Genomic DNA, 113,762 nt, shown 5'->3' with positions numbered 1-113,762 from the left:
CATGGTGACGATTTCCTGCGCTCCAATATCGAGCGGGCCCGCACCTCGCGCGATCTGCTCTGCGACGCCCTGATCGCCACCAATCGCGTGCAGACCCGCAAGCCGGACGGCGCGATCTATGCCTTCCTCAAGGTGGATGGCATCGATGATCCGCGCGCCGGCGCCTTCGACATCGTCGACAAGACGCTGGTCGGGCTGGCACCGGGCACCGCCTTCGGCCCGGGCGGCGGCGCCTTCCTGCGTGCCTGCTTCCTGCGCGATCCGAAACAGATCGAGGAAGCCGCCGGCCGGCTGGCGGCGTATATCGCCAGGCTCTGAAGAGTGCTGCAGGGGGCCTGCGATCGCTCGCATTTGAGCGATCGTGGCAAGCCTCCATTTTCCCTCGCGCGAACAATGCCTTGGCGAATCTTTCGCCGGTAAGGTGCGGTGAAGATCCCGCATGGTTCGATGCTGCCGACACTCAGGCAGGAGCATTCGACCATGGCAGTTCTTGTGACCGGAGGCGCCGGCTATATCGGCAGCCACATGGTGCTTGCCCTGCTCGACGCGGGCGAGGAAGTGGTGGTGCTGGACAGGCTCTCCACCGGCTTCCGCTGGGCCGTGCCCGATGCGGCCCGCTTCTATCTCGGCGATGTCGGCGACCGCACGCTGGTGGCCCGCATCCTTGCGGAAAACGACGTGGACGCCATCCTGCATTTCGCCGGCTCCATCGTGGTGCCGCAATCGGTGCTGCATCCGCTGGATTATTACGAGAACAACACTGCCAAGACCGCGCTTCTGGCGGCAATGGCCATCGAGGCCGGCATCCGGCATTTCGTGTTTTCCTCGACGGCGGCCGTCTATGGCGATGTGCCGGATGGCGTGCCGGTGGCGGAAAGCGCTGCGACATTGCCGAAGAATCCCTATGGCCAGTCGAAACTGATGGCCGAGCAGATGCTGCGCGATGCGAGCGCCGCCCATGATTTCCGCTATGTGGCGCTGCGCTATTTCAATGTGGCGGGCGCCGACCCGAAGGGCAGGGCGGGCCTTTCCACCGAAGGGGCGACGCATCTCATCAAGATCGCCTGCGAGGCCGCTCTCGGCGCCCGCTCCCGCGTGGACATCTACGGCACCGATTATCCGACACCGGATGGGACCGGCATCCGGGACTACATCCATGTCAGCGATCTGGTCGAGGCGCATCTGGCGGCGCTTGCCTATCTGAGGCGCGGCGGTCCGCCGCAGGTCGCCAATTGCGGCTATGGCCGCGGCTATTCGGTTCTGGATGTGTTGAATGCCGTAATGAGGCTGGAAGGGCGCCCGTTTGACATCCATTACGCGCCACGCCGGCCGGGCGATGCGGCTTCGGTGGTGGCCGATTCCACCCGTGCCCGCAGGTTGTTCGGCTGGATGCCGCGCCATGATGATCTCGATCAGATCGTCGCCACGGCGCTTGCCTGGGAACGCCGTCTGATCTCCCGGCAGGTGGGCGGTCTGCGGGTGCTGCACGGGCGGCTGGCAGCAAACTTCTGACGCTGTCCACGAACGAAAAACGGGCGCCGTTTGCGGCACCCGTTTGCAGTTCTCTCATAAGGGGAGGGCGGCCTGCCTCAGGCGACCATGCCCCAGTCGTCGGCATCATCCAGCGCAAACATACGCTCCAGATTGAGGAAGCAGATCATGCCGCTGTCATGGGCGATGATGCCGTCGGAGAAGGCCGAACTGGAACCGGCGGCCATCGGCACCGGCTGAAGGCGGCTGGACGGGATGGTCATGATGTCGGAGACGCGGTCAACCAGCAGGCCGACGGTCATGCCCTTGATGTCCGTCACCACGATGGCGCTGCGCTCGTTGACTTCGGTGTTGGGCATGCCGAGCTTGACCGCGAGGTCTACGATCGGGATCACGGTGCCGCGCAGGTTCATCACGCCGATCACGTCATAGGGCGCATGCGGCAGCGGCGTCACTGGCGCCCAGCCGCGGATTTCGCGGATGGAGGTCGTGCGCACGCAAAACTCCTGGGCATGCAGCCGGAAGGCGATGATCTCCAGCAGTTCGTCACCGGTGGTGGTCTGGGGCACGCTCATGGGCGGAAGTCTCCGAACTTCGGTTGCAGGTCAAGCCAATCGATTGTTCGCCAGAATAGCCGTCCGATCCTGCGCCGGGCTGGAAACGCGACCGGCAGACATTGCCGCGCGAGAAGGCAGGCGCTTGCTTGGATTCGGCATCATGCCGTCGACAGTCTTTTCGACGCTACCAATTGCATGGTTGAGTCACGATAGTGCGTCTTTGCTAATGAAGTCTTAGTGGTGCGTGCAATTCCTTGGCCTCGCGCGTAGGTCGCAGTGGTTGTCAAGGACGGCAGAAATGCCGAAATAAAGTTCGCACACCTGTGCACATTAAAGGAACTGTCATCGAAGGATCATTTGTCTGTCATCCAGCCTGCCTAGGGTCGCCGCGTTATTGCCGGCCCGGACAAGCGGGCAAGGCCGTCCCAGATCCGGAGACAGACCCATGAACAGACGCGAATTTCTGGCGGCAGGCTCTGCCGTTGCCGCAGCCAGCGCCCTTCCTTCCTTCGCCCTCGCCGATGACAAGACGATCCAGGTCTATAGCGGCTCGGACAACAACATCATCGATTTCTGGAACAACACCATCATCCCTGCTTTCCAGAAGGCCAATCCGGGCCTGAAGGTGAAGCTGATCGATGCCGGCGATGACAACGGCCTTCGTGCCATTGCCGACCGCGCGCTCGCCGCGCTGAAGAGCAAGGCCGATCCGCAGGCCGACGTCTTCGAGAACTTCGATGCGCGCCTGCCGGCCGGCGGCGTGGATGCCGGTCTGTGGGTCACCTTCTCGGCTGCCAACGTTCCGAACTTCGGCAAGGTCAACCCGAAGGCCATCGACATGCCGCAGCAGCTGCCTTATCGCGGCTCGCAGGTTCTGCTCGCCTACGACAAGACCAGGCTCGACGCCAAGGACGCGCCGAAGACCTGGGAACAGCTGGTCGCCTGGATCAGGAAGAACCCCGGCCAGTTCATCTACAACCGTCCGGACAAGGGCGGTTCCGGCGGCAATTTCGTGCGCCGCGCGATCCATGAGGTGAACGGCCGCGACCCGTCCAAGTTCACCATCGCCAATTTCTCGGCCGACTATGCCGAAAAGTCGCTGACGCCGGCCTGGGCCGTACTGAAGGATCTCGCTCCCTCACTATACGAGAAGGGCGCCTATACCTCCGGCAACACCCAGTCGATCCAGCTTCTGTCGCAGGGCGTGGTCACCATGGTGCCGGTCTGGTCGGACCAGGTGCTGCAGGCGATTTCGCAGGGCGTTCTGCCGGAAACCACCGGCCTCGTTCAGCTGACCGATCTGGCGCTGTGCGGCGGCTTCTCGCGCCTCACCGTCTTCTCCAACGGCGCCAACAAGGATGCGGCCCTCAAGCTTGCCGACTTCCTGCTGACCAGCGAGATGCAGTCGGCCGTCATCACCCAGATCGGCGGCTTCCCGGGCGTGACCTGGGATAACATCGCGGCTGATCTGCGCGAAAAGTACAAGGACGTCGTGCCGACCTCCATCCCTACCTTCCCAGGTGGCGACTGGAATGCCGCCATCAACGATGGCTGGTACCGCAACGTCGCGACCGGGCTCGCACGCGGCTGATCATGGCAGACACGGCAATTCCGTCCGCCATCGGCGGATCCGAGCCGGCAATCGGGAGGGGGCTGAAAGGCCTCCTCCTCGTTGCCATTCCGGTCTTTCTCGTCGGCTGGCTGATCATCTACCCGATCATCGCCGCGATCCTCTCGACCCTGTTCGTTGACGGGCCGCAGGGCGTGCATTTCAGCACCGCCTCCTATCAGTTCTTCTTTTCCGATCCCTATAGCCGCGCCAATCTGGCGCTGACGCTGTGGACCACCGGCCTCTGCGCCGTGCTGCTGCTGCTCGTCGGCCTGCCGATTGCGCTCTACCTGCGCTTTTCCACCAGCCGCTTTGCCGATCTGGTGCAGAGTCTCGCGATCTTTCCGATGTTCGTGCCGTCGATCATCCTTTCCTATGCGCTGATCCGCACCATTGGCCCGAACGGCACGCTGGACATTCTGCTGAATGCCATTGGCCTGCCCAAGATCCCGAGCCCCTATCTGACCCCCTGGGGTCCGGTGATCGGGCTTGTCTGGGATAACCTGCCGCTCACCGTGCTGATGCTGACGGCGGGGCTTGGCAGCATTTCGAACAGCGCCGTCGAGGCGGCGCGCGATGTCGGCGCCGGCCCGATCCGGGTGTTCTGGCACATCATCCTGCCGCGCATGGGCAATTCCATCCTTGTGACGATCTCTTTCACGGTGCTCGGCATCTTCTCGTCCTTCACCCTGCCTTACGTGCTGGGCCCGGCCTCGCCGGAAATGATGGGCCCCTTCATGCTGCGCACCTTCAACGATCTCTACGATCCGCTGAACGCCAAGACGCAGGCCGTGATTTCCTTCGTCTTCTGCCTGTTCTTCGGCCTCTTCTATGTCTGGTCGATCGCCCGCAACCAGAGGAGCCAGACGCGATGATCCGGACCTATTCTTCCACGTCCGGCCGCTTCGACTGGACGGGCTTCCTCTTCGCCGTCGTGCTGGCCATCGTCATCGCTGTGCCGCTTCTGGTCGTGTTCACCTGGGCCTTCACCGAGATCTGGCGCTATCCCGCCGTCATTCCGCAAAAGTTCGGCCTGCGCTTCTGGAACCAGACCCTGTCGCGCGCCGATGTGTGGGATGCCTTGTCGATCAGCCTGCAGCTCTCGGCCACCGTCACGGCGCTGTCGGCGCTGATCTGCCTGCCGGCAGCTTACGCCTTCGCGCGGATGAAATTTCCGGGCCGCGACCTGTTCTTCCTCTCCTTCCTGGCCTCGCACGCTTTTCCGAAATTCGGCCTGCTGGTGGCAATTGCCGCGATCTTCCTGCAACTGAACCTGATCGCCACCTTCTGGGGCGTGGTGCTGATCCAACTGGTCGGCACGCTGATGCTGATGATCTGGATTCCGGTGGCAGCCTTCCAGGCGGTGGACCGGCGGATGGAAGAGGCCGCGCGCGATGTCGGCGCCGGGCCGCTGCGCGTCTTCTGGTCGATCACCCTGCCACAGGCCGGCCCGACGATCTTCGCCGCCGTGTTGCTCACCTTCGTCTCCACCTTCTACGAGACGGAAGGCGCCTGGCTGATCGGTGCGCCGCAGATCCGCACCATGCCGGTGCTGATGATCAACTTCATCAACAACCAGGTCGTGATCCAGTATGGCGCGGTGCTCTCCGTGATCCTGTGGGTTCCGTCCTTCATCGCCCTGATGTTTGCCCGCCGCGTCATCGGCACCGGTGCCTTCGCCAAGGGCTTTGGCGCCTGAAGCGCCATGCAATCATGAAAGAGTAGACCATGGCCAGATTGACGATCGAGAGCCTGCGCAAGTCCTTCGCCAGCACCGTGGCGGTCGATGATTTTTCGCTGGATGTGGCGGATGGCGAACTCGTCTGCCTGCTCGGACCCTCCGGTTCCGGCAAGTCGACCATCCTGCGCATGATCGGCGGCTTCGAGCAGCCGACCTCGGGTGCGATCCGCATCGACGGGCAGGATGTCAGCCGGCTGTCACCCGACCGGCGGCCGACGGGCATGGTGTTCCAGAGCCATGCGCTGTGGAGCCATATGAACGTGTTCAACAACATTGCCTTCGGCCTGAAGCTGCGCCACCTGCCGCGGGCCGAGATCCGCCGCAAGGTGGAGGCGGCCCTGGAACTTGTCGGGCTTGGCGGCTACGGCCATCGCCAGACCTTTCAGCTGTCCGGCGGCCAACAGCAGCGCGTGGCACTCGCCCGGTCGCTCGTGCTGGAGCCAAAAATCCTGCTGCTGGACGAACCCTTCGCCAGCCTCGACCAGCATCTGCGCGAGCGGCTGCGCGAGGAGGTACGCGATATCCAGCAGCGGCTCGGCATCACCACGCTCTTCGTCACCCACGGCCAGGACGAGGCGCTGGCGCTCGCCGACCGGATCGTGGTGTTGCGCAATGGCCAATGCGAACAGGCCGATGCGCCAGACGTGATCTACCGCAATCCGCAGACCCAGTTTGTGGCCGGCTTCATCGGCCAGATGAATTTCATCGCCGCCAATGTGGAAGGCGGCACCTTCCGGCATCCGGAGATGTCCGTTGCCATCGGTGCTCAGGACGGGCCGGCGGTTCTCGCCGTGCGCCCGGAGGCGCTGGGCCTTGTTGCGGCCGAGGGCGGAGCGGGTGTCACGGTGGTGCGCTCCACGGATTTCGGCAGCCATATCATGGTCGATGTGGAACTCTCTGACGGCACGCGCCTGAAGGCGATGACCAGCCCCGCGATGCGTTGGGAACGGGGCACCCGCGCCCGGCTGGTTCCCTCTGCCTATGCGCTTTACCGCGATAACAAGCTGGTCGTGTCCGGTACCGTCGGAGCTTCAACTGCCGCGCCCGCCTTCGGGGCGGCGCCGCTGGTGGTCTGAACCGGATCACGCCTGGATGTGCAAGAGAAAACGGCGGGTCCTGGGCCCGCCGTTCGTCGTTCTGGGGGGCGGACCGGCCGCGTCAGTCCGCGGCGAAGCCTTCCAGCAACCAGGGATGCAGCGTGCCGTTGGAGGCGAGGATATCGCCGTGCTGGCCGATCTCGCCGCCGGAAAAGCCGGTGACGCGGCCGCCCGCGTCAGTCCGCGGCGAAGCCTTCCAGCAACCAGGGATGCAGCGTGCCGTTGGAGGCGAGGATATCGCCGTGCTGGCCGATCTCGCCGCCGGAAAAGCCGGTGACGCGGCCGCCCGCCTCGCGGATCAGCAGCACGGAGGCGCCGTAGTCGTGCAGAGAGAGTCCATCCTCGAAGAAGCCGTCCAGCCGCCCGCAGGCGACATAGGCAAGCGAAAGCGACGCCGAGCCCAGCCGGCGGACGCCGGCGGTGTTGGCCATCAGCCGCCGCAGCGCCGCGAAAAAGGTGTCTTCGCCTGTGCTCTTCACCTGTCCGGGGATCGGCAGGCCGGCGCCGATCAGCACGTCCTCGATGGCTGCGACCGGCCGGCAGGCCAGCCGCTCGCCATTGAGGAAGGCGCCCTGACCCTTCTCTGCGACAAACAGTTCGTCCTGCATGCTGTCATAGACCACGCCGCAGGTGACCTCGCCCTCTTCGACGATGGCGATCGTCATGCCGAAATGCGGAATGCCCCAGGCATAGTTCGTGGTGCCGTCGATCGGATCGATATAGATCCGCGGCGCACCTGCCGCCGCCTCGTGATTGGCGACAGCCTCCTCGCCGGTGATGGCGTGATCGGGGAAATGTTCGCGCATGCGCCGCACGATGATCTCCTCGACGGCGACGTCGATCTCCGTCTGGTAATCGCGCGGCGCCTTGGCCACCATCTGGTCGGCATAGCGCCGTTTCAGGGAACGCCGCGCCAGTTCGCCGGCTTCCAGCGCAGCAGCGGCCATCAGGCGCACACGGTTCGAGGCATGTTCGGGCAGGCGAGGAGAGAGCTGGGGGGAGAGCATCGCGACTGTCTTCATAGGTGCGGCAAAGAGGCGCCGGCACGGCTTCAAGGAGACCGAAAATTCTCCGATTTGTGCGACAAGGGTGTGAAATTTCCCTGAGATTTCAGGGCAAATATACACAAGTTGCAACAACCAGCAATTGAATCGCAATTGACAATCTGAAGAAAGAATGGTGCCCGGAGGCGGATTTGAACCACCGACACGCGGATTTTCAATCCGCTGCTCTACCAACTGAGCTATCCGGGCATCTTGGTCTTTTGCGAGACCTTCGGGCTTCTCTCGAAGCCGCCGGGGCGTTTCCCCCGGGAGCGAGCGGGGTTATAACATCTTGTTCGGCCAAGGCAAGCACGTTGACGCACTTTTTTGACGGCTCTGTGAAAAACTTGCCAAGGCTTTGAAACTGAAAACGAAAAACGCGCCGTGCGGCGCGTTTTCGGTGTTGCGTCCTAGTCGTCGCCGGGTTCGGCGCGGGTTTCATCCTCGGCCACAGGAATGGCATAGGCGCCATTCAGCCACCGGGACAGATCGAGTGTCCTGCAGCGATCCGAGCAGAAGGGGTAGTGATCGCGCACGGAGGGCTTGCCGCATTCGGGGCAGGGGCGCGTCTTGCGCAGCGGCGCCACCTTGGCGCCGGTCGGGGTGGTATCGTCGGATGCCATGGCCTGTCCTCAGCCGTCTGCCCACTGGCGGGAGACCTCGAAGCCCTCGCCATTGAGCAGAAGCGACGTTTCATAAAGCGGAAGGCCCACCACATTGGTGTAGGAGCCGACCAGTTTCTGCACGAAGCTTGCCGCGATGCCCTGGATGGCGTAGGCGCCGGCCTTGCCGCGCCATTGATCGGACGCAAGATAGGCCGCGATCTCGCGTTCGGAGAGCCGCTTGAAACGGACTTTGGTTTCCACCACCTTCTGCCGGAACTGGCCTCCGGGAGTGACGAGGCACACACCGGTATAGACCCAGTGGCCGCGACCGGAGAGAAGATGCAGCGCGGCGGACGCTTCGTCCATGTATTCCGTCTTGGAGAGGATGCGCCGTCCGACGGCGACCACTGTGTCGGCCGAAAGGATATAGCTGCTGCGCCAGGCAGCGTCGCCCTGAATGGCGGCAAGGGCAGCCTCGGCCTTTTCGGAGGACAGGCGTCGTGCGAGCGAGCGGGGATGCTCCGATTTCTTCGGGCTCTCGTCGATATCCATCGGCATCAGGCGCGCGGGCTTGATCCCCACCTGGTTGAGCAGGTCGAGGCGACGCGGCGAGCCGGAGGCCAGGATGAGCTTTTGATCCAGAGACATGGGGTTTCCTGCAGGCAGCGCGCCCGGATGCGGAAGGCCCGCTTACTTGAAGCGGTAGGTGATGCGACCCTTGGTGAGGTCGTAGGGGGTCATTTCGACGAGAACCTTGTCGCCAGCCAGAACGCGGATGCGGTTCTTGCGCATGCGGCCGGCCGTGTGGGCAATGATCTCGTGTTCGTTTTCGAGCTTCACGCGGAATGTTGCATTGGGCAGCAGTTCCGTTACGATGCCCGGGAATTCGAGGACTTCTTCTTTCGCCATCTAGAGCTTGTCTTCCTGTCGTTGATAGGGATGTGGCCGGAAAGCGGCCGCAGCTTGAAAATTGCGCGGAAACTACACGTTCCCCGCCAGTTTGTGAACCTTGCATCTGCGCGAATCTGGCGGCGCCGTCAACGCTTGTCTTGCAGTGTCAGATCCGCTGTTCCTGCTGGACGCCGGTTCGTGCGAAACGCGCCTCGATCCGTCGCCACAACTCGTCGCGCACGCTGCGATAGGCCTCGAGCACCTGGTCGCGGGTGCCGGCTTCCACCGAGGGATCGAGGGTCGGCCAGTAGATCACCTCCACCGCACTGGAACGGGTGAGTTCCAGCGCCTGGTGATGGGCTTCCGGCGAGAGCGTGACGATCACGTCGAAATAGTCGTCTTCCAGTTCATCGAGCGTGCGCGGCTGGTGCCTCTTCGGCATGGTCAGACCGATTTCGGAGAGCACCACCTCGACGAAGGGATCGTGATCGCCAGCACGAACGCCCGCCGACTGGACATAGATATCGTGCGGCAGCAGGCGTTTTGCAATGACCTCCGCCATCGGCGAGCGAATGGCGTTCATGCCGCACATGAAGAGAATGGCGCCCGGCCTTGCGTTCTGTCCGTCGGCGGCCGGCGCTTCCTCCACGCTCACCCCCGCCAATAGAGCACGCAGACAAGGGTAAACAGACGCCGGGCGGTGTCGAAATCGAGGGCAATCTTGCCCTTCAGCCGTTCCTGCAGCGTTTCCGAGCCTTCATTGTGAATGCCACGGCGGCCCATGTCGATCGCCTCGATCTGCGAGGGTGTCGAGGAGCGGATCGCCTCGTAATAGCTCTCGCAGATCATGAAGTAGTCCTTGATGATCCGTCGGAAGGGGGTGAGCGAGAGGATGTGGGTGGCAACCGCCTCGCCGCCCTCGGTGGTGATGGTGAAGACGAGCTTCTGTTCGACCAGCGATATATTCAGCCGATAGGGGCCGCCCTCATGGCCCGTGGGCTCGAAGCGGTTCTCCTCGATCAGGTCGAAGATCGCGACGGCCCGCTCATGTTCGACATCCGGCGTGGAACGGCCGATGCTGTCGTCCAGCACCACGTCGCACAGCCGGAAGTCGCCCTTGGCCATCAATCATCGCCCTCGGTTCAGACGGATGGAGACCGAGCGCGCATGCGCGTCGAGCCCTTCGGAATGGGCCAGCGTGATCGCGGCGGGACCGAGCGCGTTCAACTGGTCCGGTCCGAGCCTGAGGATCGAGGTGCGCTTGACGAAATCGAGCACCGAAAGGCCGGACGAGAAGCGCGCCGAACGGGCGGTCGGCAACACGTGGTTGGAACCGCCGACATAATCGCCGATCACTTCCGGCGTATGGCGGCCGATGAAGATGGCGCCCGCATTGCGGATGCCGGGCAACAGCGCATCCGGATCGGCGACCGCCAGTTCCAGATGTTCGGCGGCGATGCGGTTGGCCAGCGGCAGCGAGGCCGCAAGACTCTCGACCAGAATGATGGCCCCGAAATCGCGCCAGCTGGCGGCGGCGGTCTCGGCGCGCGACAGCGTCTTCAACTGGCGCTCCACGGCCTGTTCCACCGCTTCGCCAAGCGCCCGGTCGGTGGTGATCAGGATCGATTGGGCGCCGGCATCATGCTCGGCCTGGGCCAGCAGATCTGCTGCCAGCCAGTCGGGATCGTTTTCCGCATCGGCGATGACCAGCACTTCCGAGGGGCCGGCGATCATGTCGATGCCGACGGTGCCGAACACCTGCCGCTTGGCGGCGGCGACATAGGCATTGCCGGGGCCGACGATCTTGTAGACGGGCTTGATCGTTTCCGTGCCATAGGCGAGTGCTGCCACCGCCTGCGCGCCGCCGATCCGGTAGATCTCGCTGACGCCTGCAATCCTGGCGGCCACCAGAACCGCCGGATTGATCGCGCCGCCGGAGGCCGGGCAGACCATCACCAGACGCTCGACGCCGGCCACGCGGGCCGGCACGGCATTCATCAGCACGGAGCTCGGATAGCTCGCGGTGCCGCCCGGGACATAGAGCCCGACAGCCTCCACGGCCGTCCAGCGCGAGCCGAGGCCAACGCCGATCGCATCCTCGTAAATATCGTCCTTCGGCATCTGGCGGGCATGGTGGCGCTCGATGCGCTCGGCGGCGAGCGTGAGAGCCTCTACCACTCCGGGTTCGACGGCTGCGAAGGCCTGATCGATCTCCGCCTCGGTCACCTGCATGCCGACGGCGGCGAGATCGACCTTGTCGAAGCGCAGGGAATAATCGTGAAGCGCTGCATCGCCTCTGGCGCGCACATCCTCGATGATGGAGCGCACCACCGTGTTGACGTCTTCGGAAACTTCCCGCTTCGTTGTCAGGAAGGCGGAAAACTGCGTTTCGAAATCCGCCGACGCCTGCTCAAGCCAGATTGCCACTCTACTCGTCCCCTCGTACTCAAAACACCTCGGCCGCCCGCCCGGCGCGGCCGCATGCCTTGCACCTCAGTCATGCTTCGGCAGGTTGCCGGTTCCCCAGGCGCCACCAGTATCGGCCAGCTGCGCCTCGATACATTCCACATCGAGGCTGATCGCCGCGCCTCCCGAAAGCGTCAGCTCGATCACGCCATCCGGGCCTTCACCGTTCTTCGTGAAGCGGATCGCGAGAAGCGCGTGGACATCGTCCCTGCTCCGGCGATCGACACCCAGCGCCCGCACGCCCTGCACCCGCTTGAAGGTAAGGGCGGCGCGTCGCCGTTCATAGCCCTTGTCACCGCGATCGGCCACTTCCCAGACGAAACGGTTGACCACCAGCGAGAAGTGCCTGCGCTTCGGGCTCCAGTCAATATCATGCGGCTTGAAGACGCTGTCCTGCATATGCGCGGAAACGATCTTCAGGTCTTCCTCGTCCAGCGCCAAAAGCTTGAGATCCGTCATCGTATCCATCATGTCCTCATCGGGCCGCCATGGCTCGGCGGCATTCTCCGTCAGGTCCTGGAGATAGGATGGCACAGGCGCGGGCGCAACAGGAGAGCCTTATTCGCTGACGCGCTGAACGATAGCACCACAGCGACCGAGCTTTTCTTCCAACCGCTCGAAGCCGCGGTCCAGATGGTAGACGCGGTTGACCACGGTCTCGCCTTCCGCCGCAAGGCCGGCGATCACCAGCGAGACGGAAGCGCGCAGGTCGGTCGCCATCACGGGCGCGCCCTTCAGGCGGGAAACGCCTTCCACCCGCGCCATCTGGCCGGACAGAGAAATCCGCGCGCCGAGACGCGCCAGTTCCTGCACGTGCATGAAGCGGTTCTCGAAGATCGTCTCGGTGATGTGCGACACGCCGGAGGCGCGCGTCATCAGCGCCATGAATTGCGCCTGCAGGTCGGTCGGAAAGCCCGGGAAGGGTTCGGTCACCACATCGACGGGATGAATACCGCCGCCATTGCGCACGATGCGCAGGCCCGTCCCGGTCGCGGTGATCTCGGCGCCCGTCTGGCGCAGGATGTCGAGCGCATTGTCGAGAAGGGCGGCATCGGTGCCTTCCAGCACGACGTCGCCGCCGGTCATGGCAACGGCCATTGCATAGGTGCCGGTTTCGATACGGTCCGGCAGCACGCGGTGGCGCGCGCCCGACAGCGTGGTCACACCTTCGACGGTAATCGTCTTGCTGCCGGCGCCAGAAATCTTTGCACCCATGGCGTTGAGGCAGTTGGCGAGATCGACGATTTCCGGCTCGCGGGCGGCATTCTCGATCACCGTCGTGCCCCGTGCCAGCGTCGCCGCCATCATCATCACGTGGGTGGCGCCGACGGAGACCTTCGGGAAGCGGTAGCGGTTGCCGATCAGGCCGCCCTTCGGCGCCGTCGCGTTGACATAACCGCCGTCGATCTCGATCTCGGCGCCGAGTGCGGCGAGCCCCTCAAGAAACAGATCGACCGGACGGGTGCCGATGGCGCAGCCGCCCGGCAGCGACACACGGGCGCGGCCTTCACGGGCCAGCAGCGGGCCGATGACCCAGAAGCTGGCGCGCATCTTCGATACCAGTTCATAGGGAGCCGTCGTATCGACGATCGTCCGGCAGGTGAAATGGATGGTGCGCGAATAGCCTTCTTCCTGGCGTTCGCGCCGGCCATTGACGGAAATATCCACGCCGTGATTGCCGAGGATGCGCATCAGACCCTCGACATCGGCGAGATGCGGCACGTTTTCCAGCGTCAGCGTATCGCTCGTCAGCAGCGAGGCAATCATCAGGGGAAGCGCGGCATTCTTGGCGCCGGAAATCGGGATGATGCCATGCAGCGGGTTGCCGCCGGTAATTCTGATGCGATCCATGTGATTGCAACGGGCAGGCGCCCGCCCTTCCTGAAACTGCGCGAAAGATGGGGTCCTTAGCCGAATTCCCCGTATGCTTCAATTCGGATGCCCCGGTCAGCCAATCCGGGCTCCGGCGTCATGTGGATGATTCGTCCGCCCTGGCGGCCGGCAGGCCCTCCGTCAGGTCAGCCTGGCCGGAACGTCTTGCGCGGGCCTGTTGCTTGCGCCGCATCAGGTTCTCGCGCAGCTTCTGCGCCGCACGCGCCGTGCGAAGCTCCGCTTCGGTAGGCTGGTGCCGCCGTTGATCCTGATTTTGCGGGTTTGATTCGTCCGTAGCGCTCATGTGTCCTCCATAGCGGAAAAGCGATCAAAAGCCAAAGAGGGCGACGGAATTCACCGCTTTCCGCAAAGAAGTGAAATTTGCGGCTTGCGCTCCCGGATCAGCTATGGCAATAGCCCGCTCACCGCAGCGCAGACACGCTCTGACGCACAACTGCTGCCGTAGCTCAGTGGTAGAGCACTCCCTTGGTAAGGGAGAGGTCGGTGGTTCAATCCCACTCGGCAGCACCAGTTTTTCAAAATATCACCCGGAAGAAGAAGAGACAGCAGGCAGATCCTGCACGCGCTATACTTGACTGTGTCCGCGATCTGGCGTGATGGTTCCGTCAGTCAGTCTCGACAGGCAGGTTTGCTCAAACCCGTCTGTCATGGTTCGTTATGCGTGGTGTTCGGGTTCACTCGATGGAAGAAAGCAAGAAGAACTTCGCGGCCTATCACGATGCCTATCTCAGGCAGTATATCCAGCAGGCCGATACGAAATCTTCCTGGCTGTTTGCCGCATCCTCGACGATCTCGCTGTGGATCGTTTCCAACGACCGTTATGCGGGCTTTCTGCAGGGCGGGCCTTTTTCGTGGGGCGCCGCACTGATCCTGGTGCCGCTCGCGCTGCTTTTGATCTCCTGCTTCTTTGCCTTCAATGCCATCCGGCCTCGGTCGCGCACGGCAAAAGCCAAGGGGATCATCTATTTCAGCAATGTCGCGAACTATGCGAGCCCGGAGGATTTCATCGCGGCGGTGGAAGGTTGTTCCGACACGGACATTTTCCGCGAAAGGCTGAAGGCGCAGTATCACATGAGCAAGATCTGCGCGCAGAAATACCAGTGCCTTTACTATGGTTCGTATACCGCGGTGGCGGGCATCACGCTGGTGGCGATCGTCCACCTGATCCTGATGTTCATGTAGGCGAGCTACCACGGCCGCCGACCCATGCGTCGATGCCTTGCGCTGCGGCGCGCCCCGTTGCAAGGCAGGCCGTCAGCAGATAGCCGCCGGTCGGCGCTTCCCAGTCGATCATCTCGCCGGCGACGAAGGTGCCGGGGCGAGTACTCAGCATGTAGTGGTGGTCGATCTCCTCCCAGCGCACGCCGCCGGCCGACGAAATCGCTTCCTCGATCGGGCGCGGCCGCCGCAGCGGCACGGTGAGCGCCTTGATCGTCATCGCCTGCGTGGCTGGATCCGCATCGGCGATGGACGGCACACATTCTCTGACGAGCGCTGCCTTGACACTGTCGAGGCCCGCCGCCTTGCGCAGCCGGTTCGACAGGCTGGTGCGCGCCGGCAGGCGTGCAAGGGCAGCCGAAATCTTTTCCAGACTGCGTCCGGGCGCAAGATCCAGTTGCAGGCTCGCTGCGCCCTCTGTGGCCAGACGGTCGCGCAGGGCAGCGGCATGGGCATAGATCAGGCTGCCCTCGACGCCATGCCGGCTGATGACGAATTCACCCTGTGTGGTGCCGGCAGAGGAGGTGAGGCAGACGGACTTCACGGGCTCGCCGGCAAAGCGGGTGCGGAAATTTTCACTCCAGTCCACGTCGAAGCCGCAATTGGCCGGCTGGAAATCGGCAATCGCGATGCCGAGATCGCGAAGCCCGGCCACCCAGGCGGCGTTGGACCCGAGGCGGGGCCAGCTTGCGCCGCCGAGCGCCAGCAGCGTTGCCCTGGAGTGGAACTCGCGCTCGCCGTCCGGCGTCTCGAACACGCCGCCACCGGGTACGAGCCTCAGCAGGCGATGGCGGGGCAGAAGCGCTACGCCCATCTCGGCAAGGCGCTTCAGCCAGGCGCGCAGCAGCGGTGAGGCTTTCATCACGGTGGGAAAGACCCGGCCCGACGAACCGACGAAGGTTTGCGTGCCGAGCCCGCTGGCCCAGGCGCGCAGGTCGTCCGGGCGGAAGTCATCAAGGGCGGCGGCAAGACGATCGTTTGCCACGCCGAACCGCGTCCGGAACCGGACATAATCCTCGGAATGGGTCAGGTTGAGACCGGACTTGCCGGCCAGCAGAAATTTCCGCCCGAAGGTGGGCATGGCCTCAAAGACACTGACGCGATGGCCGGCGGCTGCGAGAACCTCGGCCGCCATCAGGCCGGCCGGCCCGCCTCCGACGATGGTGATGTCTGACTGCGTCATGCTGTGCTTTGGCCTGTTGAAGACGGATCGGCGCCGGTTCCCCCGAACCGCGCCGATCCTCTCTTAGCTCAGCCGAAGAGCGGCGTCAGGTAGGGAAGCACCTCGACCGTGCCGTGATACACCATGTTGACAGTCACGTAGACGATGACGGCGAGGCCGACATAGGCGATCCAGCGATAGCGGTGCAGCAGGCGCGCCACCAGATTGGCGGCAAGGCCCATCAGCGCGATCGAGATGACGAGACCGATGATGAGAACGGTGGTGTGGTCCTGCGCTGCGCCGGCCACGGCCAGAACGTTGTCGAGTGACATGGACACGTCGGCGACCACGATCTGCGTCGCGGCCTGCAGGAAGGTCTTGTTGGCCTTCGTCGCATGCGGCTCGGCTTCGCCGAGCGCGTCCGCTGCGGCGGCCTCGGCATCCTGGGCGCGCAGTTCCACCCACATCTTCCAGCACACCCAGGCCAGCAGCACGCCGCCCAGCAGCTGAAGGCCGACGATGCCGAGCAGATAGGCCGTGACGGTGGCAAAGGCGATGCGCAGCACGGTTGCGGCAATGATGCCGACCAGGATCGCCTGGCGCCGCTGGTGGACCGGAAGGCCGGCAGCGGCAAGGCCGATCACGATGGCATTGTCGCCAGCGAGAACAAGGTCGATGGCAATGACCTGAAAAAGCGCCGCGAGGCCTGCGGCGGTCAGAATTTCCATGATGAAATCAATCCCCATTGGCCGGCAGCGATCATACCGCCTGTGCCGGCAGTCTCAACTCTCTGTGATGGCTACAGAATATTTCGGGGAGCTTGGCAAGTGGAAATTACAGGATGCAGATATGCAGAAGGGCGCAACCCATGGCCGCGCCCTTCGTGTTTTCTGCCGTTGCGGCGGCGGTTACTTGCCGAGCCGGTTCTTCAGGGCGGTCAGGATGATCTGCGCCAGCTTCTCGTAATCCTCGTCGAAATGGTGGCCACCTTCGATGCCGAGCGTCTCGATACCGCGATCGGCCAGTCCCTTGCAGGCATCGCCATCGTCATCGGTGCCGTAGACGCACTGGACGAGCTTCGGATTGATGCTCTTCAGGTGATCCGTCGGGTCGCCCCCGGTGCCGGTGCCCTTGCCGCCCAGCCAGCCGGAGACGGAAATCTCGAAATTCGACTGATGGGAGAGGCCGAGGAGGCTCAGCATCACAACCTTGCTCTTGTCCGTATCCGGCAGCTTGTTGAAGGTGGAGGGCAGCACGTCGGCGCCGAAGGAATAGCCGATCAAAAGCACGCGCGAGACGTTCCACTGCTTGCGATAGGCGCGGATGATGCGGCTGAGATCGGCAGCGGTCTCTTCCGCCGTCTTCTGCGACCAGAAATAGCGCAGCGCATCGACGCCGACCACCGGCACGCCATCCTCCTGCAGGGCCGCGCCGACATCGCTGTCGATGTCGCGCCAGCCGCCATCGCCGGAATAGATGATCGCCATCGTATCGTATTTCGGCTTGGCATCCAGGATGGTGAGCGGCAGGCCAAGCGGTTCGTCATCGGTATTGGCGGCATCGATGGCGTCGGACAGCGCCTGCATCAGCGCATCGGTGGCCGCCGCATCGGTGCCCTCGATGTCGATGTCGTCATGCGTCTGCTGCAATTCCTTGGCGTGATCGCGCCCGGCCGGATCAGCGGCCTTGGACAGGAAGATGCTGATCGGCATCGGCAGGTCGCCGTCGCTCAGGCCGTAGACCGTGGCATCGCCTTCGGTGCGCTTGTCGGCCGGCGTGCAGAGCACCTTCGGCAGTTTGATCGCGGCTTCCGGATCGACGGCGATCGCCTGGCCGATCGTGGCCGGCGGTGTCTGTGCCGCCATGCCGAGAACCACGGCACCACCGGCGCCGATGCCGGCAATGATCGGCGAGCGGTAGCTGCCGCTGTTCAGCGAGCGCTGGACCTGCTGGGCAAGCGATTCCACGTCGGAAATCATGTAGATGCAGTCGTCGCTATCCTTGCCGAGGGAGGCGAGGTAACTCGGCAGGTCGATGCCGATCACCAGCGCGCCCTTGGCCGCCAGTGCCTGCGCCTGCTTTTCCTCCAGCGCGTTCCATCCGTCGCCGTCGGACAGGAGGAAGATGTTCGCCTTCATCGCGCCCTTTGGCTTGATGATGTGCGGCGAGGGGATCATGCCCGTGTCAAAGCCCTGCTGCTGCGGCGCGGTCTGCGCCTGTGCCAGCGATGCGACGGCGGTAAACGCCATCGCACAAAGGCCGAAGATGTATTGCTTCATTTCCCGACTACTCCGCGCACGCCGCCGCTAATCAGCAGCGTGACATCCATCAGCGCCAAAACGACGCCCGTGCCGCCCGACACCGCCATGTAGCGCGGCTGCCAGTGCGGGTGGAATTTTGATTTGAAGGCCCTCAGGCCCTTAAAGTTGTAAAAACGCTCGCCGTGTTCGAACAAGGTGCCTCCGATCCGATCCCAGACCGGCGCCACTTCTCGCTTCGACATGCCCGATAGCGGCGCCATTCCGAGATTGAACGTGCTATATCCGGCATTTTTCAGGTATTCCAGCAGGCTGACGAACAGGAAATCCATGGCGCCGCGCGGCGCATCCGGTGCAAAGCGCATCAGATCGACGCTGCCTTCCTTCAGCGTGTCGGTCTTGAAGATGGTCGCGAAGGCGACGATCTCGCCCTCCTTGCGCAGCACGGCGACGGGGAGCGACGACACGTAGCTCTCCTCGAAAACGCCGAGCGAAAAGCCCTTTTCGCGAGTGTTGTGATGCGCAAGCCAGCTGTCCGAAACCCGTTTCAGTTCGGGCAGGGCGGCAGCGACATCCGCCTGTTCGATGATCTCGAAGTCCAGTCCGTCGCGGCGCCCCTTGTTGAGGGCCTGGCGCAGGCCGGCGAGGCGTCCGCCCTTCAGGTCGAAATGCACGAGATCGACAATGGCCATCTCGCCCAGCTTGAAGGCGCGCAATCCGGCATCGGCACAGAAGGAAAGAAGGGCCGGCGAGACCTGGTAGAGTACCGCACGGCCACCGGCGCCGCGGGAATTTTCCACGAAGCGCCAGATCATTTCCGCCCGCTCCGAGGGATCACCGATCGGGTCGCCGAGCGCAATCCAGGAGCGGCCCTGGATGGCGAACATCATGAAGCTTCTGCCGCTGTCGGAGAACATCACCCGCTTGTCGCCCATGCGCACGAGGTTCGCATCGGCATTGTCGCTGGCGTTCAGAATGGCAACCGCCTTGTCCAGATCCTCCTGTGCCAGCGGTTCCGGATGGTGGAAGGCCGGGCGCAGCAGGCTGAAGGTGACGGCGGCGATCGAGAACAGGGTGATACCGAGCAGCGCACGCAGGCTTCGCGGCGCCTCGTTGAAGAATTCGAACTGCCACCAGAGATCCTGGCTGTAGTCGACGTCGCGATAGACGAGGAAGAGAATGGTGGCGGCACCGGCGAGGATCACCAGGATCGCCATGATCCACGGCAGGCTCAGCACCTGGTTGAGCAGCGAGGCAGGACGCCGGAAGCGGCGGCCATTGGCGGCGAGTGCGATGACGAACAGACCGAGGAAGGTCGCCTCGCCGAGCGCCAGCGCACGCATGAAGGAAAAGACAAAGGCACAGCTGGCCGAAACGAGTGCCACCCACCAGGCGCCGTCCAGCCGCTGCGCCAGACCGCGCGAGGAAATGACCAGCGCCATGCCGAGAAGACTGGAGAAGAAGTGGGCGGCCTCGATCACCGGCAGAGGCAGGAATTTCGAGATGATGTCCAGATCGCCGTCCGGCGTCGGCGTGACGCTCGACAGGATCAGCATGGTACCGAGGATCAGCGCGAAGGCCGAGAGCAGCGGCGGCGAGACGCGGCCGGCCACGGTTGCCATTTCGCGGGCCAGCGGATGCTTGGCCATGGCACGCGCTTCGGAGAAGACGATACTGATAATGGCGATCGTCAGCGGCAGCACATGGTAGATCATGCGATAGAGCACGACACTGCCGAGCAGCTGGTCGACGCTGACCTGCCCGCCGAGCGCGCCGAGAATGACCGCCTCGAACACGCCAAGGCCGGCTGGTACATGCGAAAGGACGCCAAGCCCGATGGCCGCGGCATAGATCGCGAAGAACGAGGGCCAGCCGACATTGGTCGGCGGCAGCAGCACGTAGAGCACGGTTGCGGAAACGGCGATGTCGAAGGCGGTGATCAGGAACTGGCGCGACGAGGTCAGCGTATCGGGAAGGCGCAGACGAATGCCGACGATCTCCACCCGGCGCCCGTTGCGGCCAAGGAAGAGCAGCAGCGCAAGCGCGATCAGCACTGCAGTCGCGCCGGCGCGCAGCCATTCCGGATCCATGCCGGTGATCGTGGCAAGCCGCGGCGCCGTCATCAGAGCCGCGATGGCGCTGACGGCAAGAAGACCAAGGCCGAAGGCAAAGGTGACGAAGGCGATGACGCGGGCGATGTCTTCCGGGGAGAGGCCGAGCCGGCTGTAGGCCCGAAAACGGATCGCGCCGCCGCTGAGGGCGCCGAAGCCGGCGGTGTTGCCGATCGCATAGGCGCTGAAGGCCGTCACGGCCACCGGTGCGACCGGCAGGCGGCGGCCGATGTAGTCGAGCGCGTTCAGGTCGTAGTAGATCAGCGAGGCGAAACTCAACGCCGTAAAGAAGATGGCAAGGCCGATGGCCTGCCAGCTCGTGTCCTTCAGGGCATTCACGACGTCATCGTACCGCACTTCGCTCGTCAGCCGGTAGACGGCCACCGCCATCATGACGGCGACCAGCAGCATGGCAAGCGAGGTCAGATAGGTACGGAACCGTGCCAGCAGCACCATGACGACATGGCGCGGCGGTTCGCTGGGAATAACGATCTCTTCCGGTTCGGTCATGGCTTCCGGGCGCTTCCTCGATAACCTGCGGTGATGGCTAGTTTCTAGCTCTGATGCATGACGGTTATTCGTGGATGCACCGGCGCGCTAGTCCTCTGACGCGGACTTCGACAAAAATGCGGCCGATCTTCAAGCAGAAGGTGCTTTCCTCACGATCAAGCGGTCATCCGGCGGCAGGTGCAAGGAACATCTTCGTGATCAGGCCGCTCTGCCTGTCCGTGGTTGCATCAATGCGAAACAGAATCACGTTTCTGTGGCGATCTCTACAGGTCGGTCATGACCATTTTCAGGCAACCTGTTCTGCGGCGTTACCTCAGCGGGATCGCAGGTGCCGGTCCGGGCTGATCCGCAGGCTGTGCATCAGAGAACGCGGGTTGCTACGGCCCGGCGATGTGGATCGATTCTGGCGACCATCACCATGGTGAAGAAAATCATCGCCGCGATCAGCAGGGCGCTCAAATGGAGAACAATCATGGCGCAACTCCGAAGACATCATGTTTCAGTAACCCGGATATTCTATGTCTGGACTTGTCCGGAGCTTGCGTCTTGACTTGGGGCGACGTCCGGGAAAACCTGTCGCATGAAATCGTCCGTGCCGGGGGCGCCATTAACCTTCAGGCAAGGAATTAACCATACAAATACTCTGACACGGCGAAATGGGACGATCCCGACATCTCCCTTTCAGGCATGACGCCGCCCCGCCGTACCGGTTTCGATCCGGTATCACTTTCCATTTTTTCTCCAGGATGGCTTCCGGCTTCGGCCCGGAGCGCTGCATGCGTCCCTGTTGCGGGCTCGTCATGCCCGCGATCCGGCCTCGCACGGTCTCCTGGCTGCCTCGGGATGAAGATGCACGGCTCCAGAAGGCCGGCGGTTCATTGAGGGCTTTGGCATGGGCAGCTGACGGCGCAAGGCCTGCGGCTGCCAAAGAGGGGTTTCATGCTGCCTGCGGGCAGCGGCAGGAATTGGGGACGGGCATTGGCTCAGGACATGCCATCGGATCAAGCACGAAAGGCCCAGGCGGGCAGCCTGAGGGACCGGCTTGCATTCGCAGGGCTGGACGCGGAGGCGTGCGAGCTTCTGCGTCGCTTCCGACCCGCGCTCGAGACCTGCCTGAAGGACGGATTGCGTGATTTCTTCCACCGCCTGCAATCCTCCGCCGAGGCCATGCGCCATTTCGACAGCGACAACCAGCTGGTGCGGCTGCATGATCTGCAGGCCTCGCACTGGAGCGTGCTGACAGACGCCCGCTTCGATGCGCTCTATGCCGAGCGGGTGAAGGTTCTTTCCGACGCGGAAGGCCGGATGGGCCTTGATCCGCGCTGGCACATCGCCGGCCATGCTGTGATGCTGGAAAATCTGGTCTCCTGTCTGTTCGACCAGCTGGCGTCGAAATCGCTGTTGCCGGCGGCCCGCAAGCGCGAACGCGAGATTGCCGATGCGGTGCGCGCCGTGATCCGGCTGGTGCTGGTCGACGTGGAGATCGCGGTGTCGCTGCGCATCAGCGACATCAGACAGAAGCACCAGAGGAGCCTTTCTGCCCAGCGCGAGCAGGATCAGGCCGAGGCGAACGATCTGTTCGGACCGGTGGTGGCGGCACTTGCTGCACGCGACCTGACGGCCCGCATTCCCGACGATCGGCCGGATGTCTATGCCGAGCTTTCCGCACTTCTCAACCAGGCGCTCGACGCGCTGACGGCAGCCATGGCAACCGCCTCCGAGCGGGTCCTGAATGCCGAGGCCCTGTCTGGGCAGGTGGCCGCGGATGCCCGCGAGGCTGCGGCCATGATGCGTCACGATGCCGAGGATCTGGCGGCCGCCGCAGCCGAGGTTGCAGCCCTTGCCGAGCGGCTGCGCGAGAGCGCCAACGACAGCGCCAGGGCAGAACAGGCGGCCCTCGAAACCCGCCGGTCGGCGGAGGAAAGCGGCGAGGTCGTCGGCCTCGCGATTTCCGCGATGTCGGACATCGAGCAGTCGGCAGAAAAGATCGGGCAGATCATCGGGGTTATCGACGAGATCGCCTTCCAGACCAATCTCCTGGCACTGAATGCCGGAATCGAGGCCGCCCGCGCCGGCGATTCCGGGCGGGGCTTTGCCGTCGTCGCGCAGGAGGTGCGGGCGCTTGCCCAGCGCTCCGCCGAAGCGGCACGTGAAATCAAGCAGCTTGTGACCGGCACCAAGGCGCAGGTCGATGCAGGCGTGAAGATGGTTCATCGCACCCAGGATGCCATTGGCGGCATCGTCAACCAGGTCGCGGGCATCAATGCGGCGATTGCCGGCATTGCCCGGGCGACCGATGACCAGGCCCTCAGCCTGCAGCGGGTGGCGGGCGAGGTGAAGGCGCTGGATGGCCGGCTTGCGGCAGGTGCTGCGGTGGCTCAACGCGCCGCCGAGGGCAGCGATACGCTCAGCACCGTCATCATAGAACTCGGCCGCACCGTGCGGGAATTCCGCATTGCGCGGGAAAGCGAAAGCGGCCAGCGCGTCTGGCAGCCGAAGGCCCGCGATCCGGGCGAGGCTTTGGGTGCCGAGGCTGCGGAGACCGGAGGCCTGCAGCCGCCGGGCGGACTGTTCATAGCCCCGCAGCTTGCGGGGTTCGGTCGCTGACCCCCCCGGGTTTTCGACCGGCATGAGAATACCAGCTGCGGGACGATCCGGCAGCTGTGGCGACAACGATGAGGAATGAAGCGATGGCGAGCGGGAAAGCAGTGACGGGAAGCCTCAAGCTGGTCTCAGTCCTGGATCTCAACGAGGCTTCCGTGTTGCACGGCCAGTTGAGCAGCATGCGGGGCAAGGATCTGTCGATCGACGCGTCGGGCGTCGACCGCGTCGGTGTCCAGTGCGTGCAGGTGCTGATGGCGGCAGCCAACGCCTGGGAGGAGGACAAGAAAAAATTCGTCTTCGAGACTGTCTCGGACGCCTTCCGCAAGACCATGCAGCTTATCGGCATCAATATAGATCATCTGCTCGCTAAGGAGATTCAGCAGTGAAAAAGAAAGTACTTACCGTCGACGATTCAAGGACGATCCGGAACATGCTTCTGGTCACCTTGAACAATGCCGGCTTCGAGACCATCCAGGCCGAAGACGGCGTCGAGGGCCTCGAGGTTCTGGAAGAATGCAACCCCGATGTCATCGTGACTGACATCAACATGCCGCGCCTTGACGGCTTCGGCTTCATCGAGGGCGTGCGCCGCAACGAGCGTTATCGTGCGGTCCCGATCCTCGTGCTCACCACGGAAAGCGATGCGGAAAAGAAGAACCGTGCGCGCCAGGCCGGCGCAACCGGCTGGATCGTCAAGCCCTTCGACCCCGCAAAATTGATTGATGCGATCGAGCGTGTAACCGCCTGAACCGGGAATTCCTGCGATGGATATGAACGAAATCAAAGAGATCTTCTTCCAGGAGTGCGAGGAGCAGCTCGCCGAACTGGAATCTGGTCTTCTCAAGCTCAATGACGGCGACCGTGACCCGGAAACGGTGAATGCCGTCTTCCGTGCCGTCCATTCGATCAAGGGCGGTGCCGGCGCATTCGGGCTTGATGACCTGGTCTCGTTCGCCCACGTGTTCGAAACGACGCTGGATTGCGTCCGCTCAAACAAGCTGGAACCCACGCAGGACGTCCTGAAAGTGATGCTGAGGTCGGCCGACGTTCTGGCCGACCTGGTGAGCGCCTCCCGCGACGGCGGCAGTGTGGAGGAATCGCGCACCCGCGGCCTGCTGAAGGAGCTCGAGGCTCTGGCCCGCGGCGAGATGCCGACCGGCGTTGGTGCCGCCGAAGCGCCGAAGCCTGCTCCCGCCAAGGCCGCCGCGCCCGCCCCGGTACCGGCTGCCGCGCCCGCCCCGGCTCCCACCGACGAGAGCGGTTTCCAGCCGATCCCCTTCACGTTCGATGGTTTCGGTGCCGACGAGCCGGCCGAGGATCTCTCCGTTTTCGAGGTCTCCTTCAAGCCCCGCCGCGATCTCTATGCCAAGGGCAACGAGGCCGCCCTCTTGCTGCGCGATCTCTCCCGCGTCGGCGAGATGAGCATCAACTGCGACATGGACCAGCTGCCGGCCTTCGACAAGATGGACCCGGAGGGCGCCTATTTCAGCTGGACGATCCAGGTGAAGACGGCCAAGAGCGAGCAGGATATCCGCACCGTCTTCGAATTTGCCGAATGGGATTGCGATCTCGACGTCAAGGTCGCCGATAGCTCTGCCGAAGAACTGCCGATGGTTCCGGTTCCCTTCGACCTGTCGATCCTCGATGACGGCACCTCCGACGCGGATGGTGATGATGGTGGTGCCGCCGAAGCCGCAGCCCAGGCCGTTGCCGCCGCCGAGACGGCCACCAACGTGACCAAGATGGCCGCTGCCGCTGCCCGCGTTGAAAAGAAGGAAAGCCAGGCTGCCGCTGCGGCCGCCGCCGCTGCTGCCAACGCCGCCAATGCGGCCAATGCCGCCAATAGCGCCGGCCAGACGATCCGCGTCGATCTTGATCGCGTCGACCGGCTGATCAACCTCGTCGGCGAGCTTGTCATCAACCAGGCCATGCTGTCGCAGAGCGTCATCGAGAACGATACGACCGGCACCTCCTCCATCAACATGGGTCTCGAAGAGCTGCAGCAGCTCACCCGCGAGATCCAGGATTCGGTGATGGCGATCCGCGCCCAGCCGGTGAAGCCGGTCTTCCAGCGCATGTCGCGTATCGTGCGCGAAGTGGCCGACATGGTGGGCAAGTCGATCCGCCTCGTCACCGAAGGTGAAAACACAGAAGTCGACAAGACGGTCATCGACAAGCTGGCCGAACCGCTGACCCACATGATCCGCAATGCCGTTGACCACGGCATCGAAAGTCCGGAACGCCGCGAGGCCGCCGGCAAGAATCCGGAAGGCACGGTCAAGCTCACCGCCAAGCATCGCTCCGGCCGCATCGTCATCGAACTGTCCGATGACGGCGCCGGCATCAACCGCGAGAAGGTCAAGCAGAAGGCGATCGACAAGGATCTGATCCCGGCCGATTCCAACCTGACGGACGAGGAAATCGACAACCTCATCTTCATGCCGGGCTTCTCGACCGCCGACAAGATTTCCGACATTTCCGGCCGCGGCGTCGGCATGGACGTCGTCAAGCGTTCCATCCAGGCACTCGGCGGCCGCATCTCGATCAGCTCGCGGCCGGGCAATGGCTCGACCTTCACCATGAGCCTGCCGCTGACGCTCGCCGTTCTCGACGGCATGGTGGTGACGGTCGCCGGCCAGACGCTCGTGGTGCCGCTGACCGCCATCGTCGAGACCCTGCAGCCGGAAGCGTCTGCGATCCATTCCTTCGGCGCCAACCAGCGGCTGATCTCGATCCGCAATTCCTTCTGCCCGCTCGTCGACGTGGGGCGCATCCTCAACTTCCGGTCCATCCAGGCCAACCCTGTCGAGGGGGTCGCACTTCTGGTGGAATCGGAAGGCGGCGGCCAGCGCGCGCTGATGGTGGACGCGATCCAGGGCCAGCGCCAGGTGGTGATCAAGTCGCTTGAAGCCAACTACACGCATGTTCCGGGCATCGCCGCGGCCACCATCCTTGGTGACGGTCGGGTCGCACTCATCCTCGACGTTGATGCCGTGGTCGCCGCCTCGCGCGGCCAGTCGTTGCGGCAGGACAGCGGTATGAAGGCGGATATGTCTTTGGCAGCAACGGGTTAACTGACGGATTGTAGAGTATGTCGTACGCCGTGAAAAATCTTGCTCAGGGAAGCCGGGAGCTCATTGCCTTCCGGATCGGAGACCAGGAATTTTGCGTCAACATCATGTCGGTGCGGGAAATCCGGGGGTGGACGAAAGCCACCGGCCTTCCGCACTCCCCGTCCTATGTGATGGGCGTGATCAACCTGCGCGGCGCCGTTTTGCCCATCATCGATCTCTCCGCACGCCTCGGGCTGCGGCGGGCTGAGCCGACCCCGCGCCATGTCATCATCGTGGCGCAGGTCAAGAACCGTGTCGTGGGACTGCTCGTGGAAGCCGTCTCCGACATCCTCACCGTCACCGATGAAAACATTCAGCCTGTTCCCGAAGTCTCGTCCGACCTGGAGAAGCAGTATGCCCGCGGCATCCTGGCGATCGACAAGCGGATGATCTGCCTGATCGAACTGGATGCGCTCTTCCCCGACACCGAAAGCGAAGTAGCATGAAGGCCACCGGCGTCATCGACAGCAGGCAGTCCCCGGACGAGGTCCTTGCCAGTGGCGAATATCCGCTGACGCGGCGCGATCTCGCCGAGATCGCCGCCATGATCTATTCCGATGCCGGCATCTATCTGAACGACACCAAGGCGTCGCTCGTCTATTCGCGCCTGTCGAAGCACATCCGCAACCTCGGCCTGAAAGGCTTTCGTGAGTATTGCACGCTCGTCTCCTCGCCGGAGGGGGCCCATGTGCGTCGCGAGATGCTGTCCCACCTGACGACGAACTTCACCCGTTTCTTCCGGGAAAACCACCATTTCGAGCACCTGCGCGACGAGGTGCTGCCGGGGCTGATCGCGCGCGCCAAGAGCGGCGGGCGCGTGCGCATCTGGTCTGCGGCCTGCTCCGACGGGCAGGAACCCTATTCCATCGCGCTGACCGTGCTCGCGCTGCTGCCGAATGCGGCGGATTACGACTTCCGCATCCTCGCGACCGACATCGACCCGAAGATCCTCGCGCTTGCCCGCGCCGGGGTCTACGACGAAAATGCGCTGGAGACGGTCAGTCCGGCGATGCGAAAGCAGTATTTCCGCGAGGTCGATGCCAACGGCCGGCGCAAGTTCCAGGTCGATGACCGCGTCAAGAAGCTGATCACCTACAACGAGCTGAACCTGATGGCCCAGTGGCCGTTCAAGGGCAATTTCGACGTGATCTTCTGTCGCAACGTGGTGATCTATTTCGACGAACCGACGCAGATGAAGATCTGGTCGCGGTTCGCGCAGCTCTTCCCGATCGGTGGCCACCTCTACATCGGCCATTCCGAGCGGGTCACGGGGGAGGCAAAGAACCTCTTCGACAACATAGGGATAACCACCTACCGCTATACTGGCAAAAGCGCGGGGAGGACTGCATGACCATGCCGGCAAGAGTACTCGTCGTTGATGATTCGCCCACCATGCGCGGCCTGATCACCGCCGTCCTCAATTCGGATCCGGAGGTCAACGTCGTTGGCCAGGCGGGCGATGCGCATGAGGCGCGTGCGGCGATCAAGCAGCTGAACCCGGATGTGGTGACGCTCGACATCGAGATGCCCAACATGAACGGGCTGGAATTCCTCGAGAAGATCATGCGCCTGCGGCCGATGCCGGTCATCATGGTCTCCACGATGACGCATCAGGGGGCAAACGCCACGCTGGCGGCGCTCGAGATCGGTGCCTTCGATTGCGTGAGCAAGCCGGTGCCGGGCGATGCGCGTCCCTTCTATGATCTGGCCGAGAAGGTGAAGGCGGCTGCGCGCTCCAAGCGCGGCCGCATGGTCACGGCTCCTCAGCCGGTTCTTGCGCCGACGGCGGAGTATCGCGTCGGCCGCAAGGTGGTGGCGATCGGTTCCTCCACGGGCGGCGTGGAGGCGCTGATCGCGGTGTTGCAGAAATTCCCCAGGAACTGCCCGCCAACCGTCATTACCCAGCACATGCCGCCCACGTTTACCAAAAGTTTTGCTGAAAGGCTTAATCGTATTTGCGCTCCTGTGGTGCAGGAAGCAACCGACGGCGCCCGGCTCGAGATCGGCAAGATCTACCTGGCGCCCGGTGGTGAACGGCACCTTCAGGTCGTTAATCCCTCCGCGCCCAGCTGCCGGCTCGTCGAACGCGACCCTGTCAACGGTCACCGCCCGTCGGTGGACGTCCTGTTCGAATCCGTGGCGGAACTGGCCGGTCGGAATGCTGTCGGGGTGATTCTGACCGGCATGGGCCGGGACGGCGCCTCGGGCCTGCTCAAGATGCGCAGTGCGGGCGCACGCACCATTGGGCAGAACGAGAAGACATGCGTCGTCTACGGCATGCCCCGTGTCGCGCATGATATCGGCGCCGTCGAGCAGCAATTGCCGCTCGGTGCGATCGGAGAAGAAATCTTGAAATTAACCGCTGCCCGAAAAGAAGGTACCGAATAAATGTCTCTCGCTGAAAAAATCAAAGTTCTGATCGTGGATGATCAGGTGACGAGCCGGTTGCTGCTCAGCGACGCCCTGACGCAGCTCGGGTTCAAGCAGATCACGGCCGCAGGCGATGGCGAGCAGGGCATGAAGATCATGGCCGAGCAACCGCATCATCTCGTGATCTCGGACTTCAACATGCCCAAGATGGACGGTCTGGGCCTCTTGCAGGCGGTACGCACGAACCCGGCAACGAAGAAGGCGGCCTTCATCATTCTGACTGCGCAGGGCGACCGTGCCCTGGTGCAGAAGGCAGCCCAGCTCGGTGCCAACAACGTGCTCGCAAAGCCATTCACGATCGAAAAGATGAAAGCTGCCATCGAGGCGGTGTTCGGAGCGCTTAAATGAATGAAATGGCCGCAGCCAAGCGGATAAATATTATCCAGGGCGAATATAAGGTAACGGATGAACCCAATGCCGTCATTACGACGATCCTGGGCTCCTGCGTGGCTGCGTGCCTGAGGGATCCGGTCGCGGGCATCGGGGGGATGAACCACTTCCTCCTGCCCGGAACGGGGCCTGGCGGGATGTCGGGCGGGGACATGTCCCGGTACGGCGTTCATCTGATGGAACTTCTGATCAACGGCATCCTGAAGCGCGGCGGGCGGCGCGAGCGGCTGGAGGCGAAGATCTTTGGCGGGGCGAAGACGATTGCGAGCTTTTCCAATGTGGGTGAGCAGAATTCGGCCTTTGCCACCCAGTTCCTGCGTGACGAAGGCATCAAGATCGTCGGCTCCTCCGTCGGTGGCGAGTTCGGCCGCAAGCTGGAATACTGGCCTGCCAGCGGGCGGGCTCGGACCTATCCGCTGACCGGGGCGGAAACCCAGAAGACGGTGGCCATGGAGCAGCGTCCGGCCCGGCCCGCAAAGCCGGTCGAGAGTTCAATCGAGTTTTTCTGATCGAGGAAGCAATGACCGATATCTATTCGAAGCCATCCGGCTTGCTCGACGAAAAGCTGCCCGACGTTCTGATGCGGATCGTGTCGGAACTCTACGACGTGGCCTATCTGATCGAACGGGTGGAGCCGCAGCTTCTCGAAGTGGGCGGCGCTGCCGTACTGCAGTCGCCCGACAGCATGAAGGTGCTTCAGGGTATCGACCTTGCGGTGCAGAAGACCCGTGGTCTGGCCGAATACATCGACACCATCACCGGCACCATTCCGGACGAATGGACGGTCGATGTGTCGACCGCACTCAGTCTCGTGAAGCTGGCCGACATGCACAAGGCCCTCAGCCAGGGCCTTCGCCACGGCCATTCCCAGCCGCTCAGCAAGACGGCCGGCGATATCGACCTGTTCTGAGGCCGCGTCCCGCGGCCTTGGAAGAAACACCGTCAGACCACCGCAGCGAAATGCTCGCACAAGCTTCGCTTCCTAAGGTGCGGTTGGGCAAAGGGCTCTTTAATCCTTTTTGACGGTGCGGGAACAGAATGAATCTGTTAGCTCAATTCACACAAATCCTTAAGAATTTGGGATCGCTCGGACAGACCAAGCTGCTCGCTCTGGCAGGTGTCGGTGTTCTGTCGATGGCGATCGTGATCGCGGCGGCACTGTTCGTCAACAAGCCATCCTATGAGCCGCTTTACGTCGGTCTGGAGCGTGGCGATCTCAATCAGGTCAGCGTCGCGCTGGCTGAAGCCGGTATCAATTTCGAGGTCGGGCAGGACGGCAGCAGCATTCGCGTTCCCGTCGGCATGACCAGCAAGGCGCGCCTGCTGCTGGCCGAACGCGGCCTGCCCAACAGCAGCAATGCCGGTTATGAACTCTTCGACAATGTCGGTTCGCTGGGTCTCACCTCCTTCATGCAGGAAGTGACGCGTGTGCGTGCGCTGGAAGGGGAGATCTCGCGCTCCATCCAGCAGATCAGCGGCGTTGCCGCCGCCCGCGTCCACATCGTCATGCCTGACGTCGGCAATTTCCGCCGGGCTGGCCAGAAGCCGACGGCCTCCGTGATGATCCGCGCCAGCAACGAGACAGGCCGCAAGGCCGCGACCTCGATCCGCCATCTGGTCGCCGCGGCCGTGCCGGGTCTGGAGGTGGACGATGTGACGATCCTCGATTCCACCGGCCAGTTGCTTGCGGCCGGCGACGAGGCGGGCAACAGCTCGGCCAGCCGTTCGCTGAACGTCGTGCAGTCCGTTCAGCAGGAACTCGAAAGCAATATCGACAAGGCGCTTGCACCCTTCCTTGGCATGGACAATTTCCGTGCCAGTGCCACGGCGCTGCTGAACCTTGACAGCCAGCAGGTCCAGGAAGTGGTCTATGACCCGGAATCGCGCGTCGAACGGTCGGTCAAGGTCACCAAGGAAGCGCAGAAGTCGCAGCAGCGCCAGTCGGATTCGGCTGCAACGGTGGAGCAGAACATTCCGCAGGCCGCCCCCCAGCCGGGTGGCAACAACGGGCCTGAATCCTCCGATCAGTCTGACAAGAAGGAAGAGCAGACCAACTACGAAATCAATCAGAAGACCACGGCCACGACGCGCAACGGCTACAAGATCGAAAAGATCTCGGTTGCCGTCGTCGTCAACCGCGGCCGGGTCGCCAAGATGGTGGGCGAGCCCGCCGACCAGGCCAAGATCGATGCCTATCTTGCCGAGATGCAGAAGATCGTGGCAACGGCCGCCGGTGTCGATACGGCCCGAGGTGACGTGGTGACGATCACCGCCATGGACTTCCTGGAAAGCCAGCTTCTCGATGAGGCAGCCGCAGGTCCGGGCTTCTCCGAAATCCTGATGCGCAACATGGGCGGGATCATCAATTCGCTCGCCTTCGTCGCCGTCGCCTTCCTGGTCGTCTGGCTTGGCGTTCGGCCGGTGCTGCGCAGCGTCGGCGGCACCGCGGCCGTGGCCGGCGAGGCCGCCACCGAGAGTGCCGGCCTGGAACTGCCGGACTTCTCGCCGGGCGGTGCAAGCCCCGCCCTCATGGATGGCTTCGGCTCCGATTTCGGGTTCGACGGTTCCTCGGATCTGTTCGGCGGCGAGGACGACCCGAATGGCGGCTTCAACCGCCGCGTCAAGGAAGGTCCGGAGAAGCGTCTCGCCCGGATGGTGGAAATCAGCGAGGAACGTGCTGCCAAGATCCTGCGCAAGTGGGCCGTCGAGCGGGCAGCGTAAGTGGAACAATGATCACGTTTTCGTGAAAACAAGGGCCGGCTCTGCCGGCCTTTTGCTTATCAGTTACATATCCCGTAACGTGCGATTGCAGAAACTGTACACTTGTTACCAAGCTTTTTAGGAAAACTGAATCGGGTTGTGGCAATTCCGTGGCAGGTTCCTAAAATGACCATGATTCGGACGGGCGCTTCAAAGCGTTCTGATTCGAAACAGGGGTCGGTCAGCGCAGATGGCATTGGCGTTCGGATATGGCACGCGAGTAGCGAGTTTGTCCCTCGAAGGGGGTTGATGCGGAATGGAGTTGCGCAGCGCAGAGACTACATTGGAAGGGCGGCATTTCGTTGAGGCCAGTCCGCCAAGAACGTTGCTGCGAGAGCAGGTTCTGCGCCGTCTCGCCCTTGCCGGCGCCTGCGGCAACATCCAGGCCGCCATGCGCATCCTGTCCGATTATGTCGGCGCCTCGCATTATCTTCTCGCGCGGTACGACTTGATCCAGGAGCAGGGTCTCGATTTCGTCGTTGCTTCTAACTGGCCCTTCGATCTCGTCCGGCGGTTGGGCGCGGAACTCGCCCGTGGCTATTCCCGCTCCACCGAGGTCGAGAAGTGCCTGTCGCTGCTGACTCCCCAGTTTGCGCTGCTGCCGGAAGATTACAGCCTGCCGGAAGACATCAGCCGGCAGTATTGCTCGCTCACCTTCTGCGCGGGCCGGACGCGCTTTTCGGTCATGCTGCTGTTTCTGGACGGCATCATCCTGTCGCAGGACCGCCTGCGCGAGATCGGCCTGCTGGCCGGCTATGCGCTCAGCCTCGGCGATACGCAGAATGCCCGCGTCGAGCGCGATTTCGAGCTGACGGACCGCGAACTGGAATGTCTTTTCTGGATTGCCGAAGGCAAGACGAGCGACGAGATCGCCGTCATTCTCGGCATCTCGCGCAACACCATCAACAACTACATCACCAGCGTCATGCGCAAGACCGCGACCAAGACCCGCTCAGAGGCCATCGCTTATGCCGTACGCAACAATCTTGTCTAGGGAAGGCTGAATGGGCTACTCGCGAACCACGGGAGGAGAGCCGGAGACGGGAATGCAGTATCTTCGCGTTCAGCGTGCGTCCAGCCGTTCCGATATCTTCCCCAAGCTCGTGGGAATGCAGAAGAGCATGCGGGCGAATCACTTCGCCGTTTTCCGCATCGCCGGCGCCGGCCTGCCCAACAAGCGCAAGCTGGTCTGCGAGCTGGACAACTGGGGCAGCAGCGCGAGTGAAAACATCAATGTGATGATCGAAGCCTTCGGCGAGATGCTGATCCATCACATCGATGTCTCGCTTCTGCCGATGAGCTGGTCCGGTCCCGAAGGCGGTCGCGCGGCCGAGACGGCGGCCGACGAGCCATCGCCGCTCATCCGCCATATCGATGATCTGCACCGCATGCCCTATGGCGGCATCGCCTTTCCGGTCCGTCTTGGCGCCGTCGGCAACGGTTACGTGGCCTTCAGCGGTGCCGGGCTCGACCTTTCGAGTGACACGGTGATCGACCAGCATGTACGCAGCTGTCAGATCATGATGGACCTTCTTGCTCTCGACGAGCGGCGTGCCGTGCCCTCCGAATCGCTCAGCGAACGCGAGATTGCCTGTCTGCAGCTTGCCGGGGACGGCCAGATCAGCGAAGAAATCGCCGAGAAGCTGGGCCTGTCCGTCCACACCGTCAACGCCTATCTGGGCTCGGCGACGATCAAGCTCGATTCGGTCAACCGGATCCAGGCGATCGCCAAGGCGATCCGCCTGGGGTATATCCAGTAAACCTTGCGTTTTTTGTCGAGGGAGTGTCAGCCGGCGAGTGCGGCGGGCTCCTTCACGAAGCGTGCGTCATGCAGGCTGCGCGACAGGAAGGCGGTGTTTTCCTGCGGGTCTTCCGAGGGAACCTGGAAGCTGATGTGGTCGATCTCGATGCCCGCCGTCTGGTCGGTCAGTGTCAGGCGGGCATAGACGGAGACGCCACGCGGCTTGATCTCGAGATCGAGCACGACCTGCGGCGGGCCGTCCCATTCCAGGCGGTATTCGCCGCCGGAGCCGAAGTTGACGGTGCCGGGGTGAAAATAGAGCTCGGCCGCCGAGGACACGAGATCGGCAATGCTGCCATAGCGCTCCAGCCGCAGGAGCGAAATCAGGTCACCGGCATCCAGAAGCCGTAACTCGGTCGCCACCGGGTTGATCGCCTGCGCCAGAATCTTTTCTCTTTCTAACGAGTGGTTGCATTTTCTCATGTGCTCTAGTGCATCCGTTGCTTGGGCGACCGCGAGGCGTAAACCCGGTGGATCAGTTCTGCCACGGCCTTGTAGAAGACCGGTGGAATGACACTATCGACCGAGACTTGCGCAAACATGGAGCGGGCAAGCGGGGGATCTTCGAACACGGGAATGCCGGCTTCCTCGGCCAGCTCGCGGATTTTCAGCGCCACCAGGTCGGTTCCCTTGGCCAGAACGATCGGCGCATCGCTTTCCTCGCGCACATAGCGAAGGGCTACGGCATAATGGGTCGGGTTGGCGATGACGAGCGTGGCGCGCGGCACGTTCTTCATCATGCGGTTGCGGGCGCGGCTGCGCATCAGCGAGCGCTGGCGTGCCTTGACGGCGGGGTCGCCCTGCGCCTGCTTGTTCTCGTCCTTTACCTCCTGGCGGGTCATCTTCAGCTCGCTGTACCAGTGGTGCCGCGTCCAGAAGAAGTCGGCCACCGCCAGCGTGGCCGTGGCGAGAAGAATGATGACCATCATCTTCTTCACCGAGCCGTAGAGAACGCCCGGAATGGTCAGCGGATCGGAGAACATCGCATCGATCGCGTGCACGAAGTCGTTGCGCATGGCGAAATACATGACGACGCCGACCAGCAGCACCTTGAACAGCGACTTGCCGAATTCCACCATGCCGGGGATGGAGAAGATGCGGCCAAAGCCCTTGGTGAGCGACACGCGCGACATCTGCGGCCGGACGCGCTCCAGGACCGGCGAGGGCATGTTCTGCAGTACGGAGGAGGCGATGCCGAACAGGCAGAACATCAGCATGGCCGGGGCCAGGAAACCGGCCGAGGCCCAGGCGAGGTGCAGGCCGATCGACACGACGTCGGTCGCGGTTTCGAGCCGCCACTGCTCCGGCTTCTCGAACAGGTCCTTCAGCGTTTCGCCAAGCGCTGCCGTGCGGTCGGGGAGAAAGAAGAGCACGAAGAAGTAAAACGCAAGAGACGACGCAAACAGCGTCGCCTCCTTGGAGAATGCCACATTGCCCTTTTCCGCGGCGTCGCGCAGTTTCTTGTGTGTCGGGCTTTCTGTTTTACTGTCTTTATCCTCAGACAAGGCGTCATCCTTGCGTCAGGCGGCATGCGCCGCGTCGGAGCGTTCCGGTCATGCCGCGCCCTCATGGAGCGGCAAGGGCAAGGACGGCCTTGCCGTCCTTGCCCAGGTCGTGTGCCGTCAGGCGGCTGCTTCGGATGCCTTCTCGCCCTCTGGCTTGGCTTCCTTCAGCTGGATCTGGCCGGCATTGGCCAGGCGGATCGCTTCCTGCGCCACCGCACGGCGGGCGATTGCCACTTCGCGCGGGTTGATGGCGACGTTGGTCGCACCCAGATCCGATTCGATCATGCGGCGCTGGCGGGGGCTGATGGCCGACAGCACGGATTCCTTGATGTCGGCCGGCGCGCCGCGCAGCGCCATGGTCAGGATGTCGGCGGCGATGTCGTTCAGGAGCATCACGCGGCTGCGCTGCGGCATGGCCAGCAGATCCTCGAACAGGAAGATCTTCGGGCGAACCTTGTTGACCGATTCCTTGCTGATGGTCTCGAGCGAGCTGAGCAGGGTATCGACCTGCGGCTTCTCCAGCTCGTTCATCAGTTCGGCGACCTTGTTCGAGCCGTTCGAATTGCGCTCGGCCTCGATCATCTGGATGAGCTCCATCACCCGGTTCTCGATGATCTGGGCGGCCTTCGGGCTGACATCCTTCATGTTGACCGTGCGGTTCATGATGTCGGCGCGGCGGCTGTCCGGCATCTGCAGCAGAAGCTTGGCACCGAAGGACGAAGGCAGCATGGAGAGGATGTAGGCGATGGTCTGCGGATGCTCGCGCTGCAGGAACTTGCCGACGAATTCCGGATCGGCATCCTGCAGGCGGTCCCAGATCGAGGTCTCGTAGGCCTGGAAGGCGGTGCGGCGGCCGAGCAGGCCATCCACTTCCTCCGGCGTCAGGCCCTCCTCGAGAATGCTCTCGATGGCCTTGGCATTGTCCATCAGGCCGGCGCCCTCGGTGAAGAGGTCCTCGAATTCGTTGACCAGCTGGAGGAGTTCGTCCGGCGGAATTTCACGCAGTGTCTGCGCCGATGCGATGATCGTCTGCAGCTCGCTCTGCGTGAAATACTTCAACAGCTTTCCAGCCACCCCCTTGCCCATCGCAAGAAGGACGGCAGCGGCCTTTTCAGCTTGGGATAACGGTTTCGTGGAGACGGCGCTTCCGAAATCGTCAAAGTCCATCATGGTCTTCCCTCACTGTCCCTCATGGGATCAGACTTTCTTTGTGCTTAAGACTTCCGTCAGCTTCACGCCGAAACGCGTATCGTCATTTTCCAGAACGGTGATCTCGCCCCTGGCGATCCGCCGTCCATTCACCGTGATTTCCACCGGCTCGCCGATCTTCTTGTCGAGCGCGATGATGGCGCCCTCCTCGAGACCCATGAGGCCGGAAACCTGCATGCGGCTGGTGCCAAGGACGATCTCGACCGTGATCGGGATGTCCATGATCAGATCGAGATTGGCCGTCAGCGCGCTGCCCGGCTCCTGCATGCTGGCTGCGCCGGTATCGCCACCGAAGCCTGCGCCGCCGAAACCGCCACCGCCAAAATCCCCGCCGATATCGCCGCCGCCAAAGGCTGTGCCCCCGAGGTCCGGACCGCCGAAATCGGAGTCCAGGCTGGAGCCCATGCCAGCGCCCATGTCGAGCCCGCCGCCGAAATCGGAGGTGGGCATTGCCGTGTCGGTGCTGCCGAATTCGGAACCGAACTCCGCACCGAAATCGCCTGGTGCGCCATCCGAATCTGCCTTCAGCACCCCACGCAGGTCATCGATTGCCTGGTCGAGCTCCGACTCGTTGCCGAGCGGCGGGAAAGCATCCTCATCGGTCGCGGGTGTTTTCTTCGTAGCCATGAGACCATTATTCCTGTTGAAACTTGCGCCAGGCTGCCCATTTGTGCGCTGCGGAAGGGGCGGCCCCGATTATCCGATCAGGTGACGGATCAGCTCGTCCTCGGTGCTGACATTGTCCCTGACCCTCACCGTGTACCGCTCGCCGGAGCGGCCGAATTCACAGTTGTACATATCCTTGCCGTTGGCCCGGACCTGTACCTTCACATCGTCCTTGTCCTCGAAGGGGATGACATCGCCGACGGCGAGCCTGGAAATCGTCTGGAGCGCCAGTGTCTGCAGACGAATGCGGGCTTCCAGCGTCACCTGCGAGCGGTGCACCTGCTCCATCAGCTTGTCGTGCCATTCCTGCCTGTTCTTGGCGACCTGGCCCTTCGGTTTCGGCACGACGACCTTGGTCTTCAAGAGCGCGCGCTGGGGAATGATCAGCGCGATTTCCGAGGTGACCTTCCCGAGATCGATCGCAAGCCGGATCGTCGCGCCATATTCCAGCGGCGCCTCCGGATCGGGGGGCGGGCGGTCGCCGGCATTGTGGGGACGCTCCAGCAGCGGCTCGAAGCTGCCGGCCGCATTGACGCCGGAGCGCAGCACGTTGGCGATGCGCTCGAACACCATGGTTGCCAGGTCCAGCTCGATGTCGGAAAGCGGACGCTCCGGCGGTTGCTGCACCATGGATTCCTCGGCGCCCAGCATGCGTTCCATCAGCGCAATGACGAAGCCGCTGCCGCAGGCCAGCACGAAGTTCGGGCACCAGTTGCGCAGCTGGCCGTCACTGAAGGACACCGTGTCGCCCAGTTCGGCGATCAGGTCGCGCATCAGGCCGGACTGGAAGCCGACATAGGAGACCTCGATGCCGATGCCCGTCTCGCTGTGGAACACATCCGGCAGGAAGACCGAATAGAGCTGGCCGAAGTCGCCGCAGATCTTCTCGACGGTCTTGCGGTCGCCCAGCCCGTTGGTCAGCTTGGCGAGAAGCGCGTGATCGATGCGCACAGCGCTGTTCTGTTCGTCGCTCATGGATCAGGCCGCCTTGCTTTCGCCACCACCACCGGGGTTCATCATTTCCTGCTCCACGGCGTCGATCGAGGGACGCTCGTAGCCGGAAATCGTCTTGCGGCCATATTCCAGCGCCACCTGCGGCACGGAGCCGTTCATGTAGGCGATCAGGGTCTGCTTCACGACGATGTAGAGACGATGCTGCTTGTTGCGGACGATCTTGATCTGCGAGCAGAGCGGGCTGACCAGGCAGTAGGACAGGAAGATTCCGAGCATGGTGCCGACGAGGGCTGCCCCGATCAGGCCGCCCAGCACTTCCGGCGATTCGTTGATTTTGCTCATGGCCTTGATGACGCCGAGCACGGCGGCGACGATACCGATCGCCGGAAAGGCGTCGCCCATCGTCGCCATGGCGTCATAGGCCTTCATCTTGTCGTGCAGGATGGTCTCAAGCTCCTCGTCCATCAGCGCCTCGATCTCGTGGCTGCGCGCATTGCCGATGATGATCAGGCGCACATAGTCGCAGATGAATGCGGTCAGTTCCTTGTTCTTCAGCACCGTCGGGGCCGCGAGGAAGATCGTGGATTCATCCGGGTTGTCGATATGGGCCTCGATCTCGTTGCGAGACTTGGTGCGCAGGTCGCGCATCAGCGAGTAGAGCACGCCGAGAACATCGAGATAGTGACGTTCCTTGGGAACGGCATATTTGAAGGCTTCGCCGAGCGCCTTGCCGGCATCCTTCACCGTTTTCATGGGGTTGGCCATGACGAAGCCGCCAAGGCCTGCACCGCCGATAATCACGAGTTCGAAGGGCTGTATCAGCGCCTCGATGTGACCGCCCATCGCCATGAAGCCGCCGAGGATGCAGCCAAGTGTGATCACAAATCCGATAATGATGGTCATCGCGTGCCCGTGCCGTCGTTGTAACAGGTGTCGGAATAGAGGGCGTGGCTTGCGTGAGGCTGGGTTCGGGTGCCGTGCTGGGGCATCCCGAAGCAAACAGTTTCGCGCAAGTCTGCCTTCCTAAGGTCCGCTGCATCGGGGAGGCATCATCCCCTCTCTTCCTGGTGGAGGGGCGCCCGTCATGGGCCGTGCCTTCGCATCGACTGGTAAAGTGACACGGAGGCAGATGACATGCAGTCCGGATTGTATGTGGGCATTTCGTCGCAAATCGCACTCGAGCGGCGGCTGAACACGATCGCCGACAATATGGCCAACATGAATACGGTCGGCTTTCGCGCGACCGAAGTCAAGTTCGACGAGGTGTTGAGCAACACCCGCAACGACCTGAACGCCAAGGTGGCCTTCGTTTCGCAGGGCAACGACTATCTCTCCACGCGCAGCGGCGCGCTGGAGCGCACCGGCAATCCGCTGGATTTCGCCATCAAAGGCGATGCCTGGTTTTCCATCAGCACGCCGGCCGGCCGGGTTCTGACCCGTGACGGGCGCTTTACCATGAAGGAAACCGGCGAACTGGTCTCCGAGCGCGGCTATCCGGTGCTCGATGCCGGCGGCGCTCCGATCCAGCTCAACCGCGCTGGCGGGCCGCCGGAAGTGGGCGCCGATGGCCGCATCACCCAGGATGGCCGTCCGGTCGCCACGCTTGGCGTCTTCAACGCCGACATTTCCAAGGGCTTCCTGCGCTACGAGAATTCCGGGGTGATCCCGGTCGATCAACCGCAGCCGGTGGTCGATGCCTTCAATGTCGGCGTATCCCAGGGCTATCTGGAGCAGTCCAACGTCAACGGCATCGGTCAGATGACGCAGCTCATTCAGGTCAACCGTGCCTTCGAGGGCATCTCGGCCATGATGCGCGACACCGAACAGAGCTTCGGCGAGGCGATCAAGACGCTCGGCGGCTCGCGCTGAGCGCCTGAGGGGTAGGACATGGAAATCAACCCGGCTGAAACGGCCACCGTCGGCAAGCTGTCCCACATGGCCGACCTCGTGCGGCGCTTTGCCGATCCGGGTGTCGCCATTGCTCCCGGCGGACGTGTGCGCACCATCGCGGCTGGTCACTATACGGTGGCCGGCCTTTCCCGCCATGTGCGGCTTGGCGAATTCGTGGCCCATCGCAGTGCGACCGGCATTCATCTCGGGGAGGTGGTCCGCGTCGAGCCCGATCTCGTCTATGTCTGTCCGATCGAGCCGGGTGAACCGATCGGCATCGGCGACGTGGTCATCCGCAAGGGCGCCTTCCGGGTGGCACCCGACGACAGCTGGTGCGGCCGCACGATCAGTGCGCTCGGCGAGCCGATCGACGGCAAGGGACCGCTGCGCAACGGGCTGAAGAAGCGCTCCATCTCCAACACCGCGCCGCCGTCCATGACCAGACGGCGCGTCGAGACAGGCTTTCGCACCGGCGTGCGCGCCATCGATATCTTCGCGCCGCTGTGTCTTGGCCAGCGCCTCGGCATCTTCGCCGGTTCCGGCGTCGGCAAGTCGACGCTTCTGTCGATGCTGGCGCGGGCCGACGCCTTCGACAAGGTGGTGATCTCGCTGGTCGGCGAACGTGGTCGCGAAGTGCGTGAATTCATTGAGGATACGCTTGGCGACAACATGGCGAAATCCATCGCGATCGTTGCCACAAGCGACGAAAGCCCGATGCTGCGCAAGATGGCGCCGCTCGTCGGCATCACCATTGCCGAGCATTTCCGCGACAAGGGAGAGAATGTTCTCTTCATCGCCGATAGCGTGACCCGCTTTGCCCATGCGATCCGCGAGGTGGCGGTGGCTTCCGGCGAGCCACCGATCGCCCGCGGCTACCCCGCTTCTGTCTTCACCGAGCTGCCGCGGCTTCTGGAGCGTTGCGGTCCTGGCGCCGAGGGCACCGGCACGATCACCGCGATCATCTCGATCCTCGTCGACGGCGACAATCACAACGACCCGATCGCCGATTCCGCCCGTGGCATTCTCGATGGTCATATCGTGCTTGAACGCAGCCTGGCGGAGGAGGGGCGCTATCCGCCGATCAATCCGCTGTCCTCCATCTCGCGTCTCGCCCGCAAGGCCTGGACCGGGGACCAGGAAAAGCTGGTATCGCGGTTGAAGGCGCTGATCCACCGCTACGAGGAAACGCGAGATCTGCGCCTGATCGGGGGCTACCGCGCCGGCAGCGATCCCGATCTCGACATGGCCATTAAGCAGGTGCCGGTCATCTACGACGTGCTGAAGCAGACCCCCGGCGAACCGCCTGCGGCCGATTCCTATGCCGATCTTGCTGCGGCCCTCAGGGCCGGTCAGGCGCAGCCGGCCGCCAACATGCGACGAGGATAAACCATGCACGATCTCGACGACGACGACGACGTTCCGTCGCATCCTCGCGCTGGCGGCGGATCTGCCCCGGGATCGTCCGGGCGGGGGGACCGGCTGCTTGCGGGCGCCGGCATCCTGCTGGCGGTCGCCTCGGCTGCCTTTCCCTGGTACGTCTTCTTCAATCAGGACAAGTTCGGCATCCGCGTCTCGCCGATCGGCTGGACGCGCGACCTGCCGGAAGGGCCGCCGCGTCCGGTCTTCAGCGTTTCGCCGCTCGCCATGGTCGACAATGACAGCACCACAACGCCGCCTGACACACCACTCGATCCGATCGATACGCTGACGACGGCCACCACGGCGGCCCCCGGACGTCCCGGTGACAAACAGAACGAGGAAGGCAGGGACCAGCCCTTCCCGGGCGGCAACAGCTTCAAGCTGATGCATGTCGCAAACGGTCGCGCCCTCATCCAGGACAAGGGCGGCCTGTATATCGTCCGCGTCGGCTCCGTGCTGCCCGACGACAGCCGGCTTGCCAGCATTGAAAAACGTGACGGCCGCTGGGTGATCATCACCTCCAAGGGGACGCTTTACGACGAAACGACGGGCGCGGCCCGCTGAGGCCGCCTTCGCAAGTCTGACGCAAGATTACGCGCCTAGGCTCTGACCAGAAAATGGAGAGAAGCCTATGCAACCCATCCAATTGTTCGATCTGGCCTCGCGCCAAGCCGAATGGCTGTCGGTGCGCCAGGAGGTCGTTGCCGGCAATATCGCCAATGCCAGTACGCCGCACTACAAGGCAAAGGACGTCACGCCCTTCGCCGCCGTGCTCAATTCCTCCGGCCTCACCATGGCCCGCACGCAGCCCGGTCACCTCTCCGGCACCTCGGTCAGCAGCCGCATCGATGTGAACGTGGAAGAGGAACAGCTGAACAATGAAATCGGCGAGCAGGAATCGGGCAACACGGTCTCCCTTGCCCAGGAGCTTTCCAAGACCGGCGAGATCAAGCGCCAGTACGACCTGAGCACCAATCTCGTGAAGTCCTTCCATCGCATGATGCTGATGACAGTGAAGAGGTAGAACCATCATGGATCCGCTTTCAGCCGCTTCCAAAATTGCAAGTTCCGGCCTGGAGGCGCAGGCCACCCGCCTGCGCATCGTCTCGGAAAACATTGCCAATGCCCGTTCCACCGGCGACACGCCGGGCGCCGATCCCTACCGTCGCAAGACGATCACCTTTGGCGCCGAGCTCGACAAGGCGTCGGGCGCGGAAGTTGTCGGCGTCAAGAAGCTCGGCACCGACCAGTCGAAGTTCATCGAGGAATATGATCCGGGCAACCCGGCAGCGGACGAGCGCGGCATGGTCAAGATGCCGAACGTCAACATGCTCATCGAGATGGCCGACATGCGGGAAGCAAACCGCACCTACGACGCCAATCTCCAGACCATCAAGCAGACGCGCGAACTCGTTTCCGCGACGATCGACCTTCTGAAGGCCTCCCAATGATCGACAGTGTTCAGTCCGCCAGCGCGCTTTCGCTGACCCGCAACCTCGGCGCCACTGCCAGCGAAAGCAGCCTCGGTGCCGGCCTGACCGGCCAGGCTTCGGAAGCCGCAAGGCAGGCGCTCAGCTTCGCCAGCGTCATGGGCGACATGGCAAGCGGGGCCGTCACCGACCTGAAGCAGGCCGAAGTGAAGTCCTTCGAGGGCATCCAGGGCAAGGCCAATACCCGCGAGGTCGTGGATGCGGTCATGCAGGCGGAGCAGTCGCTCCAGACGGCGATCGCCTTCCGCGACAAGATCGTCAACGCCTATCTCGAAATCACGAAAATCCAGATCTAACGGCTTGAGGACGAAGACATGAGAGCGCTTTCCGTCGCCGCGACGGGCATGGATGCCCAGCAGACCAATCTCGAGGTCATTGCGAACAACATCGCCAATATCAACACCACCGGCTACAAGCGCGCCCGCGCCGAATTCTCGGATCTGCTCTACCAGACCGAGCGTGCCCAGGGCGTTCCGAACCGCGCCAACCAGGCGATCGTGCCGGAAGGCGCCAATATCGGCCTCGGCGTCCAGACCTCTGCCGTGCGCAACATCCATACCCAGGGTCAGCTGACCCAGACCCAGAACGACCTCGACATGGCCGTCGTCGGTCGCGGCTGGTTCCAGGTCCAGTCGCCGGATGGTACGACGCTCTACAGCCGCGCCGGTTCCTTCAACACCAATGCCAATGGCGAGCTGGTGACGATCGACGGCTATGCCGTCGTGCCAAACATCACCTTCCCCGCCAACGTCACCGAAACGGTGATCAGCCGCAGCGGCCAGGTCAGCGTGCGCATCGGCAATGCCTCGACCTTCACGCAGGTGGGCCAGCTGACCATCGCCAACTTTGCCAACGAAGCCGGCCTGAAGCCGCTCGGTGACAACCTGTTCCAGGAAACGGCCGCTTCGGGCACCGCCACGGTGGCGGCGCCTGACGATCCGGGCTTCGGTTACCTGAAACAAGGCTATCTGGAAGCCTCCAACGTCGACGCCGTCAAGGAAATCACCGACCTCATCTCCGCCCAGCGCGCCTACGAGATGAATTCGAAGGTGATCACCACCGCAGACGAAATGGCATCGATCGTCAGCAAGAACCTCAAGTAAGGAAAAAGGGGTAGAGACATGATGTTTCGCCGGACATGCCGCAGAATGCCGCCGATCAGCGCGGCCTCGGTGCTGCTGGCCGCCCTGCTGGTGGCCGGCGGCGCGGCAGCCGATAAGGGCGTTGCCGTCGTGCCGACGCAGATCATCTATCCCGGTCAGGAAATCCCGGCCTCCGCCCTCAAGGAGGTCGAGGTCACCAATCCGAACCTCGCGGAAGGCTATGCCACCCGCATCGACGAGGTGGCCGGCATGATCAGCCAGCGCACGCTGCTGCCCGGCCGCACCATCCAGGTCGGCACCCTGCGCGCGCCCTTTGCGGTGAAGCGCGGCGCCACCGTGCGCCTGACCTTCGCGGTTGGCAATCTCACCATTTCCGCGTCCGGCACGCCGCTTGAAAACGCTGCGGTGGGAGACGTCATCCGCGTGCGCAACCTCGATTCCGGCGTCACCGTGTCCGGCACCGTGATGGGCGACGGCTCCGTTCAGGTGATGGCAAAATGATCAAGAAACTCCTGTTCGCCACCGGTCTTCTTCTTGCCGGCCTGTCCGCTACCGGATCGGTCATGGCGGAATCGCGCATCAAGGACATCGCCTCGCTGCAGGCGGGCCGCGACAACCAGCTGATCGGCTACGGCCTGATCGTCGGCCTGCAGGGGACCGGCGACGGCTTGCGCTCCTCGCCGTTCACCGAGCAGTCCATGCGCGCCATGCTGCAGAATCTCGGCATCTCCACGCAGGGCGGCCAGTCTGGCTCCAAGAACACGGCAGCCGTCATGGTCACGGCCAATCTGCCGCCCTTTGCCAGCCCCGGCAGCCGGCTGGATGTGACGGTCAGCTCGCTCGGCGATTCGACGTCGCTGCGCGGCGGCACGCTGATCATGACTTCGCTCACCGGTGCAGACGGGCAGATCTATGCCGTGGCCCAGGGCTCCGTCGTCGTCTCCGGCTTTTCGGCACAGGGACAGGCGGCCTCCGTTACTGAAGGCGTCACCACCACCGGCCGCGTGCCGAACGGTGCCATCATCGAGCGCGAGCTGCCGTCCAAGTTCAAGGATTCGGTCAATCTGGTGCTGCAGCTGCGCAATCCGGATTTTTCCACGGCGGTGCGTATCGCAGATACCGTCAACAATTTTGCAAGCCAGCGTTACGGCGGCCCGATCGCGGAATCGCGCGATTCGCAGGAAGTGATCGTTCAGAAGCCGAAGATGGCCGATCTCGCCCGCCTGATGGCCGAGATCGAAAACCTCGTGGTCGAAACCGATACGCCGGCCAAGGTGGTGGTCAACGAGCGCACGGGCACCATCGTCATCGGCGCGGACGTCAAGGTGTCGCGCGTGGCGGTCAGCTACGGAACGCTGACGGTGCAGGTGACCGAGACGCCCCAGATCGTGCAGCCGCAGCCCTTCTCCAACGGTGTGACCGCCGTGCAGCCGCAGACCGACATCAGCGTGATGAAGGCCGGCAGCAATGTCGCGATCCTCAATGGACCGGACCTGCGCAGCCTGGTGGCGGGCCTCAACAGCATCGGCGTGAAGCCGGACGGCATCATCGCCATCCTCCAGGGCATCAAGTCTGCCGGCGCCCTCCAGGCGGAGCTGGTGATCCAATGACGGGAACCGAGATGAAGGGCGATCGCGCCATGAACCCCATCATGCCGTGCCGGGCAAATGCAGTGCGCCCCGGCCTCTTGCTGAAGCTTCTGGCGGCAGCAACGGTGCTGCTTCTGGTGCCGCAGGTGAATGCCCAGCAGCAGGACCCGCGCCTGCCGACAACCACCTCGGAAGACATCCAGAAGTTCTGCACCAACATTGCCGATCCCGCCCGCGACCAGCGATACCTGCTGCAGAAGCAGGAGCTTGAGAAGCTGCAGGGCGAGGTGGATTCCCGCATCAAGGTGCTCGAAACCCGCAAGGCGGAATACGAGGAATGGCTGAAGCGCCGCAATGATTTCCTTGACCGCGCCCAGGCCGGCCTCGTCGATGTCTACAAGACGATGAAGGCCGATGCCGCCGCGCCGCAGCTGCAGGAAATGCTGCCCGAGCTTGCCGCAGCCATCATCATGAAATTGCCGGCGCGCCAGTCGGGCCTGATCCTTGCCGAAATGGACCCGAAGAAGGCCGGGATCATCTCGATGATCATTTCCAGCGCCGCTGACCCCAAGACCTCGAAGGACCGTTCATGACGAAGCGCGCACCCGCCCTGCTGGCCGTTCTGTTGCTTGCCGGCTGCCAGAGCCAGACCCTCAAGGAAATCGGCAATGCGCCGGCCATGAGCCCGATCGGCAGCGGCCTGCAATATGCGCAGACGCCGCAGATGGGGCTCTATCCCAAGCAGCCGCGCCAGATGGCGAGCGGCTATTCGCTGTGGAGCGACAGCCAGGCGGCGCTGTTCAAGGATTCCCGCGCCTTGAACGTCGGCGACATCCTGACCGTCGACATCCAGATCAACGACAAGGCGGATTTCGACAACGAGACCGACCGCAGCCGGACCAATTCGACCAATTTGAAATGGGATGCGACGGCGAGCTTTCTCGGCATGAAGCCGAAGACCAACGGCGACATGGGCACCGATTCCGATACGTCCACCAAGGGCAAGGGCTCGACCAAGCGCTCCGAAAAACTGAACCTGCTGGTAGCCGCCGTGGTGACCGGTGTTCTGGAGAATGGCAACCTTCTGATCAGCGGCTCGCAGGAAGTGCGCGTCAACCACGAGATCCGCATCCTGAACGTGGCCGGTATCGTGCGCCCGCAGGATGTCAACGCCAAGAACACCATCTCCTATGACAAGATTGCCGAGGCCCGCATTTCCTATGGTGGCCGCGGTCGCCTGATGGAAGTGCAGCAACCGCCGGTCGGCCAGCAGGTCGTCGATCTGTTCTCGCCCTTCTGACGCGCGTCGCAGGCGAGGAAAGGACAGGAATCATGGAAGAGGAAGCCGAAGGCCAGGGCGAGAAGAAGAAAAGCGCCCTCGTGCCGACGATCGCCGGGGTTGCCATCGCCACGCTGGTGGCTGCCGGCGGCGGCTGGGTGGTGGGCGGCATGATCGCCCCGAAGAACCCGGAAGCGGAAAAGGCGGCTGCCGAGGCGAAGGCCAAGGCCGCAGCTCCGGCGCCTGCCGCCGATGCCCATGGCGGAAAGAAGGAAGAAGGGCTGCCGCACATCGCGACGGCGGCGGCCGGCGTGGTGCAACTGGAGCCGATCACCACCAATCTTGCCTACCCGTCGGAGAACTGGGTGCGACTGGAAGTGGCGCTGGCCTTCAAGGGGCCTCCGGAACTGGCGCTGGCCGAAGAGATTCACCAGGATATCCTGGCCTACATGCGCACCGTCTCCCTCCAGCAGATCGAGGGCGCGCGCGGCTTCCAATATCTTCGGGACGACATCCAGGAACGAGTTGACCTGCGTTCGCAAGGCAAAGTATCCAAGGTGATGTTCAGGACCTTCGTGATCGAATGATTCGACTCCTCTCGCTGCTGATCGCGCTTCTGGCGATACCGGGTGTCGCGCTTGCCCAGCAATCGCCGACCTCGCTTCTCAATTTGCCCATCGATGGCTCGGCGGCGGCCTGGATCATCCGCACCTTCGGCCTGCTGACGGTCCTGTCGATCGCGCCGGGCATTCTGGTGATGGTCACCAGCTTTCCGCGCTTCATCATCGCCTTTTCCATCCTGCGCACCGGCATGGGGCTTTCAACCGCGCCGTCGAACCTGGTGCTGATCTCGATGGCGCTGTTCATGACCTTCTACGTCATGTCGCCCACCTTCGACCGGGCCTGGAATGACGGCGTTCAGCCGCTGCTGCGCAACGAGATCAACGAGGCCGATGCCGTCCAGCGCATCGCGGAGCCCTTCCGCACCTTCATGAGCGCCAATACGCGCGACAAGGATCTCTCGCTCTTCGTCGATCTCGCGCGCGAACGCGGCCAGTCTGTCGGCACGCCGGAAGCGATCGACTATCGCGTGCTGATCCCGGCCTTCATGCTGTCGGAAATCCGTCGCGGCTTCGAGATCGGCTTCCTGATCGTGCTTCCCTTCCTCGTCATCGACATGATCGTCGCCGCCATCACCATGGCCATGGGCATGATGATGCTGCCGCCGACCTCGATCTCGCTGCCCTTCAAGATCCTGTTTTTCGTGCTGATCGACGGCTGGAACCTGCTGGTCGGCAGTCTGGTACGCTCGTTCAACTGATTGATCCCCGCACAAAGGCCCGCGGCTTCGGGTGGGCGCGGGCGTTCTTGCGGTGCGCGGAATTTAGAGCGATCCGTCTGCCAGCCGTGCCAGCGCCTGGCGCTGCGTTTCCATCATGCCCTGCAGCAGCCGCGTGGTTTCCACGTAGATGTCGATCAGGGTCTTCTGGTTTTCCGCGATCTCGGTGAGATCGGTGACGGCCTTCTGCATGGCCGCTGCCATTTCTGCCGCACGGGCATTGTCGTGGGGTGTCATCACAATCTCCGATCAGGCTGCAGCCCGGGGGGCCGGCAGCAGGCCGGCCGCATCATGCCGCAGGTAGAGCGATAGAACGGCCGTCTGCTTGTCCTGCAGATAGGCCGCCAGGTAATCGTCGTCGCCGTAGACGGCAAGATTCTGCTCGACGCGCGTCAGAAACTCCGCATGCAGCCCCGGCTGAAGGTTGAGCGAGATCCAGTTGAGGATGTCGAGCTTGAAGGCCAGAAACCAGACATAGTGGCGCGTCCTGAGGTCGGGGCGGGCGGCAAACAGCGCTTCCACCTCGTCCAGCGCCTGGAAGATGTCGAAGCGCTGGCGGGTGAAGTTGTGGGAGAGCTGGGCGCTGCCGGAGGCTTCCACATGATTGATCAGGTGTTGGTTGAGCAGGCCGATGCGTCGGGCATGAAGATAGATGTGCCAGTGCGCATAGACATCGTTATGCACCCGCGTACCGGAAAAGCAGAGGCCGTTCTGCCGGTACAGCCCGGCATCGATGATTTTGTTCCAGGGATAGTTTACCGTCGTCAGGATGCGCCCTCCCTCATCAAGGCTCATGGTGCGGAAGGGGGCGCTGCCGCACAGCATGGACCAGATGTTGGTATCAATCGGCTGCATGGGCCTGACCGGCGAATATGCATTGTCCACCAGTCCGTAGCGGAAGGCGAGGACATCCACGCCGGATTGTGCGATCGCCTGTGTTGCCGTGTCGATTGCCCCCGGCAGCAGCAGGTCGTCGGCATCGAGGAAGTAGAGATAGTGTCCGATGGCAGCATGCAGCCCGGTGGTGCGCGCAACCCCCGCACCGCCGTTTGCCGGCTGGCGAATAAGGCGCACGCGCGGCGTGCGCGCGGCCCAGGCCGCTGCCACATCTGCGGTGGCATCCGCCGAGCAATCATCGACGACGATTGCTTCCAGGACACTCGCATTCGAAAGCACCGCATTCAGGGTCCGGTCGAGCTTCTGGGCAGCATTATAGGCGGGGATGATCACACTGGTTGCCGACATTCAGCCTCCGATGGCGCTTGGCTTTTCGTTTCCAGTCGTAGCCACCGGAACTTGTGCAAGGCTTTCAGGGCGGCAAGCCTCGAAAGGTCGGGGCAAGGCTGCGTGCCGATAACACACTGAGGGGAACCGCGTGGCCCTATCGGATGCGTTGGCAAGGAGAGCTTTTGACCATGCAGCAGGATCATCTGTCCGGATCGTTTGTCGCCGGTGGCATGCCGCTTGCCGCGCAACTGCGCCTGCGGGTGCAGGAGGTCGCCGGACAGCAGCAGATCCTGACCGATTTCCAGGTGGAGACGGTGCGCGCGCTACAGGTTCTGCGCCAGCAGCAGACTGATCTTCTGGCGCAGTTGAATGCCAGGTCCGCGCGCCTGCCGCTTTCCGCCGATACGGCGGCCTTGGAAGCGCCGCTGCCTGCTCTCGAGGGGCTGACAGTCATCTCCGTCGGCGGTCGTCCGGAGGACAATGCCCTGCTGGAGGGCGCTTTTGCGACGGCAGGTGCCTTTGGCGCAGGAGCGATCGAGGATGCGATTGCGTGTGTGAAGAACCGCACGGGGCGTGAACCGGTGGTGGTGCATCTCTTCGATCCCGAGGCCTCTCTGCGGTCCGCGCCGGATTTGCGTCAGGGCGAAGCCATGGCTGATGCCCTGATCCACAAGCTGAAGATCTTTCGTCGCCTGGGCGGTCAGGTCGTCTGGACGATTGCGGCCATGCCGGCGACGACCGGACCTTTGTCGGTCCTGGTCAGGGAGATGACGGCGGGGCTGCTTGCCAACAGCGTCGACCGGGTTCATGTGCATGCGCAAGCCCATCGCCTGCAACTGGAGGCGCGCTTTGCGGCTGCCGCCGGCAAGGTGGTGGTCAGCGCCCATCCGGGCCATGCCGGTTTCGTGCCAAACCACGTGTCGCGCGATGCCGCCCGGCGCCAGCTCGGTATCGAGGCGTCCACGCGGCTTGTCCTGATTGTTGCCGATGGCCTGGACGAGCCGACTTGGCGCGACATTACGGGGGCCGCGCAGGATGTCGCCGCATCCGGCCTGCCGCTGCGGCTTCTGCCGGTTGCGCTCGAGGCGGGAGCGGTTCCTTCCGCCCTCGCGCCAATGATGCGTCCGCTCGGCGATCGCAGCCGCCATCCGTGGCTGTTCAAGGCCGCTGACGCCCTGCTTGTGCCGCCGCGCGCGGCCTTCTCCTCGCAGGATCTGGCGCTCGCTGCAACCTTTGCAACGCCTGTCCTGGCCGCCGAGGGATATGGTCCATCCGACGGGACCGGTCTCGTCTATGATGCCCGCCAGCCGCAGGCACTGCGCGATGCGCTGGCGGCCTTGGCAAACCGCCCCGATGCTGTCCGCTCCGTCGCTCCTGTCAATGCCAGCGCCGGCTGGACACGGCTTGCCTCGACCCTTTACTGCTTCTGACCTCTCTTCATAGCCGAGCGCTCCTGACCCCGCTGCCGTGTGCCGCCGCGTGGCTGCATGCACGCGGCGGTGGATCACATTTGCGCGTCATGACGAACAAAAAAGGGGATGGCAGTGTATTGCCATCCCCTTTTTCAGTCTGTCGGCTGCTGGAGCGGCTTACGCCTGCACCATCAGTTCGGCCTGCCGGATCGCGTCAAGGAAGCTCAGGTCCTCGGCGTCATCCTGGGCATAGACGAAGAAATCGGCCTCGGTCTGCAGCTTGAACTTGTAGGGGTTCTCGATGATCTTCTTCAGCGTCCACTGCGGATAGCGGCTGTCGATGAAGTCCGTGAACTTGCGATGGCGCACATGGTTGGCGCCGCGCTTGTCGGCGGCATCGAAGTTCGAGGCGTAGATCACCACATAGCGACTGGACAGCGTGAACAGCCGGTCGAGATAGCCCTCGAAGATCCGGTCGTCGATCAGGTGATAGAGCACGTCGAGGGACAGCGCGCAGTCGTAGTTGTCTTCGTGCAGTTCCCAGTCGAGCGTCGGATCATCCATCCAGATGAAATCGTAGCCGGGCTTTGCCGCATACATCGCCTTGGTGCGCTCGATGGCCGTACGGGATACGTCGAAACCGGTATAGCGCGGAAAATCGAAATATTGCAGCTGGTTGCCATCGCCGGAGCCCAGTTCGACGAAGGATTTCAGCTTGCGCTGCCGGGCGAAGAAGTTGAGGACCACCGCCTTGTAGCGGGCCAGCACGTCATAGGAACCCGGACCGGAATTGCCGCCACTGCGGTAGCGTTCTTCCCAGTAGCGGGAGGAATCGAACACAAGCGGGGCCTCGGCGGGTTGCCGGACCGGTTGCGTCGGTTCACTCACCGGCATGCGGTTGACTTGCACGTCGCTCTGCACCGGTCTGGTGGAAACCGGGGCGGCCAGCGGAAGATCCTGCCCGATCAGGTAAGATGAGGCTGACGTTGCCCAGGGCTGCTGCGGCGCCAGCGGCACGCTCTCCACCACCTTCGCCGGCGGCGACATGATCGCGTCCAGTTCGCGCAGCTGCCTCGACAGCGGGAAGTTTTCCGCCACGTAGTCGATCCACTGGTGCGTCTCGCCGTTCAGGATCAATTGCACGGCTTCGGCGATGGAAGAGAAGCGGATGGCATCCGGCCAGAACTCCTCGGCACCGGGATAATCATGCACCACCGGCAGCGCGCCCACTGCCATTGCCTCAGCAATGTTGTAGCCGAAGCTTTCATGGATGGAGGTGGAGAGGATGACACCCTTGTCGGCCAGGAAGGCCGGCATGTTCTGCTGCCAGCCATAGAAGCGCACATTGTTCGCAAGCCCCAGCTTCTCGGTGGTGCGCTGGAGATAGGGCATGGTGACGAATTCTTCCTGCGCGCCGGCGACATGCAGCGTGTAGGAGGGATCGACCTTCACCAGTTCATGCATGATCTGCAGGAACATCGGCTGGTTCTTGCGCAGGAAGGGTTTTGCCACCCAGGCGATCTTCTTGCGATCCAGCGTGGCGATCGGCTTGAACTTGTCGAGATTGAGCCCGTTCCAGAGCACATGGGTGCGCGTCTTGGCATCCAGCTGCGGCACGCGGTTCTTCAGAACGCGCAGCATGTCGTGCGAGACGAGGATCAGATCGTCGATGTAGTCGAAGCGAAGCCGCTGCGGGAAGCTCGATTCGACGATTTCGAACCGGTGCCAGCGCACGATCACCCGCTTGCCCATGCCGCGAATGTTCTGGTTCAGCGCCTGCAGGAAAAGCTCGTTGCAGAATTCGAACCACACGACATCCGCCCACTGCACGACCTTGTCGATGTCCTGCATGTTGCGCGGGCTGATCGCCATGATCTCGTAGGTGTCCGACAGGTGGCGTGCGATGTCGCCGATGAAGCTGTCGACCTCGATCAGAATTCCCAATTTCTTTTTCTGCATCATGGAGGATCCAATATCGGTGCTGGAAAGGTCTGTCCTGAAGGCGGTGTGACGCGCCGGACGTTCGGGGCGCATGCTCGCATTCTTCTGATACCGGATTACGCATCCTAGCTTTCGCCAGGCTGGTGCTTGCGGGCACCTCCCTGCAGCGGCGTTGCGCGCTCCGTCACCGCCTTGTCAGCCTGGCACAAGCTGGCCCGGATATGCCGACCGGACGTTGGTGGAGCCGTCCGTCCTGTCGCGGGGCGCATGTCCCTCACGCTTCCAAGGCTGCAATCCCGGAGACCTGTCGTGACTTTTCAACCGAAGACCGGTGACACGCTTTATCTGATCGGTGCGCATGGCGAGACCGCCACGCCGGTTGCCTCGGCGCTTCCGCAGGCGGCAGCCGCGGAGAGGCAGGCAACCGAGGCGGTGCCAAACGCAGCTGCTTCTTCCGATCCGAGGCCGCTGGTGCGCACCTTCGATGTGTTCGATACGCTGATCGCGCGCCGCTGCATCGAACCGTCCGGTGTCTTTGCCATCATTGAGGAACGGTCCGGCCTCAAGGGCTTTGCCGCCGCGCGGCGCAAGGCCGAAGCCCATGTGCTGGACCGGCCGCATGATCTCGACGTGATCTATGCGGAACTTGCCCGTCTTCTCGGCGTCGAGCCGGTGAAGCTTGCGGCACTCAAGGCGCTGGAAGTGGATGTCGAGAAGGAGCAGGTGATCCCGATTGCCGAAAACCTGGCGCGCGTGCGCCATGGCGACGTGCTGATCTCCGACATGTATCTGGGCGCCACCCATATCCGCAGCCTGCTCGACCGTGCCGGTCTTACCGCCCGCGTCGGACTGGTGGTGACGAATGACGGCAAGAAGACCGGCCGCATCTGGCCGGACATTTCCGCCAACCTGCGCATCGAGGAACATCTCGGCGACAACGAGCATTCCGATGTGAAGATGCCGGCATCCTTCGGTCTGACAGCCCGCCTGACGCGGCTCGACAAGCCGTCCGCTGTCGAAACGGTGCTCATCAATCTCGGTCTGCGCCAGCTGGCGGAACTGTGCCGTGAAGCCCGCCTGCGTACCTTTTCCGAAGATGCCGGCATCCGCACGGTCCAGCTCATCCAGGCCAACCTCAACTTTCCGCTGATGCTGATGGCCAGCATCGAGCTTGCCAATCTGGTGCGCCATCTCGGTCTTCGCCGCGTGCTGTTTTCCAGTCGCGATTGCGACATGTGGGTGCCGCTGTTCGAGGAGGTGGCGCGCCGCAAGGGCGTCACCTGCAAGGCGGAGTATTTCTACACCAGCCGCCTTGCCAAGATGCAGCCGTCCGAAAGCTATCTGGCCTATGCGCGCGACCGCATCGGCCAGGACAGCATCGTCGTGGATCTCTGCGGCACAGGCTGGTCGCTTTCGCATCTGGCCGAGCGGCTTGGTCTGTCGAAGGTGCCGGTCTTCTTCCTGCATAAACTTCCGTCAGCGAAGGCTTACGAAGAGCTGTCGCAGACACCGGATGCCTGCGCCTTTCACGCATTGATCCGGCCGGATGCGCCGGATGTGTTCAATACCATTCTGGAAATGTGCAATTATTCCGATCACGGCATGGTGCGCGATGTGCGCATGGTCGAGGGTTTTGCCCTGCCTGTTCTCGCCGAAGACGAGCGGGGCGCTGCCGATCATGCCGCTGTCCGGGCGCAGAAGGAGACCTTCGCGCTGGCGGTGTCGCTGGTGAAGCATTTCGATCTTAACCACGTCCTGCAACTGGACCAGCCCTCGATCTCGGCGGTCAGCACCGCGCTCTACCAGAGCCTGTCGCGCCAGCAGTCACTGCGCGGGCTCTACGGCAAGAGCCACATGGACGAGGAAGTCCGCGTACGCCGCCAGATCGGCTGCAACTGATGTCAGACGCCAATCACCAGGAGACACGGCCGATGGAGCTTGTGGAACTCGCCGATCATTTCCAGACGGACAAGGGCACGCGGACGGGCCATGCGCACAACTACGCGGTCTTCTACTCCTTCCTGTTCGAAAGCTTTCGGCATGAAGCCTTTTCCATGCTGGAAATCGGCTTGCAACGCGGCGGTGTCGAAGCCGGCGCCTCGAAGGATCGTGTCGGCTCGGACGTGCCCTCGATCCGCACCTGGCTGAGTTACTTCCCCAAGGCTGATATCTTCGGGTTCGATCTCTCGGATTTCAGCCATATCCATCTCGACCGCTTCCGCTTCTTCCGCGGCGATCTCGGTAGCGGCGCGGATCTCGACCGCGTGGCCGGCGACCTGCCGGAGCTGAAGCTGATCATCGATGATGGCTCGCATGCCTCCTTCCACCAGCAGTTCGCCTTCCTGAAGCTGTTTCATAAGGTGGCGCCGGGCGGCTTCTACATCATCGAGGATTTCCACTGGCAGCCGCCCTTCGAGGCCGACCTGCCGCCCTGCCACAAGAGCGCCAAGGTGTTTCAGGATTTCGTCGAGACGGGGCGGTTCGACATACCCTTTGCCCATCCCGATTATCTCGCTGCCATTGCCGGCCAGATCCAGCACGTCTTCATCCACCGCAACAATCGCGGCGGCATCGACAGCTGGCAGACCAAGATGATCGCTATCCAGAAGAAGGCCTGAGACCGCGTGAGCCCGCAATCGATGAACCAGATCTCCTACAGCGTCGTCACCGGCTGGTATGCCGATCACAAGATCCGCACCTATGCCACGCGCGGTGATGAATTCGTGCGCTCCACCGAATGCTTCGATCTCTGGTATCGCTGCATCGATTCGTTCACCGCGCCGGAAAGCATCCTGATCGTCGATTCCGCCTCGCCGGTCATGCCGGTTCTCCCGGACGATCCGCGCATCAGCGTCGTCCGGCTGAAGCAGAATTTCGGCCATGCGGTGCAGGGCTTGAGCTATCTCTGCGGCTGGTCCAAGGCGCTGCTCTGCGGCCTGATGTACGGCTTCACCAATGGCTCGGACTATACCGTGCTGATCGAGCAGGGGTCGTTGTTTTACGGACGTGACATCATCGAGCGGCAGATCGCCGCCTTTCCGGATGCCGATATCATCGCGCCCGACGGGCGCGGTACGCCGCAGCCGCTGCAGACCGGCATCATGATCTTCCGCAGCGCCATCATTCCCGAATTCATCGCGGCCTATTGCCGTGTCGCCTCTGCCGATAAGTCGCTGAGCCCGGAGGTAAAGTGCGCGATTGCCGCGGAAGGCATGAATCTCGTCTTCTCGCCGCTGCCTTATGGCCGGCGCCGACCGCTCGATTTCAGCGCCGGACACTTCTTCTTCCGCCACGGCACCACCGAGGAAATCCGCGCCTTCACCCGGCATCTCGGCTGGGGCGAACACCTGGTCGACAGCGTGCTCGCGCGCGAGGCGGTCTGAAGGGGGACGCGCCTGGCATTTTCGCCCTATCGATCCTGATTCCATGCAAAAGGGCGGCCATCGTGCCGCCCTTTTCCGTTGCTGCGTGGTCTGGCTATCGTCGAGGGGGGCAAACCGGGGCGCGGTAATCCGGCCCCGGTTCGTCTCAAGCCTCAGAGAACGCCCGGAATGGGCTGCAACTGGAAGCCGTAGGTCGCAAACACCGCCTGCTGTTCGGCCAGTGCCACGCCGAGATTGTAGTTGGTGGCAATCGGCCGTGTGTGCTTGACGCCGAACTGGTCGAGGATCGCCATGCGGGTCTGCGGGCGGCCGAGGAAGCTCGGCCACAGATGGTCGAGACCGTAGCCGCTTTCGGAATCCCGGAAGCTTTCGATGCAGATCTTCAGTGCGCGACGGGAGAAGAGCGGGCACATGATCTCGATGAAGGGTTCGTGGCGCAGACCACCGCCCGGCTTCTGGAAGGTGATCGGATGCGTCGGATGGCTGCCTTCGCCGGTGGAGAGTGCCGGCTGGCAGAGGTCCAGTTCGTGCAGGCGGCTGAGGTGGAACATACGGTTGATCTCTTCGCCGGAGATCAGCAGGTCGTCGTCGGGCAGCCAGATCCGGTCATAGCCCCAGAGCGGGCTTTCCGCGTAGAAGAGATCGTAGATCAGCTTGAACTTCCGCTTCTGCGGCAGATGCGCCAGATATTCGACGGCGGCCGGCAGGAAGGGACGCTCGGTGCCATAATAGCCGACGCAGATGTCCCAGTTGCGCTTGCTGTCGGCAATGCCCTCCTGCCACTGGCCATGCAGCGAGCCTGCTCCGGCCGGGACGACGACGAGGTTCGGCCGGCGCGGCCTTTGTGCCGCCACGAGGAATTCCGCCCGGCGCGGCATGCTCTTCGGCGTGGCGCGGATCGGATGTTCGGGATGGTCCGTTGCCGTCAGGATGAACAGCGCATTGGTGCTGCCGATGGTGCCGCGGCCGCCGAGCGCCACGATCCGACCGTCCTCGATCTGGGCAGCAGTGAAGATCGCCGAAGGCTGACCATCGGCGTTGACCAGGCAGAGATGGCCGTCGAAGACGTGCCAGTACTCGACGGCCGGGTTGAAGAAATTGCCGATGCGGCCTTCCGGTGCCAGCACGAGGAAGGGGCTGATCTCGCCGGTGTCGAGGCTGCTCAGCCGCCAGAAGCTGCCGCTCAGGCTTTCCTGCGAAAGCGCGGGCGCCTTCATCCAGTTGTCGGAGGCCGATGGTGTGGCCAGCGGGCCGGCGGCTATGGTCATGATGTCTCCTTCTGGCACGGCCGTGCCGCCGTGGCGTGTTGCGCGGAAGAACCGCGGCCGGATGCGAAGATCCGGGCTGCCGGCCCTGTCTGCAGACGTGTCCATCCCTTGTGCTTCCGTCGGCGTGGAGGACGGAAGCGGTATCCCGTGCGGCGCATGACGCCGCAAACTCGATGACGATCCTGCCGGATCAAGCTTGCTCAGGGCTGGACGGCCGCTGCACGGGCTGCGCGACCAGCCTCGCGAAAGCAAGGAGGCTTATGGGCTGTTAGCCAAGACCCTTTGCCGCGACGTCCGGCAAGGCCACGAGGAGACAATCATGCTCAACCAAATGCCCGTTCTCTCGATCTGCGTGCCGACCTACAACCGCAGGCCGATGCTGGAGCGCAATGTCCGCTTCCATCTGGATGCCTTCCGGCGGCTTGGCATCCCGTTCGAGATGGTCATCGTCGATGATCGCTCCACGGACGGCACGCATGAATATCTGGAATCGCTGGCCGGCGTGCCGGAGATTTCTCATCACCGCCGGGTCAAGAATTCGGGCTTCCTCAGCAACTATGCCTTCGCCATGCAGCGGGCCCGCGGCAAGTATGCGCTGTTTCTGGGCGACGACGACCTCTTGATCCCGGAAAAGGTGCTCGAATATCTGCGCATGCTGGAAGCCGATCCCGCGCTCGGCATGATCCAGGCGCCCTGGATGCTGGTGAATGAGCTGGCGGGTGGCGCAGACATGCAGCCCTTCTACCACATTCCCGGCCCCTCGCGGTTCCGCCAGGGCGAATACCAGCAGATGCTGGATTTCATCCTGACCAACCACGTCTTTCCGGAATTCCTGATCATCCGCCGGGAAATCCTCGACCAGACGATTTCCAGCCTCGGTCCCTTCATCTTCTGGGCCTTCCTGTTCACCACGCGCGCGCTCGGCAAGGGCGACGTGCTGTTCTTGCCGGCACCCTTCGCCCGCGTGACCGGTGTGCCGGCCGATGGCGACGTGCAGCAGGGCAAGAAGGAATGCATGTTCCAGTGGGATACCTATCTCGGCGGCCTCGAATATCTCGCCTCGCATGCGCAGATCTCCTCGCGCCTCAGCAATGCCGAGCGCATGAATTTCCACGAGCGCTTCGTGCAGTTCATGCTGGTGCGCAAATCGGTCGCGCTGCGCCTGCTGATGGCCTTCCGCTACTGGCCGGAAGCCTACATCCTCTATCACCGCATGGCAGCCTATCATGCGGCGCCGGCCACCAAGGAAGCCTTCGACCAGATCTGCACGCTGGCCGCGATCGTGACATCGCTGACGGAAGCCTCCGGCTATAGCGGCGGCCCGGTCGTGGTCGATCCGCTGATCACCGACGAGGCGCTGCAACTCCTGCCCGATCATCTCAAGGGCAGCGTGGTGCGCCAGCCGCCGTTCGGACATGCCGGTCCGCGTTCCTGGCTGGTGATGCACCCCGATTTCGCAGCGCAGGTGCCGCCCGGTGACGGGGTCTTCCAGCTGCGCCACTACATGGCGCAGTTCGCCTGATCGGGCAGGGCCGTCGGGCATCGTTCCGCCCGGGTACCGCTCCTCCACCACACAGATCCTCCGTTTACGGGTATCGTCGAAAGCCGGCGATACCCGTTTTGCGTTGGTGTTCTGGTGCATCCGCCATCACGCACATAAAAAAGCGCTCCCCGGGAACCGGAGAGCGCTGGACGGACGACCGGGGAGGGGACCAGGTCGCCGGCCGGGTTCGATGTCTCAATCGGCTTCGATGAGGAAGGGCTCGGTGCGGGGGGCTAGCGCCGGAACGTCGAGGTGATCGGGTTCCAGCCCCCGGCGTGCCCTGTCCGCCATCATCTCGTAGGCGGTTTCCAGGTGGCGGCAGAAACGGTCGGCGTCGAAAAGCGGCTTCACCAGCCGGTTTTCGTCCAGCCGTTGCTTGAAGGCCTTCACGCGTTCCGGGTTCTCGTAGAGATCGATCGCCATGGCAAGATAGTCAGCCTCGTCGCGGGCAATCAGGTCCGGCATGCCGATGGCGTTCAGCAGGCTTTCCGAAACGCGGGAGGCGAAGTGCTGCCCCTTCATCGTCAGCACCGGCAGGCCCGCCCACAGCTGCTCTGAGGTGGTGGTATGGCCATTGTACGGATAGGTGTCGAGCCCGATATCCGCCAGCGACAGGCGCGCCAGATGCTCCTCGTAGGAGACGACCTTCGTAAAGACGATCCGCCTGCTCTCGATTCCGGCCGAGGTCAGTTTGCGCAGGATGTTGTCATGCGACTCGTTGCTCTTGCACATGATCCACAGCACGCTCTTCGGCGTCGCTTTCAGGATGCGGATCCAGAGGTTGATGTTGGCGATGGAGATCTTGCGCGTCGCATTGAACGAGCCGAAGACGAAGGCGTCCTCCGGCAGGCCGGCATCAGCGCGGGTGAAAAGGTCGCGGCGCGGGCGCTGGTAGGGGTCGTTCGGCTGGTAGGTTTCCGGCAGTCGGCAGAACTTTTCCCAGTAATGCGGCTTGGATGCATCCGGCAGCACGTGATGGTCGCCGATGATGTAGTCGAGGTCGGTATTGACGGTGGTACCGGGGAAACCGAGCCAGGCGACCTGCACGGGCGCTGCCTTGAAGTTGAGGATGCCGGGGCGCCCGCCGCGGGTATGCCCCTTCATCTCGACGAGGATGTCGATCTCGTGCTCGCGGATGACGGCTGCCGTCTCCGGATAGCTCAGGTCGCGGACATCGACGATCCGGCCCCAGTCGTCGCGGCCGGTCTCACGTTCCAGATGCTGCAGGTCCGTATAGCAGAACAGCGTGATGTCGAAGCGCTCCGGATCATGGGCCGTCAGCACGGCGCGGAACAGCTTCATCGTGGCATGCTGCGACCAGAAGTCGGATGAGAGATAGCCGATCCGGAGCTTCTTGCCCCAGCGATGCGGCATGCTGCGCCGCTCGGCCGGATGACTTGCCGGGAAGGCGTCCGCCTTGTAGCCGACGCGCTTGTTCAGCGCCTCGTCGGTCAGCCAGTGCAGGTTGTAGAACGGTGTTTCGACCTCGAGAAGGCGCTGGTCGTTGGCACGCAGCAAGCGGTCGAGGCGCGGCTGCAGGCGTTCCATTTCGATGTAGTTGTTCACCTCGCGCTGCGCCACCAGATGCGCCATGATGAGGATCAGGCTGTTCGGCATCCTGTTGAGGAGATTGGCAACGGATTCGCGGTCGCGATCGTTTTCCGGCGTTCCGGTCAGGAGCAGGAAGGCCAGGCTGTTGTGCTGCGAATTCGAGCTCATGGAGAGTGCCGGCAGGAACACCCGGATCATGTCCTTTTCGCCGCGTTTCCAGAACAGCGAGGCAATGATGAAGGCAAGATCCGGATCCTTTTGGGCCCGCTGCAGCAGGTGGTTGCCAAGGCTGAGCGCCATGTCCTCCTGGCCAAGCTCGAAATAGAGCTTCATCGCTTCGGCATAGTAGTCCTCCGCCCGCGAGCCGCCCAGTTCGGCCGCCAGCACATAGGTGCGGGCGGCGTCTTCGCGAAAGCCGAGCGCCACCAGCGTGCGGGCCAGCAGCGTATAGGTCTTGGCGTCCGTTGCGTGGTCCAGAAGCTTGTTCAGGGAGGCCAGTGCCTCGGTGTAGCGGCCGCGATGGAAACTCTTCGAGGCGTCGGAAAACAGGGTCTGCTGGCTCAACATCCGGACTCCGGAAATAGGGTTGCCGATGATCAATCGCGGCGCGCTGATCCACGTTCGGTTAACCAAGCTAGGCGGCAGACCTTGCCCGAAACAGGTGCTTACACAGGCTTGACGAATCAATGCCGTTTTAGCGCCAATTGTCCATAGCCACTTAAGGAATCCGCAATGAATGTCTGCGACTGTCATCCTCACATGACGGGTTTGGTTTCCCAGAAGATCCGGAACCGAGTGGGCATGAGGCCAGACGTCATCACCGGTATTAACAGCCCGGTATGTCCCCCAAAAGTAATCCGTCTAACAAGGGACTAAAATCACTATGACCAGCATTCTTACGAACAACGGTGCAATTGCCGCGTTGTCGACCCTTCGCTCGATCAACAGCGACATGGAAACGACGCAGAACCGCATTTCGTCGGGTTACAAGGTCCAGACCGCAGCAGACAACGCCGCCTACTGGTCGATCGCAACCACCATGCGCTCGGACAACAAGGCCCTCAGCACCGTGCAGGATGCTCTCGGTCTCGGTGCCGCCACCACGGACGTTGCCTACACCGCGCTCGAAAACTCGATCAACGTCGTCGATGACATCAAGGCGAAGATCACCGCCGCCTCCGAACCGGGCGTCGACAAGTCCAAGATCCAGAAGGAAATCAAGCAGCTGCAGAACCAGCTGGTGTCGATTGCCAAGTCGGCTTCCTTCTCCGGTCAGAACTGGGTCTATCACACCGCCTCCGCCGGTGCCGGCACGCAGTCGCTCGTCGGCTCGTTCAACCGTGACAACAGCGGCAATGTCAGCCTGACCACGCTGACCTACGACACCAACAACTCCTCGCTGATCGAAGTCAACTCGGCCGGTGCCTACGTGACCTCCGTCGGCAAGGGCCTGCTGTCCTCGAACATCGAGTACACCAATGCCAGCGGCTCGACGGCCACCACCTCGTTCTCGGTCCTGACCCTCGACGTCAGCACCAACGACCTGACGACCGCCCTGAAGGCCGTCGACAAGGTCCTGCAGAACATGACCGATGCGGCCGCCGATGTCGGTGCTCTCAACAGCCGTATCGACATGCAGGACAAGTTTGTTGCCAACCTGATGGACTCCATCGACAAGGGCGTCGGCAAGCTGGTTGATGCGGACATGAACGAAGAATCGACCCGCCTGAAGGCGCTGCAGACGCAGCAGCAGCTGGGCATCCAGTCGCTGTCGATCGCCAACAGCAACTCGCAGAACGTTCTGTCGCTCTTCCGTTGATCCCAACGGGTTCATCGAACGACATCGTTTCCGGATCGCGCCCCGCAAGGGGCGCGATCTTTGCGTTTCAAGGCCTGCCATGGGTGGCTCGTCTCACCATGCCTGTCCCCGCTCCAGGCCGAGACGGCTTTCGCAATCCCGTCAGCCCTGTTTCAAACTTTTGCAGATATTAAAGAAATCGCGGACCGGATTTACCCTTCGTTAAGGACGTTAGGGTTAACTGATCCCACTCAAGCGGTGCGTCTCGCTGCTGTGTTCAGCTGAGACGGGCATGAAGCATACCACCTCTTGCCGGAGAGAAACCGGAATGTCCCTGAACTTTTCGTCCGCAACAAGGGGCACTTTCTATGACGAGCATTCTGACCAACACCGCTGCGATTGCAGCTCTCTCCACGCTGCGCTCGATCAACAGCGACATGGAAACGACGCAGAACCGCATTTCCTCGGGCTACAGGATCGAAACCGCTGCTGACAACGCTGCCTACTGGTCGATCGCAACCACCATGCGCTCCGACAACAAGGCACTTTCCACGGTGCAGGATGCCCTCGGCCTTGGTGCAGCGACCACGGACGTTGCCTACACCGCGCTTGAAAACTCGATCAACGTCGTCGACGAAATCAAGGCGAAGATCACCGCCGCCTCCGAACCGGGTGTCGACAAGTCCAAGATCCAGAAGGAAATCACGCAGCTGCAGAACCAGCTGATTTCGATCTCCAAGTCTGCTTCGTTCTCGGGCCAGAACTGGGTCTATCACACCGCGTCCGCCGGCGCCGGCACGCAGGCCATCGTCGGCTCGTTCAACCGCGACGGCAGCGGCAATGTCAGCCTGACCACGCTGACCTACGACACCAACAACTCCTCGCTGATCCAGGTCGACTCGGCCGGTGCCTATGTCACCTCCGTCGGCAAGGGCCTGCTGTCCTCGCACATCGAATACACCAACGCCACCGGTTCCACGGCCACCAGCTCCTTCTCGGTCCTGACCCTCGACGTCAGCTCCGACGACCTGACGGCCGCCCTGAAGGCCGTCGACAAGGTCCTGCAGGACATGACCGATGCGGCCGCAGACGTCGGCGCGATCAACAGCCGCATCGATCTGCAGACCAACTTCGTTGCGGACCTGATGGACTCCTTCACCAAGGGCGTCGGCAAGCTGGTTGATGCGGACATGAACGAGGAATCGACCCGCCTGAAGGCGCTGCAGACGCAGCAGCAGCTGGGCATCCAGTCGCTGTCGATCGCCAACAGCAACTCGCAGAACATCCTGTCGCTCTTCCGTTAAGAGCAGCCTGATCCCCGATATCGAGGCCGCGCCCCCAGCGCGGCCTTTTTCCATTTCTGAGCCAGCTTCACGAAAGCTTCGCGCAGGCTTCGGCATATTTACTGCGTCTTAAGAAATCGGCCTTGCGTTCATGTCTTGTTAACCATATACGCAAGTTCCGCTGCTTAAGAACGCCGAGCCGACCAACAGGGCAATGATCTCTGGTCGGCGAGCATGATGCGCCCGTGCGTTACCGGTTCAGCCTCCGGTATGTCCCGTTAATCGTCAGGGGCAATCCTCAATGACCAGCATCATTACGAATACCGGGGCGCTTGCCGCCCTCCAGACCTTACGCGCCATCAACCAGAACATGGAGACGGTGCAGAACCGCATCTCCTCGGGCTACCGGGTCGAAACCGCTGCCGATAACGCCGCGTACTGGTCGATCGCGACGACCATGCGCTCCGACAACAAGGCCCTCAGCACCGTGCAGGACGCGCTCGGTCTCGGCGCGGCCAAGACCGATACGGCCTATACCGGCCTCGAATCGGCGATCAGCGTCGTCGACGACATCAAGAGCAAGATCGTCGCGGCCTCCGAACCCGGTGTCGACAAGACGAAGATCAACAAGGAACTGAACGAGCTGAAGAACCAGCTCGCCTCGATTGCCAAGTCGGCGTCGTTCTCGGGCGAAAACTGGCTCTACAACACCTCGTCTGTCGGGGCGACCACCAAGAACATCGTTGCCTCGTTCAACCGCTCGGCCGATGGTGCCGTGTCGCTGACGACGCTGGAATATGATGCGTCCGCCTCGGTGATGATCGATACGCACAGCGCCGGCCGCGGCCTCCTGACCAAGGACTGGGCCGTGACCCAGCCGAACGGCACCGCCGGCACGACCACCGCCAACTATTATCTGCTCGATGCCAATTCGACCCTGATGGGCACCGGCGCCGAGATCTCCATCAACAACAGCACCAGCTCCGACCAGCTGGCCGGCATGCTGAGTGCCGTCGAAGCCATGCTGCAGCAGCTGACGGATTCGGCAGCGACGCTCGGTGCCATTACCAGCCGCATCGACATGCAGGATCAGTTCGTCTCCACCCTGATGGACGTGATCGACAAGGGTGTCGGCCGTCTCGTCGATGCCGACATGAACGAGGAATCGACGCGCCTCAAGGCCCTGCAGACGCAGCAGCAGCTCGGCATCCAGTCGCTGTCGATTGCCAATGCGAATGCGCAGAACATCCTGCAGCTCTTCCAGAAGTAAGCCTTCGCCCTGATCCCGGCCACGCCGTCGGTCATCGGCGTCGGCAATGCCGGATCGCGACTTGCCCTGTCGCGGTCCGGCATCTTCATTTTCGCACAAGTTTGGCTGCCTAAGGTTCCAATATATTCACGCTCTTTGTCTAAAAACTGGCTGAGTGCGCCGGTATTCCAAACGGGACAGTGTCATGATTGCGTTGGCGAAATTTCCATCCTTCCACGGCCGCTGGCGCCTGCGAACCCGTGCTTTCCTCGTCTTCGCCACCCGCGCCGAAGGAGCCCGCCCATGAGCGCATCGCTGTCACGCTATCTGAAGGATTTCGGCGCGATCCAGCCGCCGGCAGCACCCCTGATGGCTGAAAGCCTGATCGAGGATGCAGGCCCTTCCTTTTCCTTCGATGCCTTTCCTCCGGAACCCGCCATCGACATCGATGCGGAGCGCGCCGAGGCGCGTGCCGAGGGGGAGCAGGCGGGCCGCGCAGAGATCCGCGCCCTCTGGGAGGCGGAGAAGGCCGAGATGGAGGCCAGCCATGCCGCAGAGCTCGCGGCCCTGCGTCGCCAGCTGGAAGAAGCCGCTGCCCAGCGGGTGGACGAGGGCTTCCGCCGGATGGTCTCGACGCTGGAAGCCAGCCTTTGCGACCAGGTGGCCGCAGTTCTCGCACCCGTCATGAGCGAGGCCGTTGCGGCAAGGGCCATCGCGCAGCTTGCCGAAGCCATCCGCCAGGCACTGGGGGGCGGGCAGGCTGCGGTGCTGACCGTTTACGGCCCCACGGATCTGTTCGAGCGTCTGAAGGATACGCTGGGTGAGGATGCGCCGACGCTGCGCCATGTTCCCGCCGCCGATCTCGACATCGCCGTCGATCTCGATGATGCCGTTCTCGTGACTCGCCTCTCGGCCTGGGCAGCCAGCCTGAGGAAGGTGCTGGCATGAGTGAGCAGAACCATCATCACGGCAAGAACGAAATCATCATCGTCAAGAAGCATGGCGGCGGTCACGGGGGTGCCCATGGCGGCGCCTGGAAGATCGCCTATGCCGACTTCATGACGGCGATGATGGCCTTCTTTCTCGTGATGTGGCTGGTCAATGCCTCGAACGAGGAGACCAAGGCCTCCGTCGCGAGCTACTTCAATCCGATCAAGCTGTCCGACGAGACGCCTGCCAAGAAGGGCCTGCAGAAACCGGTGGAATCCTCCGACGGGCAGGAGAAGCGCGAGCGTTCCAAGGTCAAGGCCGATGCCGACAAGGTCGGAGCCTCGGCGGCGACCGGCGAGGACCAGACCTCCAGTTCCGGCGACGAAGCCAATTATTCCGAAGCGGATTTCTTCGAAAACCCCTATTCCGTGCTGGCCGAAATCGCCCAGGAAGTGGGCCAGCAGGCCAATGTCAGCGCCAAGGGCGAGGGCGGGGCCAATGATTCCGGTCCGGCGACCGGTGCGGAGGGTGGCGAAGCCTTCCGCGACCCGTTCGATCCGGATTTCTGGACGCAGCAGATCGAGACCAGGCGCGCCGACGGAAAGCAGCGGGCCGATGCCGCGAAGGCGCCCCCCAGTCCGGAGACGCCGCCGGCCGATGCTGTCCCGGCTGAAATGCTGCCGCCGACGCCCCAGCAGATGGCGGCGGTTCAGCCCCCGGCGGCGACCCAGGCGGCGGCGCAGGCCGCTGCTGCGGCCGATGCCCCTGCCGAGACGCCACCCGATCTTTCTCCGGCTGCCGCGGCGGCCAAGCCGCCTGCCGCATCCGCGGCCGGCGATCCCTCGGTGCAGAAGCCGACGCCGGCCCAGCTGGCGCTTGCCATTCCGCGCCCCCGTCCCGACGCAACCCCGGTCGAGCCGAAGCCGGATGGCAGTGCGGCACCGACGCTCGCCGACCGGCAGAAGGCTGCGGACGAATTGCGGCAAGCCATCGAGAACCAGATCGCCGGCGTCTCCGGCAAGCTCGCCGAGGGGCTGATCGTGACGCCTGCCGAGGGCGGTGTGCTGATCACCCTTTCCGACCAGACGGACACGCCGATGTTCAACATCGGTTCAGCCGTGCCGCGGCGCGAAATGGTTCTCGCCATGGAAAAGATCGGGGCGATCCTCAAGCAGCGGGCCGGCGACGTGGTCATTCGCGGCCACACCGACGGGCGGCCCTTCCGCGATATCGGCAACGATAACTGGCGCCTGTCTGCGGCGCGCGCTCACAGCGCCTATTTCATGCTGGTCAAGGGTGGGCTCGAGGAAACGCGGGTGAAGCAGATTTCCGGCTTTGCGGACCGTCGCCTGCAGGTGCCCGCCGATCCCCTGGCGGATCAGAACCGGCGTATCGAAATTCTGCTTGAGGATGGCAAGGCCTGACGATGCGGCGAAAAAGGACATCGACCTTTCTGTTTGCCGGTGCGCTTGCCGCCCTCTGGGGATCGGCCATGGCGGCCGAGCCGCAGACTGCGGATGGTCTTGAGCCCTACCAGATGATGCGCTCGCTGCAGTTCGTGCAGGATACCGTGGTGATGGGTGACCATTCCGCGGCCGAGATGCAGCGCTTCATGCTGTCTGCCCTCGACAAGCGGCTGCGCACCATCAATCCTGCTGCGTTTGACGATCCTCGCAATGTCGATGCCGCGCTGATCTATGCCATGAGCGGGGGCAATCCCGCGACGCTCGAATTTCTGGTGGCAAAGGATGTGTCCGGCCATTTCGATACGCGGGTTGTGGACGCCCTGCGCAAGTATCTGAACGGCAAGGGCATGCTGGCCTCGCACAGCTTTGCCAAGATGGTCCCGGAATACCGCAACCAGAGGATCGGCCCCTATCTGGCGCTGGTTGCCGGGAATGTGGCCGTTGCCAAGAGCCCCAAGGATGCGATGGGCTTCTATGACTGGGCGCGCCTGATGGCGCCCGGCACGATCGTCGAGGAGGCGGCGTTGCGCCGTTCCGTGGCGATTGCCGTCGAAGCCAATCTGCCGGACAAGGCGCTGTCCTATGCGCGCCAGTATGCGCGCCGTTTCGTCTTTTCCCCCTATGCCAGCCAGTTCGCCGATCTCTTCGTCCGGCTCGTGGTGGATCATTTCGGCACGATCCATGAGGAGGATGTGGACGGCACGCTCGAGGTGATGAACGACGACCGCAGCCGCGAGATCTATCTGCGCATCGCACGCCAGGCGACGATTGCCGGCAAGAGCGATCTCGCCCGCTTTGCAGCGGCGCGTGCGGCCGAACGGGGCAAGGATCTGCCGGCCCGAGACGATTCGCTCGCCCGCCTTTTCGGCGGTGTGGCGCAGCTTCCCGGCGGCAAGGCTCTCGATGCGGCGAAGATCCTGGCCGATATTCCCGATGCCGTGCTGAGCCCCGAGGACCGGGCACTGAGAGCCGCTGCCCAGCGGGTTGCGGAAGAGGTTCTGCGGCCGCCCGTGGCCGAAAGCTTCGGGCAAGACGACGCTGACACAGTGAAGAATGACATCAGCGGAGAAACCGTCTCCGCCGTCTCCGGCGATGGCAAGGCCGGAACCGCCGCATCCGCCAGCCCTTCGGGCAAGGCGGGCGCTCCGAAGCTCGATCCTGACTTCCAGACCTATGTCGATAGGGGCCATTCGACGCTGAATGCCATCGACGATCTGTTGAAGGAGGAGAAGTAATTCCATGGTTGCTGTTGATGTGACGGCGCGGGCTGCGGCCAGCGATCCCTCCTCTGCGTCCAAGATTCCCGCCGGCGGCCGCTCCGAAGGCGGCGAGGGCGGGTTTGGCAGCGCACTGGAAAGCCTGGAACAGGGCAACCGTCGCATGGCCGGCGAGCGCGGCGATCGGGACGGGCATTCATCCTTCGGACAGAAGGACGAGGGCGGGCAGGACGCAGGCCAGACATCCAGAAGCCGTATCGATCTCAGCGCCGCCGCGCTTGCGCGGTCGCGAAGCCTTGCCGCCGGTCAGTCCGGGCAGGCGGTCGCACGGCAGAATGACAAGGCAACCGCCGACACCGACACCCTTCATGCGGAAGCGCCGGAAAGCTCCCGTCTCAGATCGAACAAGTCCGCAGACGCGGCCGCCGGCACAACGCGGCGCCCGTCGCGCGAGGCCGGGAGATCGGCCGGCGATGAGAGCGAGACGGTTGACGCCCGCATGCCTGAGCCCTCTGAGGCCAGAACGCCGACAGCCGAACTGGCAAGCGTGCTGACCATGCTGGCCGGGGGAGGGCAGGCGGATGGGGCTGCGATGCCGAAGGCCACCAGCATGCCCGTGCGTACCGGTGGCCGCTCGTCGGGCGAAGAGAACCGCGGTGAACGCAGCCAGATGGTGTCCGCCACGGCAGCCAACGAACTTGCGGCGCTGTCCGGCGAACCGCAGAGTGTCGTCCTGCCGAGCGACCAGAGCCTTTCGACGGACGAGCGGACCTTCCGCTTCTCCTCCGGACGCGGCAAGGGCGCCAGCATGGACATGGTGATCGGCACGGACCGGCAGGGTCTTGCCACGGTGGAGACCCGCAGTGGTACGACCGGTCAGGCGGAAACCATCGCCGTGCTGGATGCGCGCCGCTTCCTGGGCTTTGGCCAGTCGGTCAACGGCGCCGCGCTGACGGCCGCGATGTCTGGCGATCCGGAATGGGCCGGCGCCATGCAGCCCGGTGCCTCGCTGTCCAATGCGGCGGCACAGAGCAGCACCGGCAACGTGGTCAATACGCTGAAGCTGCAGATGACGCCGATCGATCTTGGCACCGTCACCGCCACGCTGCGGCTGGTGGGTGACGAACTCAGCGTGCAGCTGACCGTGGAGAACCGCGCGGCGCACAAGCAACTGACGCAGGACAGCAGCGGTATCCTGGACGCACTGCGTGCCCAGGGCTTCTCCGTGGACCAGGTGACGGTTTCCATCGCACCGGCGTCCTCGGTGACGCAGCCCGCCCAGCAGGACGCGCTGGGACAGCAGGCGGGGCCGGGCTCCGGCCAGGGGCAGGGTGGCCAGCCGGGACGTGAACAGCAATCCTCCCAGCCGGGAGGCGGATCTACTGCGGGAATGTTCGAGAATGAAACTGCGACGGATCATGGCGCTGCCGGCACTGGCAGCGCTCGCCCTGACCATCTCTACGTCTGAGGTCCTTGCCGTTGCGCCTGGCGCCTGCGAGACGGAAATCCAGTCGGCCGCCGCCAAGTATGGCATACCGGAAGGCATCCTCTATTCGGTCGGTCTCACTGAGACCGGCCGGAAGGGCAGCCTCTATCCATGGGCACTCAATATCGAGGGCAAGGCCTATTTCCCGGACAACCGCGCACAGGCCATGCAAGCCTTTCTGGCGGCAGAACGGGAGGGGCGCAAGCTCATCGACATCGGCTGCATGCAGATCAACCACCATTTCCACGGCGAGAATTTCCGCTCGGCAGACGAGATGTTCGATCCGAAACGCAACGTGGAATATGCCGCGCAGTTCCTGCGCAACCTTCATGACAGGCACGAGACCTGGACAATGGCGGTAGCCCGTTACCATGCGGGACCCAACAACGACCCTGCCCAGAAGCGTTACGTCTGCCGCGTGATCGCCAATCTGGTGGCCACGGGCTACGGAAAATGGACGCCCGGCGCGGCCGATTTTTGTCGTTGATAGCAACCTTGAGTTGATTGACTGGTGCTTCGAAGCGCCTTGCCATGCCTTTGCCACGGGTTGGTTCAAAACGTGGCAGGCTAGAGGTGTCGTCATAAAAAATTAACGTTTCTGCGTCACGCTTGTGCCGTTTCGGGGTTTTGCCTACTAAATGTGGGCCAAATCGCGACACAATGGTTAATCAACTCTTAAATTCTATGGTTAACTTTGTGTAGTTGTCCGAGAATCCCTCGATTCGTACGCATACTTCATCGAGGCACCACACTGATTCGGAGGCGGACGAATGATCGTAGTGGTTGATGAGCGTGAGCTTGTTAAAGACGGTTACACTTCACTGTTTGGGCGCGAGGGAGTTCCCTCGACAGGGTTTGACCCGAAGGAGTTCGGGGAATGGGTCAACACGGCGGCCGATACCGATATCGACGCTGTCGAGGCATTCCTCATCGGGCAGACCGAGCGTTCCCTGGAACTGCCGCGGGCCATCCGCGACCGGACCCAGGCCCCGGTGATCGCAGTCAGCGATCATCACTCGCTGGAAGCGACACTGGCATTGTTCGACAGCGGCGTCGATGATGTCGTGCGCAAGCCGGTGCACCCCCGCGAGATCCTGGCACGCGCTGCGGCGATCCGCCGGCGCCTGAAGGCCATCGCAAACTACACCGATATCGGCCCGATCCGCGTGTTCTCCGATGGACGCGATCCGGAAATCCAGGGCGAAATCTTCCCCCTGCCGCGCCGCGAGCGCCGCATCCTCGAATACCTCGTCGCCAATCGCGGCCGTCGTGTTTCGAAGACGCAGATCTTCAACGCGATCTACGGCATCTTCGACGAGGAAGTTGAAGAGAACGTGGTCGAAAGCCACATCAGCAAGCTGCGCAAGAAGCTGCGCAAGAAGCTCGGCTTCGATCCGATCGATTCCAAGCGCTTCCTCGGTTACTGCATCGACTGGAACTGAGACAGCTCACCCGCCAGAAAGGCGGGACTTCAGCAAAAGTTAAACATCTGCAACCCCGGAAATCGACGTCGGTTTCCGGGGTTGTATTTTAGGTTCTGCCGAAGGGAAGGCGAGGCCACTCGCGCAAGCGATGCGGGTCGATCGATCGGGAAGGGCTGCAGAGGAGGTCTGCCACGGGAGCGACACAGACAGCTTCACGCAAGGCCCGTGATCTAGGGTCGCCAGCATAGGCAGAACGGGGATTTGATATGAGCCTTTATGGAACGATGCGCACCGGTGTATCCGGCATGAACGCCCAGGCGAACCGCCTTGGTACGGTCGGCGACAACATCGCCAATTCGAGCACGATCGGATACAAGAAGGCATCCACCCAGTTTTCATCGATGATTCTGCCCTCTTCGAACGGCAGCTACAATTCCGGCGGCGTCGATACGGTCGTCCGCTACTCCATCAACGACCAGGGCTCGTTCAGCTACACCACCTCCAGCACCGATCTCGCGATCAACGGCGAAGGCTTCTTCATCGTCGAGGGGGCAGATGGCGCCGACTACCTGACGCGCGCCGGCAATTTCGAGGTGCAGGACGACGGCACGCTGAAGAATGCCGCCGGCTACAAGCTGATGGGCTACCCCTATTCCTCGACCGAGGATCCGACCATCGTCATCAACGGCTTCCAGGGTCTCAGCGAGATCAATGTCTCGGCCGGCGGCCTGCAGGCAACACCGTCGAAGCAGGGCAGCCTGTCCGGCAACCTGCCGACCAACGAAGCGGTGGGCTACACCAAGTCGTCATCGGTCGTCGCCTATGACTCGCAGGGCAATTCGCGCCTGCTCAACCTCACCTACACCAAGACCGCAGACAATACCTGGACCCTCGACGTCCAGTACAACGGCGTCTCGGTGACCGGCCAGGCGGTGACGGCTTCGACCACCTCGGCCGTCAGCGGCAACCTCAACAACACCGCTGCGACCGGCACCACCTACACCACGAAGTCGATTGCCTATGGCAGCGACGGCGCGGCCCATACGCTGAGCTACAACTATACCAAGACGGCGGCAGGCTGGAACCTCGACGTGCTCGACGGCACCACATCGGTCGGCACCTCCGCGCTGACCTTCGACGGCGCCGGCAACCTGACCAGTTCCTCCTCGCTCACCACGACCGCGAACGGCACGCTCGGCGCGCTGACGGTCGACCTTTCAGGCCTCAAGGAAGGCAGCAGCGTCACATCCGTCTCGGGTTCCACGAACGGCAACGGGTCGGGTTACGAACTCAGCTTCGGCGGCAGCGGCAAGCTGACCTCGCCGACCAGCATCACCACCACGGCGCAGTCGATCGGGGGAGCAACCCTCAGCGGCCTCACGATCGATCTCACCGGGCTTTCTCAGCTGGGCTCCGCCTATTCGGCGGAAGGCGATATCGACGGCAAGGGCGCCAGCGCTGTCGACAAGGTCGAGATCAGCAAGGATGGCATCGTCTCGATCCTCTACAAGAACGGCCAGTCCATCCCGAGCTACCGCATCGCCATGGCGAATGTGCAGAGCCCGAACAACCTCACGCCGCTCGCGGGCAATGTCTACACGCAGAGCAACGATTCCGGGGTCATCGTCATGGGCTATGCCGGCACCAGCGGCTACGGCCAGATCCTGTCCGGCGCGCTGGAGAACTCCAACGTCGATATCGGCGAGGAGCTGACCTCGATGATCGAGGCGCAACGCAATTACACGGCAAACTCGAAGGTTTTCCAGACCGGTTCCGAACTCCTTGAAACGCTGGTCAACCTCAAGAGGTAACCGTCGTCCGTTCCGTAAAGGCTTAGTACAATGTCGCTTTCCACAGCACTGTCCACGGCTCAGTCGATCTTCAACAACACCGGCTCCCAGACGGCGGTGACATCGACGAACATTTCGAACGTGCAGAACCCGGATTACATCCGGCGGACTGCCGTTCTGGTCACCGCGGGGAACGGCGCACTCGTTGCCAGCACGGAGCGGGCGCAGAATGCCACGCTGTTCCGTCAGACCATCACCAGCACTTCGCAGGCGAGCGGTCAGGAAACGCTTCTGTCGGGCCTCAAGGAACTGCGCAGCCTGCTCGGCAACAACGACTATGACAGCTCGCCGAGCGCGCGGCTGTCCAAGCTCGTCAGCAATCTCGATGCCTATGCGGCCAAGCCGAATGAGGGGACGCTGGCCTCCACGGTGGTTTCGTCCGCCCAGGATGTCGCGGATACGCTGAACAATGCCTCCGCAGAAGTGCAGGGCGTGCGCGCTCGCGCCGACGCACAGATCAAGACGCAGGTCGACAAGCTCAATACCCTGCTGTCGAAGTTCGAAAGCGCCAACAACGAGGTGATGCGCGCCACCATCTCCGGCTCGGACGGCAACAACGCCCTCGATACCCGCGACGGCCTGCTGAAGCAGATCTCCGATATCGTCGGCATCTCTACCGTCACCCGTGCCAACAATGATGTGGCCATCTATACCTCCGACGGCACCACGCTGTTCGAGACGATCCCGCGCACGGTGTCCTTCAGTGCCACAGCCACCTATACGGCGACCGTCACCGGCAATTCGATCTATGTCGATGGCGTGGCCATGCAGGCCGGCACGGGCGCAGATACCGATGCGCAGGGCTCCCTGCAGGCGCTTCTGCAGATCCGCGACGACGTGGCCCCCAAGTTCCAGGCGCAACTGGATGAGATCGCCCGCGGCGTGATCGTTTCCTTCGCCGAAACGGGCCCGGGTGGCACTCTGCCCGCCAAGGCCGGTCTGTTCACCAACGGCATTGATGACAGCGTGGCGACATCGGCCACCATCGTGCCGGGTCTTGCTGCCTCGATCTCGGTCAACGCAGCAGCCAAGGCCAAGCCGCAGACCGTGCGCGACGGGGGCATGAACGGGGCGGCATACCTGGTCAACACCACGGCCGCCACCGGCTTCTCGACCCTTCTCGACGGCTATTCCCAGGCGCTGCAGACCAAGCAGAGCTTCGATCCGGCAACAGGCATTGAGGGAAGCTTCGACGTCATCTCGTTTGCCTCGGATTCGGCCGGCTGGCTGGAAAACCTGCGCAGCACGGCAACTGCTGCGGATGAAACCAAGTCGGCCGCCAAGTCGCGCGCCGTCGAGGCGCATTCCAGCGAGAGCGGCGTCAGCCTCGACGAGGAACTCTCCCTGCTGCTCGACATCGAGCAATCCTACAAGGCCGCGACGAAACTGGTCAGCACCATCGATGAAATGATGAAGGCGCTGCTGGATATGGCGAGGTAAGATCATGAAGACATCGTTCACATCCACCGTCTCCGTCCAGACCAGCCTGCGCCAGGCCATGGCCAAGGCCCAGAGTGATCTGGTCAAGGCCAATACGGAAGTCACCACCGGTGTGCATGCCGACATGGGCGTCGCACTTGGCGGCGCCACCTCGCGCAACATTGACCTGACCCGTGACGTCCAGCGCATCGAGGCTCAGCAGACCACCAATTCCGTGGCCAAGCAGCGTCTCGATTCCTCCGAAGAATCGCTGAAGCGTCTCGGGGATCTCAGCCAGAAGGTGCTCGATTCGCTCGCGGCGCTGACCAGCAGTACCTCGACGCTCGGCGATGCGCGGGCCACGATCTCCAACGCGCTCGATGCCTTCACCGACATCGCCAACACATCCGTGACCGGCGAATACCTGTTCTCCGGCACCAATACCGATGTGAAGCCTCTGGTCTCCTTTTCCGCCAGTGGCTCGCCGTTCAAGGCAGCGGTTGATGCGGAGCTGAACAATTATCTGTCCACCAACGGCATCGCGGCCGCCAAGGACATGACGCCGACCCAGATGCAGACATTCCTCGATGACCTGCAGTCGAAGTTCAACGGTACCACGCCGCTGACCGACCCGCCGCATACGGGGCTGGGCGGTCAGGACTTCTGGTCGACCTTCGTCTCCGACGCCTCGTCGACCAACATGACGACGCGGATCAGCGCGACGGAAGTGGTGGCGACATCGACCACCGCGAACACGCCGGGCTTCCGCAACTTCGTCTTTGCCTCGGTGGTGGGCAGCCAGTTCCTCAGCGACGACATGCCGGAAAACGTCCGCACCGTCATCAGCAATTCGGCCACCTCGGCCATCGGCAAGGCGATCTCCGGCATCAATTACCAGCGCTCGGACATCGGCCTGTCGTCGCAGCGCGTCAAGGAAGCCGACGATTCGCTGGCGGCGCAGAAGACGATCATCGAGACGCATCTCAACGATCTCCAGGGTGTGGATGCCTACGAGGCCTCCACCCGCGTGACGTCGCTGCAGGCGCTGCTCGAAGCGGCCTACACCCTCACATCCCGAATTCAGAAGCTGAGCCTCGTAAACTTCCTTTGATGGCAAAGGGAAGTTCGTGAAAATGAAGGATACATGAATGTACCAGTTTTCATATGCCGAGATCATGGAGGACAACGTCGCTGACGCCAAGTCCCGTGAGCGGCAGGCCCTCGATCGATCGATAGAGCTGCTGAAGGCGGCACGCGACGCACCGGACTATTCGCGCGCTGCCATCGAAGCTCTTTTTTATACCCGGCGCGTTTGGATCAGGTTCATCGAGGACCTGCGCCAGCCGGAAAACGAACTGAATGTCGAACTTCGCGCCAACCTGATCTCCATCGCCCTGTGGATTCTCAAGGAGTGCGAAAAGATAAGGCGGCGCCAGTCCGACAACTTCCAGGGCCTCATCGACGTGACAACCATCATCAGGGATGGACTTAAATGAAAAGCACTCTGCGCATCTCGCTGAAATCGGGCGAAAGAATCTTCATCAACGGGGCCGTTTTGCGCGTGGATCGCAAGGTCGCGCTCGAATTCCTCAACGACGTGACCTTCCTGCTCGAAAACCATGTCCTGCAGCTGGAAGACGCCACGACGCCGCTGCGCCAGCTCTACTTCATCGCCCAGATGATGCTGATCAACCCGGAAGGCAAGGAGCAGTCGCTCTCCATGTTCCGCAAGTCGATCACCATGCTGCTCTCCTGCTTCCAGAACGAGGAAGTCCTGGCGGAACTGAAGCGCATTGACGCCATGGTGGTGAGCGGTCGCGCCTTCGACGCACTGAAGGCCATCCGCGGCCTCTATGCCATCGAGGACCGCATCCTCAACAGCCATGAGATGACGCCGGCGACCGTGGAACAGATTCGCCGGGAGATCGCTCCATGGCGGTAGAATCGGTCACGTCCAGCACGGCGGCCTCCAATCCCTGGGCGGGGGCTGCGGCCTCCACCAGCGATGCCAGCAAGGCAAGCCTGAACTACAACAGCTTCCTGAAGCTGCTCATCGCCCAGATGAAGAACCAGGATCCGACCTCGCCGATGGACGCGTCCCAGCAGATTTCCCAGCTGGCCTCCTTCTCGCAGGTGGAGCAGACGATCCAGACCAACACCCACCTGAAGAGCATGCTTCAGGCCGAGGCTCTCACGCGCGCCGGCGACCTCGTCGGCAAGTACATCATGAGCGCCGACGACAAGGTGATGGGCAAGGTCAAGGAAGTCCAGGTCTATTCGGACGGCGTGATGGCTGTGACCGAAGGCGGCGACAAGGTCCTGCTGCAGGCCGGCGTTGTCGTGTCGGACCAGGCGATCCAGGCGGGAACGTCATCCACGGAAACCCAAACCAGCGGCTCCTGACCGGGAGCCGCCTCGACGCCGGAACCGGATCCCGGTAGAACGGGATCCATCGAATCGCTGCCATGACGGCAGCCACGGAGTGGCTCTCATGAATGAAGCCGATGCACTCGAAATCATGCAGGCGGCCATGCGCACGGTCCTGATCGCATCAGGCCCCGCGATCCTTGCCGCCATGGTGGTGGGCGTCGGCGTTGCCTTCCTGCAGGCGCTGACCCAGGTGCAGGAAATGACGCTGACCTTCGTGCCGAAGATCGTCGCCATCCTGCTCGCGGTCGGGTTGACGGCGCCGTTCATCGGCAGCCAGATCAACCTTTTCTCCCAGCTCGTCTTCTCGCGCATCCAGTCCGGCTTCTGAGGTCGGGGCCGCACCTGCCTCGCGCAAGCTTCACCGTCTAGGCTTCAGATGAACCGGCGTGACATGCGTTGCGCCGCCATCTCATGAAGAGACGGATTCCATGGCGCAACCACCTGCACTCTCCATTCCCAAGGTCAGTCCCAACGGCCGGGACATTGGCTTCGCACTTGGCATCATCGCCATTCTCTGCATCCTCTTCCTGCCGATCCCGACCTTTCTGATCGACATGGGACTGGCCTTTTCCATCGCCTTTTCCGTGCTGATCCTGATGGTGGCGCTGTGGATCCAGAGGCCGCTGGACTTCTCGTCCTTCCCGACCATCCTGCTGATTTCCACGATGATCCGCCTGTCGCTCAACATCGCGACGACGCGCACCATCCTGACGCACGGCCACGAGGGGCATGATGCGGCAGGCGGCGTGATCGCGGGCTTTGCCTCGCTGGTGATGTCCGGCGACTTCATGATCGGGGTGATCGTCTTCATGATCCTCGTGACGGTGAACTTCATCGTCATCACCAAGGGTGCAACACGTATCGCCGAAGTCGGCGCCCGCTTCACCCTCGATGCCATTCCCGGCAAGCAGATGTCGATCGACGCGGATCTTTCCGCCGGCATCATCGATGAGAAAGAGGCGCAGCGCCGCCGCCGGGAACTGGAAGAGGAGAGCATGTTCTTCGGCGCCATGGACGGTGCCTCGAAATTCGTGCGTGGCGATGCGGTCGCGGGTCTCATCATCACCGCCATCAACATCTTCGGCGGCATCGTCATCGGCTATTTCCGCCATGGCATGCCGATCGGCGAGGCGGCCGACGTGTTCGTCAAGCTGTCGGTCGGCGATGGCATCGTCTCCCAGGTGCCGGCCCTCATCGTTTCGCTGGCAGCCGGCCTCCTCGTGTCGCGCGGCGGCACGCCCGGCACGGCCGACAAGGCGGTGCTCGACCAGCTGGGCGGTTATCCGCGTGCGCTTTCTCTGGCTGCTGCCCTGATGGGCATTCTGGCGCTCGTCCCGGGCCTGCCCTTCGTTCCCTTTGTGGCCCTCGGCGGCATCATGGCCTTTGGCGCCTGGATCGTGCCGCGCCGTCTGGAGGCGGAAAACAAGCTGCGCCGCGAGACGGAGGAGAAGAAGGTCAGCCAGACGAAGGAGGCCGACAAGGATTCGGTCAAGTCGATGCTGCGTACCTCCGAGATCGAGCTGGCGCTTGGCAAGCAGGTCTCCACCCGCCTTCTCGGCGCGCACCAGGAACTGGCCTTCCGGGTCGGCAAGATGCGCAAGAAATTCGCCAGCCAGTACGGCTTCGTCGTTCCCGAGATCAAGGTCACCGACGACATCTCCATTCCGGAAAAGTCCTACCAGATCCGCATTCACGGCACGACGATCGCCTCCAACACGCTCAGGGTCGGCGATGTGCTGGTGGTGACCGGGTCCGGCCGCAAGCCGTCGATCCCCGGCGACGAGATCCGCGAGCCGGCCTTCGGCATGCCGGCGGTCTCGATCCTCGAGGCCTTTGCCGACGATCTGAAGCGTGAGGGTTTCCACCCCATCGACAACGTGTCGGTGGTGCTGACGCATCTCTCCGAAGTGATCCGCAACAACCTTCCGCAGCTTCTCTCCTACAAGGATGTGAAGATCCTGATCGACCGGCTGGATCCGGAATACAAGAAACTGGCCGACGAGATCTGCTCCTCGCACATGTCCTATTCCGGGCTGCAGGCGGTGCTGAAGCTGCTGCTGGCCGAAAGGGTCTCGATCCGCAACCTTCATCTCATCCTGGAAGCCGTGGCCGAGCTTGCGCCGCATGTGCGCAAGACCGAGCAGATCGTCGAACATGTGCGCGTGCGCATGGCCCAGCAGCTGTGCGGCGATCTGGCCGACAATGGCGTGCTCCGGGTTCTGCGCCTTGGCAGCAAGTGGGATCTCCTTTTCCATCAGGCGCTGAAGCGCGATCCCAAGGGCGAGGTCGTCGAATTCGACATCGATCCGCGCGCGCTCGAGGAATTCAGCGAGCAGGCAAGCCGCGTGATCCGCGAATTCATGGATCGCGGTCTGCCATTCGTCCTGGTGACCTCGCCTGAAACGCGCTCCTATGTCAGAATGATCATCGAACGCCTGTTTGCAACGCTTCCCGTTCTCTCGCATGTGGAACTGGCAAAGGGGCTCGACATCAAGATTCTGGGCTCGATTTCATGATTACAGACCCGCAGGGGACGATGCTGGCGCTCTTCCTGGCCTTTTGCCGCATGGGGGGCTGCATCATGACCCTGCCGGGTTTTTCAAGCGCCAGGCTTTCGCCCAATGTACGGCTGTTCCTGGCGGTCGCGGTGTCGATGGCGATCCTTCCGATGATCTGGGACAGCGTCTATCCGGCGGCATCATCGCCCGGCGCCACCTATGTCGGGCTGATCTTTTCCGAAACCATGATCGGCATCGTCTACGGCATGATCGCCCGCATCTACGTGCTCGGCCTGCAGTTTGCCGGTGCGATCCTCACCATGGCGATCGGTTTCACGGCGCCGGGCGGTCACGACATTCTGGAAGACACATCGGAAACCTCCGTCACCAGCCTGATCGTGTTCTGCGGCCTGATGCTGCTGTTCATCATGGACTTCCACCACATCGTCTTCCGGGCGCTTCTCGATTCCTACGGGGCGACCCCGGTCGGCGCGATCATCGAACCGCAGAAGATGCTGATCACGCTCACCGATACGCTGCGCGCCTCCACCTCCATCATGCTCCGGCTGGCAAGCCCCTTCCTGATTTTCGGCCTGCTGTTCAACGTGGCGATCGGCCTGGTCAACAAGCTCGCGCCGCAGATCCCGGTCTATTTCATTTCCACCCCCTATCTCGTCACCGGCGGCATCTTCATGCTCTACCTTGCCATTGCCGCGCTCATGCGGCAGTTCGCGCAAGGGTTCGCGCCGGTCTTCAACTCCTTCTGAGGCGATCATGGCAGACAGCGGTCAGGTCCGGTCCCGCAAGCTGAAACGGCTCGTTGCCGTGCAGCGCCATCTGGAAAAAATGGCCGAAAGCGAGCTTTCCGCGGTGACCCGGCAGCGCGCCGAAGTGGGCGAGCAGATGGATCTGGTCATCGAGGCCATCGGCTCCATGACGCCGCTGCACATGCAGTTCTCCCGCCACCATTCGGAACGTTTCGGCCGGCTGATGATCCGTGACAGTCAGCTTGGCGGCGTGCAGCAGGTGCTGGAAGCGCAGGTGCTGCGCGAGCGCACCAAGGGCGACCGGCTGGAGGAGCACATGAAGGAAGCCCGCAGCCTGGAAGACCGCGAACAGGATGATTCGACCCTTTACGACCTGCTGGACCTGACGATGGCCGGCGCAAAACGCGAAAATTCCGAGCCTTTGTAAGTTTTAGCCGGCGCTTACGCCGTCCTTCGTCGCCACGCCAGCCTAAAGCAAGCTTCATCCCGCATAGTCTCGCCACTCAGACGAAAGGAAGTTCTAGTGGCGATCTCTCCTCCCAGCGATCTCGTGATGGATGTCCTGCGGGCTGCAGACCCGACCGAGGTGCAGGCAGCCCAGGCAAAGCTCAAGGCAAACCGCGCGGCCTTTGCCGCCACCAGTCTCGCATCGGCCGACAAGGGGTTTGCGGTAACCGTCGACCGGATCGACCAGACCGGCACCCGGGCCAGCCTGCACCGCGCCGAGGGTGCGGACAAGGCCGCCAAGATGCCCGAGGAATACCGCAAGTTCGAAGCCTCGGTGCTGCAGACCTTTGTCAACTCGATCCTGCCCAGCGACAGCGAGCAGGTCTATGGCAAGGGATCTGCCGGCGAATTCTGGAAGAGCATGATGTCGGAGCAGATTGCCAACCAGATCAGCAAGAGTGGCGGTGTCGGCATTGCAGAGCAGGTCTATTCGCAGTCCCTGCAGAAGCTGCGCAACGAAGGCGAACTCAACGCCCGCACCGATGAGACGGAGCGCAGCCGCACTCTGTCCATGATCAACGATTTTGAACGAAAAGCCCTCAACCTGGCACCGGCAGATCGGAGCGAGGCATGACAACGCAGCACGGCGGGACCGAACATATGGAAGTTATCTCGAATGATTATCGCATCAAGACAGTCCTTGGCCGGCTGGAGATGATCATCGACAATGAAAATGAGCGGATCGGCAAGGATCCGCAATTCGACCTGAAGGTCTCCAACGCGCACAAGAGCCGGTGCCTCTACGAGCTGACCATGCTGTTCCGCAGCACCAGCCCGGAGGAATTCGCCGTCAACCACATCGAGCAGATGCATGCGCTGAAGGGCAAGCTCGCACTCAATGCCCGCCGTGTGGAAGCCCATCTCAATGCCGTGCGCACCGTGGCCGATCTTCTGAAGAATGCCGTGCGCGATGCCGATGGCGATGGCACCTACACCCAAGAACAGTTCTACTATAGCGAATCCTGATGGTTAAGCTGCTCCTTACCGGTTTGTGGGTCTGTGCCGTGTCGCTGGGCGCGGTGTTTTTCTCCGTGAAGATGGCGGCGCCGCCCCCGCCGGTGGATCAGTCGCAGCTGCTGAAGGACAAGAGCGATCTCGTCAAGGGCGAGGTCATCAACGTGCCCGTCCTCGCCAATGGCGCCGTGCAGGGCTATTTCATCACCCGCATTTCCTTCCTGATGGACAAGGAAAAGGTGAAGGGCCTGCACCTGCCGATGACCGAACTGATGACCGACGAACTGTTCACGCTGCTCGTCGGGGATCGCATGGTAGACCTCACCAACGTGAAATCCTTCGATCTCGAAGGCTTCAAGAAGCGGGTGAAGGAGAACCTCAACAAGAAGTTCGGCGACGACTATGTCATCGAGCCCCTGGTGGAGCAGATCGACTACCTGTCCAAGGATGATATCCGCGCCAACAGCGACCGCCCGCAGGGCAAGCAGGTGATGCCGACCAAGATCGTCGAAGGCGTCAAGGTCGACGCCGCCCCCGCCAAAAGCGGGCACTGACATCAATCGGATGCCGTTGCCGTTCGCCACGCCCGCCCTCCGGCGGGCGTTGTCGTTAACGCACCCGCAAACACGTCACTCGGATTCGATCCTCCGGTTTAAGCCGGGTTTCACGCAGGACTGCTAGGGAGAACAGATCAGCTTTTCCGCAGTTTCGAGCGTCCGATGCAGCACGATCGCGCCATGCCAGCCCCCCATCGCCTGCCCGACAGGGCCGGAGGTCCTTTGCCGGCTGTGCGTCCGCAGATGGCCGCTTCGGTTTCGCCGGTCCTTGCGGTGCGTCAGGACGGGCGAAGGGCCTTCGGGCTCTCTTTTCCGACGCTGGGCTGGGCTGACAGTCTTGCCATGCTGGAGGCCGCTGCAGAGCTTAGGGTGGGGTGTCGCGCGGTCACCTTCCTCACTTTGTCCGGCCTCCTTCGGGCCTTGATCAATCCGCTCTATCGCGCGCGGCTTGGCGGACACGTTCTTCTGCCGGCAGACCGCGCCGTGACGGTCCTTCTTCGTCTGGTGCGGCCGCGCGCTGCCATTGCGTCCCTTACCCCAGACCGCTTCGTGCCGTCGCTGTTGACCTTCATGGACCATCGGCGCCGTATTCTGCTGATCGGCGCGGACAGGAGCCGCCTGGAGGCGGCGCGCCGGCGGCTCAAGGCGCATGCCCCCTGGCATGACATTTCGACGCTTGCCATGACGGGTCCGTTTCCCGGGCGGGCCGCGTCGCCGCTCGATGCGGCCCTCGAAGCAACGGCTGCCGATATGGTGATTGCCGATGCGCGTGACGAGGCCGAGGAACGGCGGCTTGAGGATTTCCTCGCCTTCCGCCATGACGGACTTCTGCTGCTGGCAAGCGAGATCTTCCGTGCTGCGGGCAATAACTGAGATTAACCGTTTGTTTGCCAAAAAAATTTAGAGTTTTCCCATGCGGAAGCCGACCTGTGGGGAGCCAGCGTGCTGGTCCCGAGTGGTTTCTTCCGGGAAATGGCGATCCGGCCGTCGCATGAGGCGTCGCCGATCGACGTGCGGACCTTTCCGACCGGGTCCGATCCTTCCCTCCAGCGCCATGATCGGCGACATCCGGTTTGCGACCGTGCGGTTCTTTCGTCGCCTTGCCCCTGCCGGGCAGGCGGCTGCAGCCGTCATGGTTCCCGTCAGGCCGGCTTCCGCCGCGAACACGGGACAGGCGCACCGCTTCTGCCGCCTCGGGAATGGACTGGCTCATGCACGTTTCGACGCATCTGCAACGCTCTGCCCCAGAGCCGCGCCCGCCTGCTGCGCATTTCGTCGCGAAAGGTCGCCGTCTTGCCCCTGCCTTGCTGCTCTTCGCTGGGATCGGCGGAGCGTTGATGCCGCTGGTCCTGCCGGTCGATCTGACGCGCCGGTACGAGGCAGCGGCTCTGCTGCAGGTGGAGACGCTTGCCCCGGGCGGATTGCCGGCCGATACGCTTGTTCCGGCGCTGCGCCGCCTGCTCGCCGATGGTCGCGTGCTGGACGAGATCCGCCAAGCCGCAGATGAGGCGCGGCCGTCCCACGAGCGCACGGCCTCGGCCGGTGTCTCCGGGAATGGTCTTCTTTCGGGTTTCTTCACGCGACAGCCCGGCCTTGCCGAGCGGCTGGGCGTGGCACCGGACTTGCCGGGGCAGATGCTGGTGCGGGCCGATGCCCGCGAGGCGCTGGAGGCTGCACGGCTGGCCAATGCCGCCGCAGCCGTGCTGGCCCGCCATCTCGGACAGCCTGCCACGGGCGAGGCGGATCAGCGCGTGGCGGCTGCGCGCCAGGTGGTGCAGGCCGCCGAAGCGGCTCTTGCCGCAGAAGCCGTAGCGGCCGAGGATCGCCAGCGCTGGCAGGCGGAGGCCGCCCGAAAGGCTGATATCGAGGCAAGGCTGGCGCGTGGCCGCGCGGCACTCGCGGAGGCGCATCTGGCACTCGAGGCCGTGCGCGGGCTGACGCTTGCGGGAGTGCTGGAGACCTCGCCGCCTGCGGCCGCAGGGCTGGACCAGATTGAACCGCTGCGCCGCCAGTTCCTGGATGCCCGCCTGCTGGCAGAGCGGCTTGCCGCCGATCTCGGTCCCCGCCACCCGAAGCTGATTGCGGCGCGTCAGGCGGTCGATGAGGCGAGAGCTGCGATCGGCAAGGCGCTGGAGAATGAACGCAGCCGCCGGCAACAGGAGACTGCCCGCCTCGAAGACGATCTGCGTCGTCTCGGCGAGGAACAGGCCCGTATCGCCGCCCGTCCCGTGTCGGCGGCCGAGCAGCGCCATCGGGAACGGGAGGCGGCCCTGGCCACGGCCCGCGAGGCCCTTTCCGCCGCAGAATCTGCCGCGCGCCGGGCAGAGCCGGCACCTCAGGTCGTTGCCAGCCTTGCCATGCCAGCCCGCGCAGTGGAGGCGACAGCCTCCGGCCTACCGCTCTGGCTCGCCTCGCTGATGGGCAGTCTTGCCGCGCTATGCCTTGCCGCCGCAGCCCTTCCGGGGCGCAGGCCGCAGGAGCAGAATGTCGCAGGCCTCCTGTCATCGCCCGCGTCGACCGTGCCGCAGAATGAGCCCGCCATGGCGACTTCCATAGCCGCTTCCTCGCCGTTTCCGGAAGCTTCCGCCGGGCTGCCCAGACAGTCTGCCGTCGTCGCGTCGGCTCCCCCCAACGAAACCGCGGAGGCGTATGCGCCGCTTCGTTTCACCAGTCTGCTGCCGGTGACGGAAAACGATCTGGCGTCTTTCGCCGACCAAGGCCAGAGCTTGCCGGCGACCGCGCGTGCCGTGGATGAAAGTGCTGCCGCCATGCTGGAGGAACTGTTGCTCTCGCAACGCCAGCCGGCCGGTGCCCATCCGTTGCCATCCTTGCTCGCCGGGATCCTCGACGGTGAGGGCGACGCGGCGCCGCGCCATCGGCCGATGGCCGCCAATGACGACCTGTTGCAGCTTCGCCGCGATCTTGCGCGCCTCCGGGCAGAGGTGACTGCGCTCTCCCAAGCGCTGGCCTAACCGGGGGACGAAGACCGCCACCGCCGTCGGCGCTGACGGATCACGGCCGGAACCGTCTCTCCTCCCTTTCACGCTGCTTCCCTGTCACGCAGGTCTTGCATTGGGGCCTTCAAGGCCCTAGGGCGTTGGCAGGCGGCCTGTTTGCGCTGACATCGGTCATGGCGACGACGGGTCTCAAGGGTTTCCGACCATCCCCAGGAGGCATGCGCGTGGCCAGCATCATCGACGGAAAGCAGACGGCGGCAAAGGTAACGGAGGCCGTGGCGGAGGCCTCGGCGGTTCTGGAGCGTGAAGCGGGCGTCAAGCCCGGTCTCGCCGTCGTCATCGTCGGCAACGATCCGGCAAGCCATGCCTATGTGAACGCCAAGAGCCGCATGGCCAAGCAGTGCGGCTTCACCTCCATCCAGCACTCCCTGCCGGAAGAGACGACGCAGGCGGAGCTGGAAGCGCTGGTAGCATCCCTCAACGACGATCCGGCCATCCACGGCATTCTCGTTCAGCTGCCGCTGCCCCGGCATCTCGATTCCGAACCGGTGATCCAATCGATCCGCCCGGACAAGGATGTGGATGGTCTTCACGTCGTCAATGCCGGCAAGCTTGCCAGCGGCGATCTCTCGAGCGGCCTCATCTCCTGCACGCCGGCCGGTTCGATGATCCTGGTGCGCAGCATCCATGGCGCCGATCTCTCCGGCCTCAATGCGGTCGTCATCGGCCGCTCCAACCTGTTCGGCAAGCCGATGGGCCTGCTGCTGCTCGCCGCCAATGCCACCGTCACCATGGCGCATTCGCGCACCAAGGATCTGGCGGCGATCTGCCGGCAGGCCGATATTCTCGTGGCCGCCGTCGGCCGTCCCTTCATGGTCAAGAAGGATTGGGTGAAGCCCGGCGCCACGATCATCGATGTCGGCATCAACCGCATCGATGCGCCGGAAAAGGGCGAGGGCAAGAGCCGCCTCGTCGGCGATGTGGATTTCGAGGCCTGCGCCGAGGTGGCCGGTGCCATCACGCCGGTGCCGGGCGGCGTCGGGCCGATGACGATCGCCATGCTGATGGCCAACACCGTGATTGCCGCCTATCGTTCGGCAGGCCGCCCCGTTCCGACCTTCTGAGGCCGGTCGAGCCTCAGTCCGGCGCAGGGCCGGTCGACGCGCGCACCGTGAGATCCGCCGTCCAGAGTTCCCTTCTCGGCAGATCCGCCTCCGGATCCGTCACGGCACTGATCAGCCGTTCGGCCACCCGCCGCCCTGCCTCGCGCAGGGAGGAGCTGGTGGTGGTCAGCGGCGTCGAAAAATGCTCCGGCTTCAGCAGCATCAGGTCGTCGTCATGGGCGATCAGCGAGATGTCGGTGCCGAGTTGCAGCCCTGCCTCGCGAATGGCGCGCACGGCGCCGAGCGCCAGCACGGTACTCGCACAGAGCACGGCGGTTGGCGGCTCGGGATGCTGCAGCAGCCGCGCCATGTGGCGATAGCCGTTGGCATCCGTCATCAGCGTGCTGCTGACGAAGTCCCCCCGCAGCGACAGACCGTGTCCGGCCAGGGCCTGTTCCAGCCCGATGCGTCGGCGGGCGGCGAAATCGAGGTCGGCCATGCCGTTGATCAGCGCAAAGCGGGTGTGGCCGAGATCGATCAGGTAGCGGGCCGCCTGGCGAAAGGCGCCCTCATTGTCGACATCGAGATAGGGATAGTCTTCCGCCACGCCGAGAGAGCGTCCGTGCACGATGAAGGGCAGCGCCAGCGACTTTGCCATCTTCAGCCGCGGATCGCGGGCGCGCATATAGGCAAGATAGTAGGCGTCCACGCTGCCGCTGTTGACGAGTTCGCGGATCGCCTGCTCCTCCTCGTGCGGGTGGGCGGGCATGATCACGAAATGGAATTCGTGGCGCAGGCATTCGTCGGCAAGCCCGCTCTGGAATTCGGCAAAATGAATGTCGGCAGACTGCCCCTCGGACATGGGCATCACCAGACCGAGCGAGCCGGCCTTTCCGGTGGCGAGCCTGCGTGCGGCGCGGTTCGGGCGATAGCCCGTCTCCTGCGCGGCCTTCAGCACGCGCTGGCGCGTTTCCTCGTTGACCTCCGGATAACCGTTCAGGGCGCGGCTGATCGTCGTCTGGGACAGTCCCAGCAGCGCCGACAATTGCTTGAGATTCACCGTGCCAGTTCCTCCACGTGCCGAACGGCGGCTTGTCCTGTCCGGCACTCAAAGCGCTTCGATACCGCATCGGCGCAAAAATGTCGCGAAAATTGAGACGTGGACACAGCTGACCCGCGCCCTAATTCATGTCAAGCTTGAATACGTGAGGGGCCATTCGAAAAGAGACTTGACTCCAGTGCCTGTGGCATGGCTTCTTCGCCTCAAAGCGCTTTGAATGCTTTCGATGCGATCTGGGTAGGAAGATTTACATCTCTGAAGGGGAGGTTTTGCATGAAACATCTTTTGCTTTCTGGCGTTGCTGCCATTTGCCTTGGCGTTACTGGCGTCAATGCTGCAGATCTGAAGTTTGCGCCCGGTCAGGACGCCAAGTTCAACTGGAAAAGCTACGAGGATTTCAAGAAGGCGCATGGTGACATCAAGGGCCAGACGCTGACGATTTTCGGCCCCTGGCGCGGCGATGACGAAAAGCTGTTCCGCAGCGTTCTCGCCTATTTCAACGATGCGACCGGCGCCAACGTCCAGTATTCGTCCTCGGAAAACTACGAGCAGCAGATCGTCATCGATACGCAGGCGGGTTCGCCCCCGAACATCGCCATCCTGCCGCAGCCCGGCCTGTTGCAGGACCTCGCCTCCAAGGGCTTCCTGGTGCCGTTGAAGGCCGGAACGGGTGACTGGGTGAAGGCCAATTACGGCGCAGGCGATTCCTGGCTCGGTCTCGGCACCTACAAGGGCAAGGATGGCAAGGATGCCTTCTTCGCCTTCCCCTACAAGGCCGACCTGAAATCGCTCGTCTGGTATGTGCCGGAAAACTTCGAGGAAGCAGGTTACAAGGTTCCCAAGACGATGGAGGAGCTGATCGCCCTCTCCGACAAGATCGTCAAGGACGGCGGCACGCCCTGGTGCATCGGTCTCGGTTCCGGTGGTGCGACGGGCTGGCCGGCCACCGACTGGGTGGAAGACCTGATGCTGCGCATGAACACGCCGCAGACCTATGACGGCTGGGTCAATAACACGGTGAAGTTCAACGATCCCAAGGTTGTCAGCGTCATCGATGAATTCGGCAAGTTCGCCAAGAACGAGAAATACGTCTCCGGCGGCGTGGCAGCCGTTGCCTCGACAGACTTCCGCGACAGCCCGAAGGGCCTCTTCGGCATTCCGCCGAAGTGCTACCTGCACCATCAGGCCTCGTTCATCCCGACCTTCTTCCCGGAAGGCACGAAGCTCGGCACGGATGCGGATTTCTTCTACATGCCGACCTATGCCTCCAAACCGGAACTCGGCACGCCGGTTCTGGGTGCGGGTACGCTGGTGGCGATTACCAAGGATTCCCCGGCGGCACAGGCCTTCATCGACTTCCTGAAGACGCCGATCGCGCATGAGGTCTGGATGGCGCAGTCCGGGTTCCTCACGCCTTACAAGGGCGTGAAGACCGAAGCCTATGCCAATGACGCACTGAAGAAGCAGGGCGAGATCCTGACGACGGCCACCACCTTCCGCTTCGACGGTTCCGACCTGATGCCGGGCAAGATCGGTGCCGGCGCCTTCTGGACGGGCATGGTCGATTTCGTCGGCGGCAAGTCTGCCAAGCAGGTCGGCGACGAAATCCAGAAGGCCTGGGACGGCCTGAAGTAAATGGGACACATGACCGTGCGCCGTCGGCAAAACCGGCGGCGCATCGCTTCTGCCGTGACACGACACCGGCATGACAAGCCGGAAGACAAAGGTCCGGACCGGACCATGAGGAGGGGACATGGTATCGCAGATCGTCTCGGCCGTCGGCGTGATGATCGTCGGCGTTTTCGTCTGCGCTCTCTATTACTGGCTATCGGACAAGGTGCTCAATCTGGCGCTGCCGGTGCGCGATGGCGATGTCACCCAGGCATCGCGCAATCTCAACCGCCGCGCCGTCATCCGGCCCTGGCTGTTTCTCGGACCGGCGCTGCTGCTGCTCGGCATCTACCTAGTCTATCCGGTGATTGCGACCTTTATCCTGTCCTTTCATGACCGCAGCGGCGAGACCTTCGTCGGGCTTGCCAATTACCGTTGGGCCTTCTTCGATGCCGGCTTCCGGCAGTCGATCTTCAACAACATTCTCTGGCTTGCGGTTGTACCTGCCGCCTGCACCTTCTTCGGCCTCGTGATCGCCGTGCTGACCGACCGCATCTGGTGGGGCAATATCGCGAAAAGCATCGTCTTCATGCCGATGGCGATCTCGTTTGTCGGCGCCTCCGTGATCTGGAAGTTCATCTACGAGTATCGCGGCGCAAGCGACAGCCAGATCGGCCTCCTCAACGCCCTCGTCACTGCGCTCGGCGGCGATCCGCAGGTGTGGATCTCCATGCCGTTCTGGAACAACTTCTTCCTGATGGTCATCCTGATCTGGATCCAGACCGGCTTTGCCATGGTCATCCTGTCTGCCGCATTGCGCGGCATCCCGGAGGAAACCATCGAGGCGGCGGTCATCGATGGCGCCAATGGCTGGCAGATCTTCTGGAAGATCATGGTGCCGCAGATCTGGGGCACCATCGCGGTGGTGTGGACCACCATCACCATCCTCGTTCTCAAGGTCTTCGACATCGTGCTGACCATGACCAACGGCCAGTGGGACACCATGGTGCTGGCCAACCTGATGTTCGACTGGATGTTCCGTGGCGGCGGCGACAGCGGCCGAAGCGCGGTCATCGCGCTCGTCATCATGGCGGCCGTGACGCCGATCATGATCTGGAACATCCGTCAGGCCAACCGCGACGCCGGAGGACATTGAGATGGCAAGCCTTTCCCTTCGCCTCAAGCGCGTCGGCCTGCCGCGCCTGATCGTTCACCTGTCAGTGCTCGTCATCGTCATCCTGTGGCTGATCCCGACGCTCGGCATCCTCGTCACCTCCATCCGCGACAAGGGCCAGATCACCACGTCGGGCTGGTGGACGGCGTTCAGCAGTTCCACCCAGACCAGCGCCGGCCGTCTCGGCGATCCCTCAAGCGCCCGGCAGGAGGGCGCGAATTACGTGATCACCGGCTCGGTCTTCGAAAAGGGCCAGGGCGGCACCGTCAGCGCCTTCGGCGTGCGCGTGCAGGAGCCGGCGGCCTTCCCCGTAGACAAGCCCGCCGATCTTGGCGAGGGCGAGACGCTGACGGTCAAGCCGGACGGCTCCTATGTCTATAGCAAGAACGCCCCCTTCGAGGGCTCGCGCGGCAAGCGCATCTATCTGACCGTTTCCACGCCGCCTCAGTTCAGCCTGCAGAACTATGAGACGGTGCTGAAGGGGGAGGGCATCGGCCAGGCCTTCATCAATTCGCTGACGGTGACGATCCCGGCGACCATCATTCCGATCCTGATCGCCGCCTTTGCCGCCTATGCACTGTCGTGGATGAGCTTTCCGGGGCGGGCGCTGATCATCGCCATGGTCGTCGGTCTCATCGTCGTGCCGCTGCAGATGTCGCTCATTCCGCTTCTGAGGCTCTACAACGAGGTGGGCAATTTCCTCGGCACCTCGTCCAAGACCTATGCCGGGATCTGGCTTGCGCATACCGCTTTCGGCATGCCGCTCGCCATCTATCTCCTGCGCAACTACATTGCCGGACTTCCGAAGGAAATCATCGAAAGCGCGCGCGTCGACGGCGCGTCCGATTTCGAGATCTTCCTGAAGATCGTCCTGCCGCTGTCTTTCCCGGCCTTGGCCTCCTTTGCCATCTTCCAGTTCCTCTGGGTCTGGAACGATCTTCTGGTGGCCATCGTCTTCCTCGGCACCGGCCGCGATCAGCTTGTGCTGACGGGGGCGCTCAATGCGCTGCTCGGCTCGCGCGGCGGCAATTGGGAAATCCTGACGGCCTCCGCCTTCGTCACGATCCTCGTGCCGCTGGCGGTGTTCTTCGGGCTACAACGCTATCTGGTGCGCGGTCTTCTTGCCGGTTCGGTCAAGGGCGGCTGAGCATTTTTCTTTTCAAGGTTTGACGTCAATGATTGCTTCTTCCCAGACGATTGAAGCGCCGGATGCCGACTGGTGGCGCGGCGCGGTCATCTACCAGATCTATCCGCGCTCCTATCAGGACTCGAACGGCGATGGCATCGGCGACCTGAAGGGCATCACCGCCCGCTTGCCGCATATCGCGGCCCTCGGCGCCGATGCCATCTGGATCTCGCCCTTCTTCCCGTCGCCGATGAAGGATTTCGGCTATGACGTCTCGAACTACACGGATGTCGATCCGATGTTCGGCACGCTGTCGGATTTCGACGCGCTGATTGCCGAGGCGCATCGCCTGCAGATCAAGGTGATGATCGACCTCGTCATCTCCCACAGTTCCGACCAGCACGCCTGGTTCGTCGAAAGCCGTTCCAGCCGCGTCAACCCGAAGGCCGACTGGTATGTCTGGGCCGATCCGAAGCCGGATGGTACGCCGCCCAACAACTGGCTGTCGATCTTCGGCGGATCCGCCTGGGCCTGGGATCCGACCCGCATGCAGTATTACCTGCACAACTTCCTCACCTCGCAGCCGGACATGAACCTGCACAATCCCGAGGTTCAGGATGCGCTTCTCGATGTGGTGCGCTTCTGGCTGAAGCGCGGCGTCGATGGCTTTCGTCTCGACACGATCAACTTCTACTTCCATGACCGGGAATTGCGGGACAATCCGTCGCTGGCGCCCGAGCGGCGCAACGCCTCCACGGCGCCGGCGGTCAATCCCTATAATTTCCAGGAGCACCTCTACGACAAGAACCGCCCGGAAAATCTCGAATTCCTCAAGCGGTTCCGCGCCGTGCTGAATGAATTCCCGGCGATTGCCGCCGTCGGCGAAGTGGGCGACAGCCAGCGCGGCCTGGAAATCGTCGGGGAATACACCTCCGGCGGCGACAAGATGCAGATGTGCTATGCCTTCGAATTCCTGGCGCCGGATGCGCTGACACCGGCCCGCGTTGCCGAGGTGCAGAAGGACTTTGCCGCGGCAGCACCGGAAGGCTGGGCCTGCTGGGCCTTCTCCAACCATGACGTGGTACGCCATGTCTCGCGCTGGGGAGCAGACGTCCTCGATCGGGATGCCTATGCCAAGCTGCTCTCCGCCATCCTTCTGACGCAGCGCGGTTCGGTCTGCATCTATCAGGGCGAGGAACTGGGCCTGACGGAAGCCGACATTGCCTATGCGGATCTGCAGGATCCCTATGGCATCCAGTTCTGGCCGGAATTCAAGGGCCGCGACGGCTGCCGCACGCCGATGGTCTGGGATGATCATGCGGTGCAGGCAGGTTTTTCCACCGCGGAGAAGACCTGGCTGCCGATCCCGGTCGAACACCAGCTGCGCGCCGTCAACGTGCAGCAGGGCGTGGAAACCTCGGTCATGGAGCAGTATCGCCGCTTCCTGGCTTTCCGTCGCGCGCATCCGGCCTTTGCCAAGGGTGACATCGCCTTCCTGCCGCCGACCGACAGTGTGCTCGCCTATACCCGCAGCCTCGGCAACGAGACGCTGCTGTGCCTGTTCAACATGAGCGCAGGCGACGTGGTCGCCGAACTGCCCGATGGCGCATGGGAGGTGTTGACCAGTCATGGCTTCGAGGCAGTGGTCGAGGGGCGCTCGGTCACTCTGCCGGCCTGGGGCGCGTTCTTCGCGCGGCTTGCCTGAGGCATTTCGAGATCGGATCCGGGAAGGCTGCCTTCCCGGATCCCTGACACACACGACAACCGTGCCCGGGGCGTAAAGCGGGTCAAAAGGCTTGAGAAGGGGAGAGACATGGCTGGCTTGGTGCTGAAGGATATCCGCAAGGCCTACGGGCAGGTGAAGGTGCTGCACGGCATCGACCTCGACATCCGCCAAGGCGAGTTCGTGGTCTTCGTCGGGCCGTCCGGCTGCGGCAAGTCCACGCTGCTGCGCATGATTGCGGGTCTCGAGGAGATTTCCAGCGGCGACATGTTCATCGATGGCAACCGCGTCAACGAGGTGCCGCCGTCGAAGCGCGGCATTGCCATGGTCTTCCAGTCCTATGCGCTCTATCCGCACATGACGGTCTACGACAACATGGCCTTCGGCATGCGCATTGCCGGCGAAAGCAAGCAGGAGATCGACCGTCGCGTCCGTTCCGCCGCCGATATCCTGCAACTTACCCAGTATCTGGAGCGTCTGCCGAAAGCGCTGTCCGGTGGCCAGCGCCAGCGCGTTGCGATCGGCCGCGCCATCTGCCGCAACCCGAAGGTCTTCCTGTTCGACGAGCCGCTGTCCAACCTCGATGCAGCCCTTCGCGTGGCCACCCGCATCGAGATCGCCAAGCTCAACGAGAGCATGCCGGACACCACGATGATCTACGTCACCCACGATCAGGTGGAGGCGATGACGCTGGCCGACCGGATCGTGGTGCTGTCGGCCGGCCGCATCGAGCAGGTCGGCGCGCCGCTGGAACTCTACGAGCGGCCGCAGAACCTGTTCGTCGCCAAATTCATTGGCTCGCCTGCCATGAACATCATCCCCTCGACGGTGGCCGAGACCGGCGATACCACCCGGCTTTCGCTCAGGGGCGGCAAGGTGATCTCGGTTCCGGTCGCAACCGCGGCATCGGAAAAGGGCAAGGCCGCAAGCTTCGGCATCCGCCCCGAGGACCTGACCGTCACCACCGGCGAGGACTATCTGTTCGAGGGCAAGGTCTCGATTGTCGAGGCGCTCGGCGAAGTGACGCTGCTCTACATCGAGGGCCTTTCCGACGAGGAACCGATCATCGCCAAGCTGCCCGGCATCTTCAAGGTGGAGAAGGGGGCGACGCTGCGTTTTGCGGCCGATCCGGCCAAGATGCATCTCTTCGATGCCAGCGGCCAGACCTATCGTCGCTGACGCCTCAATCCTTTCCGCTTTCTTATGGGGCACCCTGATCCGTGGGTGCCGTCCATACCCTCTGTTAAGGTTCCGGACCTAGGATCAGGGCAGGTGCAGTCGCATATTGCTGAGGCCGTCATGTCCGGACAACCGAGCCATTATCTGAAGAAGGAAGAGTCTTTCATGTATGACCGCGAAACGCGGTTCCGCCTGGAAGACACCATGAATGCCGGCCGGATCGAGTATACGGAAAAGCACGTGATGCACATGGCCTCGCGCCGCTGCGACGTGATCCGCATCTCGATGAGCGGCGCCGTGCTGGCGCTGCTCACCCAGTACAATCTCCCCAAGGAATTCGTGCTCGACATTCCCGATGCGCGCATCATGAAGATCGGCTGCATCCTGATGCGGGTGAACAGCAACAACACGATCGACGTGCGGTTCCTCAGGATGTTGACGCAGAAGGAACTCGACCGCATCTTCATCTTCTCGACCCATCCGGCCCACAAGGACAAGAAGCTGGACGTGAGAAGCTGGTAAGGGGGGAGAAGTTTGCCTGGTTACTTGCTCCTTTTGGAATAATTGTAGCCCCTGGTGAGGCTCTAACGATAGAATTGATTAGCGAAAAACGCTAGATTTTTTAGATATTTTGATTGTAACTGATGCGCTAACAGTCAAGTATTTATGCAAATTTGGTGATGTATATGTCGGAGAGATATACAGTATTCATCGATGAAAGTGGTGAGGCCGGCATCGGCAAAATACGGTCGGAAACGTCGCGTGGCGCTTCCCCGTATATGACTTTGGGCGCCGTGTTAATAAGAAACCAATCTTGGGTGAAGATTACCGACGCACTGGGGCGCATCAGTGCTGACGTAAACAAAAGCCCTCTCCACTGCTCACAGCTCAATCATTATCAGATTCTGCACTTCATTAGGCAGATCAGAAAGCACCAAATGCGACTATTTGGCGTCATTTCGCAAAAATCAACGCTAAAGGAATACAAGGAAGTGATTTCTGAGGATAGCGAAAAGTATTATAATAAATGTGTTCAGTATCTTTTGGAGCGCGTGGGCTGGTTCATGGAGGCGCGCCAGATCCCGAGAGAAAATCTTGATATCGTTTTTGAGAAAGCTAACGTAGATTACGACAGCATGTGCAACCTATTGCGTGCATGCCAAAAAACGCCCAAGCGCGAATTTACAAAAAAGCTAAAAAACATAGATACCTACAAAATATCCGCGAAATTGAAGAATGAGGAGCCAATGTTGCAGGTGGCCGATCTTGTCGCGCATGCGCTCTACAAATGCGTCGATAAGCCTGAGAAGAACTTTGGCATACCGGAGCCGCGTTATTTGCGGGAGCTATCTCCTCTCTTCTTTGGCAATCCTGATACTCAAGCAGTGGTTGGAGCTGGCCTGTACTGTGTCCATAACATAAGCCAACTGAATTTGGATCCCGATGTTGCGGAAGTATTTATGAATATGACGGCTACGCCTCCTTAATGAAATGTCGCCAGATCATCGTTTAAAATACCGATAAACTATGAAAATCGTGATATATTAAATGGGAAAGTGAAGTTGATTGCCGAGGTTTGTGGTTGGGTATTCGGTGCTTCATTTTAAATCTGAGGCCGTCAGTCTCGCTGTCCACATCATGAACGCACCTTGGAACACAATATGGCCGAGTTTTCTCTGGTGTTCATGGCCATCACCTTTGCCGTGTTCGTTCTCTACGGCCTGTGTGCGGCAAGCGTTCGAGACCGCATCCTCTCACGCCCGGCGGTGATGGCAGGCCTGCGGCGGGGCTTTGCCGCCGCCTTTGTTGGTCTCGGCATCAAGCTTGCGACGGCAGACTGCTGATGCCGTCTGCCGTCGCGCCGTGTCGTCCCGGATCAGGCCTTGTTCAGCGCCTCGATCACGAGGGCCTTCAGCTTCAGTTCCGGCACTTCGGCAAAGGTCAGGTCCTCGCGGCCAAAATAGGCCTTGCGGTTGATCGCCGACCAGTCGTTGCAGGCAATGATGTAGCTCTGCTTGCCGGCGGCGAGTGCCGGTGCCGCATAGAGGAAATCGCCGGTGCGGGCGGAAAGCGGCACGTCGCCATCCTGGTTGCAGCGGGCAAGGATGGCGGCAAGTGTTGCGGCATCCACCTCGGCCTTCATGATCTTGCCCTCGAAACGCAGCGCCGCATTGTAATCGAAGCGGCTGACCTCGCCCCTGGGAAGGCCGGTGCCGAAGGAGGTGTGGCCGATGAAGCCGATACCGGCGCCGACCTTTGCGGCAATGGCGGCGGCCGTGAAGCGGGCGGTTTCGCCGCGCGTCAGCGGCTTTGCCGTGCGGGCAATCACGCTGCGGTCTTCGGCGGTCAGATGCCTGTCGAGAACAGCGGCGATCGTGCGCTTCAGGTCCGCTGCCGCCGGGTCGTCGCGCTCGATGGAGATTCGCTCGAGGGTGGCTGCCGCACCCGGCGCGGTGATGGTCGCGACCGTCATCAGCGAGGCCCAGGAGCCGGTATGCACATAGCGCGTCCTGCCCTGTTCATGCACCAGCGTCAGGTGATCGTGACCGCCGATCATCAGCGTTGCATCGGGCAGCATCGGCAGGATATCGCGATCCGGCACCACGCCGGCATGGCTGAGAACGATATTGACGCTGCCGCTTTTCAGGATGGCGGGCAGGTTGGCCTTCGCCCATTCCACCGGCTGCGGCACGTCGATCAGGTCGCGCGTCGCCTTGGGATAGGTGCCGATGGCATTGGTGCCAAGGGCGGCGATGTTGAGCGTCATGCCACCGGCAGACAGCGTCGCGGAGGCCTCCGCATAGGGCTTGCCGGTGCGCTTGTCGTTGATGTTGCTCAGCACGGTGACCCCGAGCGAGCGGGCCTTCTCGACGAAATGGGCGAGATCGTTGTCGAAATCGGGCTCGTGATTGCCGATGTTGAAGACGGTCGGCGCAAGCCTGGCAAGCGTGCCGAGGAAGGTCCAGTCGGCCTCGCCGCCGGAGCGTGCGGCCGCGACATTGCCGGATTCGAACAGATCGCCATTGAACAGGATCACCTGCGGCCGGCTTGCCGAGGCAACGCGGGTCTCAACGACCTGCAGCAGTTCGGCCATCCGCTCATAGGCCGAATGCAGATCGGAGAGAATGATGAGATCGACGCCCGGCTCGGCCGCACGGGCGACAGTACCGGCCAGCGGCAGGAGGGCAGCGGAGGAAAACAGGCCGAGAACGGCGCGGCGGTTGAGCAGCATCTGGACAATCCCTTTTTCGGAAATGCCTCGCCCTAACAATGCTGTACGACACGGCTGTGACGTCCTGATCGGCGAGCGTCCTTCCATCCCTATCATCCTTTTCATCTCGGCCGGCAACCGACATCCCGGCCACCTGCCTCATGCCGGGGCTTGCGAACCGGACGACTGGCCTTCCTGCAGCAGCCAGGTCTGGAACAGCCGGGCATGTCGCACGGAATGACAGGTGCGGGAGATGACGACGTGGAAATCCTCCATCCGCAGAGCCAGCTGGGGAAAGAGTGGCGTCAGTCTTCCGGCCGCGACATCCGCCGCCACCAGCGCGCTTGGCCCCATTGCGATGCCGACGCCGTCGATTGCGGCCTGCAGCGAATGGTACAGCGGTTCGAACCGCAACTGGGCGGCGCCCGCGAGATCTGGCATGCCGGCTTCACGCAGCCAGAGCGCCCAGAGGCTTGCAACCGATTCCGCATGCAAGAGTGTGTGCGCGGCAAGATCGGCCACCTGTCCCACGGGCCTCTTTGCCAGAAGATCAGGGCTTGCCACCGGAAGGCAGGTTTCGGAGAGAAAGGCCGTGCTCGTCTCCCCGAGATGTCCGCGCCGGATCGCGAGATCGAAGTGTTCGCAAAGGGTGTCGAGCGGTTCGATGGAGGCGGAGAGCCGGATTTCGATATCGGGATGCTGCGACGTAAAGCGGGGAAGGCGGGGAATGAGCCACCGCATCGTGAAAGTCTGCGGCGCGCTGATGCGCAGCACTTCCCGGGCATCCCGCCCCGCCAGTTGCTCGCTCGCCCTGGCGAGATCATCCAGAACGCGCGTCGTCTCGATCAGGAACTGCTGCCCCTCCGCCGTCAGAACAACCCCCCGGCCGTCGCGCGCAAACAGGCTTGCGCCCAGCCAGTTCTCGAGAATGCGGATCTGGCGGCTGATCGCGCCATGCGTCACGCCCAGCTCGCTTGCCGCCAGCGTCAGGCTGCCGCGTCGTCCCGTGGCTTCAAAGGCCTTGACGGCATTCAGGGGAGGCAGGCGTCGATGCATCTGTGAGTTTTCCTGAGGTTTTGCGCAGGATAACTCAGTTGTCGCGCGCGGAGAAGCAGCAGAGAAAAGCCTTGTCCCTTAAGGAGTTTCCCGATGCAGACAAACGAAGTCTCCGACGGCCCGACCGTCATTCGCCCCCTTCTCCCGACCGATTCCATCGCCGATCTGACAGATCTGCTGCACCGGGCCTATCGCCGGCTTGCCGACATGGGATTGCGCTACATGGCAACCCATCAGAGCGAAGAGGTGACCCGCGAGCGGATTGCCCAGGGCACCTGTCTCGTGGCGCTGAAGGATGGGAGGATCTGCGGGACGATCCTCTTCCGGAACCCGCAGCAGACGTCGGGATGCCGCTGGTATGATCGCCAGGAGGTCGCGTCTCTCGCCCAGTTTGCCGTTGATCCGGACCTTCAGGCACAAGGGCTCGGTCTGCGCCTGCTGAGACAGGTCGAGGTCATGGCTCTCCGCGCGGGGGCAGGGGAAATCGCGCTCGATACCGCAGAGCCCGCCACGCATCTGGTCGCCTGGTATACGCGCCTTGGATATCGCTTCGTGGAACATGCCCGGTGGTCCCACACCAATTATCGAAGCGTGATCCTCAGCAAGGCATTGAGCGATGCGGCGGCCTGACATGTTCAAGCTGCTGCACCTCTCCGATCTTCACCTGACGCCTCCCGGTGTCGCGTTGCACGGTCTCCGGCCGGATATGCAGCTTGAGTGCTGCGTCTCGGACATTCTGGCGGATCATGCCGATGCGGATCTTTGCGTCGTTACCGGCGATCTGACGCATGACGGGCTGCCGCTCGCCTATCATGAGGTGCGGCGGCAGTTGATGCGGCTTACCATGCCGGTGCATGTGATGATCGGCAATCACGACGATCGCACCGCGTTCCGGTCGGTCTTTCCGGAAGCCTGTGCCGCCGATGGTTTCGTCCATCAGGTGATCGATACGGATGCCGGCCGCATGGTCCTGCTCGATACCCATGAACCGGGTAGCGCCGGAGGCCGGCTGTGCGAGGCGCGCCTGGCCTCGCTGAGGGCAAGGCTTGCGGAGAGTGGGTCGGACCCGGTCTATCTGTTCACCCACCATCCGCCGGTTCGGGTCGGTCTGCAGCGGATGGATGCCATTTGCCTGCGTGATGCCGAGGCGCTCATGGCGGCTCTTCTGCCCTTCCGCGAAAGAATCCGACACCTGTTCTTCGGTCACCTGCATCGGGCTGTTTCCGGCACGTGGCGGGGCCTGCCGTTCAGCGGTGTGCGGGGAACGAGCCACCAGATCGCGCTGGATTTCACAACGCCGCATGTCGCACCCGTCAGCTTCGAGACACCGGGTTACGGTGTCGTCTTCATCGATACCGACAGCATTGTGGTGCATCACGCGGAGATCAAGCCGCAGCGCTGAGGATGGCAGCAGCCGGGCAATATTGCCCGTCTGCCACCTCCATGGCTTGTCTCAGGCGAAAAACACGCTCGCGCCCTGGTCCGCCGGGCCGACATGCTGGCGGAAGGGGGCGAAGAGTTCGCGGCCCATGCCGAAGTCATTGCCGGTAAGGTCCGTCTCAACGGCCGGACGGGCGGCGAATTCGGCGGCATCCCCCAGCACTTCCAGCGTTCCGTTGACGGCGTCGATGCGGATCATGTCGCCATTCTGGATCTTGGCGATCGGGCCGCCATCCGAGGCTTCCGGCGTGACATGGATCGCGGCCGGCACCTTGCCGGAGGCGCCGGACATGCGGCCATCGGTGACGAGCGCCACCTTGAAGCCGCGATCCTGCAGCACGCCGAGCGGCGGGGTGAGGCGATGCAGTTCCGGCATGCCGTTCGCCTTCGGGCCCTGGAAGCGGACCACGGCGACGAAATCCTTGTTGAGTTCGCCCTTCTTGAAGGCGTCCTGCAGTTCCTGCTGGTCGTGGAAGACCACGGCCGGTGCCTCGATCACGTGGCGCTCCGGCTTGACGGCGGAAATCTTGATGACGCCCTTGCCGAGATTGCCGTGCAGCATCTTCAGGCCGCCATTGGCCTGGAAGGGGCTTTCGATGCGCGTCAGCACCTTCGGATCGCCGCTCTCCTCCGGGCTCTCCTCGCGCACCACCATGCCGTTTTCATCGAGCCGCGCCTCGACCGTATAGGCGGCAAGGCCCTGGCCGAAGACGGTGCGCACGTCGTCATGCACCAGGCCGGTCTTCAGGAGCTGCTTGATGAGGAAGCCCATGCCGCCGGCGGCGTGGAAATGGTTCACGTCGGCAAGCCCGTTCGGATAGACGCGGGCAAGCAGCGGCACGGTGTCGGAAAGTTCCGAAATATCCTGCCAGGTCAACACGATGCCGGCGGCGCGCGCCATGGCGACGAGGTGCATCGTGTGGTTGGTGGAGCCACCCGTGGCATGCAGGCCGACCACGCCATTGACGATGGAGCGTTCATCGATCATCTCGCCGGCGGGCGTGAATTCGTTGCCGAGCGCGGTAATCGCAAGCGCCCGCTTGGCGGCTTCCCTGGTCAGCGCCTCGCGCAGCGGCGTGCCCGGATTGACGAAGGAGGCGCCGGGCATATGGAAGCCCATGATCTCCATCAGCATCTGGTTTGAATTGGCCGTGCCGTAGAAGGTGCAGGTGCCGGGGCCGTGATAGGATTTCGATTCCGCTTCCAGCAGTTCGGCGCGGCCGACCTTGCCTTCCGCATAGAGCTGGCGGATGCGCGACTTCTCGTCGTTCGGCAGGCCGGAGGTCATCGGACCGGCCGGAATAAAGACGGAGGGCAGGTGACCGAAGGTCAGCGCCGCAATCACGAGGCCCGGCACGATCTTGTCGCAGATGCCGAGGAAGACGGCGGCATCGAACATGTTGTGGGAAAGGCCGATGCCGGCCGCCATGGCAATCGCATCGCGCGAGAAGAGCGAAAGCTCCATGCCCGGCTGCCCCTGCGTCACGCCATCGCACATGGCGGGCACGCCGCCCGCCACCTGCGCCACGCCGCCGGCCTCGCGTGCGGCCTCGCGGATGATCGGCGGGAAGGTCTCGTAGGGCTGGTGGGCCGAGAGCATGTCGTTATAGGCCGTGATGATGCCGAGATTGGGCACGACGTCGCCGGCGAGCGCGGCCTTCTCGGCGGGGGAACAGACCGCAAAGCCATGGGCGAGGTTGCCGCAGGAGAGCGTGGAGCGGTGCACGCCCTTGGCGGCCGCGCGCCGCACGCGGTCCAGATAGGCCTCGCGATGCGGTTTCGACCGTTCCACGATGCGCCGGGTGATCGCTTCAATGCTCGAATGGGCAGCCATATCATCCTCCATGGGCAAGGCTTGCGGCGGTTGGGAGGCCGCCGCGCCTGATGTTCTCTTGCTTTCGTTTGCCGCGCGTCCCCGCGCGTGATGGGCGCCTTGGCGTCAGGGCGCCCAGTAGATCTCGACCGGCGAGGTGGCACGGTTCAGAACGGCGCGCACCGGCATTTCCATCTCGTCGGTGCCGGCCAGAGCCTGCTCGAGCACGGCCTTCTTCGCCTCGCCCTCGATGTGCAGCACCAGGAAGCGCGCATCGGCGAGGCTTGGAAAAGTGAAGGTCAGGCGCTCTTCACCGGCCCCTTCGGCCATCATCGTCATCACGCCGCGCGGCGCATCGGGATCGATGGCGCGGGCAAGATGATTGCCGCCGGGGAAGAAGGAGGCCGTGTGCCCGTCACCGCCCATGCCGAGGATCGCCACATCGAAGGGATTGCCGATGTCCTCGGTCTTTTCGGTGGCGATCGCGGCGGCCTGCAGCGCGGAGGCCACATCGTGATAGAGCGGCACGAAGATGGCGCTCGCTGCCTTGTTCCGGAGAAGGTGGGTTTCCACCAGCTGGTGGTTGGAGCGCGGATTGTCCGCAGGCACGAAGCGCTCGTCGACCAGCGTGATCGTCACCTTGTCCCAGGCGATGTCGCGCGTCGAAAGCGCCTCGAAGAAGCGCTTCGGCGTGGAGCCGCCGGAGACGGCAATCGAGGCCGCTCCCCGTTCGACAATGGCCTGTGCCAGGCGGGCCGACACATCGTCGGCCAGAAGTTCGGCCAGTTCGGCGGTGTTGGCGAAGCTGTGCAGGGTCGATGCCATGGGTCAGCCCTCGTGCCAGGTGCGGCCATCGCGCTCGATCAGCGCAATCGCCTGGCTCGGCCCCCAGGTGCCGGCGGTATAGCCCTGTGCCGGCTGGCCGGTGAGTTCCCAGCCCTTCAGGATCGGATCGACCCATTTCCACGCGGCCTCCACCTCGTCGCGGCGCATGAACAGCGTCTGGTTGGAGCGGATCACGTCCATCAGCAGGCGCTCGTAGGCATCCGGATTGCGCACGTTGAAGGCGGCGGCGAAGCTCATGTCGAGCGAGACATTGCGCAGGCGCATGCCGCCCGGACCGGGGTCCTTGATCATCAGCGACTGCTTGACGCCCTCATCCGGCTGCAGGCGGATGATCAGCTGGTTGGCGGAGATGCGGCCGGCGGCCGGATCGAAGATGTTGTGCGGGATCGGCTTGAAGGTGATGACGATTTCCGACATGCGGCTCGCCAGCCGCTTGCCGGTGCGGATGTAGAAGGGAACGCCCGCCCAGCGCCAGTTGTTGATCTCGGCCTTGATGGCGACGAAGGTTTCCGTGTTGGATATGCCGCCGGCCAGCTCTTCGAGATAGCCCTTGACTGGACCGCCGGAGGATGCCCCGGCGCGATACTGGCCGCGCACGGTCATCTGCTCGACATTGGCATCGGTGATCGGGCGCAGCGCCCGCAGCACCTTCAGCTTCTCGTCGCGCACGGCCTCGGAATCCATGGAGGAGGGTACTTCCATGGCGACAAGGCAGAGCAACTGCAGGATGTGATTCTGCACCATGTCACGCAGCGCACCCGCCGTGTCGTAATAGCCGGCGCGACCTTCGAGACCGACGGATTCGGCCACCGAAATCTGCACATGGTCGATGTACTGGGCGTTCCACAGCGGCTCGTAGAGCGCATTGGCAAAACGCAGCGCCATCAGGTTCTGGACGGTTTCCTTGCCGAGATAATGGTCGATGCGGAAGATCTGCTCTTCCTTGAACACCTTGCCGATCGTGTCGTTCAGCTCAAGCGCCGAGGAGAGATCGCGGCCGATCGGCTTTTCCACCACGATGCGGGTGGACTTGGTGATCAGCTTGTGGTCGCGGATCTTTTCCGAGATGGCGCCGAAAATGGCCGGAGACACGGCGAGATAGAAGGCGCGTACCCGCTCCTTGCCTTCGTCCAGCAGCTTCTTCAGCTGGTCCCAGCCGGCATCGGTCTTGGCATCGACGGAGACGTAGAACAGACGGGCGAGGAATTTGGCCACTTCCGCCGTGTCGTATTCGCCGTCCTTGAGGTGCTTTTTCAGGGCCTCGTCGGCGAACTTGCGAAATTCCTCGTGGCTCATCGGCGTGCGGGCGGCGCCGATCACGCGGGTCGGCTCGGTGAACTGTCCCTCGATCTGGCGGTGGTAAAGGGCCGGAAGCAGCTTTCGTTCGGCAAGGTCGCCATTGCCGCCGAAGACGACATAGTCGAAGGGTTCCACGGGGATGATCTGACTGCTCATGCCTGGTTCTTTCGAAGTCTGAGGGTTGAGGACTACATAATCTAATCGATTTAAAAAAGCCAGCCCCCGTCTTGGGGCAAAGCGTCACATTGGCGTCAGTGCCGGGGTTGACATCCCCTTTGGCGCCGACGCGGGCGCATCAAAGCCGGTCGCGCAGGGCGTACCAGGTCAGCGCCAGAAACAGCAGCGGGCTGCGCAGTCGATCGCCACCCGGGAAGGGCGGAATCTTCAGCTCGCTGAACAGGCCGAGTTCGCTGGTGTTTCCAATCACGGCATCGGCATACATCTTGCCAGCATAATTTGACAGCATGACGCCATGGCCGGAATAGCCGGCAATCGAGGTGACGCCCGGCATCACCTCGCGCACGAAGGGCTTGCGGGGCATGGTAATGCCGACCGAACCGCCCCAGGCATGGGTGATTTCCACATCCTTCAGCGCCGGATAGATCTCCGCGATCTGCTTGCGGATATGGCGGGAGATGTCACGCGGGCTGTCGGCGGTATAGGCTTCCCGCCCGCCGAACAGCAGGCGCCCGTCGCGGCTCTTGCGGAAATAGCGCACCACGAAGCGCGAATCCGCCACGGCCTCGGCGCCCGGCAGGATGTCGGGGAAGCGGTCGAGCGGCACGGTCGCGCCGATGAAGGAGCGGATCGGCATCACATGTGCTGCCGTTTCCCGTTCCAGCTTGCCGATATAGGCATTGGTCGCCAGCAGAACCCGCTCGGCGGTGATCGTGCCGCGCGGCGTCTCGATCCGCGTGCGGCCCTGCGATTGGGTGATGCCGGTGGCCGGCGTCATCTCGCAGATCCGGGCACCGGCTTCGGCCGCCACGCGGGCAAGCCCGATCAGCAGCTTCAGCGGATGAATGTGGCCGGTGCCGGCATCACGAACCCCGTGACGATAGTGCGAGGAACCCAGTCGTTCGGCGGTTTCCGCCCGGTCCATGAAGGCGACATGCGGATAGTCGTAGCGTGTCGCCAGAAGGTCCGCGACACGGCGGTAGTCGTCGGCGCCGGTGCGCTTGTGCGATACGTTCATCTGGCCCGGCATGTAGTCGATGTCGATGCCATGCGTCTCGGCGAAATCGAGCAGGTGTCGCTTGGCGTTTTCGGCCATGTCGAACAGGGCGCGCGACCGTTCATAGCCCAGCTCCGGCTCCAGTTCGTCCGGCCAGGCGCGCTGGCCGGAGCCCAGCTGGCCGCCATTGCGCCCGGAAGCCCCGTCGCCGAACCGGCTTGCCTCGATCAGCACCACCGAGACCCCGCGCTTGGCCAGATTGAAGGCCGCCTGCAGGCCGGTGAAGCCGCCGCCGATGATCGCGACATCGACCGCAACCGAGCCGTCCAGCGGTTCGTAGGTGGGCCGATCCGCAACGCTGTCCTGATACCAGGACAGGCCCGGCGCGATGGGGCTTTGCCATGTCATGGGATCACCTTACACGTTGAGCAGCAGGAATTCACGCTCCCACGGACTGATCACCTGCATGAAGGTCTCGAATTCACCCCGCTTCACGCCTGCATAAAGGCCGATGAACTCCTTGCCGAACACGTCTTCGAAGGCGGACTCGTCCTCCAGCAGGGCGACGGCTTCGAGAAGGCCGCGCGGCAGGTCGATCGAGCCTTCGTTGGCGGTGTCGTAGGTCGGCTCCGTCGGCTCGATTTCCTTCATGATGCCGAGCCAGCCGCAGGCGAGCGATGCGGCAAGCGCCAGATAGGGATTGGCATCCGAACTCGGCAGGCGGTTTTCCACGCGTCGCGCCGCAGGTTCGGAGATCGGCACGCGAAACGCGGTGGTGCGGTTGTCATAGCCCCAGGCATTGTTGACCGGGCAGGCCATGTCCGGCGTCAGGCGGCGATAGGAGTTGACGTAGGGCGCCAGCATGACGAGCGAGCTTGGCACATATTTCTGCATGCCGCCGATGAAGTGGAAGAAGGTCCGCGAGGGCGTGCCGTCCTCGTTGGAGAAGATGTTCTTGCCGGTCTTCGCATCCACGACCGACTGGTGGATGTGCATGGCCGAACCCGGCTGGCCCTGCATCGGCTTTGCCATGAAGGTGGCATAGATGCCGTGTTTCAGAGCGGCCTCGCGGATGGTACGCTTGAACAGGAAGACCTGGTCGGCCAGCTGGACCGGATCGCCGTGACGCAGGTTGATTTCCAGCTGCGCCGGGCCTTCCTCGTGGATGAGCGTATCGATCTCCAGACCCTGCTTCTCGGAGAAGTGGTAGATGTCGTCGATCAGTTCGTCGAACTCGTTGATGCCGGCGATCGAATAGCCCTGCCCGCCGACGATGGAGCGGCCCGAGCGGCCCTTCGGCGGATGCAGCGGATAATCCGGGTCCTCGTTGATCGCGACGAGATAGAATTCGATTTCCGGCGCAACGACCGGCTTCCAGCCCTTGTCCTGGTAAAGCCGCATGACGTTTTTCAGCACGTTGCGCGGCGTATAGGGCACCTGCTCGCCGGTGGTGCCGACGACATCGCAGATCACCTGCGCCGTCGGGTCACTTTCCCAGGGCACGACGGAGAGGGTGGACAGGTCGGGCACGAGCTTCAGGTCGCTGTCGCGCGGCTCGTAGCGGAAATTCGCTGTTTCGTCCGGATAGTCGCCGGAGATCGTGTGGCGATAGAGCGCAGACGGTAGCGCCAGCGAGGTGTTGGAGGTGAATTTCGAGGTGGGCATCATCTTGCCGCGTGGCACGCCGGCCAGATCCGGGGTGATGCATTCCACGTCCTCGATGCCACGCGCCTTCAGCCAGGCGGCTGCGTCACGCCAGTTTGCCACACCGCGCAGCGAGGTCAGCGGCGGTTGTGCCGTTGCAGCTTTGAGAATGCTTCCAGAGGCGCGGGCAGTGGCGGGCTTTTTCTTGGACGGCATAAGGCACCGGATGTTGTTGATGGTCCCGGCATCATAGTCGGAACACGGCAATTGGCGAGGGGGATCATTGACTTTGTCCGGCTGATCGCAAACAGGAAAGGCCGGATGAACGGGACAGGGCGAGGGTGACGTGACGCGCCGATACGACGTGGTGGTGCTGGGCGCCGGAGCCGCCGGCATGATGTGTGCGCTGAAAGCCGGTCAGCGTGGCCTTCGCGTTCTGGTGCTGGATCATGCCCGCGCGCCCGGCGAAAAGATCCGCATTTCCGGCGGCGGCCGCTGCAACTTCACCAATCTCCACGCCGGTCCGGCCAATTACATCTCCGGCAACCGCCATTTCGCCAAGTCTGCGCTTGCCCGCTATACGCCGCGCGACTTTCTCGCGCTTGTCGAAAAGCATCGCATCGCCTGGCACGAAAAGACGCTCGGCCAGCTGTTCTGCGATGACAGCGCCAAGGATATCATCCGCATGCTGCTTGCCGAAATGCAGGCCGGCGATGTGGAGCTTCGCCTGCAGCAGCCGGTCGGCGCCGTCGAGAAGTCCGAAGACGGCTTTCGCATCGCCCTTGACGGCGGCGTCGTGGAGGCGCGCGCGCTGGTGGTGGCGACGGGCGGCAAGTCCATTCCGAAGATGGGCGCCACCGGCCTTGCCTATCGCATCGCCGAACAGTTCGGCCTGCCGGTCACCGAGACGCGGCCGGCGCTGGTTCCTTTGACACTGGAACCGGCGATGCTCGAAAAGCTGTCCGCCCTGTCCGGCATTGCGGTGGAGGCGGAGGTTCGCCACGGCAAGACGGGCTTCCGCGAGGCGCTGCTCTTCACCCATCGCGGCCTCAGCGGCCCCTCCATCCTGCAGATCTCCTCCTACTGGCGCGAGGGCGATGCCATTACGCTGTCGCTGGAACCGGATGTCGACCTCTTCGCCCGTCTGAAGCAGGCGCGCCGCGACAATGGCCGTCAGGCCGTGCAGACCGCACTCGGCGAGATCCTGCCGCGCCGTCTGGCGCAGTTTTTCGCGGAGGATCTGCGTCTCACGGCACCGCTTGCCGACCAGAGCGACCGCGCCCTGCAGGCGATTTCGACGGCGGTGCAGGCGTGGAGCCTGAAGCCTGCCGGCTCCGAAGGCTATCGCACGGCGGAGGTGACGCTCGGCGGCGTGGATGTCGGTGCGCTCGATTCCCGCAGCATGCAGGCAAAGGCGGTGCCGGGGCTTTACTTCATTGGCGAATGCGTCGACGTGACCGGCTGGCTTGGCGGCTACAATTTCCAGTGGGCCTGGGCTTCCGGCCATGTCTGCGGCGAGGCTCTCGCTGCCTGAGACGCTGTCGCGCGCGCTGGCGGAAGCAGAACCCTGCCTTGCGTCAATATGGTACAAGTTATTCGCATATCAGTATATTCGCACATTCAGGCCTAGGATTTTAGGCGGATTCTTCAGCATTTCTTTAGCCGCAAATGGGACACTTATCGGGTCTCCTGATGTCCCAGGAAGAAGCACGTCCGCGCGGGTTCTGCCGCGGATGGTTCATTTCAGAGGTTGCAAATGCTCGTCGACCGCCTTCTCGCGCGCTTCAAGATCCAGACGAAGGTCATCGCTTTCATCGTCCCCTTCGTCCTCAGCATCTCGGCCGTAGGCCTGTCCGGTCTCTATGCCTCCCGCCTGCTGCAGGTGCGCATGGACATGTCCAACTCCGTTCTCCAGTCGTTGAGTGGCTTCAAGCTGGTCTATGCCGGCATGACCGAATTCCTGCAGCATACCAGCGAGGAGACGCGGAGCACCCTGGTGCGCCAGCTTGGCGAACAGTCCACGCTTCTGAAGCAGGTCGCCGCCGCCGCAAGCGGGGTGGAAGGCCGCCCCGAGATCCAGGCAGCCATTCAGGGCGCGGAATCCATCAATGGCCAGATTGATGCGCTGTGGCGGCGCTACCAGGACGAGGTCACCCTGCGCAAGGGCATCGATGCGGATCTGGGCGGCATCGTCAAGCAGCAGGCCGACCTTTTGAACTATGCGACCGTCAACCGCGAGAACCTGAGTGCTGACGAGGCCAAGGCCAGGGAATTGCTGCGCGATGCCGACCGCCTCACGCGCGGTGCCAACCTGATTTCCAAGGTGGTTGCCGATTTCAATGGCCAGACCACGCCCCAGCAGAAGATGGATGTCGTCATCCCGCAGCTTGCTCCGCTGAAGGCGGCCGTGGCCGAGATCAACGCCGCCCTGCCGGCAGACCAGAAGGTGGTGGCGGAGCAACTGACCGACAGCGTGACGCAGATCGGCAAGCAGGCCGAGATCGGCATCGTCAACGATGCTACGATCGGTGCCGCCGAGCGGGCCGTCAATCTGATGCGGCCAGCGGCGATCCGCCTGCAGGGAGTCGCCACCGCCAAGGCCCGGCAGGCGACGGAAGCCTTCGGCGCGCTTGATGCGCCGATCGCGGCGGCCACCCGCTTCCTCAACGTGACCCGCCAGATCAGCGATGCGGTGCGCACCGTCGAACTGAAGATCGCCCGCTATACCACGGCGCCGGATGCCGCCCTGCTGGACGAGACGCTAGGTGCCCTGATGTCGCTCGACGTATCGGCCGGTGCCCTGCAGGCAGACCAGAACGTGCCGCAGCAGGTTCGCAAGCGGGCCGACGCCATTCTGCCGCTGATCGTCTCGCTGGAAGACAGGTCTGAAGCCCTGCTCAACCTCTCGCGCCAGCGTATCGACGCCTTCCGCGCCGCCGAGGGCGAGATCGGCTCCATCTGGAGCAATCTCACGCAGTTTGCGGCCGAGCAGCGGGACGCCGCCAGTGTCGAACGGGACAAGGCCAACCAGATTTCCGTCAGCGCCATGGCGCTCGGCATTCTGGTCGCCATCTTTGCCGGCATCGGTCTGATCTTCACCTTCAAGGGACCGATCCTGCAGCTTGCGGCAGCCATGCGTCGGCTGGCCTCTGGCGATCTGACTACGGCGATCGACGGCGCAGCCCGCCGGGACGAACTGGGCGACATGGCACGCGCACTCGGCATCTTCAAGGAAAATGCCGAGGCGAAGCTGCGCGTCGAGGCGCTGAGCGAACAGGAACGCGCCGCCGCAGATGCCGAGCGCCGCCGCAACGAAGCCGAAAAGCAGGATATCGACCGGCAGATCGAGTTTGCCGTCACCGCCCTTGCCAAGGGGCTGGAACGGCTGGCGGATGGCGATGTGTCTGCCACCATCGACACGCCCTTTGTCGGACGCCTCGAACAACTGCGCAGTGATTTCAATCGCTCGCTGACCCGCCTGCAGGAGACAATCGCTCTGATCAAGGACAATGTCGGTGCCATCCAGGGCAATGTCCGGCAGATGTCACAGTCGACCGATGATCTGTCGCGGCGCACCGAGACGCAGGCAGCCTCGCTGGAGGAAACGGCTGCGGCCGTCAACGAGGTGACCGCCAATGTGCGCGCTGCCGCCGACAAGGCGCGCGAGGCCAATCTGGTGGTGGGCGAGACGCGGCGAAGCGCCGATGACTCCATCCTGGTCGTGCGCGATGCCGTTTCGGCCATGGAGCGGATCGAGGTGGCTTCGCAGAAGATTGCTTCCATCACCGAGGTGATCGATGGCATCGCCTTCCAGACCAACCTTCTGGCGCTGAATGCCGGCGTCGAGGCGGCGCGTGCCGGCGAAGCAGGCAAGGGTTTTGCGGTGGTGGCGCAGGAAGTACGCGAGCTTGCCCAGCGTTCAGCCGGTGCCGCCAAGGAAATCAAGCAACTGATCAACGCCTCCGCCGAGGAGGTCAGCAGCGGTTCGCATCTCGTCCAGCGCACCGGCGAAGCGCTGGCTGCCATCGGTCAGCAGATCTCCAGCCTGAGCGCGCATGTGGAGGGCATTGCATCGGCCTCGCGCGACCAGTCGTCCGCCCTGCAGGAGGTCAATGGTGCCGTCAGCCAGATGGACCAGCTGACGCAGCAGAACGCGGCGATGGTGGAGGAAACCAGTGCCGCCAGCCGCCAGCTTGCCGAGGAGGCCGATCAACTGGTGATGCTGCTTGAGCAGTTCCGAATCGAAGCCGGCGCCGGCCAGAGAACGGCCCGCGCCGCCTGAGGCGGGCTGTCCAGCCTCGATCAAGCTCAGGGCCTTTCAATGCGTTATTGAAGGGCCCTTTACCATAGGGGCGGCTTTCGGAAGCGGACGGGACATTGGCGCGTTTATTCAAGACTTCTTAAGTGCTGCCGTCTCATGCTACCGTCATGCGTCGCCGTTCCCTGCTTCGGGGAAGAGGCGCTGCCTGCCGTGTCGCGGCGGGCAAACCACATCGTTCTGGGGATCGTACCATGCAGAGACGTCGCGCGCGTGCCATTGCCATTGCCATTGCCGAAGCCCGCACGGAAGCTTCCGTAAAGCTCCGCCATCTCGTTCTGGCCGTTTCGGCCACCGCCGCACTCATTGCTCTGCCCGGTCTCTTTTTCTGACCGCCTGCCTTTGCCGTCCTGCCCTTGCTTGCATCCCTCGCCCCGCGGCGAGGGAAACGGAAATTTAATTTAACACCCCCTAAAATTGACAGAACGCAAGTCAGGGTCTTTTTACCGCAAATTCCGAGACTTCCCGGCTTGAACATCGCTCTGTCCAAGGGGGCTTCATGTCCAGGATCATCCCGGCTTCGGTTGCATCGCGCATTCTTTTGCTCTGTCTTCTTCTCGTCGTGGCCGCGGTGGCTGCGGTCGGGGGAATGACCTACGGCTATCTCCGTTCCAGCATCATGGAGCAGACGGATAACGATGCCCGCAGCGCGATGCGCGCGATGGCCATTCTCTACGGCGCATCGGTGCCGGGTTCTGATGTAAGGATCAACGATGGCATCGTCACCGCCGTGCGGCAGGAGTCGCCGGTCGCACTTCCCGACCATGCGCTGGTCGACCGCACGGCGCAGTCGATTTCCGGGGTTGCCACCATCTTCCAGAAGCAGGGCGCCGATTACGTGCGCATCTCCACCAATGTGAAGAAGGAGAATGGTGACCGCGCGACGGGCACCAAGCTGGCTGCCGATCATCCGGCCCAGAGCGTTCTGGCGCGCGGCGAAGCCTATTACGGCCCCGCCACGCTGTTCGGTCGCAGTTTCGTCACCGGCTACTTCCCGATCAAGAACGACAGCGGTGTCGTGACCGGCGTGCTGTTCATCGGCATTCCGCTCGAGGTCTATTTCGCGCAGATCTCGACCTCTGCCTGGATCATGGTGGTGACGGGCCTTCTCGCCATTCTGGCCGTCGGCCTCTTCGGTTTCGTGATGATCCGCCGGCAGGTGCGCCCGCTGACCCTGCTGACTGAAACCGTCATCAGCATCTCCTCCGGCCGTTCGGTGGATGTGCCCTTCACGCACAGCCGTAACGAGTTCGGCGATATCGCCCGCGCGCTGGAAGTGTTCCGCCGCAATGCGGAGGAAAAGCAGCTGATGGAGGCGCGCTCGGGCGAGGAGCGCGCCGAGGTCGAGGCCGAACGCCGCCGTCGCGATGCCGAAAAGCAGGAGGTGGACCGGCAGATCGATCAGGCGGTCACCGAACTCGGAACTGCGCTGGCACGCCTTGCGCAAGGGGATCTCACCGGCACTATCGAAACGCGCTTTGCCGGTCGTCTGGAACAGTTGCGGCAGGATTTCAACGGCTCGATCACCCGCCTGCGCGACACCATGAGCCATATCCGCAAGAGCGCGCTGACGATCCGGCAGGGTACGACGGATCTCAATGCCTCCTCCGATGAACTGGCTCGACGCACGGAAAGCCAGGCCGCCTCTCTGGAGGAAACGGCAGCCGCCGTCGATGAAATCACCGTCACGGTCACCAATTCGGCAGGCCGCGCCCGTGAGGCGAACGAGGCCGTCTCCCGGACCCGTCGCACGGCGGACAGCTCCTCCACCGTCGTCAGCAGCGCGATCGATGCCATGGGGCGAATCGAGGAAGCCTCGCAGAAGATCGAGCTGATCATCGAGGTGATCGACGACATCGCCTTCCAGACCAACCTTCTTGCCCTCAATGCTGGCATCGAGGCGGCGCGTGCGGGCGAGGCGGGCAAGGGGTTTGCCGTCGTCGCACAGGAGGTGCGAGAGCTGGCCCAGCGCTCCGCCAGCGCCGCGCACGAGATCAAGGATCTCATCAACCAGTCGAGCAACGAAGTTCGCAATGGATCCGAACTTGTACAACAGGCGGGCCAGGTGCTGGCGGCGATCAGCGAGCAGATTGCCGGCGCCAGCCGCCATGTGGAATCGATCGCTACTGCCAGCCAGGACCAGTCCTCGGCGCTGAAGGAGATCAATGGCACCGTCAACAAGATGGACCAGCTGACCCAGCAGAATGGCGCCATGGCCACCGAAACCAGCCAGGCCAGCGCCCGGCTTGCCGACGAGGCTGGCCGCTTGATGCAGATGGTCGAACAGTTCCGCACGGAGATGGGGCAGGCCGGCTCCGGCAGGCGTCAGGCGGCGTAAGGCCTTCGGCGCTTTCCATCATCGGATCAGACGGGGCGGTCTGCGGATCGTCCCGTTTTGCCTGGCGCCAGAGTCGCGCGATGCGGAGCCAACCGGGCAGCGGTTCGGCGTAAAGCCGATAGAACTCATCCTCGCTTTTCACCGTCTGCTGTTGTTGCAGATAGAGGTTGAAAACCTGGGCGCTGATCAAATCCTGCATGGATCATCCTTTCCTGAGGGAGGCCATATGCGATGATCCTTTTCAATAATCAGGGATATCTGCTTCAAGAACCGGGAAAAACCGGCTATGTTTTTCACCCATGAAAAACGTGAGCTGGGATATCTATGCGGCCTTCCT

111 protein-coding genes, 2 tRNA genes and 1 pseudogene (2 of these 114 running past the window's edge) are annotated in these 113,762 nt (G+C 62.9%); 79 read left to right on the top strand and 35 right to left on the bottom strand.

The genetic code is table 11. The annotated features are described in order from the left end of the window. A protein-coding gene (locus F3H95_RS04490; protein ID WP_149745042.1) for a pyridoxal phosphate-dependent aminotransferase crosses the window boundary here: on the top strand, window positions 1-318 show its final stretch. The gene continues 849 nt to the left of window position 1, outside the view; the window shows 318 of its 1,167 coding nt (coding positions 850-1,167); its start codon lies off the left edge, out of view; the stop codon is at window positions 316-318. Window positions 319-480: 162 nt separating this feature from the next. Beyond that, window positions 481-1,512, top strand: a complete 1,032-nt coding sequence (gene galE / locus F3H95_RS04485; protein ID WP_149745041.1) for a UDP-glucose 4-epimerase GalE — start codon at window positions 481-483, stop codon at window positions 1,510-1,512. 77 nt (window positions 1,513-1,589) lie between these two features. On the opposite strand, the gene F3H95_RS04480 is transcribed toward galE, so the two are convergent. Then, window positions 1,590-2,066, bottom strand: a complete 477-nt coding sequence (locus F3H95_RS04480; RefSeq protein WP_142880402.1) for a chemotaxis protein CheW — start codon at window positions 2,064-2,066, stop codon at window positions 1,590-1,592. Between the two features lie 427 nt (window positions 2,067-2,493). Between F3H95_RS04480 and F3H95_RS04475 the strand changes: the two genes are divergently transcribed. The 4 genes from F3H95_RS04475 to F3H95_RS04460 are packed head-to-tail and all read left to right on the top strand — an operon-like array spanning window position 2,494 to window position 6,474. Then, window positions 2,494-3,639 (top strand): extracellular solute-binding protein, encoded by a 1,146-nt coding sequence (locus F3H95_RS04475; protein ID WP_149745040.1) that lies wholly within the window; start codon window positions 2,494-2,496, stop codon window positions 3,637-3,639. A 2-nt stretch (window positions 3,640-3,641) separates the two neighbouring features. Then, window positions 3,642-4,532: an ABC transporter permease subunit gene (locus F3H95_RS04470; protein ID WP_142880404.1), complete on the top strand. Its 891-nt coding sequence runs from the start codon at window positions 3,642-3,644 to the stop codon at window positions 4,530-4,532. After that, a complete protein-coding gene (locus F3H95_RS04465; protein ID WP_142880405.1) occupies window positions 4,529-5,356 on the top strand; it encodes an ABC transporter permease subunit in 828 nt (275 codons plus the stop codon). Before F3H95_RS04470 ends, F3H95_RS04465 begins: the two co-directional genes overlap by 4 nt. Before the next feature lie 29 nt (window positions 5,357-5,385). After that, window positions 5,386-6,474, top strand: a complete 1,089-nt coding sequence (locus tag F3H95_RS04460) for an ABC transporter ATP-binding protein (protein WP_149745039.1) — start codon at window positions 5,386-5,388, stop codon at window positions 6,472-6,474. A gap of 197 nt (window positions 6,475-6,671) precedes the next feature. Here F3H95_RS04460 and F3H95_RS04455 read toward each other — a convergent pair whose 3' ends face one another. The 11 genes from F3H95_RS04455 to F3H95_RS04405 form a co-directional block, all read right to left on the bottom strand. Further along, entirely contained in the window at window positions 6,672-7,502 is an 831-nt protein-coding gene (locus F3H95_RS04455; protein ID WP_149745038.1) for an inositol monophosphatase family protein, read from the bottom strand. Window positions 7,503-7,672: 170 nt separating this feature from the next. Continuing rightward, window positions 7,673-7,748: transfer RNA gene (locus F3H95_RS04450), tRNA-Phe, on the bottom strand. A gap of 200 nt (window positions 7,749-7,948) precedes the next feature. Beyond that, window positions 7,949-8,161, bottom strand: coding sequence for a DNA gyrase inhibitor YacG (gene yacG / locus F3H95_RS04445; protein WP_149745037.1), 213 nt, complete (start codon window positions 8,159-8,161; stop codon window positions 7,949-7,951). A gap of 9 nt (window positions 8,162-8,170) precedes the next feature. Continuing rightward, window positions 8,171-8,791: a Maf-like protein gene (locus tag F3H95_RS04440; RefSeq protein WP_142880409.1), complete on the bottom strand. Its 621-nt coding sequence runs from the start codon at window positions 8,789-8,791 to the stop codon at window positions 8,171-8,173. Between the two features lie 42 nt (window positions 8,792-8,833). After that, complete coding sequence (gene infA / locus F3H95_RS04435) at window positions 8,834-9,052, bottom strand: translation initiation factor IF-1 (RefSeq protein ID WP_007759621.1); 219 nt, start codon at window positions 9,050-9,052, stop codon at window positions 8,834-8,836. A gap of 148 nt (window positions 9,053-9,200) precedes the next feature. Continuing rightward, complete coding sequence (locus tag F3H95_RS04430) at window positions 9,201-9,626, bottom strand: low molecular weight phosphatase family protein (RefSeq protein ID WP_149745109.1); 426 nt, start codon at window positions 9,624-9,626, stop codon at window positions 9,201-9,203. A gap of 59 nt (window positions 9,627-9,685) precedes the next feature. Beyond that, window positions 9,686-10,159 (bottom strand): UPF0262 family protein, encoded by a 474-nt coding sequence (locus F3H95_RS04425; RefSeq protein ID WP_142880410.1) that lies wholly within the window; start codon window positions 10,157-10,159, stop codon window positions 9,686-9,688. A 3-nt stretch (window positions 10,160-10,162) separates the two neighbouring features. Continuing rightward, on the bottom strand, window positions 10,163-11,461 hold the full coding sequence (gene hisD, locus F3H95_RS04420) for a histidinol dehydrogenase (RefSeq protein WP_142880411.1): 1,299 nt from the start codon (window positions 11,459-11,461) through the stop codon (window positions 10,163-10,165). Window positions 11,462-11,527: 66 nt separating this feature from the next. Then, on the bottom strand, window positions 11,528-11,959 hold the full coding sequence (locus F3H95_RS04415; protein WP_142880496.1) for a DUF2948 family protein: 432 nt from the start codon (window positions 11,957-11,959) through the stop codon (window positions 11,528-11,530). Window positions 11,960-12,058: 99 nt separating this feature from the next. After that, window positions 12,059-13,351, bottom strand: coding sequence for a UDP-N-acetylglucosamine 1-carboxyvinyltransferase (gene murA / locus F3H95_RS04410; RefSeq protein WP_142880412.1), 1,293 nt, complete (start codon window positions 13,349-13,351; stop codon window positions 12,059-12,061). A 118-nt stretch (window positions 13,352-13,469) separates the two neighbouring features. Beyond that, window positions 13,470-13,676: a hypothetical protein gene (locus F3H95_RS04405; RefSeq protein ID WP_149745036.1), complete on the bottom strand. Its 207-nt coding sequence runs from the start codon at window positions 13,674-13,676 to the stop codon at window positions 13,470-13,472. A gap of 152 nt (window positions 13,677-13,828) precedes the next feature. On the opposite strand from F3H95_RS04405, the gene F3H95_RS04400 reads away from it, so the two are divergent. Both F3H95_RS04400 and F3H95_RS04395 read left to right on the top strand, forming a co-directional pair. Then, a tRNA-Thr gene (locus F3H95_RS04400) sits at window positions 13,829-13,903 on the top strand. Window positions 13,904-14,074: 171 nt separating this feature from the next. Then, entirely contained in the window at window positions 14,075-14,575 is a 501-nt protein-coding gene (locus F3H95_RS04395) for a Pycsar system effector family protein (RefSeq protein WP_142880414.1), read from the top strand. Here F3H95_RS04395 and F3H95_RS04390 read toward each other — a convergent pair. From F3H95_RS04390 to mprF, 4 genes are all read right to left on the bottom strand, one after another. Beyond that, on the bottom strand, window positions 14,568-15,794 hold the full coding sequence (locus tag F3H95_RS04390; RefSeq protein WP_149745035.1) for a TIGR03862 family flavoprotein: 1,227 nt from the start codon (window positions 15,792-15,794) through the stop codon (window positions 14,568-14,570). The two genes, F3H95_RS04395 and F3H95_RS04390, sit on opposite strands and share 8 nt — an antisense overlap. Window positions 15,795-15,862: 68 nt before the next feature. Beyond that, on the bottom strand, window positions 15,863-16,501 hold the full coding sequence (locus F3H95_RS04385; protein WP_149745034.1) for a TerC family protein: 639 nt from the start codon (window positions 16,499-16,501) through the stop codon (window positions 15,863-15,865). 180 nt (window positions 16,502-16,681) lie between these two features. After that, window positions 16,682-18,052 carry an AcvB/VirJ family lysyl-phosphatidylglycerol hydrolase gene (locus tag F3H95_RS04380; RefSeq protein ID WP_142880417.1) on the bottom strand — a complete coding sequence of 457 codons (1,371 nt, stop codon included), beginning with the start codon at window positions 18,050-18,052 and terminating at the stop codon, window positions 16,682-16,684. Beyond that, the gene (gene mprF, locus F3H95_RS04375; protein ID WP_244617883.1) at window positions 18,049-20,598 is read right to left on the bottom strand and encodes a bifunctional lysylphosphatidylglycerol flippase/synthetase MprF; all 2,550 of its coding nucleotides are present in this window, start codon (window positions 20,596-20,598) and stop codon (window positions 18,049-18,051) included. The genes F3H95_RS04380 and mprF overlap by 4 nt, the downstream gene beginning before the upstream one ends. Before the next feature lie 1,044 nt (window positions 20,599-21,642). On the opposite strand from mprF, the gene F3H95_RS04370 reads away from it, so the two are divergent. The 13 genes from F3H95_RS04370 (at window position 21,643) to F3H95_RS04310 (ending at window position 33,709) form a co-directional block, all read left to right on the top strand. After that, window positions 21,643-23,259 (top strand): globin-coupled sensor protein, encoded by a 1,617-nt coding sequence (locus F3H95_RS04370; RefSeq protein WP_149745033.1) that lies wholly within the window; start codon window positions 21,643-21,645, stop codon window positions 23,257-23,259. 83 nt (window positions 23,260-23,342) lie between these two features. Next, entirely contained in the window at window positions 23,343-23,642 is a 300-nt protein-coding gene (locus F3H95_RS04365) for an STAS domain-containing protein (protein WP_142880497.1), read from the top strand. Continuing rightward, entirely contained in the window at window positions 23,639-24,004 is a 366-nt protein-coding gene (gene cheY1 / locus F3H95_RS04360) for a chemotaxis response regulator CheY1 (RefSeq protein ID WP_062555331.1), read from the top strand. Before F3H95_RS04365 ends, cheY1 begins: the two co-directional genes overlap by 4 nt. A gap of 16 nt (window positions 24,005-24,020) precedes the next feature. Next, on the top strand, window positions 24,021-26,330 hold the full coding sequence (locus F3H95_RS04355; protein ID WP_149745032.1) for a chemotaxis protein CheA: 2,310 nt from the start codon (window positions 24,021-24,023) through the stop codon (window positions 26,328-26,330). Window positions 26,331-26,347: 17 nt separating this feature from the next. Continuing rightward, window positions 26,348-26,815 (top strand): chemotaxis protein CheW, encoded by a 468-nt coding sequence (locus tag F3H95_RS04350; protein WP_142880421.1) that lies wholly within the window; start codon window positions 26,348-26,350, stop codon window positions 26,813-26,815. Continuing rightward, window positions 26,812-27,720 (top strand): protein-glutamate O-methyltransferase CheR, encoded by a 909-nt coding sequence (gene cheR / locus F3H95_RS04345; RefSeq protein WP_142880422.1) that lies wholly within the window; start codon window positions 26,812-26,814, stop codon window positions 27,718-27,720. The genes F3H95_RS04350 and cheR overlap by 4 nt, the downstream gene beginning before the upstream one ends. Beyond that, complete coding sequence (gene cheB, locus F3H95_RS04340) at window positions 27,717-28,757, top strand: protein-glutamate O-methylesterase CheB (RefSeq protein ID WP_142880423.1); 1,041 nt, start codon at window positions 27,717-27,719, stop codon at window positions 28,755-28,757. Before cheR ends, cheB begins: the two co-directional genes overlap by 4 nt. Next, on the top strand, window positions 28,758-29,147 hold the full coding sequence (locus F3H95_RS04335) for a response regulator (RefSeq protein ID WP_137132554.1): 390 nt from the start codon (window positions 28,758-28,760) through the stop codon (window positions 29,145-29,147). Then, window positions 29,144-29,698 carry a chemoreceptor glutamine deamidase CheD gene (gene cheD, locus F3H95_RS04330; protein WP_142880424.1) on the top strand — a complete coding sequence of 185 codons (555 nt, stop codon included), beginning with the start codon at window positions 29,144-29,146 and terminating at the stop codon, window positions 29,696-29,698. Before F3H95_RS04335 ends, cheD begins: the two co-directional genes overlap by 4 nt. Before the next feature lie 11 nt (window positions 29,699-29,709). Further along, window positions 29,710-30,099, top strand: a complete 390-nt coding sequence (locus tag F3H95_RS04325) for a hypothetical protein (protein ID WP_142880425.1) — start codon at window positions 29,710-29,712, stop codon at window positions 30,097-30,099. A 128-nt stretch (window positions 30,100-30,227) separates the two neighbouring features. After that, a complete protein-coding gene (gene fliF / locus F3H95_RS04320; RefSeq protein WP_142880426.1) occupies window positions 30,228-31,910 on the top strand; it encodes a flagellar basal-body MS-ring/collar protein FliF in 1,683 nt (560 codons plus the stop codon). Between the two features lie 295 nt (window positions 31,911-32,205). After that, window positions 32,206-32,943, top strand: coding sequence for a helix-turn-helix domain-containing protein (locus F3H95_RS04315; protein WP_142880427.1), 738 nt, complete (start codon window positions 32,206-32,208; stop codon window positions 32,941-32,943). Window positions 32,944-32,995: 52 nt separating this feature from the next. Continuing rightward, entirely contained in the window at window positions 32,996-33,709 is a 714-nt protein-coding gene (locus F3H95_RS04310) for a helix-turn-helix transcriptional regulator (RefSeq protein WP_142880428.1), read from the top strand. Between the two features lie 26 nt (window positions 33,710-33,735). On the opposite strand, the gene F3H95_RS04305 is transcribed toward F3H95_RS04310, so the two are convergent. The 6 genes from F3H95_RS04305 to motA form a co-directional block, all read right to left on the bottom strand. After that, entirely contained in the window at window positions 33,736-34,173 is a 438-nt protein-coding gene (locus F3H95_RS04305; RefSeq protein ID WP_142880429.1) for a hypothetical protein, read from the bottom strand. Window positions 34,174-34,178: 5 nt separating this feature from the next. Further along, complete coding sequence (flhB, locus tag F3H95_RS04300; RefSeq protein WP_149745031.1) at window positions 34,179-35,255, bottom strand: flagellar biosynthesis protein FlhB; 1,077 nt, start codon at window positions 35,253-35,255, stop codon at window positions 34,179-34,181. A 117-nt stretch (window positions 35,256-35,372) separates the two neighbouring features. Continuing rightward, window positions 35,373-36,425 carry a flagellar motor switch protein FliG gene (gene fliG / locus F3H95_RS04295; RefSeq protein ID WP_142880431.1) on the bottom strand — a complete coding sequence of 351 codons (1,053 nt, stop codon included), beginning with the start codon at window positions 36,423-36,425 and terminating at the stop codon, window positions 35,373-35,375. A 27-nt stretch (window positions 36,426-36,452) separates the two neighbouring features. Next, window positions 36,453-37,091: a flagellar motor switch protein FliN gene (gene fliN, locus F3H95_RS04290; RefSeq protein WP_149745030.1), complete on the bottom strand. Its 639-nt coding sequence runs from the start codon at window positions 37,089-37,091 to the stop codon at window positions 36,453-36,455. A 69-nt stretch (window positions 37,092-37,160) separates the two neighbouring features. Then, window positions 37,161-38,105, bottom strand: a complete 945-nt coding sequence (locus F3H95_RS04285) for a FliM/FliN family flagellar motor switch protein (protein ID WP_149745029.1) — start codon at window positions 38,103-38,105, stop codon at window positions 37,161-37,163. A gap of 3 nt (window positions 38,106-38,108) precedes the next feature. Next, window positions 38,109-38,987: a flagellar motor stator protein MotA gene (gene motA, locus F3H95_RS04280; protein ID WP_149745028.1), complete on the bottom strand. Its 879-nt coding sequence runs from the start codon at window positions 38,985-38,987 to the stop codon at window positions 38,109-38,111. 231 nt (window positions 38,988-39,218) lie between these two features. Between motA and flgF the strand changes: the two genes are divergently transcribed. The 13 genes from flgF (at window position 39,219) to fliP (ending at window position 48,175) form a co-directional block, all read left to right on the top strand. Next, a complete protein-coding gene (flgF, locus tag F3H95_RS04275) occupies window positions 39,219-39,953 on the top strand; it encodes a flagellar basal-body rod protein FlgF (RefSeq protein WP_142880435.1) in 735 nt (244 codons plus the stop codon). Between the two features lie 18 nt (window positions 39,954-39,971). Continuing rightward, complete coding sequence (gene fliI / locus F3H95_RS04270; protein WP_142880436.1) at window positions 39,972-41,360, top strand: flagellar protein export ATPase FliI; 1,389 nt, start codon at window positions 39,972-39,974, stop codon at window positions 41,358-41,360. Between the two features lie 3 nt (window positions 41,361-41,363). Continuing rightward, complete coding sequence (locus F3H95_RS04265) at window positions 41,364-41,957, top strand: flagellar protein (protein ID WP_149745027.1); 594 nt, start codon at window positions 41,364-41,366, stop codon at window positions 41,955-41,957. 67 nt (window positions 41,958-42,024) lie between these two features. Further along, on the top strand, window positions 42,025-42,417 hold the full coding sequence (flgB, locus tag F3H95_RS04260) for a flagellar basal body rod protein FlgB (protein ID WP_142880438.1): 393 nt from the start codon (window positions 42,025-42,027) through the stop codon (window positions 42,415-42,417). Between the two features lie 7 nt (window positions 42,418-42,424). Beyond that, on the top strand, window positions 42,425-42,844 hold the full coding sequence (flgC, locus tag F3H95_RS04255) for a flagellar basal body rod protein FlgC (protein ID WP_142880439.1): 420 nt from the start codon (window positions 42,425-42,427) through the stop codon (window positions 42,842-42,844). Continuing rightward, window positions 42,841-43,179, top strand: a complete 339-nt coding sequence (locus F3H95_RS04250; protein ID WP_142880440.1) for a flagellar hook-basal body complex protein FliE — start codon at window positions 42,841-42,843, stop codon at window positions 43,177-43,179. Before flgC ends, F3H95_RS04250 begins: the two co-directional genes overlap by 4 nt. Before the next feature lie 18 nt (window positions 43,180-43,197). Continuing rightward, window positions 43,198-43,986, top strand: coding sequence for a flagellar basal-body rod protein FlgG (gene flgG / locus F3H95_RS04245; protein WP_142880441.1), 789 nt, complete (start codon window positions 43,198-43,200; stop codon window positions 43,984-43,986). A gap of 18 nt (window positions 43,987-44,004) precedes the next feature. After that, window positions 44,005-44,487, top strand: a complete 483-nt coding sequence (flgA, locus tag F3H95_RS04240; protein WP_149745026.1) for a flagellar basal body P-ring formation chaperone FlgA — start codon at window positions 44,005-44,007, stop codon at window positions 44,485-44,487. A 62-nt stretch (window positions 44,488-44,549) separates the two neighbouring features. Continuing rightward, window positions 44,550-45,596 carry a flagellar basal body P-ring protein FlgI gene (locus F3H95_RS04235; RefSeq protein WP_244617882.1) on the top strand — a complete coding sequence of 349 codons (1,047 nt, stop codon included), beginning with the start codon at window positions 44,550-44,552 and terminating at the stop codon, window positions 45,594-45,596. Window positions 45,597-45,637: 41 nt separating this feature from the next. Next, a complete protein-coding gene (locus F3H95_RS04230) occupies window positions 45,638-46,168 on the top strand; it encodes a MotE family protein (protein ID WP_149745108.1) in 531 nt (176 codons plus the stop codon). After that, the gene (flgH, locus tag F3H95_RS04225) at window positions 46,165-46,875 is read left to right on the top strand and encodes a flagellar basal body L-ring protein FlgH (protein WP_142880444.1); all 711 of its coding nucleotides are present in this window, start codon (window positions 46,165-46,167) and stop codon (window positions 46,873-46,875) included. Before F3H95_RS04230 ends, flgH begins: the two co-directional genes overlap by 4 nt. A 32-nt stretch (window positions 46,876-46,907) precedes the next feature. Beyond that, window positions 46,908-47,441 (top strand): flagellar basal body-associated FliL family protein, encoded by a 534-nt coding sequence (locus F3H95_RS04220; protein WP_142880445.1) that lies wholly within the window; start codon window positions 46,908-46,910, stop codon window positions 47,439-47,441. After that, window positions 47,438-48,175, top strand: coding sequence for a flagellar type III secretion system pore protein FliP (gene fliP, locus F3H95_RS04215; protein WP_142880446.1), 738 nt, complete (start codon window positions 47,438-47,440; stop codon window positions 48,173-48,175). The genes F3H95_RS04220 and fliP overlap by 4 nt, the downstream gene beginning before the upstream one ends. A 63-nt stretch (window positions 48,176-48,238) precedes the next feature. On the opposite strand, the gene F3H95_RS04210 is transcribed toward fliP, so the two are convergent. Then, window positions 48,239-48,430 (bottom strand): hypothetical protein, encoded by a 192-nt coding sequence (locus tag F3H95_RS04210; protein ID WP_149745024.1) that lies wholly within the window; start codon window positions 48,428-48,430, stop codon window positions 48,239-48,241. Window positions 48,431-48,442: 12 nt separating this feature from the next. Then, a complete protein-coding gene (locus F3H95_RS04205) occupies window positions 48,443-49,438 on the bottom strand; it encodes a glycosyltransferase family 2 protein (protein WP_149745023.1) in 996 nt (331 codons plus the stop codon). 170 nt (window positions 49,439-49,608) lie between these two features. On the opposite strand from F3H95_RS04205, the gene F3H95_RS04200 reads away from it, so the two are divergent. Continuing rightward, window positions 49,609-50,850, top strand: a complete 1,242-nt coding sequence (locus tag F3H95_RS04200; protein ID WP_149745022.1) for a hypothetical protein — start codon at window positions 49,609-49,611, stop codon at window positions 50,848-50,850. A gap of 159 nt (window positions 50,851-51,009) precedes the next feature. Here the strand turns inward: F3H95_RS04200 and F3H95_RS04195 are convergent, their stop codons facing one another. After that, window positions 51,010-52,794 (bottom strand): glycosyltransferase, encoded by a 1,785-nt coding sequence (locus F3H95_RS04195; RefSeq protein WP_188134288.1) that lies wholly within the window; start codon window positions 52,792-52,794, stop codon window positions 51,010-51,012. 288 nt (window positions 52,795-53,082) lie between these two features. On the opposite strand from F3H95_RS04195, the gene F3H95_RS04190 reads away from it, so the two are divergent. The 3 genes from F3H95_RS04190 to F3H95_RS04180 are packed head-to-tail and all read left to right on the top strand — an operon-like array spanning window position 53,083 to window position 56,156. Further along, the gene (locus F3H95_RS04190) at window positions 53,083-54,672 is read left to right on the top strand and encodes a hypothetical protein (protein WP_149745020.1); all 1,590 of its coding nucleotides are present in this window, start codon (window positions 53,083-53,085) and stop codon (window positions 54,670-54,672) included. Between the two features lie 32 nt (window positions 54,673-54,704). Continuing rightward, the gene (locus F3H95_RS04185; protein WP_142880452.1) at window positions 54,705-55,391 is read left to right on the top strand and encodes a hypothetical protein; all 687 of its coding nucleotides are present in this window, start codon (window positions 54,705-54,707) and stop codon (window positions 55,389-55,391) included. Window positions 55,392-55,397: 6 nt separating this feature from the next. Further along, the gene (locus F3H95_RS04180; protein WP_149745019.1) at window positions 55,398-56,156 is read left to right on the top strand and encodes a hypothetical protein; all 759 of its coding nucleotides are present in this window, start codon (window positions 55,398-55,400) and stop codon (window positions 56,154-56,156) included. Between the two features lie 152 nt (window positions 56,157-56,308). Here F3H95_RS04180 and F3H95_RS04175 read toward each other — a convergent pair whose 3' ends face one another. Further along, window positions 56,309-57,424 (bottom strand): hypothetical protein, encoded by a 1,116-nt coding sequence (locus F3H95_RS04175; protein ID WP_142880454.1) that lies wholly within the window; start codon window positions 57,422-57,424, stop codon window positions 56,309-56,311. 319 nt (window positions 57,425-57,743) lie between these two features. On the opposite strand from F3H95_RS04175, the gene F3H95_RS04170 reads away from it, so the two are divergent. Then, entirely contained in the window at window positions 57,744-58,946 is a 1,203-nt protein-coding gene (locus F3H95_RS04170) for a glycosyltransferase family 2 protein (protein ID WP_142880455.1), read from the top strand. Window positions 58,947-59,162: 216 nt separating this feature from the next. Here F3H95_RS04170 and F3H95_RS04165 read toward each other — a convergent pair whose 3' ends face one another. Next, window positions 59,163-61,085 (bottom strand): glycosyl transferase, encoded by a 1,923-nt coding sequence (locus F3H95_RS04165; RefSeq protein ID WP_149745018.1) that lies wholly within the window; start codon window positions 61,083-61,085, stop codon window positions 59,163-59,165. A gap of 316 nt (window positions 61,086-61,401) precedes the next feature. On the opposite strand from F3H95_RS04165, the gene F3H95_RS04160 reads away from it, so the two are divergent. The 25 genes from F3H95_RS04160 (at window position 61,402) to folD (ending at window position 86,434) form a co-directional block, all read left to right on the top strand. Then, window positions 61,402-62,337: a flagellin gene (locus tag F3H95_RS04160; protein ID WP_142880457.1), complete on the top strand. Its 936-nt coding sequence runs from the start codon at window positions 61,402-61,404 to the stop codon at window positions 62,335-62,337. Between the two features lie 347 nt (window positions 62,338-62,684). Beyond that, entirely contained in the window at window positions 62,685-63,620 is a 936-nt protein-coding gene (locus F3H95_RS04155; RefSeq protein WP_142880458.1) for a flagellin, read from the top strand. Between the two features lie 280 nt (window positions 63,621-63,900). Further along, entirely contained in the window at window positions 63,901-64,869 is a 969-nt protein-coding gene (locus F3H95_RS04150) for a flagellin (protein WP_149745017.1), read from the top strand. 282 nt (window positions 64,870-65,151) lie between these two features. After that, window positions 65,152-65,796, top strand: a complete 645-nt coding sequence (locus F3H95_RS04145) for a hypothetical protein (RefSeq protein WP_149745016.1) — start codon at window positions 65,152-65,154, stop codon at window positions 65,794-65,796. Next, entirely contained in the window at window positions 65,793-67,202 is a 1,410-nt protein-coding gene (locus F3H95_RS04140; RefSeq protein WP_149745015.1) for a MotB family protein, read from the top strand. Before F3H95_RS04145 ends, F3H95_RS04140 begins: the two co-directional genes overlap by 4 nt. Before the next feature lie 2 nt (window positions 67,203-67,204). Continuing rightward, window positions 67,205-68,479 (top strand): chemotaxis protein MotC, encoded by a 1,275-nt coding sequence (motC, locus tag F3H95_RS04135; RefSeq protein ID WP_149745014.1) that lies wholly within the window; start codon window positions 67,205-67,207, stop codon window positions 68,477-68,479. Between the two features lie 4 nt (window positions 68,480-68,483). Then, complete coding sequence (locus tag F3H95_RS04130; RefSeq protein ID WP_149745013.1) at window positions 68,484-69,929, top strand: flagellar hook-length control protein FliK; 1,446 nt, start codon at window positions 68,484-68,486, stop codon at window positions 69,927-69,929. Continuing rightward, complete coding sequence (locus tag F3H95_RS04125) at window positions 69,862-70,434, top strand: transglycosylase SLT domain-containing protein (RefSeq protein WP_244617864.1); 573 nt, start codon at window positions 69,862-69,864, stop codon at window positions 70,432-70,434. Before F3H95_RS04130 ends, F3H95_RS04125 begins: the two co-directional genes overlap by 68 nt. Before the next feature lie 283 nt (window positions 70,435-70,717). Continuing rightward, a complete protein-coding gene (locus tag F3H95_RS04120) occupies window positions 70,718-71,389 on the top strand; it encodes a winged helix-turn-helix domain-containing protein (protein ID WP_142880464.1) in 672 nt (223 codons plus the stop codon). A gap of 248 nt (window positions 71,390-71,637) precedes the next feature. After that, window positions 71,638-73,182, top strand: coding sequence for a flagellar hook protein FlgE (locus F3H95_RS04115; protein ID WP_149745012.1), 1,545 nt, complete (start codon window positions 71,638-71,640; stop codon window positions 73,180-73,182). A 30-nt stretch (window positions 73,183-73,212) separates the two neighbouring features. After that, complete coding sequence (flgK, locus tag F3H95_RS04110) at window positions 73,213-74,661, top strand: flagellar hook-associated protein FlgK (protein ID WP_149745011.1); 1,449 nt, start codon at window positions 73,213-73,215, stop codon at window positions 74,659-74,661. A gap of 4 nt (window positions 74,662-74,665) precedes the next feature. Then, window positions 74,666-75,751, top strand: coding sequence for a flagellar hook-associated family protein (locus F3H95_RS04105; protein ID WP_149745010.1), 1,086 nt, complete (start codon window positions 74,666-74,668; stop codon window positions 75,749-75,751). 37 nt (window positions 75,752-75,788) lie between these two features. Then, on the top strand, window positions 75,789-76,136 hold the full coding sequence (gene flaF / locus F3H95_RS04100) for a flagellar biosynthesis regulator FlaF (RefSeq protein WP_142880468.1): 348 nt from the start codon (window positions 75,789-75,791) through the stop codon (window positions 76,134-76,136). Beyond that, on the top strand, window positions 76,133-76,582 hold the full coding sequence (gene flbT, locus F3H95_RS04095; protein WP_142880469.1) for a flagellar biosynthesis repressor FlbT: 450 nt from the start codon (window positions 76,133-76,135) through the stop codon (window positions 76,580-76,582). Before flaF ends, flbT begins: the two co-directional genes overlap by 4 nt. Next, on the top strand, window positions 76,573-77,043 hold the full coding sequence (gene flgD / locus F3H95_RS04090) for a flagellar hook assembly protein FlgD (protein WP_142880470.1): 471 nt from the start codon (window positions 76,573-76,575) through the stop codon (window positions 77,041-77,043). The genes flbT and flgD overlap by 10 nt, the downstream gene beginning before the upstream one ends. Window positions 77,044-77,131: 88 nt before the next feature. Then, window positions 77,132-77,398 carry a flagellar biosynthesis protein FliQ gene (fliQ, locus tag F3H95_RS04085; RefSeq protein WP_142880471.1) on the top strand — a complete coding sequence of 89 codons (267 nt, stop codon included), beginning with the start codon at window positions 77,132-77,134 and terminating at the stop codon, window positions 77,396-77,398. Between the two features lie 100 nt (window positions 77,399-77,498). Continuing rightward, window positions 77,499-79,586, top strand: a complete 2,088-nt coding sequence (flhA, locus tag F3H95_RS04080; protein ID WP_142880472.1) for a flagellar biosynthesis protein FlhA — start codon at window positions 77,499-77,501, stop codon at window positions 79,584-79,586. Then, the gene (fliR, locus tag F3H95_RS04075) at window positions 79,583-80,335 is read left to right on the top strand and encodes a flagellar biosynthetic protein FliR (RefSeq protein WP_142880473.1); all 753 of its coding nucleotides are present in this window, start codon (window positions 79,583-79,585) and stop codon (window positions 80,333-80,335) included. The genes flhA and fliR overlap by 4 nt, the downstream gene beginning before the upstream one ends. A gap of 7 nt (window positions 80,336-80,342) precedes the next feature. After that, window positions 80,343-80,762, top strand: coding sequence for a hypothetical protein (locus F3H95_RS04070; protein WP_142880474.1), 420 nt, complete (start codon window positions 80,343-80,345; stop codon window positions 80,760-80,762). 96 nt (window positions 80,763-80,858) lie between these two features. Then, entirely contained in the window at window positions 80,859-81,416 is a 558-nt protein-coding gene (locus F3H95_RS04065) for a rod-binding protein (RefSeq protein ID WP_142880475.1), read from the top strand. A gap of 26 nt (window positions 81,417-81,442) precedes the next feature. Continuing rightward, window positions 81,443-81,808, top strand: coding sequence for a hypothetical protein (locus F3H95_RS04060; protein WP_142880500.1), 366 nt, complete (start codon window positions 81,443-81,445; stop codon window positions 81,806-81,808). Then, the gene (locus tag F3H95_RS04055; RefSeq protein WP_142880476.1) at window positions 81,808-82,350 is read left to right on the top strand and encodes a hypothetical protein; all 543 of its coding nucleotides are present in this window, start codon (window positions 81,808-81,810) and stop codon (window positions 82,348-82,350) included. Before F3H95_RS04060 ends, F3H95_RS04055 begins: the two co-directional genes overlap by 1 nt. Before the next feature lie 225 nt (window positions 82,351-82,575). Continuing rightward, window positions 82,576-83,226 carry a hypothetical protein gene (locus tag F3H95_RS04050; RefSeq protein ID WP_149745009.1) on the top strand — a complete coding sequence of 217 codons (651 nt, stop codon included), beginning with the start codon at window positions 82,576-82,578 and terminating at the stop codon, window positions 83,224-83,226. A 464-nt stretch (window positions 83,227-83,690) separates the two neighbouring features. Continuing rightward, window positions 83,691-85,325, top strand: coding sequence for a hypothetical protein (locus tag F3H95_RS04045; protein ID WP_149745008.1), 1,635 nt, complete (start codon window positions 83,691-83,693; stop codon window positions 85,323-85,325). Between the two features lie 203 nt (window positions 85,326-85,528). After that, window positions 85,529-86,434 carry a bifunctional methylenetetrahydrofolate dehydrogenase/methenyltetrahydrofolate cyclohydrolase FolD gene (gene folD / locus F3H95_RS04040; RefSeq protein WP_188134287.1) on the top strand — a complete coding sequence of 302 codons (906 nt, stop codon included), beginning with the start codon at window positions 85,529-85,531 and terminating at the stop codon, window positions 86,432-86,434. 13 nt (window positions 86,435-86,447) lie between these two features. Here the strand turns inward: folD and F3H95_RS04035 are convergent, their stop codons facing one another. Continuing rightward, entirely contained in the window at window positions 86,448-87,473 is a 1,026-nt protein-coding gene (locus tag F3H95_RS04035; RefSeq protein ID WP_149745006.1) for a LacI family DNA-binding transcriptional regulator, read from the bottom strand. 273 nt (window positions 87,474-87,746) lie between these two features. Between F3H95_RS04035 and F3H95_RS04030 the strand changes: the two genes are divergently transcribed. From F3H95_RS04030 to F3H95_RS03995, 8 genes and pseudogenes are all read left to right on the top strand, one after another. Further along, complete coding sequence (locus F3H95_RS04030; protein ID WP_142880481.1) at window positions 87,747-89,108, top strand: ABC transporter substrate-binding protein; 1,362 nt, start codon at window positions 87,747-87,749, stop codon at window positions 89,106-89,108. A gap of 118 nt (window positions 89,109-89,226) precedes the next feature. Further along, on the top strand, window positions 89,227-90,240 hold the full coding sequence (locus tag F3H95_RS04025; protein WP_142880482.1) for a sugar ABC transporter permease: 1,014 nt from the start codon (window positions 89,227-89,229) through the stop codon (window positions 90,238-90,240). Between the two features lies 1 nt (window position 90,241). Further along, the gene (locus tag F3H95_RS04020) at window positions 90,242-91,405 is read left to right on the top strand and encodes a carbohydrate ABC transporter permease (protein ID WP_142880483.1); all 1,164 of its coding nucleotides are present in this window, start codon (window positions 90,242-90,244) and stop codon (window positions 91,403-91,405) included. 28 nt (window positions 91,406-91,433) lie between these two features. Next, window positions 91,434-93,089 carry an alpha-glucosidase family protein gene (locus F3H95_RS04015; protein WP_149745005.1) on the top strand — a complete coding sequence of 552 codons (1,656 nt, stop codon included), beginning with the start codon at window positions 91,434-91,436 and terminating at the stop codon, window positions 93,087-93,089. Window positions 93,090-93,197: 108 nt separating this feature from the next. Further along, window positions 93,198-94,286 carry a sn-glycerol-3-phosphate ABC transporter ATP-binding protein UgpC gene (ugpC, locus tag F3H95_RS04010; RefSeq protein ID WP_149745004.1) on the top strand — a complete coding sequence of 363 codons (1,089 nt, stop codon included), beginning with the start codon at window positions 93,198-93,200 and terminating at the stop codon, window positions 94,284-94,286. A gap of 165 nt (window positions 94,287-94,451) precedes the next feature. Beyond that, entirely contained in the window at window positions 94,452-94,808 is a 357-nt protein-coding gene (locus tag F3H95_RS04005) for a hypothetical protein (protein ID WP_185969679.1), read from the top strand. 164 nt (window positions 94,809-94,972) lie between these two features. After that, a complete protein-coding gene (locus F3H95_RS04000) occupies window positions 94,973-95,773 on the top strand; it encodes a DUF3800 domain-containing protein (RefSeq protein WP_188134286.1) in 801 nt (266 codons plus the stop codon). 195 nt (window positions 95,774-95,968) lie between these two features. Beyond that, window positions 95,969-96,130: pseudogene (locus tag F3H95_RS03995) on the top strand (LysE family translocator); the annotation flags it as partial. 32 nt (window positions 96,131-96,162) lie between these two features. Here F3H95_RS03995 and F3H95_RS03990 read toward each other — a convergent pair. Together F3H95_RS03990 and F3H95_RS03985 are read right to left on the bottom strand one after the other, a co-directional pair. Beyond that, window positions 96,163-97,518: a metallophosphoesterase gene (locus F3H95_RS03990; protein ID WP_149745002.1), complete on the bottom strand. Its 1,356-nt coding sequence runs from the start codon at window positions 97,516-97,518 to the stop codon at window positions 96,163-96,165. Between the two features lie 138 nt (window positions 97,519-97,656). Next, entirely contained in the window at window positions 97,657-98,553 is an 897-nt protein-coding gene (locus tag F3H95_RS03985) for a LysR substrate-binding domain-containing protein (RefSeq protein WP_149745001.1), read from the bottom strand. Window positions 98,554-98,646: 93 nt separating this feature from the next. Between F3H95_RS03985 and F3H95_RS03980 the strand changes: the two genes are divergently transcribed. Both F3H95_RS03980 and F3H95_RS03975 read left to right on the top strand, forming a co-directional pair. After that, window positions 98,647-99,183, top strand: a complete 537-nt coding sequence (locus F3H95_RS03980; protein ID WP_149745000.1) for a GNAT family N-acetyltransferase — start codon at window positions 98,647-98,649, stop codon at window positions 99,181-99,183. A 1-nt stretch (window position 99,184) separates the two neighbouring features. Continuing rightward, on the top strand, window positions 99,185-99,955 hold the full coding sequence (locus tag F3H95_RS03975; protein WP_188134285.1) for a phosphodiesterase: 771 nt from the start codon (window positions 99,185-99,187) through the stop codon (window positions 99,953-99,955). Window positions 99,956-100,006: 51 nt separating this feature from the next. Here the strand turns inward: F3H95_RS03975 and edd are convergent, their stop codons facing one another. From edd to F3H95_RS03950, 5 genes are all read right to left on the bottom strand, one after another. Continuing rightward, complete coding sequence (edd, locus tag F3H95_RS03970) at window positions 100,007-101,827, bottom strand: phosphogluconate dehydratase (RefSeq protein ID WP_149744998.1); 1,821 nt, start codon at window positions 101,825-101,827, stop codon at window positions 100,007-100,009. A gap of 105 nt (window positions 101,828-101,932) precedes the next feature. Then, entirely contained in the window at window positions 101,933-102,631 is a 699-nt protein-coding gene (gene pgl, locus F3H95_RS03965; RefSeq protein ID WP_149744997.1) for a 6-phosphogluconolactonase, read from the bottom strand. Window positions 102,632-102,634: 3 nt separating this feature from the next. After that, on the bottom strand, window positions 102,635-104,107 hold the full coding sequence (gene zwf / locus F3H95_RS03960) for a glucose-6-phosphate dehydrogenase (RefSeq protein ID WP_142880493.1): 1,473 nt from the start codon (window positions 104,105-104,107) through the stop codon (window positions 102,635-102,637). Between the two features lie 139 nt (window positions 104,108-104,246). After that, window positions 104,247-105,533 (bottom strand): FAD-binding oxidoreductase, encoded by a 1,287-nt coding sequence (locus F3H95_RS03955; RefSeq protein ID WP_149744996.1) that lies wholly within the window; start codon window positions 105,531-105,533, stop codon window positions 104,247-104,249. Between the two features lie 9 nt (window positions 105,534-105,542). Further along, window positions 105,543-106,985, bottom strand: a complete 1,443-nt coding sequence (locus F3H95_RS03950; RefSeq protein WP_149744995.1) for a glutamine synthetase family protein — start codon at window positions 106,983-106,985, stop codon at window positions 105,543-105,545. Between the two features lie 130 nt (window positions 106,986-107,115). Here F3H95_RS03950 and F3H95_RS03945 point away from each other — a divergent pair, with 130 nt between their 5' ends. The 5 genes from F3H95_RS03945 to F3H95_RS03930 form a co-directional block, all read left to right on the top strand. Further along, window positions 107,116-108,303, top strand: a complete 1,188-nt coding sequence (locus F3H95_RS03945) for an NAD(P)/FAD-dependent oxidoreductase (RefSeq protein ID WP_143126475.1) — start codon at window positions 107,116-107,118, stop codon at window positions 108,301-108,303. A 222-nt stretch (window positions 108,304-108,525) separates the two neighbouring features. After that, the gene (locus F3H95_RS03940; RefSeq protein ID WP_149744994.1) at window positions 108,526-111,051 is read left to right on the top strand and encodes a HAMP domain-containing methyl-accepting chemotaxis protein; all 2,526 of its coding nucleotides are present in this window, start codon (window positions 108,526-108,528) and stop codon (window positions 111,049-111,051) included. A gap of 230 nt (window positions 111,052-111,281) precedes the next feature. Continuing rightward, a complete protein-coding gene (locus F3H95_RS27060) occupies window positions 111,282-111,419 on the top strand; it encodes a hypothetical protein (protein WP_188134284.1) in 138 nt (45 codons plus the stop codon). Between the two features lie 167 nt (window positions 111,420-111,586). Then, window positions 111,587-113,425 (top strand): methyl-accepting chemotaxis protein, encoded by a 1,839-nt coding sequence (locus tag F3H95_RS03935; RefSeq protein ID WP_149744993.1) that lies wholly within the window; start codon window positions 111,587-111,589, stop codon window positions 113,423-113,425. Between the two features lie 299 nt (window positions 113,426-113,724). Next, on the top strand, window positions 113,725-113,762 hold the start of the coding sequence (locus F3H95_RS03930) for a LysR family transcriptional regulator (protein WP_149744992.1). The gene runs 832 nt beyond the window's last position; the window shows 38 of its 870 coding nt (coding positions 1-38); its start codon is at window positions 113,725-113,727; its stop codon lies off the right edge, out of view.

Source organism: Rhizobium sp. RU35A, assembly GCF_900156005.1.
In the GTDB taxonomy this organism is placed as follows: Bacteria; Pseudomonadota; Alphaproteobacteria; order Rhizobiales; family Rhizobiaceae; genus Neorhizobium; species Neorhizobium straminoryzae.
The sequence above is the reverse complement of the archived record's forward strand: the minus strand, read 5'-3'. Positions and strand labels throughout refer to the sequence as shown.

Coding starts and splice junctions, on each gene's coding strand:
- galE (WP_149745041.1), top strand. CDS start 481: ATGGCAGTTCTTGTGACCGGAGGCGCCGGCTATATCGGCAGCCACATG.
- F3H95_RS04405 (WP_149745036.1), bottom strand. CDS start 13,676: ATGAGCGCTACGGACGAATCAAACCCGCAAAATCAGGATCAACGGCGG.
- F3H95_RS04020 (WP_142880483.1), top strand. CDS start 90,242: ATGGCAAGCCTTTCCCTTCGCCTCAAGCGCGTCGGCCTGCCGCGCCTG.
- flhA (WP_142880472.1), top strand. CDS start 77,499: ATGGCGCAACCACCTGCACTCTCCATTCCCAAGGTCAGTCCCAACGGC.
- F3H95_RS04265 (WP_149745027.1), top strand. CDS start 41,364: ATGCACGATCTCGACGACGACGACGACGTTCCGTCGCATCCTCGCGCT.
- flgH (WP_142880444.1), top strand. CDS start 46,165: ATGACGAAGCGCGCACCCGCCCTGCTGGCCGTTCTGTTGCTTGCCGGC.
- F3H95_RS04220 (WP_142880445.1), top strand. CDS start 46,908: ATGGAAGAGGAAGCCGAAGGCCAGGGCGAGAAGAAGAAAAGCGCCCTC.
- F3H95_RS04425 (WP_142880410.1), bottom strand. CDS start 10,159: ATGGCCAAGGGCGACTTCCGGCTGTGCGACGTGGTGCTGGACGACAGC.
- F3H95_RS03990 (WP_149745002.1), bottom strand. CDS start 97,518: ATGCTGCTCAACCGCCGCGCCGTTCTCGGCCTGTTTTCCTCCGCTGCC.
- F3H95_RS04430 (WP_149745109.1), bottom strand. CDS start 9,626: ATGTGCGGCATGAACGCCATTCGCTCGCCGATGGCGGAGGTCATTGCA.
- motC (WP_149745014.1), top strand. CDS start 67,205: ATGCGGCGAAAAAGGACATCGACCTTTCTGTTTGCCGGTGCGCTTGCC.
- F3H95_RS04125 (WP_244617864.1), top strand. CDS start 69,862: ATGAAACTGCGACGGATCATGGCGCTGCCGGCACTGGCAGCGCTCGCC.
- F3H95_RS03975 (WP_188134285.1), top strand. CDS start 99,185: ATGTTCAAGCTGCTGCACCTCTCCGATCTTCACCTGACGCCTCCCGGT.
- F3H95_RS27060 (WP_188134284.1), top strand. CDS start 111,282: ATGCAGAGACGTCGCGCGCGTGCCATTGCCATTGCCATTGCCGAAGCC.
- F3H95_RS04370 (WP_149745033.1), top strand. CDS start 21,643: ATGCCATCGGATCAAGCACGAAAGGCCCAGGCGGGCAGCCTGAGGGAC.
- F3H95_RS04250 (WP_142880440.1), top strand. CDS start 42,841: ATGATCGACAGTGTTCAGTCCGCCAGCGCGCTTTCGCTGACCCGCAAC.
- fliP (WP_142880446.1), top strand. CDS start 47,438: ATGATTCGACTCCTCTCGCTGCTGATCGCGCTTCTGGCGATACCGGGT.
- cheR (WP_142880422.1), top strand. CDS start 26,812: ATGAAGGCCACCGGCGTCATCGACAGCAGGCAGTCCCCGGACGAGGTC.
- F3H95_RS04105 (WP_149745010.1), top strand. CDS start 74,666: ATGAAGACATCGTTCACATCCACCGTCTCCGTCCAGACCAGCCTGCGC.
- F3H95_RS04475 (WP_149745040.1), top strand. CDS start 2,494: ATGAACAGACGCGAATTTCTGGCGGCAGGCTCTGCCGTTGCCGCAGCC.
- F3H95_RS04015 (WP_149745005.1), top strand. CDS start 91,434: ATGATTGCTTCTTCCCAGACGATTGAAGCGCCGGATGCCGACTGGTGG.
- F3H95_RS04200 (WP_149745022.1), top strand. CDS start 49,609: ATGCAGCAGGATCATCTGTCCGGATCGTTTGTCGCCGGTGGCATGCCG.
- fliQ (WP_142880471.1), top strand. CDS start 77,132: ATGAATGAAGCCGATGCACTCGAAATCATGCAGGCGGCCATGCGCACG.
- F3H95_RS04395 (WP_142880414.1), top strand. CDS start 14,075: ATGGAAGAAAGCAAGAAGAACTTCGCGGCCTATCACGATGCCTATCTC.
- F3H95_RS04140 (WP_149745015.1), top strand. CDS start 65,793: ATGAGTGAGCAGAACCATCATCACGGCAAGAACGAAATCATCATCGTC.
- F3H95_RS04310 (WP_142880428.1), top strand. CDS start 32,996: ATGCAGTATCTTCGCGTTCAGCGTGCGTCCAGCCGTTCCGATATCTTC.
- F3H95_RS04005 (WP_185969679.1), top strand. CDS start 94,452: ATGTATGACCGCGAAACGCGGTTCCGCCTGGAAGACACCATGAATGCC.
- F3H95_RS04440 (WP_142880409.1), bottom strand. CDS start 8,791: ATGTCTCTGGATCAAAAGCTCATCCTGGCCTCCGGCTCGCCGCGTCGC.
- cheD (WP_142880424.1), top strand. CDS start 29,144: ATGAATGAAATGGCCGCAGCCAAGCGGATAAATATTATCCAGGGCGAA.
- F3H95_RS04455 (WP_149745038.1), bottom strand. CDS start 7,502: ATGCTCTCCCCCCAGCTCTCTCCTCGCCTGCCCGAACATGCCTCGAAC.
- F3H95_RS04460 (WP_149745039.1), top strand. CDS start 5,386: ATGGCCAGATTGACGATCGAGAGCCTGCGCAAGTCCTTCGCCAGCACC.
- flbT (WP_142880469.1), top strand. CDS start 76,133: ATGAAAAGCACTCTGCGCATCTCGCTGAAATCGGGCGAAAGAATCTTC.
- F3H95_RS04155 (WP_142880458.1), top strand. CDS start 62,685: ATGACGAGCATTCTGACCAACACCGCTGCGATTGCAGCTCTCTCCACG.
- pgl (WP_149744997.1), bottom strand. CDS start 102,631: ATGGCATCGACCCTGCACAGCTTCGCCAACACCGCCGAACTGGCCGAA.
- F3H95_RS04030 (WP_142880481.1), top strand. CDS start 87,747: ATGAAACATCTTTTGCTTTCTGGCGTTGCTGCCATTTGCCTTGGCGTT.
- F3H95_RS04335 (WP_137132554.1), top strand. CDS start 28,758: ATGTCTCTCGCTGAAAAAATCAAAGTTCTGATCGTGGATGATCAGGTG.
- F3H95_RS04070 (WP_142880474.1), top strand. CDS start 80,343: ATGGCAGACAGCGGTCAGGTCCGGTCCCGCAAGCTGAAACGGCTCGTT.
- F3H95_RS04235 (WP_244617882.1), top strand. CDS start 44,550: ATGGCGGAATCGCGCATCAAGGACATCGCCTCGCTGCAGGCGGGCCGC.
- F3H95_RS04390 (WP_149745035.1), bottom strand. CDS start 15,794: ATGACGCAGTCAGACATCACCATCGTCGGAGGCGGGCCGGCCGGCCTG.
- ugpC (WP_149745004.1), top strand. CDS start 93,198: ATGGCTGGCTTGGTGCTGAAGGATATCCGCAAGGCCTACGGGCAGGTG.
- F3H95_RS04285 (WP_149745029.1), bottom strand. CDS start 38,105: ATGAGCGACGAACAGAACAGCGCTGTGCGCATCGATCACGCGCTTCTC.
- F3H95_RS04480 (WP_142880402.1), bottom strand. CDS start 2,066: ATGAGCGTGCCCCAGACCACCACCGGTGACGAACTGCTGGAGATCATC.
- flgG (WP_142880441.1), top strand. CDS start 43,198: ATGAGAGCGCTTTCCGTCGCCGCGACGGGCATGGATGCCCAGCAGACC.
- F3H95_RS04315 (WP_142880427.1), top strand. CDS start 32,206: ATGGAGTTGCGCAGCGCAGAGACTACATTGGAAGGGCGGCATTTCGTT.
- mprF (WP_244617883.1), bottom strand. CDS start 20,598: ATGGTGCTGCTGGCACGGTTCCGTACCTATCTGACCTCGCTTGCCATG.
- yacG (WP_149745037.1), bottom strand. CDS start 8,161: ATGGCATCCGACGATACCACCCCGACCGGCGCCAAGGTGGCGCCGCTG.
- F3H95_RS04185 (WP_142880452.1), top strand. CDS start 54,705: ATGGAGCTTGTGGAACTCGCCGATCATTTCCAGACGGACAAGGGCACG.
- cheB (WP_142880423.1), top strand. CDS start 27,717: ATGACCATGCCGGCAAGAGTACTCGTCGTTGATGATTCGCCCACCATG.
- fliF (WP_142880426.1), top strand. CDS start 30,228: ATGAATCTGTTAGCTCAATTCACACAAATCCTTAAGAATTTGGGATCG.
- F3H95_RS04115 (WP_149745012.1), top strand. CDS start 71,638: ATGAGCCTTTATGGAACGATGCGCACCGGTGTATCCGGCATGAACGCC.
- F3H95_RS03940 (WP_149744994.1), top strand. CDS start 108,526: ATGCTCGTCGACCGCCTTCTCGCGCGCTTCAAGATCCAGACGAAGGTC.
- motA (WP_149745028.1), bottom strand. CDS start 38,987: ATGACCATCATTATCGGATTTGTGATCACACTTGGCTGCATCCTCGGC.
- F3H95_RS04465 (WP_142880405.1), top strand. CDS start 4,529: ATGATCCGGACCTATTCTTCCACGTCCGGCCGCTTCGACTGGACGGGC.
- zwf (WP_142880493.1), bottom strand. CDS start 104,107: ATGAGCAGTCAGATCATCCCCGTGGAACCCTTCGACTATGTCGTCTTC.
- flgK (WP_149745011.1), top strand. CDS start 73,213: ATGTCGCTTTCCACAGCACTGTCCACGGCTCAGTCGATCTTCAACAAC.
- F3H95_RS04415 (WP_142880496.1), bottom strand. CDS start 11,959: ATGACGGATCTCAAGCTTTTGGCGCTGGACGAGGAAGACCTGAAGATC.
- F3H95_RS03935 (WP_149744993.1), top strand. CDS start 111,587: ATGTCCAGGATCATCCCGGCTTCGGTTGCATCGCGCATTCTTTTGCTC.
- F3H95_RS04150 (WP_149745017.1), top strand. CDS start 63,901: ATGACCAGCATCATTACGAATACCGGGGCGCTTGCCGCCCTCCAGACC.
- F3H95_RS04060 (WP_142880500.1), top strand. CDS start 81,443: ATGGAAGTTATCTCGAATGATTATCGCATCAAGACAGTCCTTGGCCGG.
- F3H95_RS03950 (WP_149744995.1), bottom strand. CDS start 106,985: ATGCCGTCCAAGAAAAAGCCCGCCACTGCCCGCGCCTCTGGAAGCATT.
- F3H95_RS04000 (WP_188134286.1), top strand. CDS start 94,973: ATGTCGGAGAGATATACAGTATTCATCGATGAAAGTGGTGAGGCCGGC.
- F3H95_RS03980 (WP_149745000.1), top strand. CDS start 98,647: ATGCAGACAAACGAAGTCTCCGACGGCCCGACCGTCATTCGCCCCCTT.
- infA (WP_007759621.1), bottom strand. CDS start 9,052: ATGGCGAAAGAAGAAGTCCTCGAATTCCCGGGCATCGTAACGGAACTG.
- F3H95_RS04355 (WP_149745032.1), top strand. CDS start 24,021: ATGGATATGAACGAAATCAAAGAGATCTTCTTCCAGGAGTGCGAGGAG.
- F3H95_RS04365 (WP_142880497.1), top strand. CDS start 23,343: ATGGCGAGCGGGAAAGCAGTGACGGGAAGCCTCAAGCTGGTCTCAGTC.
- F3H95_RS04305 (WP_142880429.1), bottom strand. CDS start 34,173: ATGAGAAAATGCAACCACTCGTTAGAAAGAGAAAAGATTCTGGCGCAG.
- F3H95_RS04165 (WP_149745018.1), bottom strand. CDS start 61,085: ATGTTGAGCCAGCAGACCCTGTTTTCCGACGCCTCGAAGAGTTTCCAT.
- fliN (WP_149745030.1), bottom strand. CDS start 37,091: ATGGCTACGAAGAAAACACCCGCGACCGATGAGGATGCTTTCCCGCCG.
- F3H95_RS04160 (WP_142880457.1), top strand. CDS start 61,402: ATGACCAGCATTCTTACGAACAACGGTGCAATTGCCGCGTTGTCGACC.
- F3H95_RS04175 (WP_142880454.1), bottom strand. CDS start 57,424: ATGACCATAGCCGCCGGCCCGCTGGCCACACCATCGGCCTCCGACAAC.
- flgA (WP_149745026.1), top strand. CDS start 44,005: ATGATGTTTCGCCGGACATGCCGCAGAATGCCGCCGATCAGCGCGGCC.
- F3H95_RS04195 (WP_188134288.1), bottom strand. CDS start 52,794: ATGATGCAGAAAAAGAAATTGGGAATTCTGATCGAGGTCGACAGCTTC.
- flgF (WP_142880435.1), top strand. CDS start 39,219: ATGCAGTCCGGATTGTATGTGGGCATTTCGTCGCAAATCGCACTCGAG.
- murA (WP_142880412.1), bottom strand. CDS start 13,351: ATGGATCGCATCAGAATTACCGGCGGCAACCCGCTGCATGGCATCATC.
- F3H95_RS04385 (WP_149745034.1), bottom strand. CDS start 16,501: ATGGAAATTCTGACCGCCGCAGGCCTCGCGGCGCTTTTTCAGGTCATT.
- F3H95_RS03985 (WP_149745001.1), bottom strand. CDS start 98,553: ATGCATCGACGCCTGCCTCCCCTGAATGCCGTCAAGGCCTTTGAAGCC.
- flgB (WP_142880438.1), top strand. CDS start 42,025: ATGCAACCCATCCAATTGTTCGATCTGGCCTCGCGCCAAGCCGAATGG.
- F3H95_RS04145 (WP_149745016.1), top strand. CDS start 65,152: ATGAGCGCATCGCTGTCACGCTATCTGAAGGATTTCGGCGCGATCCAG.
- F3H95_RS04470 (WP_142880404.1), top strand. CDS start 3,642: ATGGCAGACACGGCAATTCCGTCCGCCATCGGCGGATCCGAGCCGGCA.
- fliG (WP_142880431.1), bottom strand. CDS start 36,425: ATGATGGACTTTGACGATTTCGGAAGCGCCGTCTCCACGAAACCGTTA.
- F3H95_RS04210 (WP_149745024.1), bottom strand. CDS start 48,430: ATGACACCCCACGACAATGCCCGTGCGGCAGAAATGGCAGCGGCCATG.
- F3H95_RS04055 (WP_142880476.1), top strand. CDS start 81,808: ATGGTTAAGCTGCTCCTTACCGGTTTGTGGGTCTGTGCCGTGTCGCTG.
- F3H95_RS04380 (WP_142880417.1), bottom strand. CDS start 18,052: ATGAAGCAATACATCTTCGGCCTTTGTGCGATGGCGTTTACCGCCGTC.
- F3H95_RS04170 (WP_142880455.1), top strand. CDS start 57,744: ATGCTCAACCAAATGCCCGTTCTCTCGATCTGCGTGCCGACCTACAAC.
- fliI (WP_142880436.1), top strand. CDS start 39,972: ATGGAAATCAACCCGGCTGAAACGGCCACCGTCGGCAAGCTGTCCCAC.
- F3H95_RS03955 (WP_149744996.1), bottom strand. CDS start 105,533: ATGACATGGCAAAGCCCCATCGCGCCGGGCCTGTCCTGGTATCAGGAC.
- flgD (WP_142880470.1), top strand. CDS start 76,573: ATGGCGGTAGAATCGGTCACGTCCAGCACGGCGGCCTCCAATCCCTGG.
- F3H95_RS04025 (WP_142880482.1), top strand. CDS start 89,227: ATGGTATCGCAGATCGTCTCGGCCGTCGGCGTGATGATCGTCGGCGTT.
- flaF (WP_142880468.1), top strand. CDS start 75,789: ATGTACCAGTTTTCATATGCCGAGATCATGGAGGACAACGTCGCTGAC.
- folD (WP_188134287.1), top strand. CDS start 85,529: ATGCGCGTGGCCAGCATCATCGACGGAAAGCAGACGGCGGCAAAGGTA.
- F3H95_RS04120 (WP_142880464.1), top strand. CDS start 70,718: ATGATCGTAGTGGTTGATGAGCGTGAGCTTGTTAAAGACGGTTACACT.
- F3H95_RS04205 (WP_149745023.1), bottom strand. CDS start 49,438: ATGTCGGCAACCAGTGTGATCATCCCCGCCTATAATGCTGCCCAGAAG.
- F3H95_RS04130 (WP_149745013.1), top strand. CDS start 68,484: ATGGTTGCTGTTGATGTGACGGCGCGGGCTGCGGCCAGCGATCCCTCC.
- edd (WP_149744998.1), bottom strand. CDS start 101,827: ATGGCTGCCCATTCGAGCATTGAAGCGATCACCCGGCGCATCGTGGAA.
- F3H95_RS04350 (WP_142880421.1), top strand. CDS start 26,348: ATGTCGTACGCCGTGAAAAATCTTGCTCAGGGAAGCCGGGAGCTCATT.
- flgC (WP_142880439.1), top strand. CDS start 42,425: ATGGATCCGCTTTCAGCCGCTTCCAAAATTGCAAGTTCCGGCCTGGAG.
- F3H95_RS04045 (WP_149745008.1), top strand. CDS start 83,691: ATGCCGCTGGTCCTGCCGGTCGATCTGACGCGCCGGTACGAGGCAGCG.
- F3H95_RS04325 (WP_142880425.1), top strand. CDS start 29,710: ATGACCGATATCTATTCGAAGCCATCCGGCTTGCTCGACGAAAAGCTG.
- fliR (WP_142880473.1), top strand. CDS start 79,583: ATGATTACAGACCCGCAGGGGACGATGCTGGCGCTCTTCCTGGCCTTT.
- F3H95_RS04230 (WP_149745108.1), top strand. CDS start 45,638: ATGCCGTGCCGGGCAAATGCAGTGCGCCCCGGCCTCTTGCTGAAGCTT.